General features: G+C 57.5%; 97 protein-coding genes, 1 tRNA gene and 3 pseudogenes (2 of these 101 only partly in view). 43 read left to right on the forward strand and 58 right to left on the reverse strand.

Features of this window, described 5'->3' with window-relative positions; genetic code table 11:
* The 7 genes from dnaN to CGLAMM_RS07340 all read left to right on the forward strand — a co-directional run.
* Positions 1-702, forward strand: partial view of a DNA polymerase III subunit beta gene (dnaN, locus tag CGLAMM_RS07310; RefSeq protein ID WP_394819795.1) — the 3' portion only. 423 nt of this gene lie to the left of the window's left edge; 702 of the gene's 1,125 nt are visible here — the last part of the coding sequence; its start codon lies beyond the left edge, outside the window; it ends in the stop codon at positions 700-702.
* A 17-nt stretch (positions 703-719) separates the two neighbouring features.
* Positions 720-1,817 carry a DNA replication/repair protein RecF gene (gene recF / locus CGLAMM_RS07315; protein ID WP_418115519.1) on the forward strand — a complete coding sequence of 366 codons (1,098 nt, stop codon included), beginning with the start codon at positions 720-722 and terminating at the stop codon, positions 1,815-1,817.
* A gap of 162 nt (positions 1,818-1,979) precedes the next feature.
* Positions 1,980-4,397, forward strand: coding sequence for a DNA topoisomerase (ATP-hydrolyzing) subunit B (gyrB, locus tag CGLAMM_RS07320; protein WP_394819798.1), 2,418 nt, complete (start codon positions 1,980-1,982; stop codon positions 4,395-4,397).
* Positions 4,387-5,205 carry a DUF3108 domain-containing protein gene (locus CGLAMM_RS07325; RefSeq protein WP_394819799.1) on the forward strand — a complete coding sequence of 273 codons (819 nt, stop codon included), beginning with the start codon at positions 4,387-4,389 and terminating at the stop codon, positions 5,203-5,205. Before gyrB ends, CGLAMM_RS07325 begins: the two co-directional genes overlap by 11 nt.
* Positions 5,206-5,349: 144 nt before the next feature.
* Positions 5,350-6,696: a bifunctional UDP-N-acetylglucosamine diphosphorylase/glucosamine-1-phosphate N-acetyltransferase GlmU gene (gene glmU / locus CGLAMM_RS07330; protein WP_394819800.1), complete on the forward strand. Its 1,347-nt coding sequence runs from the start codon at positions 5,350-5,352 to the stop codon at positions 6,694-6,696.
* Positions 6,696-8,519, forward strand: coding sequence for a glutamine--fructose-6-phosphate transaminase (isomerizing) (glmS, locus tag CGLAMM_RS07335; protein ID WP_394819801.1), 1,824 nt, complete (start codon positions 6,696-6,698; stop codon positions 8,517-8,519). The genes glmU and glmS overlap by 1 nt, the downstream gene beginning before the upstream one ends.
* A gap of 195 nt (positions 8,520-8,714) precedes the next feature.
* A complete protein-coding gene (locus tag CGLAMM_RS07340; RefSeq protein ID WP_394819802.1) occupies positions 8,715-11,288 on the forward strand; it encodes a cation:proton antiporter in 2,574 nt (857 codons plus the stop codon).
* A gap of 62 nt (positions 11,289-11,350) precedes the next feature.
* Here the strand turns inward: CGLAMM_RS07340 and CGLAMM_RS07345 are convergent, their stop codons facing one another.
* The 11 genes and pseudogenes from CGLAMM_RS07345 to CGLAMM_RS07395 form a co-directional block, all read right to left on the reverse strand.
* On the reverse strand, positions 11,351-12,757 hold the full coding sequence (locus CGLAMM_RS07345; protein ID WP_394819803.1) for a POT-type proton-dependent oligopeptide transporter: 1,407 nt from the start codon (positions 12,755-12,757) through the stop codon (positions 11,351-11,353).
* A gap of 400 nt (positions 12,758-13,157) precedes the next feature.
* The gene (locus CGLAMM_RS07350; RefSeq protein ID WP_418115520.1) at positions 13,158-13,943 is read right to left on the reverse strand and encodes an MBL fold metallo-hydrolase; all 786 of its coding nucleotides are present in this window, start codon (positions 13,941-13,943) and stop codon (positions 13,158-13,160) included.
* Positions 13,940-14,728: a TatD family hydrolase gene (locus CGLAMM_RS07355; RefSeq protein ID WP_394820098.1), complete on the reverse strand. Its 789-nt coding sequence runs from the start codon at positions 14,726-14,728 to the stop codon at positions 13,940-13,942. Before CGLAMM_RS07355 ends, CGLAMM_RS07350 begins: the two co-directional genes overlap by 4 nt.
* A gap of 5 nt (positions 14,729-14,733) precedes the next feature.
* A complete protein-coding gene (metG, locus tag CGLAMM_RS07360; protein ID WP_394819804.1) occupies positions 14,734-16,266 on the reverse strand; it encodes a methionine--tRNA ligase in 1,533 nt (510 codons plus the stop codon).
* A complete protein-coding gene (locus CGLAMM_RS07365) occupies positions 16,263-16,802 on the reverse strand; it encodes a hypothetical protein (RefSeq protein ID WP_394819805.1) in 540 nt (179 codons plus the stop codon). The genes metG and CGLAMM_RS07365 overlap by 4 nt, the downstream gene beginning before the upstream one ends.
* A complete protein-coding gene (locus tag CGLAMM_RS07370; protein WP_394819806.1) occupies positions 16,799-17,200 on the reverse strand; it encodes a hypothetical protein in 402 nt (133 codons plus the stop codon). The genes CGLAMM_RS07365 and CGLAMM_RS07370 overlap by 4 nt, the downstream gene beginning before the upstream one ends.
* Positions 17,197-17,840, reverse strand: a pseudogene (gene tmk, locus CGLAMM_RS07375) (dTMP kinase). Before tmk ends, CGLAMM_RS07370 begins: the two are co-directional and overlap by 4 nt.
* Complete coding sequence (locus CGLAMM_RS07380; protein WP_394819807.1) at positions 17,837-19,063, reverse strand: D-alanyl-D-alanine carboxypeptidase family protein; 1,227 nt, start codon at positions 19,061-19,063, stop codon at positions 17,837-17,839. Before CGLAMM_RS07380 ends, tmk begins: the two are co-directional and overlap by 4 nt.
* A gap of 8 nt (positions 19,064-19,071) precedes the next feature.
* Positions 19,072-19,935 carry a septal ring lytic transglycosylase RlpA family protein gene (locus tag CGLAMM_RS07385; protein ID WP_394819808.1) on the reverse strand — a complete coding sequence of 288 codons (864 nt, stop codon included), beginning with the start codon at positions 19,933-19,935 and terminating at the stop codon, positions 19,072-19,074.
* Positions 19,916-20,917 carry a lytic murein transglycosylase gene (locus CGLAMM_RS07390; RefSeq protein ID WP_418115521.1) on the reverse strand — a complete coding sequence of 334 codons (1,002 nt, stop codon included), beginning with the start codon at positions 20,915-20,917 and terminating at the stop codon, positions 19,916-19,918. The genes CGLAMM_RS07385 and CGLAMM_RS07390 overlap by 20 nt, the downstream gene beginning before the upstream one ends.
* An 80-nt stretch (positions 20,918-20,997) precedes the next feature.
* Positions 20,998-21,450, reverse strand: a complete 453-nt coding sequence (locus CGLAMM_RS07395; protein ID WP_394819809.1) for an MlaD family protein — start codon at positions 21,448-21,450, stop codon at positions 20,998-21,000.
* 129 nt (positions 21,451-21,579) lie between these two features.
* Here CGLAMM_RS07395 and CGLAMM_RS07400 point away from each other — a divergent pair, with 129 nt between their 5' ends.
* Together CGLAMM_RS07400 and CGLAMM_RS07405 are read left to right on the forward strand one after the other, a co-directional pair.
* Complete coding sequence (locus tag CGLAMM_RS07400) at positions 21,580-22,422, forward strand: undecaprenyl-diphosphate phosphatase (RefSeq protein WP_394819810.1); 843 nt, start codon at positions 21,580-21,582, stop codon at positions 22,420-22,422.
* An 82-nt stretch (positions 22,423-22,504) separates the two neighbouring features.
* Positions 22,505-24,037, forward strand: a complete 1,533-nt coding sequence (locus CGLAMM_RS07405; protein ID WP_394819811.1) for an amino acid permease — start codon at positions 22,505-22,507, stop codon at positions 24,035-24,037.
* Positions 24,038-24,064: 27 nt separating this feature from the next.
* Here the strand turns inward: CGLAMM_RS07405 and CGLAMM_RS07410 are convergent, their stop codons facing one another.
* From CGLAMM_RS07410 to CGLAMM_RS07425, 4 genes are all read right to left on the reverse strand, one after another.
* Positions 24,065-24,571: a hypothetical protein gene (locus tag CGLAMM_RS07410; protein ID WP_394819812.1), complete on the reverse strand. Its 507-nt coding sequence runs from the start codon at positions 24,569-24,571 to the stop codon at positions 24,065-24,067.
* A 165-nt stretch (positions 24,572-24,736) separates the two neighbouring features.
* A tRNA-Val gene (locus tag CGLAMM_RS07415) sits at positions 24,737-24,811 on the reverse strand.
* 64 nt (positions 24,812-24,875) lie between these two features.
* Positions 24,876-26,762, reverse strand: coding sequence for a hypothetical protein (locus CGLAMM_RS07420; protein WP_394819813.1), 1,887 nt, complete (start codon positions 26,760-26,762; stop codon positions 24,876-24,878).
* Between the two features lie 35 nt (positions 26,763-26,797).
* Positions 26,798-27,727, reverse strand: a complete 930-nt coding sequence (locus tag CGLAMM_RS07425) for a mitochondrial fission ELM1 family protein (RefSeq protein WP_418115522.1) — start codon at positions 27,725-27,727, stop codon at positions 26,798-26,800.
* Between the two features lie 44 nt (positions 27,728-27,771).
* On the opposite strand from CGLAMM_RS07425, the gene CGLAMM_RS07430 reads away from it, so the two are divergent.
* Positions 27,772-28,899: a DEAD/DEAH box helicase gene (locus CGLAMM_RS07430; protein WP_394819816.1), complete on the forward strand. Its 1,128-nt coding sequence runs from the start codon at positions 27,772-27,774 to the stop codon at positions 28,897-28,899.
* 65 nt (positions 28,900-28,964) lie between these two features.
* Here CGLAMM_RS07430 and glyA read toward each other — a convergent pair whose 3' ends face one another.
* On the reverse strand, positions 28,965-30,269 hold the full coding sequence (gene glyA / locus CGLAMM_RS07435; protein WP_394819817.1) for a serine hydroxymethyltransferase: 1,305 nt from the start codon (positions 30,267-30,269) through the stop codon (positions 28,965-28,967).
* Between the two features lie 97 nt (positions 30,270-30,366).
* Between glyA and CGLAMM_RS07440 the strand changes: the two genes are divergently transcribed.
* The 3 genes from CGLAMM_RS07440 to CGLAMM_RS07450 are packed head-to-tail and all read left to right on the forward strand — an operon-like array spanning position 30,367 to position 33,223.
* Entirely contained in the window at positions 30,367-31,857 is a 1,491-nt protein-coding gene (locus CGLAMM_RS07440) for an APC family permease (RefSeq protein WP_394819818.1), read from the forward strand.
* 5 nt (positions 31,858-31,862) lie between these two features.
* Positions 31,863-32,852, forward strand: coding sequence for a porphobilinogen synthase (gene hemB, locus CGLAMM_RS07445; protein WP_394819819.1), 990 nt, complete (start codon positions 31,863-31,865; stop codon positions 32,850-32,852).
* Positions 32,849-33,223: a YraN family protein gene (locus CGLAMM_RS07450; RefSeq protein WP_394819820.1), complete on the forward strand. Its 375-nt coding sequence runs from the start codon at positions 32,849-32,851 to the stop codon at positions 33,221-33,223. Before hemB ends, CGLAMM_RS07450 begins: the two co-directional genes overlap by 4 nt.
* A gap of 61 nt (positions 33,224-33,284) precedes the next feature.
* Here CGLAMM_RS07450 and CGLAMM_RS07455 read toward each other — a convergent pair whose 3' ends face one another.
* The 10 genes from CGLAMM_RS07455 to purB all read right to left on the reverse strand — a co-directional run bounded on the left by CGLAMM_RS07455 (position 33,285) and on the right by purB (position 41,595).
* On the reverse strand, positions 33,285-33,611 hold the full coding sequence (locus CGLAMM_RS07455) for a hypothetical protein (protein ID WP_394819821.1): 327 nt from the start codon (positions 33,609-33,611) through the stop codon (positions 33,285-33,287).
* 147 nt (positions 33,612-33,758) lie between these two features.
* Positions 33,759-34,094, reverse strand: coding sequence for a Grx4 family monothiol glutaredoxin (gene grxD / locus CGLAMM_RS07460; RefSeq protein WP_394819822.1), 336 nt, complete (start codon positions 34,092-34,094; stop codon positions 33,759-33,761).
* A gap of 43 nt (positions 34,095-34,137) precedes the next feature.
* Complete coding sequence (locus CGLAMM_RS07465) at positions 34,138-34,368, reverse strand: BolA family protein (protein WP_394820099.1); 231 nt, start codon at positions 34,366-34,368, stop codon at positions 34,138-34,140.
* A 5-nt stretch (positions 34,369-34,373) separates the two neighbouring features.
* A complete protein-coding gene (gene purL / locus CGLAMM_RS07470) occupies positions 34,374-36,572 on the reverse strand; it encodes a phosphoribosylformylglycinamidine synthase subunit PurL (protein WP_418115523.1) in 2,199 nt (732 codons plus the stop codon).
* On the reverse strand, positions 36,569-37,270 hold the full coding sequence (gene purQ / locus CGLAMM_RS07475) for a phosphoribosylformylglycinamidine synthase subunit PurQ (protein ID WP_394819823.1): 702 nt from the start codon (positions 37,268-37,270) through the stop codon (positions 36,569-36,571). The genes purL and purQ overlap by 4 nt, the downstream gene beginning before the upstream one ends.
* Positions 37,270-37,668 carry a Rap1a/Tai family immunity protein gene (locus CGLAMM_RS07480; protein ID WP_394819824.1) on the reverse strand — a complete coding sequence of 133 codons (399 nt, stop codon included), beginning with the start codon at positions 37,666-37,668 and terminating at the stop codon, positions 37,270-37,272. Before CGLAMM_RS07480 ends, purQ begins: the two co-directional genes overlap by 1 nt.
* The gene (gene purS, locus CGLAMM_RS07485; RefSeq protein ID WP_394819825.1) at positions 37,668-37,910 is read right to left on the reverse strand and encodes a phosphoribosylformylglycinamidine synthase subunit PurS; all 243 of its coding nucleotides are present in this window, start codon (positions 37,908-37,910) and stop codon (positions 37,668-37,670) included. The genes CGLAMM_RS07480 and purS overlap by 1 nt, the downstream gene beginning before the upstream one ends.
* 3 nt (positions 37,911-37,913) lie before the next feature.
* A complete protein-coding gene (gene purC, locus CGLAMM_RS07490) occupies positions 37,914-38,672 on the reverse strand; it encodes a phosphoribosylaminoimidazolesuccinocarboxamide synthase (protein ID WP_394819826.1) in 759 nt (252 codons plus the stop codon).
* Positions 38,673-38,784: 112 nt separating this feature from the next.
* Positions 38,785-40,155 carry a sugar porter family MFS transporter gene (locus CGLAMM_RS07495; RefSeq protein WP_394819827.1) on the reverse strand — a complete coding sequence of 457 codons (1,371 nt, stop codon included), beginning with the start codon at positions 40,153-40,155 and terminating at the stop codon, positions 38,785-38,787.
* A 105-nt stretch (positions 40,156-40,260) separates the two neighbouring features.
* Positions 40,261-41,595 carry an adenylosuccinate lyase gene (gene purB / locus CGLAMM_RS07500; protein ID WP_394819828.1) on the reverse strand — a complete coding sequence of 445 codons (1,335 nt, stop codon included), beginning with the start codon at positions 41,593-41,595 and terminating at the stop codon, positions 40,261-40,263.
* A gap of 187 nt (positions 41,596-41,782) precedes the next feature.
* On the opposite strand from purB, the gene CGLAMM_RS07505 reads away from it, so the two are divergent.
* Genes CGLAMM_RS07505 through CGLAMM_RS07520 form a run of 4 tightly spaced genes read left to right on the forward strand, consistent with a single transcriptional unit; the run spans position 41,783 to position 44,821 of the window.
* Positions 41,783-42,388: a YjbE family putative metal transport protein gene (locus CGLAMM_RS07505; RefSeq protein ID WP_394819829.1), complete on the forward strand. Its 606-nt coding sequence runs from the start codon at positions 41,783-41,785 to the stop codon at positions 42,386-42,388.
* 21 nt (positions 42,389-42,409) lie between these two features.
* A complete protein-coding gene (locus tag CGLAMM_RS07510) occupies positions 42,410-43,315 on the forward strand; it encodes a hypothetical protein (protein ID WP_418115524.1) in 906 nt (301 codons plus the stop codon).
* Positions 43,237-44,313 carry a transglycosylase SLT domain-containing protein gene (locus CGLAMM_RS07515; protein WP_418115525.1) on the forward strand — a complete coding sequence of 359 codons (1,077 nt, stop codon included), beginning with the start codon at positions 43,237-43,239 and terminating at the stop codon, positions 44,311-44,313. The genes CGLAMM_RS07510 and CGLAMM_RS07515 overlap by 79 nt, the downstream gene beginning before the upstream one ends.
* Complete coding sequence (locus tag CGLAMM_RS07520; RefSeq protein ID WP_418115526.1) at positions 44,303-44,821, forward strand: CinA family protein; 519 nt, start codon at positions 44,303-44,305, stop codon at positions 44,819-44,821. Before CGLAMM_RS07515 ends, CGLAMM_RS07520 begins: the two co-directional genes overlap by 11 nt.
* Before the next feature lie 84 nt (positions 44,822-44,905).
* On the opposite strand, the gene CGLAMM_RS07525 is transcribed toward CGLAMM_RS07520, so the two are convergent.
* From CGLAMM_RS07525 to CGLAMM_RS07585, 12 genes and pseudogenes are all read right to left on the reverse strand, one after another.
* A complete protein-coding gene (locus CGLAMM_RS07525) occupies positions 44,906-45,247 on the reverse strand; it encodes a hypothetical protein (RefSeq protein ID WP_394819831.1) in 342 nt (113 codons plus the stop codon).
* Positions 45,248-45,386: 139 nt separating this feature from the next.
* The gene (locus tag CGLAMM_RS07530; protein WP_394819832.1) at positions 45,387-45,851 is read right to left on the reverse strand and encodes a type II toxin-antitoxin system RatA family toxin; all 465 of its coding nucleotides are present in this window, start codon (positions 45,849-45,851) and stop codon (positions 45,387-45,389) included.
* 3 nt (positions 45,852-45,854) lie between these two features.
* Positions 45,855-46,832, reverse strand: coding sequence for a lipoyl synthase (gene lipA / locus CGLAMM_RS07535; protein ID WP_394820100.1), 978 nt, complete (start codon positions 46,830-46,832; stop codon positions 45,855-45,857).
* Between the two features lie 7 nt (positions 46,833-46,839).
* Positions 46,840-48,243: a dihydrolipoyl dehydrogenase gene (lpdA, locus tag CGLAMM_RS07540; protein WP_394819833.1), complete on the reverse strand. Its 1,404-nt coding sequence runs from the start codon at positions 48,241-48,243 to the stop codon at positions 46,840-46,842.
* Between the two features lie 4 nt (positions 48,244-48,247).
* Positions 48,248-49,504, reverse strand: a complete 1,257-nt coding sequence (locus tag CGLAMM_RS07545) for a pyruvate dehydrogenase complex dihydrolipoamide acetyltransferase (RefSeq protein WP_394819834.1) — start codon at positions 49,502-49,504, stop codon at positions 48,248-48,250.
* A gap of 12 nt (positions 49,505-49,516) precedes the next feature.
* Positions 49,517-50,857, reverse strand: a complete 1,341-nt coding sequence (locus tag CGLAMM_RS07550; protein WP_418115527.1) for a pyruvate dehydrogenase complex E1 component subunit beta — start codon at positions 50,855-50,857, stop codon at positions 49,517-49,519.
* 3 nt (positions 50,858-50,860) lie between these two features.
* The gene (gene pdhA, locus CGLAMM_RS07555; RefSeq protein WP_394819835.1) at positions 50,861-51,904 is read right to left on the reverse strand and encodes a pyruvate dehydrogenase (acetyl-transferring) E1 component subunit alpha; all 1,044 of its coding nucleotides are present in this window, start codon (positions 51,902-51,904) and stop codon (positions 50,861-50,863) included.
* A 59-nt stretch (positions 51,905-51,963) separates the two neighbouring features.
* Positions 51,964-52,815 carry an indole-3-glycerol phosphate synthase TrpC gene (trpC, locus tag CGLAMM_RS07560; RefSeq protein ID WP_394820101.1) on the reverse strand — a complete coding sequence of 284 codons (852 nt, stop codon included), beginning with the start codon at positions 52,813-52,815 and terminating at the stop codon, positions 51,964-51,966.
* A 121-nt stretch (positions 52,816-52,936) separates the two neighbouring features.
* Positions 52,937-54,004: an anthranilate phosphoribosyltransferase gene (gene trpD, locus CGLAMM_RS07565; protein WP_394819836.1), complete on the reverse strand. Its 1,068-nt coding sequence runs from the start codon at positions 54,002-54,004 to the stop codon at positions 52,937-52,939.
* Between the two features lie 3 nt (positions 54,005-54,007).
* Entirely contained in the window at positions 54,008-54,598 is a 591-nt protein-coding gene (locus CGLAMM_RS07570; RefSeq protein WP_394819837.1) for an anthranilate synthase component II, read from the reverse strand.
* A pseudogene (locus CGLAMM_RS11310) lies at positions 54,595-56,108 on the reverse strand (anthranilate synthase component I family protein). Before CGLAMM_RS11310 ends, CGLAMM_RS07570 begins: the two are co-directional and overlap by 4 nt.
* Before the next feature lie 14 nt (positions 56,109-56,122).
* Positions 56,123-58,036, reverse strand: coding sequence for a peptidylprolyl isomerase (locus CGLAMM_RS07585; protein ID WP_394819838.1), 1,914 nt, complete (start codon positions 58,034-58,036; stop codon positions 56,123-56,125).
* 323 nt (positions 58,037-58,359) lie between these two features.
* Between CGLAMM_RS07585 and secG the strand changes: the two genes are divergently transcribed.
* The 5 genes from secG (at position 58,360) to CGLAMM_RS07610 (ending at position 63,196) form a co-directional block, all read left to right on the forward strand.
* On the forward strand, positions 58,360-58,695 hold the full coding sequence (secG, locus tag CGLAMM_RS07590) for a preprotein translocase subunit SecG (RefSeq protein WP_394819839.1): 336 nt from the start codon (positions 58,360-58,362) through the stop codon (positions 58,693-58,695).
* Positions 58,696-58,770: 75 nt separating this feature from the next.
* Positions 58,771-60,405: a CTP synthase gene (locus CGLAMM_RS07595; protein ID WP_394819840.1), complete on the forward strand. Its 1,635-nt coding sequence runs from the start codon at positions 58,771-58,773 to the stop codon at positions 60,403-60,405.
* Complete coding sequence (gene kdsA, locus CGLAMM_RS07600; RefSeq protein ID WP_418115530.1) at positions 60,398-61,249, forward strand: 3-deoxy-8-phosphooctulonate synthase; 852 nt, start codon at positions 60,398-60,400, stop codon at positions 61,247-61,249. Before CGLAMM_RS07595 ends, kdsA begins: the two co-directional genes overlap by 8 nt.
* 231 nt (positions 61,250-61,480) lie before the next feature.
* A complete protein-coding gene (gene eno, locus CGLAMM_RS07605; RefSeq protein WP_394819841.1) occupies positions 61,481-62,758 on the forward strand; it encodes a phosphopyruvate hydratase in 1,278 nt (425 codons plus the stop codon).
* 219 nt (positions 62,759-62,977) lie between these two features.
* Entirely contained in the window at positions 62,978-63,196 is a 219-nt protein-coding gene (locus tag CGLAMM_RS07610) for a septation inhibitor protein (RefSeq protein WP_319807487.1), read from the forward strand.
* Positions 63,197-63,264: 68 nt separating this feature from the next.
* Here CGLAMM_RS07610 and rpmG read toward each other — a convergent pair whose 3' ends face one another.
* Positions 63,265-63,432: a 50S ribosomal protein L33 gene (gene rpmG, locus CGLAMM_RS07615; RefSeq protein ID WP_319807488.1), complete on the reverse strand. Its 168-nt coding sequence runs from the start codon at positions 63,430-63,432 to the stop codon at positions 63,265-63,267.
* Positions 63,433-63,658: 226 nt separating this feature from the next.
* Between rpmG and lexA the strand changes: the two genes are divergently transcribed.
* Positions 63,659-64,357 (forward strand): transcriptional repressor LexA, encoded by a 699-nt coding sequence (lexA, locus tag CGLAMM_RS07620; protein WP_394819842.1) that lies wholly within the window; start codon positions 63,659-63,661, stop codon positions 64,355-64,357.
* A 22-nt stretch (positions 64,358-64,379) separates the two neighbouring features.
* Here the strand turns inward: lexA and CGLAMM_RS07625 are convergent, their stop codons facing one another.
* The 3 genes from CGLAMM_RS07625 to uvrC all read right to left on the reverse strand — a co-directional run bounded on the left by CGLAMM_RS07625 (position 64,380) and on the right by uvrC (position 67,570).
* Entirely contained in the window at positions 64,380-64,925 is a 546-nt protein-coding gene (locus CGLAMM_RS07625; RefSeq protein ID WP_394819843.1) for a hypothetical protein, read from the reverse strand.
* Positions 64,926-65,002: 77 nt separating this feature from the next.
* On the reverse strand, positions 65,003-65,599 hold the full coding sequence (gene pgsA, locus CGLAMM_RS07630; protein ID WP_394819844.1) for a CDP-diacylglycerol--glycerol-3-phosphate 3-phosphatidyltransferase: 597 nt from the start codon (positions 65,597-65,599) through the stop codon (positions 65,003-65,005).
* Positions 65,600-65,686: 87 nt separating this feature from the next.
* Entirely contained in the window at positions 65,687-67,570 is a 1,884-nt protein-coding gene (gene uvrC, locus CGLAMM_RS07635; RefSeq protein ID WP_394819845.1) for an excinuclease ABC subunit UvrC, read from the reverse strand.
* A gap of 544 nt (positions 67,571-68,114) precedes the next feature.
* Between uvrC and CGLAMM_RS07640 the strand changes: the two genes are divergently transcribed.
* Positions 68,115-68,909, forward strand: coding sequence for an exodeoxyribonuclease III (locus CGLAMM_RS07640; RefSeq protein ID WP_418115531.1), 795 nt, complete (start codon positions 68,115-68,117; stop codon positions 68,907-68,909).
* Positions 68,910-68,982: 73 nt separating this feature from the next.
* Here the strand turns inward: CGLAMM_RS07640 and CGLAMM_RS07645 are convergent, their stop codons facing one another.
* A complete protein-coding gene (locus CGLAMM_RS07645) occupies positions 68,983-69,708 on the reverse strand; it encodes a response regulator transcription factor (RefSeq protein WP_394819847.1) in 726 nt (241 codons plus the stop codon).
* Positions 69,709-69,870: 162 nt separating this feature from the next.
* Here CGLAMM_RS07645 and CGLAMM_RS07650 point away from each other — a divergent pair, with 162 nt between their 5' ends.
* Entirely contained in the window at positions 69,871-70,410 is a 540-nt protein-coding gene (locus CGLAMM_RS07650) for a L,D-transpeptidase family protein (RefSeq protein ID WP_394819848.1), read from the forward strand.
* On the opposite strand, the gene CGLAMM_RS07655 is transcribed toward CGLAMM_RS07650, so the two are convergent.
* The 4 genes from CGLAMM_RS07655 to clpB all read right to left on the reverse strand — a co-directional run bounded on the left by CGLAMM_RS07655 (position 70,402) and on the right by clpB (position 78,024).
* Positions 70,402-72,288 carry a cation:proton antiporter gene (locus CGLAMM_RS07655; RefSeq protein WP_394819849.1) on the reverse strand — a complete coding sequence of 629 codons (1,887 nt, stop codon included), beginning with the start codon at positions 72,286-72,288 and terminating at the stop codon, positions 70,402-70,404. The genes CGLAMM_RS07650 and CGLAMM_RS07655 overlap by 9 nt on opposite strands.
* Positions 72,289-72,389: 101 nt before the next feature.
* A complete protein-coding gene (locus tag CGLAMM_RS07660) occupies positions 72,390-73,682 on the reverse strand; it encodes an RsmB/NOP family class I SAM-dependent RNA methyltransferase (RefSeq protein WP_418115532.1) in 1,293 nt (430 codons plus the stop codon).
* A gap of 23 nt (positions 73,683-73,705) precedes the next feature.
* Positions 73,706-75,208: an IMP dehydrogenase gene (gene guaB, locus CGLAMM_RS07665; protein ID WP_418115533.1), complete on the reverse strand. Its 1,503-nt coding sequence runs from the start codon at positions 75,206-75,208 to the stop codon at positions 73,706-73,708.
* 212 nt (positions 75,209-75,420) lie between these two features.
* Positions 75,421-78,024, reverse strand: a complete 2,604-nt coding sequence (gene clpB, locus CGLAMM_RS07670) for an ATP-dependent chaperone ClpB (RefSeq protein WP_394819850.1) — start codon at positions 78,022-78,024, stop codon at positions 75,421-75,423.
* 323 nt (positions 78,025-78,347) lie between these two features.
* Here clpB and CGLAMM_RS07675 point away from each other — a divergent pair, with 323 nt between their 5' ends.
* Together CGLAMM_RS07675 and CGLAMM_RS07680 are read left to right on the forward strand one after the other, a co-directional pair.
* Positions 78,348-79,844 carry a sugar porter family MFS transporter gene (locus CGLAMM_RS07675; protein WP_394820102.1) on the forward strand — a complete coding sequence of 499 codons (1,497 nt, stop codon included), beginning with the start codon at positions 78,348-78,350 and terminating at the stop codon, positions 79,842-79,844.
* Positions 79,845-80,009: 165 nt separating this feature from the next.
* Entirely contained in the window at positions 80,010-81,224 is a 1,215-nt protein-coding gene (locus tag CGLAMM_RS07680; RefSeq protein ID WP_394819851.1) for an AGE family epimerase/isomerase, read from the forward strand.
* A 27-nt stretch (positions 81,225-81,251) separates the two neighbouring features.
* Here the strand turns inward: CGLAMM_RS07680 and CGLAMM_RS07685 are convergent, their stop codons facing one another.
* From CGLAMM_RS07685 to CGLAMM_RS07705, 5 genes are all read right to left on the reverse strand, one after another.
* On the reverse strand, positions 81,252-81,971 hold the full coding sequence (locus CGLAMM_RS07685; protein ID WP_394819852.1) for a hypothetical protein: 720 nt from the start codon (positions 81,969-81,971) through the stop codon (positions 81,252-81,254).
* Between the two features lie 34 nt (positions 81,972-82,005).
* Positions 82,006-83,586 carry a bifunctional phosphoribosylaminoimidazolecarboxamide formyltransferase/IMP cyclohydrolase gene (purH, locus tag CGLAMM_RS07690; RefSeq protein ID WP_394819853.1) on the reverse strand — a complete coding sequence of 527 codons (1,581 nt, stop codon included), beginning with the start codon at positions 83,584-83,586 and terminating at the stop codon, positions 82,006-82,008.
* Between the two features lie 95 nt (positions 83,587-83,681).
* Positions 83,682-85,163 (reverse strand): efflux transporter outer membrane subunit, encoded by a 1,482-nt coding sequence (locus CGLAMM_RS07695; RefSeq protein WP_394819854.1) that lies wholly within the window; start codon positions 85,161-85,163, stop codon positions 83,682-83,684.
* Positions 85,160-86,251, reverse strand: a complete 1,092-nt coding sequence (locus CGLAMM_RS07700) for an HlyD family secretion protein (protein WP_394819855.1) — start codon at positions 86,249-86,251, stop codon at positions 85,160-85,162. The genes CGLAMM_RS07695 and CGLAMM_RS07700 overlap by 4 nt, the downstream gene beginning before the upstream one ends.
* 9 nt (positions 86,252-86,260) lie before the next feature.
* Positions 86,261-87,814, reverse strand: coding sequence for an MFS transporter (locus CGLAMM_RS07705; RefSeq protein ID WP_394819856.1), 1,554 nt, complete (start codon positions 87,812-87,814; stop codon positions 86,261-86,263).
* Positions 87,815-88,329: 515 nt separating this feature from the next.
* Between CGLAMM_RS07705 and CGLAMM_RS07710 the strand changes: the two genes are divergently transcribed.
* From CGLAMM_RS07710 to CGLAMM_RS07720, 3 genes are all read left to right on the forward strand, one after another.
* On the forward strand, positions 88,330-91,251 hold the full coding sequence (locus tag CGLAMM_RS07710) for a TonB-dependent receptor domain-containing protein (RefSeq protein ID WP_394819857.1): 2,922 nt from the start codon (positions 88,330-88,332) through the stop codon (positions 91,249-91,251).
* A 157-nt stretch (positions 91,252-91,408) separates the two neighbouring features.
* Entirely contained in the window at positions 91,409-93,037 is a 1,629-nt protein-coding gene (locus CGLAMM_RS07715; protein ID WP_394819858.1) for an FGGY-family carbohydrate kinase, read from the forward strand.
* A gap of 76 nt (positions 93,038-93,113) precedes the next feature.
* Positions 93,114-93,887 carry an SDR family NAD(P)-dependent oxidoreductase gene (locus CGLAMM_RS07720; RefSeq protein WP_394819859.1) on the forward strand — a complete coding sequence of 258 codons (774 nt, stop codon included), beginning with the start codon at positions 93,114-93,116 and terminating at the stop codon, positions 93,885-93,887.
* Positions 93,888-93,920: 33 nt separating this feature from the next.
* Here the strand turns inward: CGLAMM_RS07720 and CGLAMM_RS07725 are convergent, their stop codons facing one another.
* The 4 genes from CGLAMM_RS07725 to metX all read right to left on the reverse strand — a co-directional run bounded on the left by CGLAMM_RS07725 (position 93,921) and on the right by metX (position 98,102).
* Positions 93,921-94,547 (reverse strand): glutathione binding-like protein, encoded by a 627-nt coding sequence (locus CGLAMM_RS07725; protein ID WP_394819860.1) that lies wholly within the window; start codon positions 94,545-94,547, stop codon positions 93,921-93,923.
* Between the two features lie 156 nt (positions 94,548-94,703).
* Positions 94,704-96,032, reverse strand: coding sequence for a DEAD/DEAH box helicase (locus CGLAMM_RS07730; RefSeq protein WP_394819861.1), 1,329 nt, complete (start codon positions 96,030-96,032; stop codon positions 94,704-94,706).
* Positions 96,033-96,322: 290 nt separating this feature from the next.
* Positions 96,323-96,922: a methionine biosynthesis protein MetW gene (metW, locus tag CGLAMM_RS07735; protein WP_394819862.1), complete on the reverse strand. Its 600-nt coding sequence runs from the start codon at positions 96,920-96,922 to the stop codon at positions 96,323-96,325.
* Entirely contained in the window at positions 96,912-98,102 is a 1,191-nt protein-coding gene (gene metX, locus CGLAMM_RS07740) for a homoserine O-acetyltransferase MetX (RefSeq protein WP_394819863.1), read from the reverse strand. The genes metW and metX overlap by 11 nt, the downstream gene beginning before the upstream one ends.
* 457 nt (positions 98,103-98,559) lie before the next feature.
* Here metX and wrbA point away from each other — a divergent pair, with 457 nt between their 5' ends.
* The 13 genes and pseudogenes from wrbA to CGLAMM_RS07805 all read left to right on the forward strand — a co-directional run bounded on the left by wrbA (position 98,560) and on the right by CGLAMM_RS07805 (position 113,102).
* Entirely contained in the window at positions 98,560-99,156 is a 597-nt protein-coding gene (gene wrbA / locus CGLAMM_RS07745; RefSeq protein WP_418115534.1) for an NAD(P)H:quinone oxidoreductase, read from the forward strand.
* A gap of 159 nt (positions 99,157-99,315) precedes the next feature.
* Positions 99,316-100,118 (forward strand): annotated as a pseudogene (locus CGLAMM_RS07750) (NAD kinase).
* 165 nt (positions 100,119-100,283) lie between these two features.
* The gene (locus tag CGLAMM_RS07755; RefSeq protein WP_394820103.1) at positions 100,284-101,438 is read left to right on the forward strand and encodes an arabinose transporter; all 1,155 of its coding nucleotides are present in this window, start codon (positions 100,284-100,286) and stop codon (positions 101,436-101,438) included.
* 149 nt (positions 101,439-101,587) lie between these two features.
* Entirely contained in the window at positions 101,588-103,948 is a 2,361-nt protein-coding gene (locus CGLAMM_RS07760) for a TonB-dependent receptor (protein ID WP_418115535.1), read from the forward strand.
* Positions 103,945-105,102, forward strand: coding sequence for a phosphotransferase enzyme family protein (locus CGLAMM_RS07765; protein ID WP_418115536.1), 1,158 nt, complete (start codon positions 103,945-103,947; stop codon positions 105,100-105,102). The genes CGLAMM_RS07760 and CGLAMM_RS07765 overlap by 4 nt, the downstream gene beginning before the upstream one ends.
* Positions 105,099-105,653: a nicotinamide riboside transporter PnuC gene (gene pnuC / locus CGLAMM_RS07770; RefSeq protein ID WP_394819868.1), complete on the forward strand. Its 555-nt coding sequence runs from the start codon at positions 105,099-105,101 to the stop codon at positions 105,651-105,653. Before CGLAMM_RS07765 ends, pnuC begins: the two co-directional genes overlap by 4 nt.
* A 34-nt stretch (positions 105,654-105,687) precedes the next feature.
* Positions 105,688-106,155, forward strand: a complete 468-nt coding sequence (locus tag CGLAMM_RS07775) for a GtrA family protein (RefSeq protein WP_418115537.1) — start codon at positions 105,688-105,690, stop codon at positions 106,153-106,155.
* A gap of 134 nt (positions 106,156-106,289) precedes the next feature.
* Entirely contained in the window at positions 106,290-108,944 is a 2,655-nt protein-coding gene (gene alaS / locus CGLAMM_RS07780; protein ID WP_394819869.1) for an alanine--tRNA ligase, read from the forward strand.
* A gap of 132 nt (positions 108,945-109,076) precedes the next feature.
* Entirely contained in the window at positions 109,077-109,748 is a 672-nt protein-coding gene (locus tag CGLAMM_RS07785) for a carbonic anhydrase (protein WP_394819870.1), read from the forward strand.
* The gene (locus tag CGLAMM_RS07790; RefSeq protein WP_394819871.1) at positions 109,687-110,634 is read left to right on the forward strand and encodes an endonuclease/exonuclease/phosphatase family protein; all 948 of its coding nucleotides are present in this window, start codon (positions 109,687-109,689) and stop codon (positions 110,632-110,634) included. Before CGLAMM_RS07785 ends, CGLAMM_RS07790 begins: the two co-directional genes overlap by 62 nt.
* A 71-nt stretch (positions 110,635-110,705) precedes the next feature.
* Positions 110,706-111,023: a DUF2849 domain-containing protein gene (locus CGLAMM_RS07795; RefSeq protein WP_394819872.1), complete on the forward strand. Its 318-nt coding sequence runs from the start codon at positions 110,706-110,708 to the stop codon at positions 111,021-111,023.
* Positions 111,020-112,696, forward strand: coding sequence for a nitrite/sulfite reductase (locus tag CGLAMM_RS07800; protein WP_394819873.1), 1,677 nt, complete (start codon positions 111,020-111,022; stop codon positions 112,694-112,696). Before CGLAMM_RS07795 ends, CGLAMM_RS07800 begins: the two co-directional genes overlap by 4 nt.
* Positions 112,683-113,102 carry a DUF934 domain-containing protein gene (locus CGLAMM_RS07805; RefSeq protein WP_394819874.1) on the forward strand — a complete coding sequence of 140 codons (420 nt, stop codon included), beginning with the start codon at positions 112,683-112,685 and terminating at the stop codon, positions 113,100-113,102. The genes CGLAMM_RS07800 and CGLAMM_RS07805 overlap by 14 nt, the downstream gene beginning before the upstream one ends.
* A 69-nt stretch (positions 113,103-113,171) precedes the next feature.
* On the opposite strand, the gene CGLAMM_RS07810 is transcribed toward CGLAMM_RS07805, so the two are convergent.
* Together CGLAMM_RS07810 and derI are read right to left on the reverse strand one after the other, a co-directional pair.
* Positions 113,172-114,890, reverse strand: coding sequence for a dihydroxyacetone kinase family protein (locus tag CGLAMM_RS07810; RefSeq protein WP_394819875.1), 1,719 nt, complete (start codon positions 114,888-114,890; stop codon positions 113,172-113,174).
* A gap of 155 nt (positions 114,891-115,045) precedes the next feature.
* A protein-coding gene (gene derI, locus CGLAMM_RS07815; protein WP_394819876.1) for a D-erythrulose-4-phosphate isomerase crosses the window boundary here: on the reverse strand, positions 115,046-115,343 show its 3' portion. It continues 164 nt past the right edge of the window; 298 of the gene's 462 nt are visible here — the last part of the coding sequence; its start codon lies off the right edge, out of view — the gene reads right to left on this strand; it ends in the stop codon at positions 115,046-115,048.

Raw genomic sequence — 115,343 nt, forward strand, 5'->3', positions numbered from 1 at the left:
CGGACGCGCTTCGCCGTCTCGACGGAGGAAACACGCTACTATCTCAACGGTATCTATCTGCATATAGCGGATGTTGACGGTAAGCCCGCATTGCGCGCGGTCGCGACGGATGGGCACCGCCTCGCGCGGACGGAAATCCCGGCCCCTCCGGGCGCGCCAGGTATGCCGGGCGTGATCATCCCACGCAAAACCATCAGTGAATTGCGTAAGTTACTTGATGAGGATGGGAGTGATGTCCTGATCAAGCTCTCAGAGACCATCATCTCTTTTGAGCGGGAAGGGATGAAGCTGACGAGCAAGCTGATTGACGGCACATTCCCGGAATATGAGCGCGTCATCCCAAAAGGGAATGACCGCATTTTACGCGTCAGCAAATCGGACTTCGCGACCGCGGTCGGGCGTGTCGCCGCCATCAGCACCGAGCGTTCCCGCCCGGTCAAGCTGGCCCTGCGGGAAAATGTGCTGACATTGACCGCGCAAAGCCAGGATCAAGGCACGGCGACGGAAGAACTCACGGAAAACAGCGTCGCCTATAATGCGACACCGCTGGAAATCGGGTTTCAGGCGCGCTACCTGCATGACATCACGGATCAGATTGATTCCGAAGTCGTGTTTTCCTTCGCGGATAATGCCGCGCCCGTGCTGGTGACGGATTCCACGGATGAGAATGTTCTGTTCGTTCTCATGCCGATGCGCGTCTGAAAGCTCATACCGGTTCATTGCTTCAGAAACTTGTCCTGACGCAGTTTCGCAATTATGCGCGCCTGACATGGGCGCCTGATGCGCTTGTCACCGTGTTTTACGGTCAAAACGGTGCTGGCAAAACCAATCTGCTTGAGGCGCTCTCTCTCCTTTCGCCGGGCCGCGGGCTACGCGGGGCGCCTTTGCCGCAAATGGCGCGTTTCGGGGCGGATGGCTGGGGTGTGGCCGCCATTATTCATGATCAGCATGGCGCACGTGATGTCGGTGTCGGCTATAATGCCGCCATGCCGGGGCGGCGTCAGGTGCAGCTTGATGGACAATCCGTTAAATCCCAGGCGGATCTCGCCGGGCTTTTCCCCGTTATCTGGCTGACACCACAGATGGATCGCCTTTTTTCGGAAGGTGCGGGGGGGCGGCGACGCTTTTTTGACCGGCTCGTTTTCTCCAATAATCCGCTTCATGCAAGGGAGCTCGCGGCGCATGACACGGCCGTGCAGCATCGTAATCGCCTTCTGGCAGAACGACCGGATGAGTCGGCCTGGCTTTCGGCGGTGGAAGACAGCATTGCGCGCCACGCTGTCGCCGTCACGGCGGAGCGCCTTGCGCTTATTGATGCCATTCATCTCCAAAGTCCCAGCGATCCGATCTTCCCCCTGCCGGAAATCGCACTATCCTGCGCTATTGGTGACGCCTTGCTGGACAGGCCGGCTTTAGAGGTGGAAGACGGGCTGCGCGCGCGCCTCCTTGCGTCCCGGGTGCAGGATCGGGAGGCGCGTGTCACGCGCATCGGGGCACATCGGGCGGATTACGCCATTCGTGACCGCGTGACGGGCCGCTCGGCCCAGATTTCAAGCAGCGGCCAGCAGAAGACGTTGCTTGTCGGGATTATCCTTTCGCATGCCGCCATCGTGGCCGCGCATCACGGTGCGCCGCCCGCCCTGTTGCTGGATGAGCCCCTTGTGCATCTGGATGACCCGCATCGCCACGCTTTATTACAGGCCCTGGAAGCAATGCAGGCGCCTGTCATGATGTCCGGGACGGATGTCGAGGACTTCAAGGGACTTTCCGCCGCAGCATCGCGCATCTGTGTCCGGGATAACGCGTTGCATTCATAGAGTGACATCATTTTTACGCGGTGAAAGCTGAGCTGGGACAGGGTGCGCGCCTGTGGTCGCGCAGCGGATTTTCGTGTAAGACAATAGAAGATAATTCAGGAGCTCAGGATCACTATGTCCGAACAAAACCCGTCAATGGCCCCCCACGGAGAAGGTGACGACATGAGTGGCCTTGACGGCGATTACGGTGCGTCGTCAATTTCGGTCCTGCGTGGACTTGACGCCGTGCGTAAACGGCCTGGCATGTATATCGGTGATACGGATGATGGGTCCGGTCTGCATCATATGGTGTTTGAAATCATCGATAATGCCGTTGATGAGGCCCAGGCCGGTCATGCCACGCAATGCACCGTCATCCTGAATGGTGATGGTTCCGTCAGTGTGCGGGATGATGGGCGCGGTATCCCGACCGATGTTCATACGGAGGAAGGAGTGAGCGCGGCGGAGGTCGTGCTGACAAAACTTCATGCTGGCGGCAAATTCAATCAGAACTCCTATAAAGTTTCAGGCGGGCTGCATGGCGTCGGCGCGGCGGTGGTCAATGCGCTCTCGGAGTGGATGGAAGTGCGTATCTGGCGCAATGGGCTGGAGCATGTCATCCGCTTCCAGCACGGAGAGCGGGATGCCCCGCTTCAGATTGTCGGGGAGAGTGATGCGCCGCGCGGCACGCTTGTCACTTTCAAACCGAGCGCCGCAACTTTCGCACGCACGGAATTTGAGCTTGCCATCCTTGAGCGTCGCGTGCGTGAGCTCGCTTTCCTCAATTCCGGGCTTCGAATCACGATCCGGGATGAGCGTCACGTTGAGCCGATTGAACATGAGTTTTTCTTTGAAGGCGGGTTGAAATCCTTCGTAGAATATCTGGACGCCTCCAAATCTTCCCTTCTGCCCGAGCCGATTGTGGGCGCGATTGACCATGCGGAAAGCGGGATACGCGTCGAATTCGCCATGACGTGGAATGACAGTTTCCATGAGACGATGCTGGCCTTCACCAATAACATCCCGCAACGTGATGGCGGCTCGCATCTCGCGGGTTTCCGCCAGGCATTGACGCGCATTGTCGGCAAATATGCGGATGGGCTGTCAAAAAAGGAGTCGGTCGCCCTGACGGGTGAAGATATGCGGGAAGGCATGACGGCTGTGCTGTCCGTCAAAGTGCCTGACCCGAAATTTTCATCCCAGACAAAGGACAAGCTTGTCTCGTCCGAGGTTCAGCCTGTCGTCCATGTCGCGGCGGCGGATGCGATCGGGTTCTGGTTTGAAACCCACCCGAAAGAAGCCAGGGCAGTCCTCTCAAAAGTCGCGGAAGCAGCGGCTGCGCGTGAGGCGGCGCGGCGCGCGCGTGAGCTGACCCGGCGCAAAGGTGTCCTTGACGTCGCTTCTCTGCCGGGCAAGCTGGCAGACTGTCAGGAACGGGATGCTTCGAAGGCGGAATTATTCCTCGTCGAGGGTGACTCCGCCGGTGGGACCGCGAAACAGGGGCGTGATCGGCGCTTCCAGGCGATCCTGCCCTTGCGGGGCAAAATCCTGAACGTGGAGCGGGCGCGGTTTGACCGGATGCTTGGTTCAGCGGAAGTCGGCACGCTGGTGACGGCGCTTGGCACGGGGATTGGCCGTGGCGACGTGGATCAGGGCGGGTTCTCCATCGATAAATTGAGATATCATAAGATCGTCATCATGACGGATGCTGACGTTGATGGTTCGCACATTCGCACTTTACTGCTGACCTTCTTTTTCCGTCAGATGCCGGAGTTGATTGAAAAGGGTTACCTCTACATCGCTCAGCCGCCCCTCTACCGTGCGAAACGCGGCAATGAGGAGCGATATCTCAAAGACGATGCGGCTTTAGAGCATTATCTCCTCGATAAAGCGCTGGGGCAGGCAAAGCTTGTCTTTGCCAATGGGCGCACTTTAGAGGGCGCGGCGCTTCTGGATGAAATGCGCATGATCGGGCGCGTCGCACAGACTCTCCAGAATATGTCGAGCAAAGTGCCGGTCTGGATTCTTGAACAGGCCTTTATCGCTGATCTGCTGACAGTCGACAGCGCCACTTTACAGGCGCGCGCACCTGCCTTGCAGGAAAGGCTGGATCAATCCTCGCTGGAGAATGAACGCAGTTGGAAGGTCGTGCCATCAGATGAGGGCGGGCTGCGCCTGGCACGGTTGGTGCGCGGCGTTCAGGAGGTGCATCACCTGGATGCTAATCTGATGCGTTCGGCTGAGGCACGCTGGCTGAACCAGGAGGCGCGCGACGTGGCCCTTCATTTCGGTGCGCCGGCCACCTTGAAGATGGATGGCAGCGAGATCAAAGTGGACGGCCCCGCCAAACTTTTTGAACGCGCCATGGTGCAGGGACGTAAAGGTCTCACCATCAACCGCTTCAAAGGCCTTGGCGAGATGAATAATGAGCAGCTCTGGAATACGACGCTCGACCCCGCAACGCGCATTCTGCTGCAGGTCAAAATCGGGGATGCGGAGGAGGCCGGGCAGGTCTTCTCAACCCTTATGGGCGACCTTGTGGAGCCGCGCCGCGACTTCATTGTGGGCAATGCCCAAAAAGTCGCCAATCTTGACGTCTAGCTTTCGCTACTGCGCTTTTCTCACCGTCACAGCGCTGGCTGTGAGTGCGCCAGCCCCGCGCGCCGCGGCGACAGTGGCACCCGCTCTGGAGGCGTCTCGCCAAGTTGAAGCCGCTTATCGGATTTACGTTCACGGCTTCAATGTGGCGCATGTTCTGGTCAAATATCGCCTGACGCCCATACATTACAACATCTCGACGGATGTGGACGCCTCAGGATTGATCAGTCTCTTTCTGCGGATGAAAATCCAGAGCGCGGCGGAGGGTGCCTTTTCCACCGATTGGGTGGCGCCGCATCGTTTTGAAAGTGGGGGCTATTCTCGCGGGGCTGAACGGCATATTCTATTGACCTATCAGGACGGACAGCCGGATATTGCCGACCTCACCCCCCGGGAAGCGGACCGGGAGACCGTGCCGAAGCAGGCGCTTAAGGGCACGCTCGACACGCTCTCCGCGGTCGCGATGCTTCAACATCGTATGCTGATGACGCAGACCTGCAATGGTGCGGCGAACGTCTTTGACGGTCTTCGGCTGACGGAAATGCAGGTCAAAGGCCCCATCATGGCGGATGTCCCGAAAGGCAACCGGCAGAGATATGCCGGGAAAATGCTGCGCTGTGATTTTATCGGACGCCAGATCGCCGGCTTCATGCGTGAAACGCCGAACCGCGCGTTATTCTCAGCCCCTTATCCCGGTGCGGCGTGGTTCGATACCGGTCTTGCGGCACCTCTTATCGTTGTGCGATTTGAATTCCATCATCCCAAACTCGGCAAAATCATTGCCGTGCTGGATCATTACTCAACATCCTGAGGCTTGAAGCAACCTCACGGACGCCGGCCAAAGGTCCGCTCCCGCGTGACGGAAATATTCGGAAACGATAAGTGACCGGTAAAAAATTGACGCACTGACCTATCCTTAGTTACCGGAAAAAGATATCGATAGGTTGTGGAAACGATGTCGCAAACCCCCTCCGTAACAAGACATGAAGTCACCGCCATCATCCTGGCTGCCGGGTTGGGGACGCGGATGAAATCCAGCCTGCCCAAGGCCATGCACCCCCTTGGCGGCGTGCCGATGATCAAATTGCTGATCGAAAAGGCGGCTCAGGTCTTTGACCGCATCATCGTGGTGGTCGGTCCGGATATGGACGATATCGCGTCCTGCGTCACACCGCACAAAGTTATTGTGCAGAATGAGCGCGCCGGGACGGGGCACGCGGCGCGCCAGGCAGCGGCGGAATTCGGGGGTGGCGATGTGGCCATTCTCTACGCTGACAACCCTCTGATCTCCGTCCCTTTGATGCAGCAGCTCGTCGCGCCACGCCCTGACGGTGTGATGCTGCGTCTTCTCGCCATGCGTCCGAAGGATCCGGGCCAATATGGCCGCCTCGTGACTTCCGGGGGCGACGTGCAGCGCATTATTGAGTGGAAGGACGCGATGGAGGATGAGCGCGCCATTCCCCTCTGTAATGCGGGCATGTTGTGCGCGGCCGCAACCGATATGCGCCGCTGGCTGGCCGCCCTGACGCATGATAATGCGCAGGGGGAATATTACCTGACCGATGTGGTCGAGCAGGCAGCCGGGGAAGGGCGTGTCATCTATATTGAGGGGTCGGAGGCGGAACTGGCCGGGGTCAATTCCCGTGCTGAGCTGGCGGCCGCGGAACGCACGCTTCAGGAGCAACTTCGCGCCGCCGCGATGGCGGAAGGAGTTACGCTGATTGCGCCTGAGACGGTCTTCCTCGCGGCGGACACAGAATTATCACCTGATTGCGTGATAGAACCACATGTCGTGTTCGGGCCAGGTGTTCGTCTGGGACGTGGGGTGCATGTGCGAGCCTTTTCACACCTTGAGGGTTGCATCGTCGGCGAAGACGCACGCATCGGCCCCTTCGCACGCCTCCGACCGGGCACGGTCTGCGCGTCGGACGCGCATATCGGCAATTTTGTTGAGCTGAAAGCGACCCAACTCGGCCAGGGGAGCAAGGTCAATCACCTCTCCTATATCGGCGATGCGGAGATCGGTGCGGGGACAAATATCGGCGCCGGGTCCATCACCTGCAATTATGACGGTGTGTTCAAACATAAGACGTCGATCGGGGATCATGCTTTCATCGGCTCCAATACCATTATGGTGGCCCCGATCCGCATCGGGGACGCCACACTTGTGGCGGCGGGGAGCGTCTTGACTGACAATGTGGCGGACACGGATTTTGCCGTTGCGCGCGCACGTCAGGTGGCAAAATCAGGCCGCGGTCAGCAGATGCAGGACGCCCTCAAGGCGAAGAAGGAGAAAAGCTGATGTGCGGGATCTGTGGTGTCGTCGGCCATCGCACGGCTTCGCCTCTCATTTTCGAAGCTTTGAGACGGCTTGAATATCGCGGCTATGACTCCGCGGGCATTGCGACGCTGGATAACGGCCGGATCGATCGCCGCCGCGCGCCAGGCAAGCTCGACCATCTGCAGGCTGTGCTTGAGGCGCAGCCTCTCGCAGGGACGACCGGGATTGGCCATACAAGATGGGCGACCCACGGGGAACCGAACGAGCAGAACGCGCATCCCCATGCTGTGGGACAGGTGGCGGTGGTGCATAATGGCATCATTGAAAATTACGAATCTCTGCGTGATGAACTCGTTGCGGAAGGGCGCGTGTTTTCGTCAGAGACGGATACGGAAGTTGTCGCGCAACTCATTGACCTGATGATGTCGCGCGGTGCTTCACCGCAGGAGGCCGCGCGGGAGAGTTTGCAGCGCCTCCAGGGTGCCTACGCGCTGGCCATCATCTTCGCAAGTCATGACGGCCTGATTATCGGCGCGCGCCATGGCGCCCCGCTCGCTGTCGGATATGGTGAGGGCGAAATGTTCCTCGGTTCTGACAGTATCGCGCTCGCGCCACTCGCGCAGAAAATCACCTACCTCGATGATGGTGATTGGGTCGTTCTGACACCGCGCTCCGTGCAGATCTTCGATGAAACGGGCAAAAAGGTGCGGCGCCCGGCGCAGCCCATGGCGCTGATTGCCGGTGCTGTCGGTAAAGATGGCTACCGTCATTATATGGAAAAGGAGCTTCATGAGCATCCTGTCGTGATCGGTCAGACATTGCAGCGCGTGATTGACCCCGTCAGCAAGGCCGTGGCGCTTCCGAAATTCGATTTTTCTCTGGCCGAGGTGCCGCGCGTCACGATGACTGCATGCGGCTCCGCTTATTATGCGGCCCTTGTCGGGCGCTACTGGTTAGAGGCGGAGGCCCGCGTGCCTGTCGATATTGATGTGGCTTCCGAGCTTCGTTACCGTGCGCCGCCTTTGACGCCAGGGGGGATGGGACTTCTCATTTCCCAATCCGGTGAAACGGCGGATACACTGGCCGCCCTGCGGCTTTTACGCCGATCGGACCAGCGCATCGTCTCCATTCTTAATGTCGAGACCAGCACAATGGGGCGTGACAGCGACGTCACGCTCGGGATGGTTGCGGGGCCGGAAATTTCTGTCGCCAGCACGAAAGCCTTTACCGCGCAACTTTCCGTCCTCGCCGCATTGACAATCGCCATGGGCCAGGCGCGCGGCACAATTGAGGCGTCGCGGGCGCAGCAGATGGTCTCCTCCCTTTTTGACCTGCCCTCCCGCGCCGCGGAGGTTTTCCAGCGTGTCGCGGATATACAGGCAATGGCCGTGATCGTGGCCGCGGCGCGCGATGTCCTTTATCTCGGGCGCGGTGTGTGCTTTCCCATCGCGTTGGAAGGGGCGCTCAAGCTCAAGGAAATCTCCTATATCCATGCCGAGGCCTACGCTGCGGGGGAGATGAAACACGGCCCCATATCTCTTATCGATAAAGACGTGCCGATTGTGGTCATTGCACCATCGACGATATTGTTTGATAAGACCCTTTCCAACATCCAGGAGGCGAAAGCCCGTGGCGGGCGCATACTCGCCTTCACGGATGAGAAAGGGGCGGCGCGGCTCTCCGGCATTGCGGAGCAAATGGTTGTGTTGCCGGATGTCGATGCTTTTGTGGCGCCGATCCTCTTCACCATCCCCGTGCAGATCCTCGCTTATGAAGTGGCGCTGCTGAAAGGGACGGATGTCGATCAGCCGCGGAACCTCGCGAAATCCGTGACCGTCGAATAAACATCGTATGGCGATGTGATGGTCCCCAGACATCTCCCAACCGCCCTATTTGTAAGGTTGGGACGCCCTTCGGCACTGGCTGGAAGGGGTTGACGTCATGGGGTTTATGCATTCTTAACGGGGACGGGGTTAAAACTCTCACGCTCGTAACCGTTTGATAATAAAGTGAATCGATAGGCGGGAGATATTTAGAGGATGATGGTGACGGGTCTAGCAGCCATTATATTGGTGCTGGCGCTCCTTTTGGCATTGATCAGTTTCGTGCAGCCTTTGGCGCAGCGCCTCGGCGTGTCCGAAACGGTTCTGCTTGCCGTCGTGGGGATTTTGATCGGGTTGTTCGCGGACCTTGTGCTGCGTTCAACGTCGATCGAAATGTTCAATGGCGCGGCCGAGGCCATTCTCTTTTTTCCGATAAATAGTGAAGCATTTTTGCTGATATTCCTGCCGATCCTTGTTTTTCAGGGGGCGCTGGCAATTGATGTCCGGCGTCTTGCGCATGAGACGTCGACCGTCCTGCTGCTCGCCGTCCTTGCCGTGGTGGTGTCAACAGCAACAATTGGCTTCTCACTCTATCCTTTTGCGGGACAATCCCTTGTCATTTGTCTCCTGCTCGGCTCTATCGTCGCGACGACGGACCCTTCCGCGGTTGCGGGAATTTTCCGGGATGTCGGTGCGTCCTCGCGTCTGACACGCCTTGTTGAAGGGGAGGCCCTGCTCAATGATGCGGCGGCGATCTCCATTTTCTCCATTCTTCTCTCCTCTGTCGCATCCCATCATCATATTCAGTTCGGTGAAACCGTCGTTAATTTTGCCGTGTCATTTACCGGCGCAATTGTGGTTGGTGTCGCTTTTGCGCGTCTGGCCCTGATGATCATTACCGGGCTCGGCGCATCGGCCGCCGCTGAAGTCACGCTGACTCTGGCGCTACCTTATGTCGTTTACATTATTTGCGATGAGTTTTTCGGTTTTTCAGGTGTGGTGGCGACGGCGTCAGCCGGGCTGACACTCTCTGTTTACGGGCCTTCAACCTTTCGGCCGCAAGTATGGCGCTTCCTCAACGAATTGTGGCAGCAGCTTTTATTCTGGGCGGGCTCGCTGGTCTTCCTGCTCGCCTCCATGTTGATACCGCGTCTTCTCATCGGGATGACGCGCTGGGATTGCGTGTTGATCCTGATCGCCTCTGTCGCCGGTTTATTGGCGCGCGGTGCGGTGGTGTTCGGGATGCTGCCCTTGTTGGAAATGCTTAAAGTGTCACCCCCGGTACCGCTGCCATTTAAAACGACGATGGTCTGGGGTGGGCTACGCGGCGCGATCACTTTGGCGCTGGCATTGGCGGTGACGGAAAATCAGCGGGTCAGTGGCAGCGTCGCCCATTTTGTCGGCGTCATTGCCACAGGCTTCGTCCTGATCACGCTTTTCCTCAATGGGACGACGTTGCGCTACCTTGTCGTTTTCTTTGAGCTTGATCAGCTTTCTCCCATCAACAAGGCGTTGCGCCATCAGGTGCTTAGCAGCGGCTTGCGCCATATTGCCGAGCGCACGCACGGCCTTGCGGAGGAGCTCGGTTTTGCACGCGGGACGCAGCGGACCATTCTCGGCCATATTAATCGGCGCGCGGAGGAGGAGAGTGAAGCCAACACATTCGATACCGCCTTGGGTGACCGGCAACGCGTGACATTGGCATTGATCACCATCGCCAACCAGGAGAGGTCGCTTCTCCTTGATCTGTTCCGTATTCAGGGCCTCTCCCGTCGGGTGATGGAAACACTCCTGCGTTCGGCGGAGGCCATGGTGGAGGGCGCACGGCTTGAAGGTCGTTACGGTTATGTCCGTGCGCGCCGCCGCCGCCTGCGCCCGACCTGGCGGTTTCGCATCGCGCAGATGCTGCACCAATATCTGCATATAGACCGTCCTCTCATGACCTGCATGTCCGAACGGTTTGAGATGCTCGTCATTACACATCTCGTCTCGATTTCTCTTTCCCGCTTCATGAAGCACCGGTTGGAGCCGACATTGGGGATTCGCCTCAGTGAAATCGTTTCTGAGGTTCTGGGGCGTCAGCGTCGTATGTTGGATGACGCGCTGGAGATGCTCCGCGTGCATTACCAGGGTTACTCTGAAGCGCTTGAAAGCCGCATCCTCCACCAGATTTCCCTTCGTCTGGAGGGGGAGGAGTATGATGAGCTTCTTTCCGATAATCTTATCACGGAGGAGGTCCATCGGGAGCTCTATCGCGACACAGAGAAACGGCGGGAGCGCCTGAGTAAACCGCTGCGCTTCGACTTGAAAAGCGGTATCTCCCAGCGCTTGCGGGAATTTCCGGCGTTGCGCGGTGTGCCGGATGGCGTCGTGCATAATCTGTCGATGAATATTTCGCTACGTTTTGTGTCACCGGGTGAGGAATTACTGCGTCGCGGGCGCAAGGTGCGCACGGTTTACGCCGTTGTTGCCGGCCTCGCGGAGATGCATATCTCAGAACATGACATTCAGTTCGGCGCCGGGGATCTGATTGGTGCGGATATGCTGCTTTCCAATCAACCAGCCCCGGGGACGATCCGCGCTGTGCAGTTCGGGCATCTCCTTTCGATCCCGGCGCATGTCTTCAAGCGGCTCGTGGATGATTACCCGATCGTCAGGCGCTCTCTCGAGGTGCGCGCGACGGAAAGGCTGGGCACGCCTCAGGATATTGCGCTGGTCCTGGGCGGCGCAACGCACACGGCGGATGAGGTGCGCGACGCAGCTGTCGGGTCAGGTGAGGTGGATTGTTGAGGGAGAACTGACGTCCGCCCTATGCGCCCCCAGCGTGTAAAGCCGGGCGCGCGTCAAGCTTGTCAGGGCAGGGAGGTTTGCTGCGCGTCTTCCCTGAAAACATCCCGGAATGCCAGGTAAATCGCGATAAACATGACTGCCCCCAAAATTGAGGCGGCCATATGCAGCCCCCAAAAGGGAATGCTGCCCATCGCGCCCAGAAGCGACGCAAGGCGCCCTGCAAAAAGCTGACTGAGGAAAGAGCTGAAAGGGTAGAAGGAGATCACGCTTGTCCGGATGGGACCGGGTGCAAGTTTCGCGACAAGCGCCATGCCGGTCGCCTGAGAGAGGCCAAACCCGAAATCATTCAGAAAGTGAAAGGCAATTGCCCACCAGAGATTGACCTCATGCAGGCCTGGCCCGAAATAAGCGCCCGCCATGAGGGCGAGGGGGCCCAGAGGCGTGATGATGCCGCCAATAACGACTTTCGCCATTTCTTCCGGCACGCGTCGATAACGCCCCCAGACGCGCCAGAGCCAGAGGATCATGAACCCGGTCGCAACACTTGCGATACCGTCAAGTGAGATCAGAGACGAGACGGGGAGGGTGTAACCGAATAATGAGAGGGCGAAATGCTGGCCGCCCCATAATTCATAGGCGCTCATCATCTGGCTGTTCGGCACGCTGCTGACGGCGAGCGCCGGCAGAAACAGCGCGATCACCAGAAGCGCCCGCCTATCCTCCCGTGATAAACCGATGCGGACCCCCTTTTTCTGACGTGATGAGGCTTTCGGGAGGTGCTTCCAGCCTAACCAGTAAAACAGCGCACCAAGCGGCGCGCCGAGGCTTAAAACGAGGAAGGCGGGGCCCCATCCATAATATTTCTCCGTCAGCCCGCCCGCGAGAGGCGCGATAATGCCGGTAAATTGCAGGCCGAGGCAGAAGATCTGATAGCCATCCGCCCGCCGTGGGTCATCATGATCATAAAGCTGCCCAAGCTGCGCGGGAAGCATGGCTCTGATCAGGCCGAAACCAAGTATCAAGGACAGCAGCGCGAAGAGAAATGTCGCGCTTGACGCGAGGAGAAGAAACCCGGCGCAGATCAGCACCATGCCGATGATGAAGGCATTTCGGAAGCCGAGAAGCAGGTCAATGATGATCCCGGCCGCGATCGGCCATAAAAAGGCGCACATCAAATAGGCGCTGGAGATCTCGGCCGCGAGTCCTGATGTGGTTGTGGTGCCGAAGATCCACTGTAAAAGCTGAGAGAAAGGCCCGAGCCCGATCACGGTTGGCGCGATTTCGGGGCGCAGAATGTGATCGGCCGCGTAAAGCACGAGGAGAGCGCCGAAGCCGTAAAGGCAGTAGGCAATCCAGGCCTCGCACAATGTGATGGCCATCAGGCCGCGGGGCTGTTTGGCAGGGCGATGTTTTTCCGGAAGGGAGGGGGAGTAGATTTCGACGGGCTCGTCCGGAAAATTTTCGGTCACGAAGGCTTCCCTGTGTCTGGTGAACTCGTTTCGGATACGTTATGCGTTTTTTAAACCGAATCGCGCGGGAAGGGAAGGCAGGCGGCACCGTGCCCTGTTGCAGGATGGCGACAGAATGATGACCCGCCCATCCACAGCCCCGCGCCATGACATGCGCGGATATCAGCCCGATAAGATATATTATGCCAACTAAGTCAGGCTGTAGAGATGGATAGCTGGTCGCTGTAAATCTCATCTAATGGTTTAAGTTCAGCATGTTGCGGACATCTGATCACAGAAATCGCCCACCGTTAAAAATGTTCCAAATCGGAACTTCTCCTCCCCGCTCTCTGAGGCTTAGAGAAACCTTAGTTTCCGCCCCCTCGCCTGATCCCCCATTTTACGCGGTGATCCCGGGGGGTCAGACGTCGAACGTCATTGAATCGTAAGCGGGTTCCATGCCGGGGGGCAGCTCCTGCGCGAGCGGGCCGTAACTCAGGCCCGGGCCCATATGGGTCAGGATCACCCGTGAAGGCTTGATTTCCGCGCGCCATCTCAGCACGTCTTCGAGACAAGCATGCGCAACATGCGGCTCACGTTGCAGGCACCCGACAACCCAGGTTTCAACGCCGCGCAAAGCCTCGATCGCGTCGTCGGGCAGATATTCCACATCCGTGCTGTAGGCGAAATTCCCGATACGCAGCCCTAAAGTCGTCACTTTATAATGACGCTGTGCAAAAAAACTGACGTCGGTCCCTTGAATAGCCAGGGTTTCGGGCGCTGAAACCGGGTGTGGCGCCGGCACAGGGCGGAAAAATTCCCCACCCGACCATGGCTTAAAGGCGTAAGGGAAGCGCATCTGCATCGATTTGAGGACATCGGGGGATGCGTAAAGCGGTAAGGGGCGCTGAATAACGCGGTTAATCCCGCGTATATCGTCAAATCCACCGATATGGTCAGCATGTTCATGCGTGACGATCAGGGCGTCGATATGCGCAATATGGTTGCGCAGCAATTGCGCCCGCAAATCCGGGCCGCAATCAACAAGCAGCCGCGTCCCCTCATCGGTTTCGATAACGATAGAGGACCGTGTGCGCGTATCACGTGGATCGTGCGGATTACATGCGCCCCATATGCCGCCCTCTCCCGCTCCGCCAATCATGGGGACGCCGCCGGAAGGCCCACATCCAAGAATGGTGATCTTCATGCCGCTTTTTTAAACAAGCGATAGAAGTTCGCGGTCGTGCTAGCCGCGAGTTGCTCCGGCGCGATACCCCGTAATTCCGCCAGACGCGCCGCCGTGAAAGTGACATAGGCTGGGGTGTTTGGCTTACCGCGTTTCGGCACAGGGGCCAGATAAGGGCTGTCCGTCTCCACTAAAAGCCGATCTTCCGGGATGAAGCGGGCAGTTTCCTGCAAGGTTTCCGTCTTGCGGAAAGTGATGATGCCGGAAAAACTGATATACCCACCCAGCTTGAGCGCCGTCTCGGCCAGCTTCATCCCCGAGGCGAAGCAATGAAGCAAAAATGGGAAGGCCCCATTGCGACCCGTCTCATCTTCCAGAATGCGCGCCACGTCATGATCAGCCTCGCGCGCATGGATAATCAGCGGCAACCCTGTCATGCGGGCGGCCGCAATATGGGTGCGAAAAAACTTTTCCTGCAGTGCGCGCACGGATTCATCGCCTTGGAAAAAATCCAGCCCGGTCTCGCCAATGCCAATCACGGCCGGATGGTTGCAGCGTTCGGCCATCTCTTCCGCGGTAACGAGGGGCGCGTCCTGCACGGCGTCAGGGTGGGTGCCCAGACTGCACCATATTTTGAGGTCCGGCTGACTGTGTCGCGTCAGATCAATCTGCGTCTGCGCCTTTGAGAACTCGGTGCCAATCGTCACCATGCCGGCTAGCTGCTCGGCCCGCGCCTGGTTAAGTGCTTCCTTGAGATCAGCCACGCGGTCAAGATGGCAATGTGAGTCAATGAGCCCGGAAACCATCGGCGTCACGCCCCCTCTTCCACAAATCTCGGGAAGAGGCCCTGAGGCGCGGGCAATTCTGCATCAATTTCACCCTGTGCAAGGTCAGCTAATTGACGCGCATTCTGAGAAATGCCGAGTTGCGTCAGCAATTTATCCATTGTCCCCGGCATATATGGTTGTAGGACGATGGCGATATGACGCAAAGCCTCATGAAGTGTGCGCAGCACCGTGCCCATACGAACAGGGTCGGTCTTTTTGAGAACCCAAGGCGCTTGATGATCAATATAGGCATTACACGCGCGCACCACTTTCCAGACGGCTTCCAGCCCATCCGTCAGGGCAAAGCGGGCGACATGCTGACGCAGGAGGTCCGGCAGAAGCGAGGATTGCGCCAATAAATCGCGGTCATCGCCTTGTATATCGCCCCATTCCGGCAATTTTCCATCGAAATGACGGTTGATCTGCGTCAGCGTCCGCTGCGCCAGATTGCCGAGCCCGTTGGCCAGTTCCACATTGACGCGATTGATCAGGGACTTACGGCTCAGATCCGAGTCACCCCCGAAAGGCACTTCCCGCATCATAAAGAACCGCACCGCATCGACGCCAAATTCTGAAGCAAGGTCCCGGGGGTCGATGACATTGCCCAAAGATTTACTCATCTTCTGACCCTCGATGGTCCACCAGCCATTGGCGAAAATGGCGTCCGGCAGGTCCAGCCCCGCAGCCATCAGGAAGGCAGGCCAGAAAACCGCATGGAAGCGGATAATGTCCTTGCCCACAATATGCGCATTGGCGGGCCAGAACCTCATCCCCTCATTTTGCATATCGGGATAGCCGAGGGCGGAAAGGTAATTTGCCAGCGCGTCGAACCAGACATACATGACATGCTTTGGGTCACCCGGTACCGGGATACCCCAGGAGAAGCTTGTCCGGCTGATAGAGAGGTCCCGCAGGCCCGATTTAACGAAACTGATGATTTCCTTCCGACGTCCTGCCGGCCCGAGGAAATGCGGGTTTGCCTCATAAAGGGCGAGTAATTGGTCCTGAAAGGCGGAAAGGCGGAAAAAATAGGATTCTTCCTTCACCCACGTCACAGGTGCCCCGCTCGGGGCAATATGGGTGCCATCCTCCAGCAGGGTGATCTCATCCTCACTGTAGAAACATTCATCTCTCAGTGCGTACCAACCTTCATATGCGCCGAGATAAATATGATCATTCTCCGCAACCTGACGCCAAAGGGCCTGCGCCGCGTCTTTGTGCCGTGCCTCCGTCGTGCGGATAAAACGGTCATAGGAAATACCCATGGCGTCCGCCATGTCTTTGAAATTGCGGGAAATGCCATCGACGAAGTCTAAGGTGGACTGCCCCGCCTGGGCAGCGGCCTGTTCCACTTTCTGACCGTGCTCATCCGTGCCAGTCAGGAAAAACACCTCCCGCCCGTCAAGACGGTGAAAGCGCGCGATGATATCGGCCGCGACAGAAGTGTAAGCGTGCCCGATATGGGGCGCGCCATTCACGTAATAAATCGGCGTGGTAACATAATATCGCGACGTCATAATCTGCCTATCATCGCAGCGGCTTTAAGAGCTGCCAGTGTCTTGTCGAGATTGAAGCGGTCGGTCTCATGCCGCAAATATATCAACTTCTGATAGATTTCCGCTGCCCGGTTTGCCGCGCTTTGATCTCCCTTGCGACAGGAAGTCAGCGACGCCTCCCGGATGCGCTCCTGTAGCAAATCGCAGAAGGTAGAAAAACCCCTCTCCTCTTTCGCGATACGCTCCGCCTGGGCAGGCGACAGGGCGCGGGATGCGCCGGAAGCAAGCTCTTCCACGATCTGCGTCAGATCTTCATGATGGCGGGAGGCCAGCTCCAGCGCATATCCCGGCCGACCTTTCGCCTGGGAGATCAGGCGCTGATTCGAATCCGGGTCCGTCAATTGATGGCGGGCGAGAAAAACCTGCATATCCGCATCCTTCAGAGGATGAAGGAAGAGCTTATGGCAGCGACTGCGGATTGTCGGGATCACGGCCGCTGTATTATCCGCGGTGATGAAAAATACCGTTTTTTCAGGTGGTTCTTCCAGAAGTTTCAACAAGGCATTGGCGGCAAAGTTATTGAGCAGATCCCCCCCGCGACGATCACCACCCGCCAGCCGCCTTCCGCGGCGGTGTGATGCAGAAGCTGCTGCACAGGCTTGATGTCTGCGGCGACGATCGTCTGGCTTTCTCCTCCTTTCCCGGCGCTCACCCCGCGCGTGATCACCAGGAGGTCGCCATGCGTGCCCGCTTCAAAACGGTGTGAGATCGGACTTTTCGGGTCCATCGCGTTGAGCAGGATTCTGGCAAAAAACAGCGCCAGCGTGGTTTTGCCGATCTGGGGCGTTCCCGTGATGAGCCATGCATGATGAAGCCTGCCCGATCGTCGGGCGGCCTCAAATTGCTGGATTGCGGCATCATGCCCGACAACGTCACGGGCCTTCTCTTTTATCATTGCGCCGCGCCAGCCATTAATTCCTTGATTTTAAAACATAAAATGCGACTTAACGCGTCCGCATCGCCGTCCGCGTCAATGCGTATAATTCGTACCGACTCCTGCGCCTCGATTTCGTCGAAGCCGCGCCGTACGCGGTCATGAAAATCGGCGCCCTTTTCCTCATAACGATCCGCACGGCCCTTCCGCCTGGCGAGACGATGCGCCGCCACCTCCGGCGGAACATCAAGGAGGAACGTTTTATCCGGCTCAAAGGCAATGAGGCGTCGCGCATCATCAATAAATTTCAGAATGTCAGTCGCGCCACGTCCCACGCCATAGCCCTGATAGGCGATGGTGGAGTGATGATAGCGATCACAAAGGACGAGTTGCCCGCCTTCAAGGGCAGGCCGGATGATCTGATCCACATGGTCCGCGCGCGCCGCCATGTGGAGGAGGACTTCTGACCGCGCGGAGAAAGTGACATCGTTGAATAAGATGGTGTTACGAAGTAGCTCCGCCCCCGCACTGCCCCCGGCTCCCGCGTGGAAAGGACGGGAACTCCTTGTTCTTTAAGCAAATTTGTGACGAGCTCGAGTTGCGTTGATTTGCCGCACCCCTCCCCGCCTTCCAGGGTGATGAAAACCCCGCGCCGCCTCACTGCGTGGAGCCGTTTGCAAGGCCAAGGCGCCGCGTGGCACGTCCAAGCAGGCCGAGGCGCGCCACAGCGTGGTCAGCCAACAGGGGCAGGCGGATTTCCTTCATGCCCGGGGCTGAAAAGACAAGTGCGCCGCAGCTTTGTCCCGCCGATATCGGTGCAATGAGCGGAGATGCGTAAGTGATGGAGAGGTGATCACGTGCGCGCCAATTACGTGGCAGCGTGAGGCGTATATCGGACGGGGCGACGAGAGGCAGATTATCCTCAACCCCCATCCAGACAGGCGCATGATCCACCACGTCACCCTTGCTGAAAATTGTCACATTCTCAAACTCAGCGAAGGCCCAATCCAGCACACGCGCTGTTTCGCGCGCGCGGACATTCATGGATGTCATGCCATTCAGGGTGACGACAACCCGCCGTCCGTGACGGTCCGAACTGACGCACATGCCAAAGCCGCCTGCATCCGTATGTCCCGTTTTGAGCCCGTCCGCGAGGCCCTTATCGACCAACGTGTTCCGGTTTCCCTGCTTGATGTGATTGAAGGCGAATTCCTTCTCGGAGAAGAAATGATAATATTCCGGGTAATCCCGGATCAGATGCATGGCGAGGATCGTCGTATCGCGCGCTGACATATAATGGTCAGGGTCGGGCCATCCGGTGCAATTGGTGAAATGCGTGTTTTCCATTTTCATCCGACTGGCCATTTGGTTCATCAGGGTGACAAACTGTGCCTCAGACGCCGCGATACCTTCCGCCAAAACGATACAGGCATCATTGCCGGACTGAATTAACATACCCTGGATCAGTTTGCTGACCTCTACCGTTTCACCCAGCGGCACAAACATCTTGGAGCCCTGCATACGCCAGGCTTTCTCACTGACCGGTAGATTCTGAGATAACGTCAGACGACCGGATTTCAGCATCCCGAACACAATATAGGCCGTCATCATTTTTGTAAGGGAGGATGGCGGCATATGGGCGTCGGCCGATTTAGACATCAGTGTCGCGCCCGTCTCGAAATCCATCACGCAGGCCCATCGGGCATTGACATTAACCGGCCCGACCGGTGTTTCCGCCGGCGTGGCGAGTTCCGGGTCCGGCACGGCTTCCTTGACCGGCAGGGGGGCCTTACGGGCTTGGCGTTTCCGGGCCATTGCGGGGCTTGCGGCAAAGAGAGCAACTGCGGCAGCCGAACTGCCGAGAAGAAAACGTCGAGTGGGCACGTGACTTCCTATCTGACCAAGAGGCGTGGATTACTAATGCCACATTTCTGGGCACGACTCTGCGCGTCGTCGGTTTTCTCTACCGTGGGGAATGGCCCGTCAATTACCTGCCATGCGGGGTTGGCGCCGTCTCCGACATCCCGCGTGACAAGGGCCTGGCAACGTGTCGCGACGCGCGCGGCAACACGATGTTGGTAGAAAGATCCTAGAACAACATAATAATTAAATGGATAAACGGGTTTCTGAATGTAGGTTGGTGGCAGGGCCTCGCCCGCGCTCAGCGTTTTTCGCGCCTTGATGCGTCCTGCATCCGCGTCAAAAACCTGTCGGTCGCGGCCATCCAGCGACTGCGCCGTCACTGTGCCACGCCCCGGTGGCGCAATGCCGAGGTCAGGTATGGCCGCCGAGTCATAACCTAAGGCGGCATTTTGCTGAGGGTCCAGCGTGATCCGCACAGGCGTTGGATTTTTCCCCATACCTAATATCCGCGCGACAGTTGGCGTGACAGCAAGAAGGCGCCGCCCATCACGGGGGCCGCGATCATTGAGCCGGATTTTGACGACCCGGCCATTATTGAGATTCTCCACCCGGACTAAAGCCGGAAGCTGCAATGTCTGATGCGCGCCCGTCATGGCGGCGGCGGACCAGACCTCCCCATCCGGCAATGGGGTATTTCCCGGCCGCGTGTAGATCTGGGCGAGGCCCGTCTCAGAATATTCCGTTTTCGCCTCGGGGTAGAACCAGCGATCGAGCCCTTTCCAGGGTTTGCCAAGCGCCGGGTGCAAGCTTGCTTGAGGGGGCGCCCCCGCTTCGTGACAGCCCGTCAGGATAACCAGCGTGACCAGCGCAGCCTTATATTCGCGAAGCTTCATCAGCAATCAAGCCCACTGCAAGCGCATAGAAATCCGCCGGGTTATAATGACGGATCGTCATGAAATTATCATAGACCACAAAACCGGATGAGAAGCCAGAAGCGGTCACCTCTCCCGTCGGAATAATCGCGCCGAGATCTGAATCCGGGGGCAGGGCTGCGCCATCCGCGCCAATAACGCCGGCACGTGACCATTGCTGATTGGTGGCGCGATGTCGACGCCCCAACTGGCCCACCGGCAAGGGCTTTGTCATCGTCACGGCGTAACCCCAGCGTCGGCCGCGCTGCCAGCCAAAGTGGTGCAGAAACTTCGCGATTGAAGCGAATACATCCGCCCGGCTGTGCCAGATATCAGGGACGCCATCCCCATCCCCGTCCGCAGCAAATCTGAGATAGGCGCTTGGCATGAATTGCGGTTGCCCCATCGCCCCGGCATAGGAGCCGGACATGTCAGCGGCGTGGAAGCCCTCCCGGTCGAGAATATGAAGGGCCTGGATGAGTTCAGCGCGGAAAAAGCGACGCCGTCGCCCCTCATAAGCTAAAGTCGCCAAGGCATCGAAAATATTGAATTTTCCCATTTTCCTGCCAAAGGACGACTCAAGCCCCCAGATTGCAATGATGATAGCGGGATCAACGTCATATTTATCGGAGACAGGTTTGAGAATGTCGCGCTGCGAAACCATGTTGATGCGCGCTCTTTCCAATGTGTCCTGCGTCAGCACAAGGTTCTTATAGGCCTGCCATGTCAGCGTGCCCTCCGGCTGACGACGGTCAAGGGCGATGACCCTGCGATTGGGCGCCTTAAGGCCCGAGAACGCATCATTGATCACGTTATCGCGTATGGCTTCCGCGCGTGCGGCGCTTTTGACATTGTTCAGAAAGGCCTGATAGGCGGGTGATGCCCGTCCCGACAATTTGGCGGCATGAGCGCGGGTGCTCAAGGCAGCGAGGCTCCCGGTAAGCATCAGGCGACGATCAAGCATCGAATTTCCTTTTCTCTTCGGTCACATCCGGCAATGCGCGCATCGACCTGAAGCGCGCCATCTCAGACGGCGCTCATCGCTTATTGGAGATGGCCGCCAAAAATATAGTCACTCACCTGTTGCTCCAGCGATAACTGATCCGTGGTTGATGTGATCATCTCCGTCGGTTTCAACCGCGTCGCAGCATGACCGGGATTAACCATCAGAGCATTGTCGGACGTCATGTCCGGCGCGACGATCGCGACGGCGGCATCGGTGGTCAAAGGCAGGTTTTTATCAATACTGAAAACGACCTTTGCGAGATCCGTATCCTTATCAATGGTGATCATATTGACCTGACCCACTGTGACGCCGGAAACCATCACCTCCGCACCTGGTCGCAGGCCGTTCGCGGAATTGAACAATGCAGTATATTGGAGGGTCGCGCCGCTGAAGACATGGCGATGCGCCCCGATATAAGCGGTAAAGCCCAGGGCGACGATCAGCACGGCGAGGCTGGCAAGGGCGGCGCCCCCACGGAATTTCTGAGACAATAATGACCTCATGACCAGTAGATTCATGCAATAGCGGCATAGAAGCCCACGTGCACGCGGCGTCAGGGTTGCCTTGATGCCTGGCTTGCGGCATTGATTTTGCACGCAAACATTTGTTTTGGGAAGTCCATGACCGTCATCCAAGCGTTGGCCTACGCTGTTCTCCAAGGAGTGACAGAACTTTTTCCCGTCAGCAGCCTCGGGCATGGGGTGGTGGTGCCCGCACTTTTCGGATGGGGGTTTGACCGTCATGACCCCTATTTCCTGCCCTTTCTCACTTTTCTGCATTTCGGGACGCTCATCGCGCTGCTTGCCGTCTTCTGGCGGGATTGGTGGTCCCTGCTCCGTGGCGCTACAGGGCGCGACGGTGCGCAGCGTCAGATTGAATCGCTGCGTATACTCTTCCTGCTGGTGGTGGCGACGATTCCGGCCGTGATCATTGGCGGGCTTTTCGAACATTATTTCCGTCGCATTTTCGCAGATCCGCGTCTTGTCTCTCTGTTACTGATCGCGAATGGGCTCCTCCTGCTGGCGATGGAGGGGCTGCGCGCCCGTCAGCGCCCGCAAAAAAGGGAAGTCATTTCAGCCCTGGGGGTAAAAGACGCGCTTTTCATCGGCGTCTGGCAGTGCCTCGCTTTGTTGCCGGGACTTTCGCGATCAGGGTCGACGATTATTGGCGGCCTCCTGCGCGGGTTGAATCACGAGGTTGCGACGCGATTCTCGCTTCTCATGGCACAACCGATCGTATTCGCGGCAACGGTCAAGGAAGGCTTTGCATTGCGCCACATTAAAGTGACCCATGAAATGGCCGAACTTTCAGTCATAGCGGCGGTTGCGGCAGGTGTCACAGCGCTTTTGAGCACGCTTTTCCTTTTGCGTTATTTCCGCAAGCATGATGGCTGGGCGCTCGCGCCTTTCGCTTATTACTGTATCATTTTTGGCAGTGTCGGATATTTTATACTGGCACGATGACGATTTTTCCGCCATCAAAACGTTTTGGCTCTCCTTAAAATTTAATTTTTCTTAAGGTGCTGCCGATTCCTGCCTTTGAGTGATGAGTATGCCATCCCGCCGCAAAACGCTTGTGCAGATAGAGCGTGACTTCAAGGATCGGTCCTTGAAGCAGACACTCTCCGCGACACAACTGACACTTCTCGGTGTCGGCTCAACCGTGGGTGCGGGCATTTACGTCATGACCGGCATGGCGGCATCGCAATATGCCGGTCCAGCTGTGCTGATCTCCTTCGTCATCGCGGCGGTCGCGTGCCTCTTTACCGCGCTTTGCTATGGTGAACTGGCGGCGAGCATGCCGGTGTCCGGTTCCGCCTATTCCTACGCCTATGTCTCAATGGGGGAGCGTGCGGCCTGGGTCACGGGCTGGTTGCTGCTGCTTGAATATGGGATCTCCTGCATCGCTGTGGCGTCCGGACTGTCCGGATATGCGTCAAGCCTGGCCGGGGCCTTCCATATTCATGTGCCTGAATGGTTCCAGACCTCCACCCTTATTACAAATGTCACCGCGGAAGCGACCCGAATCGGTTTTGACTGGCGGATAAACGGCGTCGGCGCGCTTGCCGTGTGCTTCATCACTTTCTTCCTCGTCATCGGGGTGCAGGAGACGGCACGGCTTAATACCATTGTGGTGTGCATCAAGGTGGGTGTGCTCCTGCTATTTATCGGGTTTGGCGTCTTCGCCATCTCGCCCCATAACTGGGCGCCATTCATGCCGCAAAATGAAGGCGGATTTCGCTATGGCTGGGGGGGCGTATTCCGCGCGGCATCGGTGATCTTTTTCGCCTATGTCGGGTTCGAGGCCGTTTCGACCGCAGCGACGGAAGCGCGGAATCCGCGGCGCGACGTGCCCATCGGCATTATCGGCAGTCTCGTAATCTGCACCATCATCTATCTCGGCGTGGCGGTGGTTCTGCTCGGTATCGTGCCTTACCGTCAACTCAATGTGGCAGACCCACTCGCCATCGCCGTCTCAAAGATGCACGCGCCCTTTCTGATGCTGTGCGTCAATATCGGCGCCACGGTGGGGCTATGCTCGGTCCTGCTCGGCCTGCTTTACGGGCAATCGCGGATTCTCTACGCCATGAGTCGTGACGGGTTGATCTCGCCCTTATTCTCTCACGTCCATCAACGTTTTCGCACACCCTGGACGGGCACGATCATCCTCGGCATTTGCGTCGCCATCGGCACAGCCACATTGCCGATCGATGTCATCAGTGAAATCGTGAGTATCGGCACGGCTCTGGCCTTCGCCATGGTGTGTTTTACGGTCATCTGGCAACGTAACCACGCGCCGGACGCACCGCGCCCGTTTGAAGTCCCGCTTGGGGGCGTGATGATACGTGGTTACTGGCTGGGTGTGACACCCATGCTCGGGATCGTGCTGTCAGGCGTGATGATGATACCGCTGGTGGTGGATATCGGGCGAGATGCGCTCATGGGCAATCCGCTTCCCGTTATTCTGCTTCTCGCTTATGCCATGCTTGGCGCTTTAATCTACGTGGTTTATTCCCGACAGCACTCCCGTTTCCACCCCGTAACAATCAGCGCCAAAGCTGATGGAAACGAGGCATAAAGCCAGCTTGTTTCAGGCGAAGCGGCGTCATTTCGGCTGACAGATGCCGGTCTTGCGAATAATGGTGATGGCAGCCGGGTCACCGTCGAGGGCTCTTTTGATCATCAGGCTGCATGCTTTGCGGGGCTGTTCCAGATAGGTGGAGGCCGCATTGCCCGCATTTGCGTAATCCAGGCCGGCATCGACAAGCTTATTCATGATCGACTGATACAGTATCTCGTGTGCATTTTCAGGCGTGTCTCTGAGGATGAGGTCAAAATAGGGCTCCGTCTTTATTTTACGCAGCGTGCAATTCAGGATTTTAACGTGATCGGCCGGATAAATCCCGCCCCCATGCCCGCCATAAGTCAGGGGGGTGCCGTCCGGCTTGCCCTCATAAGCGTGGATCAATTCCAGCACTGTGCCTTTCTTCCCGTCAAGATCATCGCCCGGGATGGTTTTGATGACGACGCCCCGGCACTCATCTGCCAGAGCATTGTGGGTGGAAAGTGACATGGCAATGGTGACGCAGAATAATTTGAGAGAGAGTCTCATGACATGAATTTCCCGATCACGCTTGATGAAGGGGCCAGCATCTCAGGCTCTCCACCTGGGATCCATTAAAACTTTTTCGGACCGGTATCTCCCTGACCGCGCCACAGGCGTGACCCGCGCGCGACGCGATTTTTACTGACACGAAGTTTGGGAAATGGATCGAACTGGTGGGTGCGACAGGGATTGAACCTGTGACCCCTGCCGTGTGAAGGCAGTGCTCTACCGCTGAGCTACGCACCCCAGTTGCGATGCCGGGATCACTATCAAACTCGGCACCGTGTGACAAGCCACTTGCGGGAAAATCTCAGAACCCGAACATGTGATCGAGCGAGAAACCGGCCTTCGCATTCATCTGGCCATGATAGCCGAATAGGCGGCATGTCATGTCGCGGATGAGGACATAGCCCCCCTCTCCGGCTTTCCCGATCAGGTCTCGGCCGAATATCTCATCCGGCCAGATGATTGCTGAGCCCGATGGCGCGATATGGATCGCTTTCTGCGCGATTTCCGTGCCGTCCCGCGCCACGAGATGCAGGATCGTTTCGGAGGGCGCTCCCCCTTCAAGGGATGTCGGGTAAATGAGGTGACTGAAACTGCGCATCCCCGCCTGACCTAATTTAAGGAAGAGCCGAGTCGTTAAACCTGGCGGCGGCCCGGTATAGGATTGCGGCTCGTTGCGCCAAGTCATGAGTGTATTGAAGATATGCGCACCGAAGCTTGTTTCAGCCGCATGTCCAGTGGTGCGGTCACGATAGCGCAACATGGCGTGCAGCCAGCCATCCGCCGCGCCGCCATCACGGTAATCATAAACAAGCTCCCCATGCCCTTCATGCGGCATGAGCTCATGCATGGCGAAAGCTGCTGCGTGATGACGCGGGAGATTGCCGAGAAATTCCTGCCGGACCTGCCTCCCCTGCCGGTCAAATAAATCCACCCGCACGGGGAGATGAGTCACTTGCTCCGACATGGGGTTGGGCTGCAGGAAGGTCGTATATTTTGCGGGGTCAAGCACGGGGAACGGCATGATAAATCCGCGCCCCATCCATGCAGGCATTTTTGCAATGGTGGGGTCGGGCTTGAGGTCCTGTCGCTCAATATTGAGGTGCGCGATCCGCGTCAGGCCGCGTTGCACCACCTCATAACGCGGCCGCACAATATGATTACCCGCGCGCAATTCAAGCTGGGCCGGCCATTTGACGTCCGGCATCAGCTCCCCCACATCCAGCCGATAGGTCCCGAAAGCCGGGATCTCGACGGTGACAGGGTATTCCCGCGTGTCACCCATACGGTTTAACGAAATCTCACCCGGGCTGATGGAAGAGGCGTGACTATTCTGGACCCAGAGAATAATCTGCTCCTCATCATCCGGCGCAGGCAAGGTCGCGAAGCGGGGTGACGGCCATGCATTGGCGTCATGAGTGACGGAGAGGCTCGCATCACGCCCTCGCCCATAGATATCGAGTGCATATTTGACGGTGTCATGCCCCCGCGCGCCCAGAACATGCAGAAATAACTGCCCGCAAAAAGCCGGGAGGGCGAAGCGTTTTCTGACTTCCTGGCTGTCAATGATCAAGCCCGCGCCGGGGGCTGTCATTTGGTCCTCCCATTCGGCAATGACGCGCCCAACCCCGTCATAAAGACGAAACCAATAGCGCACATTTGTCGCGCCGTAATGGCCCCAGTAATTGGCGGCGACGAGGCGCGTGGAGAGTTGGTCATCATCGCGGAAGAAAGCAAAATTTGTCGCGAAGTTAAGTTTATCGAGATAATTCTGCTTATTGCTGAGCATGGCCTCCGGCAAACGGGCCCCACCGAGCGTGATGATCTGCTGATCTTCCCGTGTCACGCGGGAGAGGCGAGACCGTGTTTTAGCGTCATCAAATGAGAGGGCGAGTATGTGGGTGGCGTTACTCTGCGCAATGTCAAACAGAGGCTGGAAAACGCCGCCTCTGCCATCATCCCTCCCGACTTCTTCAGACCGATGGGTGAAGAAACCGTAACCCGGCTTGAAGGCCGGGTAAAGCGCCAGGAAATTGGAAGCCTCATGATCAGGGTCATAGATCGCGAGGCGCGCCCCGTTGCCGAGGTCAGCGCCTATTTTTCGGATAAGTGACGCGGCGAGAGGATGGGCGATGGCTTTGTAAAAAACATTGCCACCCCGTTGAGGCGTGAAGGTGCTGATATCGAGCATAACATCCTCAAATCCGTGTCAAACCGGCGGGGAAGCTAGCCCAGCAGGCGCTTTCTTACTTCTTCGACCGCAATTTCCGTGTCGTCAAGCGGGGAAACGTCCCAGGGGCGCCAATCCGGCGTAAAGGGTCGGACGCGATCCAGACGGGTCAGGCCCTCCACAAAGGTTGAAATGCGTCGTGACCGTCCAGGCAGGGGGATGATCTGAACGGGTGCCTTCGTGGCCACCGCCTCTGAAATCATGGACACGCTGTCCGTCGTGACCGCGACCATATCCGCCAATGCCAGCATGCCGAGATACGGGTCATCGCCCTCATCGCCCCAGATATAGACATCAAGACCTTCAAGTTCCGACGTCAAAGCCGCAAGCGCCTGCCTGTCCGTGCGACGTGAGGGCGTGACGGCAAGCGCGATATTCTGTTGCCGCACCATCTGTGCCAGGCTTTGGCCAATCAGGCGGCCCTCCTCATGCCCAAGGCGGAAGCGCCCGTTCGACCCGCCAAGCATGACGCAAAGGAGGGGCCGACCCGCCCGTTGCAAACGCGCCGCCCACTCAGCCCGCGCCGAGGCGAGGCGGTCGGAGGTGACATTGTGCAGAGCGGTGCGGATGGAGATGACGTTGGGCCCTGAGATATCGTCGTGATGATTGGCGATGATGAGGTCAAATTGATCGAAGCCCATGCGCGGATTCTGAACCTGAACGAGTTTCAGTCCCGTCTTCCGACGAAGGGCCGCGCCTATCGCGCCGCCGCGCCCCCCGATACTGAGGAGCCATTGCGTGTCCGGCGCAAGTTGGATTGGCGCGGCCGCTTTAAGGGGGTCGGGGCAAAACCGTGTTGGCAGGTGACGCCACATGCCCTTAAGCAGGATGGTATGGAAATCGGGTTCAACACCCAGCCGGTGCAGCAGCCCTTCAGCCTGCGCACGCATCCCGGCGAAATTTTCACTGATAACCGCGACTGACATGTTCGCTCTTTGCGCCAGACGCTCATTTTTGGCAAGAAGTGAATATGACGCCCGATACAAACCTTTCAGATTTTGGTTTCGACCCCCGACTTTGCGCCGCCATGGCGCGTGAGGGTGTCGCGCATCCGAATGAGGTGCAGGTCAAATCCTGGCCGCATCTCCTCTCCGGGCGGGATGTCATTCTGACGGCGCAGACAGGCTCGGGGAAGACCATCACCTATCTCGCCGCTTTGTTGCAGAGGCTCATGGCGCCAACCGCCGCCAACCCAATCCCGGCACCTCAGGCGCTGATCCTGTCTCCGACGCGGGAGCTGGCGATGCAGATTGCCGGCATTTTACGCAATCTGGCCCGCCCTTTCGGGATCTCATCCGTGGTCATCATGGGGGGTGAGGACCGCGCGCGCCAGATAAAAAAGTTGGAAAGCGGGGCGCGGATCATGGTGGCAACACCGGGTCGATTAATTGACCTCCGGCGTGACGGTGCTGTGACCTTGTCTCACATCGCGACGCTGATTATCGATGAGGTTGATCGCTTGCTGGATGAGGGTTTCGCCGCGGAAGTGTTGGAAATTGCCGCAGGCTGTGCCGATGACGCGCAACTCATCCTGTGTTCAGCGACTTTTCCGGCAGCGTTAAAGGATCTGACACAGCAGATACGCCCGAAAGGCTTCATACGGGTTGACGTCAAGCCTGAAGCCGCCATGCCGCGCCAGATGCACCACCAACTCGCCTTTATCACCGGTCAGGTTAAGGGCGATCTGCTTCTGGCAAGTCTACAAGCGCGCCGCGGGCGGGCCATTATTTTTGTCAATATGAAGGCCGAGATCGATGCGGTGACGCGGTTTCTGCGGAAGGCGGGCGTCATGGCCGATATATTGCACGGCGACATGCGCCAGGCGGCGCGTACTAAAGCGTTACGTCATTTCAGCGAGGGGCGTGACCATATTCTCGTCACAACAGATGTCGCGGCGCGCGGGTTGGATATTAATGATGTCGGGCTTGTGGTGAATTACGATTTTCCACCCAGTGTCGAAACTTACATCCACCGTGCGGGCCGCACGGCCCGGGCCGGGTCGCGCGGTCTCGCCATCAGTTTCTGCGGGCCGGAAAAGCGCCATCTTGTGCGCGAAGTGGAGAAAGCGACGAAAATCCGGCTTAAAGTCATCGCCTGAAAAGAGGTGATATTGACCTGTCCCTCTGTCGGGCGGCGGTGCACGCCGCCCGGATGATGCCTGCCTCAGGCAGAGGGATAGGCACCTTTGTAAATCGGGAAGCGACGGCAAAGTGCCTTGACCTCCTCATGCACGCGGGTCTCAACAGCATCCTGCGACGCAGTGTCATGCGCGGAGAGCACTTCATCAATCATCCGCCCGATGTCGTGGAATTCCGCAACGCCAAACCCGCGTGAGGTCGCGGCTGGGCTGCCGAGGCGGATGCCAGAGGTGACAAAGGGTTTTTCCGGGTCAAAAGGCACGGCGTTTTTATTGGCCGTCATCCCTGCCCTCTCCAAAGCCGCTTCCGCCACTTTACCGGTGACTTTCTTCGGGCGCAGATCGACAAGGGCGAGGTGACAATCCGTGCCACCCGTCACAATATCAAAACCGCGTTCTTTCAGCGCATCCGCGAGAGCCTGCGCATTGGCGAGAACCGACTGCTGGTAGGACTTGAAGGCGGGTTGCAACGCCTCCCCAAATGCGACGGCCTTGGCGGCGATGACATGCATGAGCGGCCCACCCTGGAGCCCGGGAAACACAGCGGAATTCACCTTTTTGGCGAGTTCCTCATCATTTGTCAGCACGACACCGCCGCGCGGGCCGCGCAACGTTTTATGTGTTGTACTGGTCACGATATGCGCATGGGGCACCGGGTTGGGGAACAGCCCAGCCGCTACCAGCCCTGCAAAATGGGCCATATCGACCATGAGGTAAGCGCCGACCTCATCCGCGATCTGACGGAAATGCGCGAAGTCGATGACCCTCGGATAGGCGGAGCCCCCGGCAATGATGATTTTGGGCTTGTGCTGACGCGCGAGACGCGCCACCTCCTCCATATCGATCCGCCCATCTTCAGCCCGCACGCCATATTGCACGGGCTTGAACCATTTGCCTGAATAATTCGGTGCGGCGCCATGGGTCAGATGCCCTCCGGTGGCCAGGCTCATCCCCATAATCGTGTCACCCGGTGCAGCCATGGCCATGAAGGCCGCCATATTGGCATTGGCGCCGGAATGTGGCTGCACATTGGCGAATTTCGCACCGAAAATACGGGTCAGCCGGTCAATCGCGAGTGTTTCAACCTTATCAACTTCGACGCAGCCACCGTAATAGCGTTTCCCCGGCAGGCCCTCCGCATATTTATTGGTAAGGACAGAGCCCTGACTTTCCAGCACGGCGAGGGACACAATGTTTTCCGAAGCGATCAGCTCGATCCCATCCTGCTGACGCACAAGCTCCTGGTGAAGGATATCCGCGACTTCTTTGTCGGATTGAGCAAGATTGCCTAAATAAAATTTTGAAAGGTCAGGATGCGCGGCGGAACACATAAGAATTTTCCCTCATCAGAGCGCTTGAAAATGATGGCGTTATGGACTTTGACTTCATATCCCATATTATCAGTCATCGCCATCCTGACGAGACGGGATGGCGTTCGTTAAGGATAGTTTTATGCCCGTTAAGGCGAAATCGTTACTGCGCCGTAAATCGATCGACCAGGATATTTACGATTCGCGTCATTCTGCAATGCGGCGCGTCATCGGTCCGTCCGGCCTGATCGCGCTGGGTGTGGGCACGATTGTGGGCGCCGGTCTCTTTTCCCTCACGGGTGTCGCGGCGGGCCAACATGCAGGCCCCGCCGTGGTCCTCTCTTTCCTGATCGCGTCCATCGCGTGCGCCTTGGTCGGGTTATGTTATGCGGAACTGGCGAGCATGATCCCAAGTGCGGGTTCAGCCTATTCCTATACTTACGCGACCCTTGGTGAGTTGATTGCCTGGATTATCGGCTGGGATCTGATCCTGGAATATACAGTCGGCGGCGCGGCCGTGTCCGTCAGTTGGTCAAGCTATTTTGCCTCGCTCGTGCATCAATGGGGCATCTCAATCGACCCGCGCCTGCTGACCTCACCTTTTCTGATGACGACTTTGGCGGACGGGACATCTGCCCATGGTTGGGTCAACCTGCCCGCCATGATCGCCCTGACCCTGATCAGCCTCCTTCTGGTCCGCGGTATCTCGGGCTCGTTGCTTTTCAATAATTTTGTCGTGTTTCTTAAAATCGGCGTGATTGTTCTACTTGTTATCTTCTGCGCCCCCCACGTCAATTTTGCGAATTTCCACCCCTTCCTGCCGAAAAATGACGGTCATTTCGGAAGTTTCGGGTTCTCCGGCGTGTTGCAGGCTTCCGGGATGATGTTCTTTGCTTATCTCGGCTTCGACATCATCGCCACAACCGCGCAGGAAACACGCGATCCTGAAAAAACCATGCCGATCGGCATCCTCGGCAGTCTGATCGTGTGCACAATCCTCTTCGTTGTTTTTGCCTTTGTGCTGACAGGGGTGGTTAATTATAAATCATTGGCCGATGATGCCAGCCCGGTCGCGACCGCGATCGACGTCACCCATCTCGATTGGTTGCAGACCGTCGTCAAAATCAGCCTTCTCTTTGGTTATGCGGCAACGCTGATCGGCGTCATGCTCGGCCAGGCCCGCGTTTTTTATGCAATGAGCCGTGACGGGCTTCTGCCGAAAGCGGTTGGGTATGTCAGCCCCAAGACCGGCGCGCCCGTCATGGGTCACGTCATCACGTGGCTGCTGGCGGCGTTTCTTGCCGCGCTCTTTCCCATCTGGGTGCTAGGGGTGATGGTGTCGATCGGCACGCTTTTCGCGTTTGTTCTGGTCTGTGCCGGTGTGATCTATCTGCGTATCCATGAGCCGCATCGCCCCCGGGCCTTCACCGTGCCGGGTGGGCTGACCGTGCCGATATTGGGCATTATCGTCTGTGTCGGCATGATTGTCACGCTTGACATCATGACCTGGCTTCGTCTGGCTGTATGGCTCGCACTCGGCATACTCGTCTATGTTTTTTATGGTCGGCGGCATAGCCGTCTGGCCAATGCGCGCCTTCGGGAGGATTAAACGCGATGGCTTTCCCCGCGACCCGGATGCGACGGAACCGCGTCGATGATTTCACGCGGCGCCTTGTGCGCGAAACATGTCTGACGACGGATCACCTGATCTGGCCGATTTTCGTCTGTGAGGGGCAAAACCATCATTCCGCCATCAAGGCGATGCCTGGCGTCGCGCGCGTCAGTGTGGATCGCCTGAAGGCTCATCTTGCCGAAGCGGTGGCTCTGGGCATCCCGGCGATCGCGATTTTCCCCGTGACGCCGGAACATCTGCGGGATGCGGTCGGAAGTGAGGCGGAAAATCCGGATAACCTGATCTGTCGTGCCGCACGGGAAATCAAGAAACATTACCCGGATCTCGGCATTATCGGTGACGTCGCGCTCGACCCTTACACGGATCACGGCCATGACGGCCTCATCTCCGGCGAGGAAATCGTGAATGACGCGACGCTTGAGGTTCTGGCGCGGCAGGCTGTCAATCAGGCCCGGGCCGGCATCGACATCATCGCGCCGTCAGACATGATGGATGGACGGGTCGGCGTGATCCGGCGCGCCCTTGATCAAGAGGGCTTCCAAAATACCCGTATCATGTCCTATGCCGCGAAATATGCCAGTGCCTTTTACGGCCCTTTCCGGGAAGCGTTGCAATCTGGCGGTCGCCTGAAGGGGGATAAGAAGACCTATCAGATGGACCCGGCCAATACGGATGAGGCCCTGAGGGAAGTCGCTCTTGACCTTGAGGAAGGCGCGGATATGGTAATGGTCAAACCCGGTATGCCCTACCTCGATATCATCCATCGTGTCCGCACCACATTTAAGGTGCCGCTCTTCGCCTATCAGGTTTCAGGCGAGTATGCGATGCTGGCAAATGCCTTCGAGGTCGGCCTGCTGGATCGGGAAAAAACAATCCTGGAGAGTCTGATCGCTTTCCGACGCGCGGGGTGTCACGGCGTGCTGACGTACTTCGCGGTGGAAGCGGCGCGGATTTTGCAGAAGCAAAAGTGACGTTGCGCCGGGCGCTGCGTGGCGCGGATGCCTATCGGCGTGGTCTCGCGGCGGAAGATCGCGTCGCACGCCTGTTTCAAGAAGAAGGCTGCGACATCCTCGCGCGACGCCAACGTACGCCATTTGGTGAAATTGACCTGATTGTCGCCGATCCCGGTCACCTCGTTTTTGTAGAGATTAAAGCGCGTCGCCACCTGACGGAGGCCGCGCAAAGCCTCTCACCCCGTCAGGCACAGCGCATTATACAGGCCGCGACATTCTGCCTTGAAACAGAACCTTGCTGGCAGCGTGACGCAACACGATTTGACCTCATCATCATCGATGAATTGCACGAAATCCGCCGCATCAAAGACGTTTTTCGGCTGATATGATGTTATCGGACGGGATATGTAACATCGGCGCCCCTCCAGTCAGGCCGGGCGATGTCAGCGTTTAACCGCGATGGCGCGTGTGGCGCGATTTCGTCGTGTGGGATTTGACGTGCCGGTAGGAAGCTTTACGGATAAAGCGCGCCTTTACGCCATTCTTCGTTGCTTTATGTCGATAGCTTGCCGTGACGACCATTTTGCGGCCGTAACCACGCTTGCGATGCCGCGTTGTGTGCACGACAGGGCGTGGGGGCGCGGTGAGCGCCGCGAGTGTCAGGCGACTGGCTTCAACGTTTGAAATTGTCCGGCCGGAGGCTTTTGACGTCGAAGGGGAAAGCGCAAGACCGACAGCAAAAAATCCCGTCGATAAGATTGAAGCGAAACGTCGCATGTCTTTCCCCATCCGATGAAACTGAAAGCTTTACGCTAAATCACGGCATTAAGTTCAGTTTGGCAAGTAAAAACCCGCATGATCCGAAGGTTTTTTATGCGCGCGGCGGCGTGCCCGGTTGAAACCCGGGGCACGCCATGATGGTGCTCAGGCTTTGGCGCGCTCGATTTTCTTCTCATCCAGCAGGGAGTCGAGCTCACCATTCTGATACATATCGACGACGATGTCACATCCGCCCACGAACTCGCCCTTGATGTAAAGTTGCGGAATCGTCGGCCATTGGGAAAAAGCCTTGATGCCCTCACGAATTTCAGCGTCTTCAAGGACGTTGATCGTCTGATATTCGACGCCCATACGATTTAATACTTGCACAACACGCGCAGAGAACCCGCATTGCGGAAATAATTTTTCCCCTTTCATAAATAACATGACGGGATGCGTGTCGATTTCACGCTGGATGCGCTGAAAAATGTCCTGAGACATAGCGGATTTCTCCTTAAATAAGGGTCTTGCGCGTCGACGCGCGTCAAGGCGTTTCAGTTTTGAGTGCAAGTGCGTGAAGGGTTGACCCCATTTTCCCGCCAAGAGCCTCGTAGACAAGTTGGTGCTGTCGCACGCGATTCAAGCCCTCAAACGCTTTACTGACGACGCGACAGGCATAATGGTCGCCATCCCCGGCGAGATCGGTGATTTCCACCACCGCGTCGGGAAGCGCTTTCAGGATGTGCGCGCGGATTTCTTCCTCCTGCATGGCCATCTGCGTCATTGCTCCATCAAATTGGGGAAGAACGCGGCGTTGACTTCCCGCAGGCGATCAGCTGAAAGCGAGATGCCCTCAGCCAGGGTAAGATGCGTGCCACCACTGCGTCCGAGGCGGCGCACAGGGACATGGGCGGCTTCAGCGCGGGCGATAAACGCAACCGCGTCAGGGACCGCGACGATATAGGCGGCCTGATCCTCCCCGAAATAGAAAGCGTGCGGCGCCATAGCCGATGGCGGATGCTCCACGACACAACCAACGCCGCTCGCCATGACCATTTCCGCCAACGCAATCAGGAGGCCACCATCTGAGACATCGTGGCAAGCAGAAATTTCCCCGGATAAAATTCTTTCACGAACAAAATCGCCATTGCGACGCTCCGCCACGAGGTCAATAACCGGCGGCGCGCCGTCCTCCCGCTCACATATCTCGCGCAGCCAGAGTGACTGACCGAGATCGCCCCGGCTTTCACCGACCAGGACAAGCTCTGCTTCATCAGGCATCGCGTACCCGACGGACTGGTCAATATCCGCAATGACGCCGATTGCGCCAATCGCCGGTGTTGGCAGGATCGGCACGCGCAGTCCGCTGGGGTGCGTCGTCTGGTTATAAAGCGAGACATTGCCGCTGACGACGGGGAAATCAAGCGCGGTGCAGGCTTCCTTGATACCGGCAACGGCATCCGCAAATTGTCCCATGATTTCCGGCACTTCAGGATTACCGAAATTGAGATTATCCGTCACCGCAAGGGGTTGCGCCCCGGTTGCAGTGATGTTGCGCCACGCTTCAACCACCGCCTGTGCGCCGCCCGCTTTGGCATCGGCCTGGCAGTAACGCGGCGTGCAATCCGTCGTCATGGCGAGTCCTTTGGACGTGCCTTCAATCCGGATGACCGCGGCATCAGCCGTTCCCGGACGTCGCTTTGTCTGGCCGCCAACGCCACTGTCATATTGGTTCCAGATCCAGGCGCGGGAGGCTAGGTCCGGGCAGGCCAACAGGTGCAGCAGGGCGTGTTCCACCCCTTCCGGGTCTCTCACCCCGCCGAGGCGCGCTGGCGGTTTGCCGCTGACGAGCGGGCGATGATAAAGAGGCGCTTCATCCGCAAGGGGGGCCAGCGGGATATCTGCCTCGATCTGTCCCTTATGCCGGATGGTGATGCGCCCCGTATCCGTCAGCATGCCGATAATTGAAAAATCGAGTTCCCATTTCTCAAAAATCGCGCGGGCAACGTCCGTCCGCTCGGGCTTGAGGACCATCAACATGCGCTCCTGACTTTCGGAGAGCATCATTTCATAGGCGGTCATGCCGGTTTCACGTTGCGGCACCTGGTCGAGATCCAGCTCAATCCCGACACGTCCCTTCCCCGCCATTTCAACGGCGGACGATGTCAGCCCCGCGGCACCCATATCCTGGATGGCCACGATAGCGTCCGTTTCCATGAGTTCGAGACAGGCTTCGATGAGCAGCTTCTCGGTAAAGGGATCCCCGACCTGCACTGTGGGCCGCTTTTTGAGAGCGTGCTCATCAAATTCGGCTGACGACATGGTCGCACCATGGATGCCGTCCCGCCCCGTTTTGGAACCGACATAGACGACCGGGTTTCCGACCCCTGCCGCCGCGGAAAGGAAGATACGGTCCTGCGCCGCGATGCCCACCGTCATCGCATTGACGAGCGGATTACTATTATAGGAAGGATGGAAATTTACTTCCCCGCCGACTGTCGCGACACCGACGCAATTTCCGTAACCCCCGATGCCGCGCACGACACCGTCAATGACATGGCGTGTGACGGGCAGGGATGGATCACCGAAGCGTAAGGCGTTGAGATTGGCAACCGGGCGCGCACCCATCGTGAAAACGTCGCGCAATATGCCGCCGACCCCGGTGGCCGCGCCTTGATACGGCTCGATGAATGAGGGGTGGTTGTGGCTTTCCATCTTGAAAACCGCGGCCATCCCGTCACCGATATCGACGACACCCGCATTTTCCCCCGGGCCGTGAATGACCCAGGGCGCCTTTGTCGGCAGTGTCTTCAGATGGGCGAGAGACGACTTGTAGGAGCAATGCTCTGACCACATAACGGAAAAAATACCGAGTTCAGTCAGGCTGGGCGTCCGCCCCATAATATCGAGGAGTTTTTGATATTCGACATCTGTCAGGCCAAAACGCTGCGCGAGTGCAGCGTCAACGTTAGCGGTCATTTAACCAAGCTTTCAACGAGACTGGTAAAAAGCGGAGCCCCATCTGTCGGGCCAAGCTGCGGGTCAACCATATTTTCCGGGTGCGGCATTAATCCGCAGACCCGACTATTCTCACTCAAAATCCCCGCAATCGCGCGTGCACTGCCATTCGGGTTCGCGCTGGGGCACGCCTCATCAATCGTGCCATCTGCCCTCGCATAGCGGAATGCGACCCGCCCCTCACCTTCAAGCGCGTCGAGCTCGGAGGGTGACGCGGTGTAGTTGCCATCCCCGTGCGCGAGCGGCGCGCGGAACACATCGCCATGCTTCCAGCCTGAAGTGAAAGCTGACCGGTCATTCTCAACGCGAAGATAAGCATCCTGCGAGAGAAAGCGCATCCCGGCATTACGCAGCAGCGCACCGGGCAAAATATGCGCCTCCGTCAGAATCTGGAAACCATTGCACACGCCAAGCACGTATCCGCCCCGTGCCGCGAAGTCCCGCACCTCACGCATAATCGGTGCATGGGCCCCCATCGCGCCGGAGCGAAGATAATCCCCGAAGCTGAAACCACCGGGGATGACGATGAGGTCCAAAGAGGGCAGCGCGGTGTCACGATGCCACAAAATCTGCGGCGCCTTTCCCGAGACGATTTGCAGCGCCTGGGCCATGTCCCGCTCCCGGTTCGTGCCGGGGAAAAGAACAATACCTGCCTTCATTACGGCGCTGCCCCGTTACGGGCGTCATTGCAGGGATAGGCACCATGAAGCGCCGCGACGACAGTCTTGCCCACCGGGCCGGACAGGTTGGATTTCTGGCGTTGCTGATTCAAAATCCAACGAACGACCTTGCTGCGCATCGCGCTCGTTTTCTCATCGGAAGGGATGCAGAAAGCGGCTTCACCCTCACCTGTTCTGTTGATTGAACTGAGATAGGTCAGCGCGCCCCCATCCGCGACACCGGCAAGATAAGCGTCGCATAGGGCGCTCTTGCCCGGATCATTACAGATGCGGAGAAATCCCCCGACACTCATTTTTGAAAGTCGATGCTCAGAAGCGAGGGCCGGATGGGTGGCGACACAACCCATGGCGAATAAGGCCAGCAGTGCTTTGCGCATTATTTCAGAACCTCCACCGTGTAATCCTCAATGACGAGATTGGCGAGTAACGCCTCTGCCATTTTCCGGCCCTGATCAGCCGCGGATTTGGAATCATGGCAATCCACGTCCAACAAAATCGTCCTACCAACACGCACATCGTTCACATTCTTGAAATCAAGCGTTTCGAGGGCGTGGCCAATCGCTTTACCTTGAGGGTCGAGGACGCCTTCCCGTAACACAACATCTACGCGGATTTTCATCGACTACCCCTCCGACCCTTTAATTTCGTGATTTCCCGATTCCGGAAGAATGCCGAGCCGCCGCGCGACTTCCTGATAGGCTTCCTCAACACGGCCGAGATCCCGGCGGAAGCGGTCCTTATCCAGTTTCTCACTGGTGTTCATGTCCCAGAGGCGGCAATTATCCGGAGAAATCTCGTCCGCCAGCACGACGCGCATCTCGTCCTGCTCCCACAGGCGCCCGAACTCAAGTTTGAAATCCACGAGCTGGATACCGATGGCCTGGAATGTCCCGCAGAGGAAATCATTGATGCGCAGGGCGTGGCTGTTGATCTCCTCCATATCCTGGGGGGTGGCCCATTCAAAGGCGGCGATATGCTCCTCCGACACCATCGGGTCATTGAGCGCATCATTTTTAAGGTAATATTCAATGATGGTGCGCGGCAGGCGCGTCCCTTCCTCAAGCCCGAGGCGACTCGCGATTGATCCCGCCGCAACGTTACGTACAACGATTTCAAGCGGGATGATCTCCACCTCTCGGACCAGTTGCTCACGCATATTGATGCGCTTCATGAAGTGCGTCGGGATGCCGATCGCCTGCAGGCGCAGCATGAGATGTTCACTGATGCGATTATTCAGCACGCCCTTGCCGGTGATAATGCCTTTTTTGGCGCCATTTCCGGCGGTGGCGTCATCCTTGAAATACTGGACGATTGATCCGGGCTCCGGACCTTCGAAAAGGATTTTGGCTTTACCCTCATAGAGTTGTCGGCGGCGGGCCATCATAGACTTTCAGCAAAAGCAAAGTGAGAAAACAGACATATAGCAGTGCGCAGGGCGACGCGACAGACCTAAAAGACCCCCGTCCTGAAGGACATCACGTCGCCATCCCGCTTCAGTTACGGGAAGCTGGCAGGAATGTGCCGTCCCGAAGCGATTTTTCAAGGGCTTCGAGACTCTGCCCCTTTGTCTCCGGGACATAGCGCATCACGAAAATAAAGGAAAATGCGTTAACCGCCGCGAAGAGCCAGAAGGTCGCTCCCGGCCCGAGAAGGGTGACGAGGCTTAATGTCGTCAGGGAGATCACCAGATCCGCGCCCCAATGACTGGCGGCCACCACGCTCATGCCACTCCCCCGGCAGGAAAGGGGAAATACCTCGGCCCCCACGAGCCATACAGTGACGGACAGACTGCCGACATTGAAGATGACGTAACCGATGAGTGAGATAAGCGTAATCCACGCGCCGATGCCGCCGGTCAGGTGAAGGGAAAACATGGCGCCGAGGACGATGAGGGAAATAACCGCGCCGGGAAGCATGCGCAGCATCAAGGTGCGACGCCCCCAGTGATCAACCGCCCAGCCGCCAAATATGGTCGCCAATGTCATGGCCACACCCACTGCAACCGACATGAGCAGCGCATATTGGTGACCGAACCCGGCCTCAGAAAAGATTGTCGGCGCGTAATACATGACGGCATTCGTGCCAGTAAGCTGACAAAGCAACCCGATCCCGACAGAGGCGAGAAGCGCAGGGCGCACCCAGGGCTCAAAAATCTGCCGGAAGGGCGCTTTCTGATCATGCGCGTCGATGATTTCCTCAAGCTCCTGATCAGCCTGCGCGTCGGTCGGGCGGACACGGCGCAGAACTTCACGCGCGCGCTCTGTCTCCCCTTTCATGGCGAGCCAGCGCGGGCTGTTCGGTACAAACAACATGCCGATAAAGAGGATGGAAGCCGGCACGAAGCCAAGACCGAACATAAAACGCCAGCTCTCATCCCGCAGCAGGTAGCCGGTGATGAAAGAAATGGTCATGCCGGACACAACCGCGAGCTGAAACGCCACAACGAGCGCGCCGCGTCTCTCCGGCGGCGAGATTTCAGCAATATAGATCGGCACAATCTGGGAGGCCGCGCCAATGGCGAGGCCAAGTATCAGGCGCGACGCGACCAGCAAAGCTGTCGAATGCGCAAAGGTGACGATCACCGTGCCGATCAGAAACAGGATCGACGCGGCCATAATGGTGCGCCGTCGGCCCATCCGGTCTGATAAAGGCCCGGCCGTAATACAGCCAACCAGCGCGCCAGCAATAATAGCGGAGGTCACGACCTCCTGCGCGAAGGTCGTAAGATGAAAATCGGTCTTCAGTTGAAGCAACGCACCGGAAATAATGCCGGTATCATACCCGAAGAGCAAACCGCCCGTCGCGGCGATAATGGCAATGAAATTTGTGAGGGCTTGTCCTCTGACAGGTTTTTGCGCGTCCATAACGGCTGACCTTTCTTTGAACACAGCGCGGGATATCAAGAAGATGATGACCCGCGCTGATCATGATTTTCTGCCGGATGATCCGGCGAATTTGCAAAAAAGTCCTTACGCGCCAAAAACTTTTTTGAAGATGTCGTCCACGGCGACGAGGTGATTTTCACTTCGCATCGCCGCGTCCAGGGCTGAGGGGGTGATGTGCTGCGTCACTTCCGGGTCGGAGAGGAGATTTTCTCGGAAACTGCGTCCCTCCGGCTTGCCAAGCAGGGTCCATGTCGCCATCGCGTGTTTCTGCACGAGGCGATATGCATCCTCTCGTGAGAAGCCTGCCTTGGCCAGCGCCAGGAGGACCTCACCGGAATGCACCACCCCGCCCAGCGCATTGAGATTGGCCTCCATACGCTCCGGATAAATGAGAAGCTTGTCCATCATATCGGCAAGTCGCATCAGCGCAAAATCAAGACCGATTGTGGCGTCCGGGGCGAGATTCCGCTCTACGGAGGAATGACTGATATCCCGCTCATGCCACAAAGTCACGTTTTCAAGCGCTGGGACGATTGCGCTGCGGACGAGACGCGCGAGGCCGGTGAGATTTTCAGACAGAACCGGATTTCGCTTATGCGGCATCGCGGAGCTGCCTTTCTGCCCCGGATGGAAAAATTCCTCAGCCTCCCGCAATTCTGAACGTTGCAGGTGGCGCACTTCGGTCGCCAGGCGTTCAATGGCGCTGGCCGTCACGGCGAGGGCGCAGAAATAAGCAGCATGACGATCCCGCGGGATGATCTGGGTGGAAACGTCTTCACAACTTAAACCCAGCTTCTCGGCGACATAGGCTTCAACTTTGGGGTCGAGATGCGCGAAAGTGCCGACTGCGCCTGATATGGCGCAGACAGCGATTTCCGAACGCGCCGTCTCGAGTCGCTTCCGATTACGCGCGAATTCGGCGTAATGCCCGGCCATTTTGAGGCCGAAACTCGTCGGCTCCGCATGAATGCCATGACTGCGACCGATCGTGACCGTGTTTTTATGCGCAAAAGCCTGTTTCTTCAGCGCTGCGAGAACTACATCCATATCCTTCAACAGGAGATCCGTCGCCTGAACGAGTTGCACGGAGAGGCAGGTATCCAGCACATCTGAAGATGTCATGCCGAGATGCACGAAACGACTGTCATCGCCGATTTTCTCAGCCAACCAGGTGAGGAAGGCGATGACATCATGGCGTGTCTCCGCTTCAATCTCATCAATGCGGGCGAGATCTGCATCTGAAAATGCCGCCATGGCCTCATCACCGCGCCTGCGGATGTTCTGGGCGGACTCTCGCGGGATCGTGCCCAGATTCGCCATGGCCTCACAGGCGAGCGCCTCGATCTCGAACCAGATTCTATACCGGTTCTCGGCAGACCAGATGGCTGTCATGGCCGGACGGCTGTAACGGGGCACCATAAATTTCGCTCCTTGACTTCAAACGTGCCTTACATAGCGGATTTACCAGCATCCGAACATAGGTCCGGGCAAATAACGTTACAAATATCACAAGTCGCGTTCAAAACCGTCGAGGGCTTGATCCTTTTCAGATAACAGCGAACAAAGGCCCGATCATGGCGGGGTCAATGCGGGGAAGGAGCATCTCATGGCAGTGACGTGGGCAGAGGTGACGTCCCTCATTCAAATTCTTTTGATTGACGTCTCACTGGCGGGCGACAATGCCATTGTCATTGGTCTCGCCGTGCAGGGGCTCGTCGCGGGCCAGAAGAGACAAGCTATTGCTATCGGGGTGGGGCTTGCCGCGCTCATCCGCATTATTCTGGCGCTGGTGGCGACGAAACTCCTGACAGTGATCGGGCTGACGCTGGCAGGTGGGCTTCTTTTGCTTTGGGTCTGCTGGAAAATGTTCCGGGAGTTACGGGTTTCCGAGCCGGAAGTAGGGCTCGTAGCCCCGTCCAAAAAACTCTCATCGGTCATATTCAAAATCGTGATCGCGGATCTCTCCATGAGCCTCGATAATGTGCTCGCCGTGGCCGGGGCCGCTATCGGGCATCCCTATCTTCTGGCTCTGGGCCTGCTTTTATCCATTCTTCTCATGGGATTCTGCGCGGCAGCGATGGCGAAATTGCTTGAGCGTTACCGGTGGATTGCCTGGGTCGGGCTTATCGTGATTTTCTATGTCGCGATCAGGCTGATCATCATAGGCGGATTTGAAGTCAGCGTGGTTATCGGGCAGTTTATGAGTCGATAATTGTGCGGGAAAGAGGAAGATATGAGACGATTTGCCCGGATGCCCATCGCATGCCGCACTTCGGTGAGTGCTTTATTGGGCGTGATTTTCTCCCTTTCCCAACCGGCCGCTCCGGCCGCCGCCCAAAATATGCTGTCCCCCTCGATGAAAGCCCGGGTGGATCAATGGGTCGCGTTGATAGACCCACACAGCAACCCGACATTGTCCGAATATGCCGCGTTTCTGAGTAAACGCCCCTTCTGGCCGCGCCGCCCTATCCTGTTGGGGCGCTTTCAGGCGAAATTATCGGTCACGAACAGGTCGGATGATCTTTCCCGCTATTGCCCCCTCTTCCCGCTTTCCGATGTGCAGGCACTTAATCGCTGCGGTCCCTATCTTGCCGACACGCATGACCAGGCGATCAGAATATGGGAGTCCGGGCGGGAGCGTGAGGGTGAGGAAACCATGCTCCTGAACCTCGTCGGTTCAATCCCGGATCAAACCGCGCAGGTGCGTCGTTTTCATGCGTTGATGTCGCGCAGTCATTATGTGGCGGCCCGTCGGCAAATCGCGCGTTTATCGGGCGTCAATCGGCGGGCGGCCCCGGTTGAGCTGGCATTCGCGACCAGGGATGCGACGGCGGAGACGCAATTTGACGCCCTCCCCCCGGCCCTTCAGCATCGGTCACGCGTGCTTCTCCCCTATCTGCGATGGTTACGCCTCGCGGGGCGTCAGGATGAAGCCGTGCGACTGTGGAAAAGCGTGGCTTTCACCGTGCAGGCAGCGCATCCCTCCCATGGCTGGATGCAGGAGAGGTTGCGCCTGGCCTATGACCTTCTCGCTGCGCACGACGTCCCTCCGCTCTCGCGATGGTGCGTGCGCCCCGACCGGGTGGCGCGACTTCCGCAAATCTGGACGCGCATTTTCTGGCCGGATGGATGGCCCTGAAACAAACGCATGAATATGTCCAGGCGGAGCATGAGTTCGCCCTGCTCTCACGTCAGACCAATATCATCCAGCGCGCGCGGGGCAATTACTGGATGGCGCAGGCCAGGCTCGCGCAGGGCGACGTCGTGGTCGGGACGCAAATGCTACACAAGGCGGCACATTTCCCGACGACTTACTACGGCCAGTTGGCGATTGCCGCGCTTGATCATAGGGAAGGCTATTTTCGCCTGATGAAAACGTCTTTCCCCGGTCTGCGCAAAGCGCTGAAATCATTGCCCCCTGTGGCCGCCACGCCCCCTTCCCGGCCAGATCTGATTCTCGCGGCGCGTTACCTGGCGTCGGAGGGCCGTATCGATGATGCAGATGTGTTTCTTCTCGCTGCATGGGTCAATGCTGAGAGCCCGGCTGAGATGGCGGCCATTGCCCGGACGGCGATCAGGATGAAGATCTACCGGCCCGCCGTTTTTGCCGCGCGGAGAGCGGGTGCGCAGGGTGTCGCACTCTACCCGGAAGGTTGGCAGCATCCTGTCATTTCCGTGCCTCCAGGTGCGTTCCCGGTGGCTTTGTCATGGGCTGTTGCGCGGCAGGAGAGCAGTTTTGACGCTGATATCGTCAGCCCGGCCCAAGCGGTCGGGCTGATGCAGTTGCTTCCCGGCACAGCGCGCGACATGGCGCATCAGGTTGGCGTGCCCAATGCCAGAAAGCTGACAACGGAAGCGCTTAAAAACCCTAAACTCAACATGCAACTTGGAACGGCCTATCTCAGCTATCTGCTCGGCCAGCTTCAGGAAATGCCGCCCATTGTCCTCGCAGCCTATAATGCTGGCCCGACCCGCGCCAAACGCTGGTTACAGGCCCGAATGATCACCCCGGAATCGCCTAATGCGGATGTGATTGACTGGGTGGAAAATGTGCCTTTCGCGGAAACGCGCGCCTATATCCAGCGTGTGATGGAAAACTTCAAAATTCTCGAAGTGGAGGCCGAAAATGGTCAGTGATCGTGAACTCCTCAAGCTTGCCGGCACGACAATTGAGGCACTGCGAAAAAGGGGTTTAAGGGTCGTGACGGTTGAAAGTTGTACAGGCGGCATGGTCGTCTCCCTTCTGACCGCTCATGCGGGTGCATCTGACGTCGTGGAAGGGGGGCTGGTCACATACTCCAACACGCTTAAGCAAGATCTTGTCGAGGTGGATCGACGATCGTTGGACAGGGACGGCGCCGTCAGTGAGACGGTCGTCGTCGAGATGGCGATTGGCGCGCTGGATTGTGCCATCGAAGCGCACCTCGCCATTGCAATCAGCGGCATTGCAGGCCCGGAAGGTGGAACGGAGGAGAAGCCGGTGGGCACGGTGTGCTTCTGCCTTGCGGATGATGGCGGCGCCCGCCCGATCCGTGAGACATGTCATTTTGAGGGAGATCGCACATCCATCCGTAAGGCGGCCGCCCAACATGCGCTTGAGTTACTGATCCGCGGGGCCGAAGCGCGTGATGCGCAATCAGTCTGAATATCAGCGCCGGATAAAAAAAGGCGGCCCGTTTGGACCGCCCTTTAAGACAGAGTCAGCAGGCTCACGCCCGCATCCCGTTATTTACCGCGGCACAGAGGCGGAAGGGCCCATGGCGGATGGCGGTGTGCCGTAAGCCGGGTCAGTCGTATTCACGGATGGCAGGGTCGGCTTTGCCATCGGCGCGCCGGGGGGCGTCTGATTGGCAGGTGCACCCATACGGGCCTGGTCAAGGCTGCGCGCATTGAGGGCTTCCGTTGAGTCACTTCCACGGGTGGCGCCGTGGCGTGTCATGCAATGGCGCGCATTATGCTTGCAGTGATGCGCTGATTTCCAATTGCTGTGATGGTTCATATGATGTGCTGCAAAAGCCTGAACCGGTAGGGCGAAAGCGGCAACTGCCGCGAAAAGAGCGAGGTTTTTCATCATGAAATCCTTTAAAGACTGGATGAGAGGATCGCGGAAGCATGTTCCGTTCTAATCTAGGTCGTTGAAGGAAACGTTAAAGTTTCGTGCAAGTTCAAGGCGATGCCTGAAAATGACGTCATGATGCGCACGTAGCTCGTTATTCGGGAACCTCATTCCGTGCGGGCACTATTGGGGGGCCGTAAATCTCTCGCGCCCGGCGTATAAAGGCCGAGACCATTAATCGCACGCCCTCATTGAAGACGACGCCGATGGCATTTTGCAACAAACGTGAGCGAAACTCGAAATCCACAAAAAAATCGACGCGTGTCCCTCGCGCATCGGGGATGAACTGCCAGACATTATTGAGATATCGGAACGGCCCTTTTTCATATCGAACCCGAATGCGGCAAGGGCGGTCCAAAGTGACGCGACTGGTAAATGTCTCCCGGAACGGCCCGAAACCCACGGTGAGATCAGAGACAAGTTCCTGCTCCGTCGAGGACTTGACGACGGACCGCAGGCACCATGGCAGGAAGGCCGGATATTTGCCGACATCCGCAACGAGGTCAAAGAGCTGTTCAGGCGTGTAGGCAATGATCCGCTGTTCGGCATGAGTGGGCATGGATCAGGCTTTCACGTCACGCTGGAGGAATTGCTGCCGCGCCGCTTTAAGCGCGGCAAAATCGGAATCGGCATGATATGAGGAACGTGTCAACGGGCTGGCGCTGACCTGCAAAAAGCCTTTACTGCGTGCGACTGCCGCATATGAATCAAATTCATCCGGCGGGATAAAGCGCGCGACGGAGGCATGTTTCGGCGTGGGTTGAAGATATTGTCCCAGGGTCAGGAAATCGACATCAGCGATGCGGAAATCGTCCATAACCTGCGAAACCTCCATCCTGTCCTCACCCAATCCCAGCATCAGACCGGATTTCGTAAAGATTTCCGGATCACGTTGTTTGACCCTGTCGAGCAATCTTAAGGACTGGTAGTAACGTGCGCCGGGACGGATGGACGGATAGAGGCGCGGAACAGTCTCGATATTGTGATTGAAAACATCCGGCTTTGCATCGATGACGACATCTAATGCCCTGTTTTTACGCAAAAAATCAGGCGTCAAAATCTCGATTGTCGTCGTCGGGGAGGCGGCGCGGATATGACGGATGGTGGCGGCAAAATGGGCGGCGCCCCCATCCGCGAGATCGTCCCGATCAACGGAGGTGATGACGACGTGTCGCAGTGCCAGACTCGCCACGGCATCGGCAACCCGGCGGGGCTCATCATCGTCCAGTTCCGCTGGCTGCCCGGTCGCGACATTGCAGAACGCGCAGGCGCGTGTGCAGATATCGCCCATAATCATCATGGTGGCGTGACGTTGCGACCAGCATTCGCCAATATTGGGGCAAGCCGCCTCCTCACAGACCGTGACAAGTGATTTGTCGCGGATGAGCTTGCGCGTCTCCTGGTAAACAGGGCTATTCGGCGCGCGCACGCGAATCCAGTCCGGTTTGCGCTGCACGAGATTATCCGGCCGATGCGCTTTCTCTGGATGGCGCGCTGCGGGGGGCCTGCCCTTTCGGTGGTCAATGACAATACGTTGCATAACGGAGTCAGAAATGGAGTGCGCCTCCCCAGGCTGCAAGAACGGCTTCATGCATTGATTCCGAGATGGTCGGATGCGGGAAGACCGTTTCCTTGAGTTCGGCCTCCGTCAATTCTCCGGTTTTGGCGATGACATAACCCTGAATCATCTCGCTGACTTCCGCGCCAATCATATGCGCGCCGAGCAATTCCCCCGTTTCCGCATCAAAGATGGTTTTAACGAGACCTTCCGTCTCACCCATCGCCAGCGCCTTGCCATTTCCGATAAAGGGAAAGCGCCCGACCTTCAATGTGCGCCCCGCCTCTTTGGCTTTCGCCTCCGTCAGGCCCACAGAAGCAATTTGCGGGTAGCTGAAGGTGCAGCCAGGAATGTTCAGGGGGTGAAGTTTTTCCGGATGGAGGCCCGCGATTTTCTCGACAGCAATGATGCCCTCATGGGACGCTTTGTGCGCCAGCCAGGGGGCGCCAGCAATATCGCCAATGGCCCAGATGTTTTCCTCGGCCGTCCTGCCATGGCCATCCGTGACAATGTGCGTCTTCTCGATTTGAACTTTCGTCTTCTCAAGGCCGAGATTTTCAACATTGCCAACAATGCCGACCGCCACAATGACGCGATCCACCGTGATGTCGATTGCCTGACCTTTCGCCTCAATATGGGCCGTGACATGATCACCCTGCTGTTTCAGCGCACCGACCTGCGCCGACGTGATGATCTTGATCCCCTGCTTGATGAAGGCTTTTTCAGCCAGCGCGCTGATTTCCTCATCTTCAACGGGGAGAATGCGCGGCGCGACATCAACCAGCGTCACCTCCGTGCCCATCTGACGGTAAAATGACGCGAACTCGACGCCAATCGCACCTGTGCCGATGACAAGAAGGCGTTTCGGCACCGCATCGGGCACGAGGGCCTCACGGTAGGACCAGATCGTTTTACTGCCCGTCTCCAGCCCCGGAAGCTGCCGCGCACGCGCGCCCGTCGCGAGAATGACATGACGGGCGGCGAGTCTCCCCGTGACCTTGCCCTGTTGCGTGACCGCGACGATATGATCACCACCCTTCTGACCATCAAGCGCGCCCCTGCCCTCAAAGACGGTGACTTTTGCTTTTTTCAGAAGATGCGCAACGCCTTTGGAAAGCTGTCGGGAAACCGAACGTGAGCGCTCAACAATCTTCCTGATATCAAACCGGATGTTATCCGCTGAAAATCCAAAGCCTGCCAGATTATGCAGTTGATGATGGATTTCGGAAGCGCGAAGCAAAGCTTTCGTGGGGATGCAGCCCCAATTAAGGCAGATGCCACCGAGATGCGTCTCCTCGACCACCGCCACTTTCAGCTTCAATTGCGCAGCCCGCAGGGCGGCGACATACCCGCCCGGGCCGCCGCCGATAATCACAATGTCAAATTTATCCATAAGCCTAGACCACCAGGAGATAAGGATTTTGCACGATATGGCGGAAGGCTTCGAGCCACTCCGCGCCGAGAATGCCGTCAACGGCGCGGTGATCGACAGATAATGTCACAGTCATAACCGTCGCGATGGCGAGCGCATCGTCACGGACGACGGCCCGTTTCTCACCGGCGGAAACCGCCAATATCGCGGATTGAGGCGGATTGACGATGGCGGCGAACTCTTTGACGCCGCGCATCCCCATATTGGAAATCGAGAAGGTGCCACCCTGATACTCTTCAGGTTGAAGCTTTGCGCCGCGCGCCTTTTGCGCGAGGTGTTTCATCTCAATGCTGATTTCCCGAAGGCTCAGGCGATCTGCGTCCCTCAAAATAGGGGTAATCAGCCCCCCCGGCACGGACACCGCGACGGAGATGTCGACAACATGATGTTGGATCATCTCACTTTCAGTGAAGCTGACATTGACGCCGGGCACTTTCCGAAGCGCCAGGGCCGCCGCCTTGATCACCATATCATTAACGGAAATCTTGACGGTCGCACCATTTTCATCAGGCATGACGGCGTTGAGCTCCGAGCGGAGTTTCAACAGCGCATCCAGCTCAATATCCATTGACACATAAAAATGCGGCACGGATTGTTTGGACTCCGCCAGGCGATGCGCAATGACTTTCCGCATACCGGAATGCGGAATCGATGTGGAGGGCTTCCGCTCAAACAGGTCTTTCCGACCCGACGCGATGGGGTGCTCACGTTGCGGCGTGGCGGCGTGCGCGCCCTCTGAGTGGCTCTCGACATCCCGTTTGACGATGCGCCCGTGCGGACCCGTGCCTTTAACGGTGCTGAGATCAATCTGCCCCGCCTTTGCGATACGTCGCGCCAGGGGGGAAGCTTTGACTCGCGCGCCCGCCGCTTCAACCTGCGACACCGCGCGTTTCTCCGGCGCGTCAGCCGAGGGTTCGGCGGCTTGCTTCTCAGCCGCCGGGGCGCTTGCGTGGGCTTCAGGAGTCGCTGACGGATCTTCTCCCTCGGCCAGCAGGACGGCAATGGCGGTATTCACCGCGACATTCTCCGTCTTTTCCGCAACGAGGATACGGCCGATAATGCCATCATCGATAGCCTCGACTTCCATCGTGGCCTTGTCTGTTTCGATTTCAGCAATCAGGTCACCGCTTTGCACGCGGTCGCCGGTTTTGACGTGCCATTTGGCGAGCGTCCCCTCCGTCATGGTGGGAGAGAGGGCCGGCATCAGGATAGAGGTCGCCATAATCGAAACGCCTTAAAAAAGTTTACGCACGGCTTCAACGACCCAATCCGGTTGGGGAAGCGCCAGCTTCTCCAGATTGCTCGCATAAGGTAGCGGGATGTCAAGCCCGCAAACGCGCGCGGGTGGTGCGTCAAGCTCGTCAAACGCCTTTTCACAGATCATGGCGCAGATTTCAGCACCGATACCCGCGACAGGCCAGCCTTCTTCAACGGAAACAACACGATGGGTTTTACCGACACTTTCAATGATTGTCGCCGTATCGAGCGGCCTGAGACTGCGCAGATTGATGACCTCTGCCTCAATGCCCTGCTCAGCAAGTTTCTCGGCAGCCTCGAGCGCGACGCCCACCATGATGGAAAAGGCAATAAGAGTGACATCCTTCCCTTCCCGCTCGATTTTAGCCTTGCCGATGGGCAGGATGAAATCTTCATCGACGGGGCACGGAAATTTCTGGCCGTAGAGAATTTCGTTCTCGAGGAAAACGACAGGGTTCGGGTCACGAATGGCGGCGCGCAGAAGCCCTTTTGCATCAGCGGCTGACCATGGCGCCACAACTTTAAGGCCCGGCACATGCGCATACCAGCTTGCGTAACATTGTGAATGCTGGGCCGCCACGCGCGACGCTGCGCCATTCGGCCCCCGGAAGACAATCGGGCAATTGAGCTGACCGCCGGACATATAAAGTGTCTTAGCGGCTGAATTTATAATATGATCAATGGCTTGCATCGAAAAGTTCATCGTCATGAACTCGACGATCGGTTTCAGGCCTGTATAGGCCGCGCCGACGGCCATCCCCGTGAAACCATGTTCGGTAATCGGGGTGTCGATCACCCGTTTTTCACCGAAGCGTTCAAGCAACCCTTGAGAGACCTTATAGGCCCCCTGATATTGCGCGACCTCTTCCCCCATCAGGAAGACATCGTCATCCCGCGCCATCTCCGCCGCCATAGCGTCACGCAACGCCTCACGCACTGAAATGAGTTCCGTCGCGCCCCAATCCCTGTCAGCCGCCGCACCTGCCTGAGGGGCTGGCGGCGAAGGGGGGGCGGAGATGGTGGCGCTCTCTGAAACAGGCGGTGCTTTTTCGGGAAGCGTATCTTCCACGGTCTCGCCATCCTGAGAGAGGATCGCGATCGGGGCGTTAACGGCGACGTTCTCCGTCCCTTCTTTCACCAGGAGCCGCGCCAGAATGCCGTCTTCCACGGCTTCAACTTCCATCGTCGCTTTATCCGTCTCGATTTCGGCAATAACATCGCCGGACTGAACACGGTCGCCCAATTGCTTGACCCAGCGGGCCAGTCTGCCTTCCGTCATCGTGGGGGAAAGCGCCGGCATGGTTATTGTCGTCGCCATTCTTCAGCACTCCACCCAAACGTCGGTCCATAACGAGTCAACGCCCGGTTCGGGGCTTTGCTGCGCAAATTGCGCGGCGTCATTGACCTCCGCCTTGACGTCATCCTCTATCTTTTTAAACACGCTATCCGCCACGCCCTGTTTGGAGAGATATTTCCGGATATGCTCAATCGGGTCACGCGTCCTACGCATTTCATCCACTTCCGCCCGATCACGATAGCGCGCCGGGTCGGACATGGAATGGCCGCGATAACGATATGTTTCCATCTCCAGCAGGAAGGGGCCCTTGCCGGCGCGGCAATGGGCCATGGCCTCGCCTGCCGCCTGATGGACGGCGAACAGATCCATCCCATCCACCTTGAGGCTCGGGATCTGCCAGGGACGCCCAAGTTGTGAGAGGTCTTTCGCGGCGGAAGAGCGCTCCACACTGGTGCCCATGCCATAACGGTTATTTTCAATCACATAAATGCAGGGAAGTTTGTGCAGGGCGGCGAAATTGAAGCTCTCAAATACCTGTCCCTGCTGCGCCGCACCCTCACCGAAATAAGCGATCCCGACTTCCTGCGTGCCGCGATATTTATTGGCGAAGGCCAGCCCGGTGCCGATCGCGACCTGCGCCCCGACAATGCCATGCCCCCCGTAAAAATGCTTCTCACGGGAGAACATGTGCATCGAGCCACCCTTCCCGCGGGAATAACCATCCTGCCGCCCCGTCAGCTCCGCCATCACGCCGCGCGCCGTCATCCCGACGGAAAGCATATGCGCGTGGTCACGATAGGATGTGATGACTTTATCACCCGCCTTCATGAGAAGGCCAATTCCGGTCACCACGGCTTCCTGCCCGATATAAAGGTGGCAGAAACCGCCAATCAGGCCCATCCCGTAAAGCTGCCCGGCTTTTTCCTCAAATCGGCGCAGAAGCACCATGCGCTGATAGGCTTTGATTGTTTCTTCCTGGCTCAGAGGTGAACCATTGTCATCGGCGCGCAGGGCAGGCGCCAATTTCTTTGCAGTTCGGGTCAAGCTGGCCGTCTCCTGAATATGCATCGGTCGCTGACATGTCCGATGCCGTTTTGACCAATTAAAATCATGATGGCGTCGTCATTTTATAACGTGCCCATGAGGCGTCGCGCTGCAAGGCCAGGGTCTTCCTCCCGCAGAAGACTTTCACCCACCAGCAGGCCGGACGCGCCGGCCTCACCGATCCGCAGCACATCCTCATGCGTCTTGATGCCGCTTTCGGAAATTACGATACGGTCGGGCGGCACGAGGGGAGCGAGCTCAAATGTCGTGCGGATATCCGTTTTAAGCGTGCGCAGGTTCCGATTATTGATCCCGATCAGAACAGTGTCCAGAGAGAGGGCGCGGGTGAGTTCCAACTCACTATGCACCTCGCAAAGCACATCCATATCAAGGCCGCGCGCCAAAGCGATCAGATCGGACGCTTCACTATCCGTCAAAGCTGCGAGGATGATCAGGATGCAGTCGGCGCCGATAATGCGGCTTTCATGCACCTGCCAGGGGTCAACGATGAAATCCTTCCGCAGGATGGGCAGGGTCGACGCCGCCCGCACCTGCTCAAGATCCTCCGTATCACCATGGAAACATGCTGATTCCGTTAAGACGGACAGACATGTCGCCCCGGCCGCCTGATAGGATTGCGCGATCATGGCGGGGTCGTAATTCGGGCGAATAATACCGGCGGAGGGGGACGCCTTCTTGATTTCGGCAATCAACCCCACCTGGCAATTCGCCGCCATCTGCTTGAGAGCATGGCCGAAGCCACGTGTCGGCGTGTCAATTTCCCGCGCGCGCGCTGAGATTTCTTTCAGCGGTGTGATCTGGGAGCGTTGCTCAACATCAATGCGCATCCGCGCGCAGATCCGCGCAAGCACGTCGGGGATTTCCGCCGGTGCGTCCAGGTCAAGCGTGGTATTTGCGGGGTCACCGACATCCATCGCGTCCGGCTCATGCGCGTGATGATGCGACGCCGCGCCCTGCTCCGACTCAGGATGATGGGATGAACTATTCGACATTCTCGCTTTAATAACCTCTACCATGATGATGAAGCCATCGTGATTACGCTGTTAACATATTTATATCGCGCGCTCGTTCCATAACGGCAAGAGCGTGGCCTTCGTCAATGACTTTCGCGACACGCGACATATTTTCAGACAGGGCGTCATGTTTGAGGCGCCCCGCAATAAAGACGTCCCCATGGCCTGCAACGTCAAGGGCAATGGCTGCGTTCAGGCAAACTGTGTCGCGATAGACACCCTTTTCACCCTCCAGCATCTCCATCAGGGCCCGCGCATTCTGCGCCGGTGTGCCGCCCGCCAGGGTCGCGATCTTTTGATGGGGGCCGAAGAAGGCAGAGGGGTCAAGCGTGTATTCCGTGACGCCGCCATCGCGCCAGACAGCCAGGTGGGATTTGCCCGAAAGGGTCATTTCATCCGAAATGCCGCGATCCGTCTCGCCATAAATAACGGTGACCCGCGTCCCGCCCAGTCGGCCTGTCGTTTCCGCCAGTTTCACCATCCATCGCGGGTCACTGACGCCGATCATCTGGCGTTTGACATTGGCGGGGTTGCAGGCCGGGCCGATCATGTTGAAAATCGTGCGGAAGCCCAGTTTGCGGCGTGTCTCCGCGATTTCATCCAGGGCCGGAATGTGCAGAGGCGCGGCGAGGAAAGCCAGATTCTGCGTTTCCAACCTCTGACGCTGACGATCGAGATTGCCATCAGGGTGGATGCCAAGTTCAGACAGCACATCTGTCGCGCCGGAATTTGATGAGACGGCGCGGTTACCATGTTTGGCCACGGGGATCTGCATCGCAGCCAATACAAAAGCGACGGCTGTGGACACGTTCAGCGTGTTTAGTCGGTCGCCCCCTGTGCCGCATACATCCACGGCTTCCGACGCATGATGGCGGAGTGGAATGGCCGCCTCCCGCATCGCCCGCACCGCGCCGACCAGTTCCTCCGTTGTCTCCTGACGCAGATGCAGGGCCGTGAGGATGGCGGCGAGTGCCGTCGGGTCGACTGCGCCTGAGAGGATCTGGCGAAACAGGTCATAGGCCTGATCGGTTGTCAGGGGATCGCCTTCAGCCAGCTGGATGAGGCAGGTTTGTATAAATCCCTTCATCATATGTCAGGGCCGCGCTTCCCGGCCCCGATGTGCCAGGGCCAGAAAATTACCCAATAGGCGCTTCCCCTCTGAAGAGGCGATACTCTCCGGGTGAAACTGCACGCCATGAACGGGATGATGTCGATGGTGAACACCCATGATGATGCCATCTTTCGTGCGTGCGTTAACGATGAGATCCGCCGGGATCGTTGCGGGGTCGAGAACGAGACTGTGATAGCGCGTCGCGCGCATGGGGTTGGCGAGATCGGTGAAAATGCCCGTGCCATCATGATGCATCTCATCCACCTTGCCATGCACGGGGTGTGGCGCGCGGATAACGTGCGCGCCGTAAACCTGGCCGATAACCTGATGCCCGAGGCACACACCCAGAACCGGTACTTCAGGCCCCATTTCCGTAACGAGCGCGCAACAGATACCGGAATCATCCGGTGCGCCGGGGCCGGGTGAAATCACGATGGCTTCCGGCGCGAGGGCACGCGCCTCATCGACGGTGATGGCATCATGCCGCCTGACCACACACGTCGCGCCCAATTCGCCCAGATAATGGACGAGATTATAGGTGAAGCTGTCGTAATTATCGATGAGGAGAATCATGACCGGGACATGGTGCCTTTATCTTGTGGCGTCAATTGCGAGGATTGGTTCCGTTGCCAGGCATCTTCCATCGCTTTTTCAGCCGCGCGGAACAAGGCGCGGGATTTGTGCCGTGTCTCCTCCTCCTCCAACGCGGGAACACTGTCCGAAACCACACCGCATCCGGCCTGCACATGTAGTTTCCCGTCTTTCATGACCGCCATGCGCAGGGCAATGCAGGTATCCATCTCACCATTGACGCCGAAATAACCGAGGCACCCGGCATAGGGGCCGCGTCGTGTCGGCTCAAGCGCATCAATGATTTCCATCGCGCGGATCTTCGGCGCGCCTGTCAACGTGCCGGCGGGGAAAGCGGCGCAAAGCGCATCCACGGCATCACATTCGGGCCGGATCGTGCCGTGCACGGTGGAGGAGATATGCATGACGTGACTATAGCGCTCAATGACAAATTGCTGTGGCACTGAGACGGTCCCCATTTGGGAGACACGTGCGACGTCATTCCGCCCAAGGTCAATCAGCATCAGATGTTCCGCACGTTCTTTTTCATCGGCGAGGAGATCTTCCTCCAGTGCAAGATCCGCCTCCGTCGAGGCGCCGCGCGGGCGCGTGCCCGCGAGCGGACGCAGCGTGACCTCGCCATCCCGCAATCGCACGAGGATCTCGGGTGACGAACCGACAAGTGCGTAGCCGTCAAGCTCCATTAAAAAGAGGAATGGCGCCGGATTAACGCGCCGCAACGAGCGGTAAAATGTCAGCGGGCTGAGCGGAAAATCGACCGAGAAGCGGCGGCTGGGCACGATCTGGAAGGCGTCACCGGCGCTGATATGGGCCTGCGCCGTCCGCACCTTCGCTTCAAATTCGGCATCCGGAATGGATGGTTCCGGCTTGAGGGGCAAGGTAGGGGGGCTTCAAGCGACTCATCCGCATCATCGGGCCCCGTACGCAGTGCGGTCAGGACACGGGACAAAAGCCCCTCAGCTGCCGCCGCCGTCAGACCGCCCTGGCGTGAAATGACGGTGACAAAAACTTCGTCGCGCAGAGAGTCGAAAACGGCAAAAATGGTCGGCCGCATCAGAATACCGTCCGGCACCTGAAGGTCATCAAGGCCGGTATCGGGCACGTCCTCAATCTCACGCACGAAATCATAGCCAAGATAGCCGAAGAGACCGGCAATCATGAGCGGGAAATTTTCCGGCAGGCTTATTCTGGAATCGCGGATGAGTTGCCGGAGTGACGGCAGGGCCTTTTGCGACGAGGTTTCAAAGCGGTTCGCGCCGGAAAGAACCGTTTTATTCATCGTGACGACAGTTTTTTCATATCGCCAGATGAGGTCCGGGTGCATGGCAATGACGGAATAGCGTCCACGCGCCTTGCCGCCCTCGACGCTTTCAAAAAGCAGGCGATAAGGTGCCGCACCCGAGAGCGCGGGGAACAGCCGCCCGAGACGCATATAGGCGGCAACAGGCGTGAGCAGGTCCGCAGAGATCACGGCATGGAAAAGGCGACTCATCTCACCATAATCCGTTACGAACCTTCACCGCTGAGGACTTGATTGAGCAGAGGCTGATTGATGTGCATCTTCGCCCGCTCAGCGGCCTGCTGCCGGAACGTATTGATGACATCCTCCTGCAAACCGCGATCCGCCATTTTCTGCAATGCCTTGCGCGCCTCATGCGCGCCCACCGGATCGGCGGGGAGCGATGTCACCGTGAACACTCTGTAAGTCCCGTCGACGTCGATCATCGCCGTCTCACCCATTTTGGTCTGGAGGACGGCATAGGGTAGCGCCCCGTGAGTCTGCTCAGCCGACTGGACGGTGACATACTGCCCGGCTTCGATTTGTGGGCCGCCCGGGCCGGACACCGCCACATGCGACACGCCGCCCTTCTCTTTCGCCTGCGTCAGGAAAGCCGTGGCCGCAACGTTGAGTGCGCGGTTTGAGGCATCTTCCTGATAGGCTTTCAGCACGGCATCGCGCGATTCCCTGAAGGATAATTGCCGCCCCGGCTCGACCTTATCGAGCTTGATGACAAAGGCGCCGCCATCCGGCAGGGCGACGAAACGCGGCGGGGCGTTGATTTTCTGGCTGAAAATCGCCTTAATGATGGCTTTGCGTTCCGTCTCATTTCCCGGGATGGGCGCGTCATCGCCTGATTTCGTCTTACCTTCCCGCGTCAGCGCACCTTCCGCGGGGCGCGCGCCGATTTCTGCGGGGATGTGGTCAAGGCTCGTGTCACCCGCGACAATATCCTGAAGTTTCGCCACTTTATCAGTAAGCTGATTGACCGCCTCCTGCATGCGGATCTCACTGGCCAGCCCTTCCCTGGCGTCGTCCAGGCTCACGTGATGGGCGGGCGTCACTTTAGAGACGCGAAACACGATCCAACCACCGGGTGAGGAAATCGGGCCTGTAACAATATCCGGCGCGGCGGCGAAGGCGGCTTTGGCAAGCTCCGGCGCCGGGATGGCGCTCTGGGGGATCTGGGACAGCACGTCGGCGATGGCGCCTTTCGACTGTTTCAGCACATCCTGCCATGAAGCGCCATCCCGCCAGGCTTTGGCAATGGAGTCAATCTGCGCGCGATCTTTCGACATGACATAGGCGATATCACGCCCTTCGGGCCGGTCGTACATCGCCTCGCGACTGTCATAGAGTGCCTTGATCTGCGCATCGGACGCGGTGATGGCGCTTTGCAATGTGGAAGCATCGAGCAGAATGATCCGTGCATGACGGAATTCCTGCGTCGTGTAATCCCAGGGGTGGTTGTCGTAATATCTCTGCAAAGTGGCTTCATCGGCCGCAAGTTGGGGGCTGCCGCCCGCCGCTTTGCGGAAAGTCGCCACGTCGTAAACGTGACGCTGCGACATATAATCGGCAAACCGCGCCACGATGGCATGGGGCGCCGTGATGTTCCGGGCCATGGCCATGCCCAGAGTCAGATTTTCCACTTCCCGGCGGACAATGTCGATAAAGGCCGGCTCCGTCATCTGCGCGTTGCGCAGCCAGTTATGAAAGCGGTCGGCGCTGAAATGATGCTGCTCATCCTGAAAAGCAGGGATGGAAAAAACCTTATCCCGGATGATCTTATCCGGCACGACCATCCCCTGCGCGTGCGCCAGGGCCTGCATCGGCAGCTCATTCAGCTCGGACTGGAAGACAACCTGCCTTAAATGCCGCTTTTCCGACGCCGAGAGATTATCCCCGGGACGATGGCCCATGGCCTGGGCGATGCGGTCCCCCATCAATCGCACGCGCGCTTCGTAATCCTGAAGTGAGATTTTCGATGAGCCTGCCATGGCGAGGACGTTCGGGTCATCATAAGCTGGTTTCAGGAAGACGTCATTGGCGCCCCATCCGATGAATGCGACAAAAATAAGCAACGCGATGATGCGGCCTATCCATGAGTCAACAACGAGGTGTCTGAGCGTGGTGATCATTCTGTCGATTATCCCGCTGAAGCTGAAAGCCTTAAGGCGCTCCCTATAAAGGGCGAAAAGATATTAGACCAGCCTTAAAGGCCGCAGAGACCCCGCCAGCACCTCACGGTCGCCCGTCATAATACCATATTGACCGCTTACCCTCCTAGCCCGGTCCGCGCGGTGCGTGTGTCGGCGTAAGCACCTTCCGCCGCGCGGCGGATGACATTATCATGATCTCATCGTATATTACGGGGCAGAGCGCCGGACGGGCGGCGCTTCAGGCGGTGGTCGCAAGCCTTGCCGAATTCCTGACACTGACATTTAGGTAAAGAAACTTACTGATGACGACCATTCTGCTTATCATAAATGTGTTCGTGACCATTGCCCTGATCGGGGTGATCCTCATCCAGCGGAGTGAGGGGGGTGGTCTCGGGATCGGGAGTGGTCAGGGTATGGGCTCCTTCATGTCCGGCAGGGGCACCGCCAATCTTCTGACGCGCGCAACCGCGATTCTTGCCGGGTTGTTCATGGTGCTCTGCCTTGCACTTGCCTATCTTAATCAGGGTGCTGCCGGTCATCATGCTGGCGATTCGATATTGGGGACCGCCCCTTCCACCTCAACTTCCCTGCCTGAAAATCCGGCACCGGATTTCCCCGCCGGGAAGCCTTCGAGATAGAGTGAGGCATTTTTAAAGCATGGTCAGGGGCTTCCATCTTCTATTGATCACCAAAGCGTTGTAGGACAGCCCTCCATGACGAAATTTGTTTTTATCACCGGTGGTGTTGTTTCCTCTCTTGGCAAGGGCATCGCTTCAGCGGCCCTGGCGGCTCTTTTACAATCCCGCGGCTATTCCGTCCGTATGCGCAAGCTGGACCCTTATCTCAATGTTGATCCGGGGACGATGAGTCCCTATCAGCATGGTGAAGTCTTCGTTACAGATGATGGCGCCGAGACAGATCTCGATCTCGGGCATTATGAGCGTTTCACAGGTGTGCACGCGGCCTGTGCAGATAATGCGACAACCGGGCGGATCTATTCCGACGTAATCGCGCGGGAACGTCGGGGTGATTATCTCGGCGCGACCGTGCAGGTGATCCCGCATATTACGGACGCCATCAAATCCGCCATCGTGTCCGGGACGGAGGATTATGATTTCGTCCTCGTCGAAATTGGCGGCACAGTGGGTGATATTGAGAGCCTGCCATTTCTGGAAGCCATACGTCAGTTGCGGAACGACCTGGGACATGCGCAGACCATGTGCGTGCATCTCACGCTCCTGCCCTACATCCCCGCAGCGGGTGAATTGAAGACAAAGCCCACCCAGCATTCGGTAAAGGAACTCCAGAACGTCGGTATTCAGCCGCAAATGCTGATCTGCCGTTCCGACCGGCCCATTCCATCGCAGGAACGGCACAAGATCGCGAATTTCTGTAACGTCAAGCCGGAAGCCGTGATTGCCGCGCTGGATATTGACACGATCTATGCCTGCCCGCTTTCCTACCATGCGGAAGGGATGGATGATGAGATTCTGCGCTATTTCGGACTCCCGGCCGATCAGACGCCTGACCTTCGTCAGTGGGAGAAGATCGTTGACGCGATTCGAAACCCCTCCGCCACGGTGCGCATCGGTATTGTCGGTAAATATACCGCGTTGCTTGACAGTTATAAGTCGCTGATCGAAGCCCTCCTTCACGGCGGCATCGCGAACAATGTGCGTGTCCAATTGGAGTGGATCGAGGCCGAAAACCTCGAAAAATCCGGCGCGACCGCGGCGCATCTACGCCAGTTACATGGCATTCTTGTGCCAGGTGGTTTCGGGCGGCGCGGATCTGAGGGGAAGATCGCCGCCGTGCGTTATGCGCGTGAAAAATCCGTGCCTTATTTCGGGATCTGCTTCGGGATGCAGATGGCGGTTATCGAGTGCGCCCGCACCCTGGCCGGCATATCGGACGCGTCCTCCACCGAATTTGGTGCGACGTCGGAGCCCGTTGTCGGGTTGATGACGGAATGGGCGCGCGGTGATGAAATCATGAAACGGCGAGAACAGGGTGACCTGGGTGGCACCATGCGCCTGGGCGCCTACCCGGCAAGCCTCACGCCGAAATCCCGTATCGCGGAGATTTACGGGGAAACCACCGTGCGGGAGCGTCACCGTCATCGCTATGAGGTGAATGTGCATTATCGCGATGCCCTTGAGGCGACGGGGCTCCGTTTCGCCGGGATGTCACCTGATGGCGTCTTGCCGGAGACAATCGAATATCCTGACCACCCATGGTTTATCGGCGTGCAATATCATCCTGAATATCTCTCCAAACCCTTTGCCCCTCACCCGCTTTTCGCTGGCTTTATCGAGGCGGCCGTTAAAAGGATGAAAGAAGATGCGTGAAATCGATCTTGATGGTGTCAGAATTGGCAACCACCTTCCTTTCACGTTGATTGCCGGGCCGTGCCAGATTGAATCGGCTGACCACGCCATGATGGTCGCGGAAAAATTGACGGAAATCTGCAAAACACTTTCCATCGGGCTGATTTACAAAAGCTCCTTCGACAAAGCGAATCGTACGTCGCTCAATAGCAAGCGCGGTGTCGGGATGGAGAAAGGGTTGCAGATCCTCGCGGATGTGAAAGCCCGATTTGGGTGCCCTGTCCTGACCGATGTCCACGCACCGGACCAATGCGCACGTTCCGCTGAATATGTGGACGTCCTGCAAATACCCGCATTTTTATGTCGCCAGACGGACCTCCTCCTGGCGGCGGGTAAAACGGGTGCCGCGATCAATATAAAAAAAGGGCAGTTTCTTGCCCCCTGGGACATGGAGAATGTCGCGGCCAAAATCGCCTCGACGGGCAATGAGCGCCTGATGCTGTGTGAGCGCGGCACGAGTTTCGGATATAACACGCTGGTCAATGACATGCGTGGTTTGCCCATTATGGCGCAGACAGGTTACCCGGTCGTGTTTGATGCCACCCATTCCGTCCAGCAGCCGGGCGGGCTTGGCGGCGCGTCAGGCGGACAGCGGGAATTTGTCGCCCCCCTCGCCGCCGCATCGGTGGCGATCGGCGTGGCGGCCGTGTTTATAGAAACACATGAAAATCCCGATCTGGCCCCCAGTGATGGGCCGACCATGGTGCCGCTTTCTGAAATGAAAACCCTGCTTGAAACATTGAGCCGTATCGACCGCCTCGTCAAAACGCAGCACCAGGCGGACGGGGCCGTGACGCGCGGCTGAGAATTCCATGCGGTGCAACAGGTTCTGAGGTCGGGACGTGACGCCTACCCGACTTGTAACGCAATCGTAAAGAGCGCAAATGTCAAGAAACGGCAAGTTGTGATGATAGTGGCGACGCACCGTATATTTTTCCATGTCATTATTCTCTAAATATCTCTTAACTGGTTGACATGAGGGCCAACAGGCGCACTTGTGTTGCGCAAAGATTTCAAACTCAAAGGGAGCATCATCGTGAGCGCCATTATCGATATCGTTGCGCGGGAAATTTTAGACAGCCGCGGTAACCCGACGGTTGAAGTTGACGTAGAACTCTCCTCCGGCGCGAAAGGTCGTGCGGCCGTTCCCTCAGGTGCGTCAACCGGTGCGCATGAGGCCGTTGAGCTGAGAGACGGAGACGAGTCACGACATTATGGTAAAGGCGTCACGAAAGCCGTTGCCTTCGCAAATAATGAGATCCGTGAATTACTTCAGGGTGCTGAATCGTCGGATCAGATCGCGATCGACAATGCCATTAAAGACCTTGATGGCACGAGTAACAAGGCCCGTTTCGGCGCCAACGCTATTTTGGCCGTCTCCCTGGCCGTTGCAAAGGCCACCGCGATTGAGCTTGAAGTCCCGCTATATCGTTACTTGGGCGGCGTAAACGCCCACATCCTTCCCGTCCCGATGATGAATATCATTAATGGCGGTCAACATGCTGACAACCCGATCGATATTCAGGAGTTCATGATCCAGCCGATCGGGGAAAAGTCCATGTCCGATGCCGTGCGTATGGGTGCCGAAATCTTCGCCTGTCTTCGTAAAAATCTCGCCAAATCCGGCCATAATACGAATGTAGGGGATGAAGGTGGTTTCGCGCCAAATCTCAGATCTGCCGAAGAGGCACTGACATTTATCAGTCAGTCTGTCGAGGCGGCGGGTTACCGCCTGGGGGAGGAAGTCACGATTGCGCTCGATTGCGCGGCAACGGAGTTTTTCAAAAACAATCATTATCATCTGAAGGGTGAAGACAAGGTTCTGGATGCTGACGGTATGATCAATTATCTGGCGGATCTTGTCGCGCAATTCCCGGCAATCAGGTCGATTGAAGACGGGCTTGCGGAGGATGATTGGGAAGGCTGGGCTGAAATGACACGCCGCCTCGGTGATAAGATTCAACTCGTCGGAGATGATCTCTTCGTCACCAATACAGAGAGACTTGCCAAAGGCATCCAAAGCAAAACGGCAAATGCGGTCCTGATCAAACCCAATCAGATCGGCACGTTGACGGAAACGCTCGATGCCATGGAGCTAGCGCACAGGAATGGTTATAAATGCGTCATGAGCCATCGCTCAGGTGAGACGGAAGACACAACAATCGCTGACCTCGCCGTCGCGACGAATTGCGGCCAGATCAAAACAGGTTCTCTCTCCCGTTCGGACCGTATCGCCAAATATAATCAGTTGATCCGTATTGAGAGTGAGCTCGATACGGCCGGTTTTTATGCGGGTCGGTCCATCTTTAAATAAAGTAAAGAGCGCAACTTTGGCCTTATTGTGAAATAATGCCCAGGTTGCGCGTTAAAACTTTGAGCAGCAAAGTATCGGCTTAACGCTGCCTCTCCAACTGGTCAGAATATGCAGGCGCAACGACACATACGTCGGTTTTTTCGGTTGGTTATACCGCCAACTGTTTTTTTGGGACTTACGGCGTATTTTTGCTGGAATGCGCTGCAAGGCGACCATGGTATGCGCGCTTATGAGGCGCGCCTTGGGCTCAAGCGGAAAGCCATCGCCTCTCAGAAAGCTGCTGAGGATGAGTATGTTTTGTGGCAGCAGCGCATCAACAGTTTAAGTGAACGCGCTTTGGATGCGGATCTTCTTGATGAGCGTTCCCGTGCGATGCTGAATCTCACAGAGAAAAACGAACTCGTGATCCCTTACGGTAAAAACGACCGGCTCTACTGATGTGACCGGACGTCAAGCAGCACAGATCCGACCCGAGCGAACCCGGATCGGGCGGTGTGCCAACCCGCTTACTTGATTTTTGCTTCCCGGAATGTGACGTGCTTACGGACGACCGGGTCATATTTCCGCACTTCCATCTTGCCGACGGCGGAGCGCGCATTCTTCTTTGTCACGTAGAAATATCCGGTATCCGCTGTCGAAACGAGACGAATCTGGATGACGTTTGTCTTAGCCATGTGATCCTCAACACAGTGTCGGTGTGCCCCACGGTCAAACATGGTGGCATCGTCAGATTGCGTGCATAAATGCTTTGAAGTGGGCGCGACGTCAAGCTTTAACGTAAGCGCCAGCCTGAAAACAAAAATATTCCTTACACGCTTGCGTAATACGGCCACTAATTTTAAAAAGAACAAAATGGAAACAGAAGCGCCGCGTTGCGTTTCCATCCCAGCGAGGGTCACGATGCTTACACGGAAACAACACCAGCTTCTCACTTTCATAGATGACTATCTCCATCGGACGGGATTCTCTCCGTCATTCGATGAGATGAAGGTCGCGATCGGCCTTCATTCCAAATCCGGCATTCATCGTCTTGTGACGGCGCTGGAGGAGCGCGGATTTATCAGGCGCCATCACCAACGTGCCCGGGCACTCGAAGTCCTGAAATCCCCTCCCCGGCCCGCTGGTAAAATTGTTCCGCTGACGCCCCACGGCCTTCAAAGCCGGGAGAATGTGTCCCCGCCTGTCCCCACCGCCTCTGCAAAACCTCCATTGACCGGGTCCGTCGAAATTCCGGTTTATGGCCGTATCGCTGCCGGCGTCCCGATAGAAGCGGTGAAGGACACGGGCGAGACGGCAATGGTGCCGGCCAGCATGTTGGGTAGAGGGCAATATTATGCCCTTATCGTCGCTGGAGACTCGATGGAGGGTGCCGGCATCATGGATGCGGACACAGTCATCATCCAGGAGACGCCGAGTGCAGAGAATGGCCAGATCGTCGTCGCGCTGATTGATGGTGAGGAAGTGACCTTGAAGCGTCTGCGGAAGCGCGGCCCATCCATCGCGCTGGAGGCCGCCAATCCACGCTACGAAACGCGTATTCTCCCAGCGGAGCGCGTCACAATTCAAGGTGTGCTGACGTCACTGCTGCGGAAATATTAATCCGCGCGAAAGGCGGTGATGCTCAATTCTTTCTGGTTTTGCGGATCGACACCGTACCGTCGGGCGCAATCAAAGTGGAGGTGCCGTCCCCATTCGGGATCTCGACAACTCCGCTCTCCTGCTCAATATATTTTTTTGACGGATCAATAACAGGCTGCGTCGTGATCGCTTCCGGCGTGCGCATCACGCCGTGTTTCACCGCAAATTCCTCACCGATACTGACGCGACTTCCCTCTTGAAATAGGGCGTCATCTTCCTTCCGACCGGATGCCATGCGACCGAAATAGCTGTTCGGGTCATCGAGCGTTTTCGCGATGGATTGAGAAGAGCGGGAGACATCCCGAAGCGAGGGAAGCGGGTCAGGCGCGCCGGGCCAGATATCGCCACCTTCGGGCAGGAGAGGAAGTTCGGAAACCGGGGCGCCCGTCACCTTTGCCAAGGTCTCTGACCGACCTGCGGGGAGGTTGGGGTTGGCACCCGGGAGAGAAATCGTGTCATGAAAAAACGTGCCGAGGCCCGAACAGCCGCCAAGGAAGAGCGGCGTGACGACGAAGAGCAGTTTTCTCATTAACGAAATCCTCGGCCCATTAAGGGAATGATCACTTCAAACCGTTTATCAGATGTCGAATTTTTGTCCAATCACCCTCATCGGCTCAATCGTTCCCGGTTTGTCACGCCGAGCATATATGTCACACCGGTTGTCAGATAGCGCCACCCACTGAGGACCGTCGGGATGACGGAGAGCCATAACATCAGTGCCCCTAATTGCAGGGCAGAGCCGAATGACGTGACCTGCCACGCGCCATTGGCGCTTCCGGCCATAAGAAACCCGATCGCAATCATCTGGATGCCGGTTTTCCATTTGGCGAGGCGGGAAGATGGGAGTGTCTGGTCCTGGCTGGCCATATATTCCCGCAAACCACTGATCAGAATTTCACGTATCAGAATGATAATGGCCGCGAAGACGGAGCCCTCCACCAGCCGACCATACCCGGCCAGCGCCATCAGCAACGCGCCGACAAGAAGCTTGTCCGCGATCGGGTCCATCATCCGGCCGATTTCGGAATTCTGCTTCCACCGCCGCGCCAGCATTCCGTCAAAGTAATCCGTGACACAGGCGATAATATAAATGACACATCCGACAGCACTGGCCGCATTGTTCTGCAACGCGATACTGACAACCAGGAAGGGGATTGTCGCGATTCGCGTCAAAGTCAAAAGGTTCGGAAGGTCAGTCAGCATCACAGGCCCTCGACGTTGGAGTTTCGCTGATACCATGAAAACGCGGTAAAGCCACCTTGAGACCGGGCCAACACGGATTTTTTTGACTCATATTTCGGTGTCGGGATGGAAATGGGAAAAAACCAGGCGTGCCGTCTCCATATTAATGCCTTTCGCCTGAGTCAGTTCCGCCAAACCAGCCTGCTTGACCGCACGTGCCGAGCCGAAATGCGCCAGGAGCGCTTTCTTCCGAACAGGGCCGATCCCCTCAATGCGGTCCAGCTCAGACTTACGGATCGCGCCGGAGCGGCTGGCGCGGTGGGTCGTGATCGCGAAACGATGCGCTTCGTCACGCAGGCGCTGGAGATAATAAAGGACCGGGTCCTTCTCCGGGAGCTGAAATGGGGGCTGGTCATCCGTGAAAAACCATTCGCGCCCAGCATCCCGATCCGGCCCCTTGGCGATCGACACGAGTTTGACCCCCTCAACACCGAGCTCCTCCAAGACTTTTCTGACAATATTATATTGTCCCTGCCCGCCATCAATCAGCAATATATCCGGCATCCGCGCATATTTGCGGCTGGCCTCCGCGTCATTGGTTTTACGGAAACGACGTTCCATGACCTCCCGCATCATGGCGTAATCATCACCGGGCGTCAGGACCGATTTGATGGAGAATTTCCGATAGTCACGCCGGTGAAATCCCTCCGGGCCGCCGACGATCATCACCCCATAAGCATGGCGGCCGGAAATATGGGAGTTATCATAGACCTCAATCCGCTCAGGCGGCGTTTCGAGACGAAAGACCCTTGCCGTCTCACTTAAGAGATGCTGTGTGCCGGCACTCTCAGCCAGACGCCGACCAAGGGCCTCGCGTGCATTCTGTTCCGCATGGAGGACGACACTGCGCTTCTCACCGCGCTGCGGCACCAGGATTTCCACGCGGTGCCCCGCCGCTTTCGACAGGGCGCTGGCCACGAGGGTCGGTTCACTGAGCGGTTGATTCAGGAGGATAAGTTCCGGCGGGGGCTTGCTATCGTAAAATTGCAGCAGAAACGCGGAGAGAATGTCCGCCTGGCTCTCCTCGTCCGTCTGAACGGGAAACAGGGCGCGATTGCCATTATTACGACCGGCCCGGATGAAAAACACCTCAACGCAACATTGTCCCGCATCCTGCCAGATTGCGAAAATATCCGCATCATGGAGGGAGGCGGGGTTGATAACGCCCGAATCCTGCAAGCCGGAGAAGGCCCGGATACGGTCGCGGATCATTGCGGCGCGCTCATAATCCTGCGCCTGGGCCGCTTCCGCCATCTCCGTCGCGAGGGTTTCCCGCAAATGGGTGCTTTTACCCGACAGAAACTGGCGCACTTCTGCCACCAGGACGCGGTAATCCTCCTGCGTGATGCGGTCAACGCAAGGGGCGGAGCAACGCTTGATTTGATAGAGCAGACAGGGGCGCGTCCGCGACGCCATCTCGCTATCGGTGCAGGAGCGCAGCAGAAAACTCTTCTGGATCAGGTTCAGAGTCTGGTTGACAGACCAGGCTGAGGCGAAAGGCCCCCAATAGGTCACGTCCTTTTTAGGCTTGCCCCGTTGTTTACTGACCTGCGGGAAAGGATGGTTTTCCGACAGCATGATCCACGGATAGGATTTATCGTCCCTCAGCAGGATGTTGAAGCGTGGCTTCATCCGCTTGATGTAATTCGCCTCAAGCAACAGAGCATCCGCCTCAGATGCCGTTGTGACGATCTCCATCTGGCGCGTCATGGACACCATGCGCGCCAGCCTCTCCGGCAATTGCGCCGCACGCGTGTAGGATGTCACACGGTTTTTGAGGTTGAGCGCCTTCCCGACATAAAGCACCGCGCCTTTTGCATCGAGCATGCGATAAACGCCGGGCGATGTCGGGATCGTCTTCAGTGCCGCACGGATGGCGGTGACCCCGCTTTCCAGTTCCGCCGCTGTTATCTTGACGCCGCTAATGCTCATCGACCTGGCCGAACCCTCAATTGAAGCAAGCGCACGAAGTGCTGTGAACGTTCCATCACCTTCTCCAAAACTTCATCCACCGATCCTGTGGAAAACTCTGTGGGATAAAACTTGGTAGATTGACGGAAAGCGCTTCCTAGCAGGTTTTGCATCGATTTGCCTAAAAATTAATCACACTCTGCTAACATATTGATTTTCAAACAAAATAGGCAAAGTTAAAAAATTTGCCTTACGTAGAATGAACGTTTCAGGACCACTCTTACCCTGTTGCGCTTCGGGCGTGGACAATTCTCAATAATAATCGCTTTACCGCGTGAGGAAGGGCAATATTCACGCCTCTATACCTGTTCATTGCCCTGACCTGGCGAGGATGCTTCCCGACAAATCATGCTCATTTATCCTGATTACCGTCTCCTCGAACGGTTGAGATCACAGGGCGCCTTGCTACAGGGACCGGGCGCTTATGCCGCATCCTGCGCAAGGCGAATGCACGTGGCCAACTTCCCCCCTTGCGTGAATGGTTTATTTACGCCAATCAGGGCCAATGCGCATCATGACCTGGAACATCAACTCCCTTCGGCTGAGATTACCGCTCCTCCAGCAGATCGTCATGCGCGATCAACCGGATATTCTCTGCCTGCAGGAGACAAAAGTCACGGACGACCTCTTTCCGGCAGAATCCTTGACGGCGCTCGGCTTTGAATACCAGCATTTTACCGGGATGAAGAGCTATAACGGCGTCGCCATTCTTTCCAGGACGCCTTTCATCCGTGTGTTAGAGACACCCATTTGGTGCGAAAAATCCGATTGTCGCCATAATGCCGTTGAAATTGGCGACGCTTCGAAGCCGATCACCATCCATAATTTCTACGTGCCCGCGGGTGGTGATATTCCCGACCCGGTCGAGAACCCGAAATTCGCCCATAAGCTGAGATTTCTCGATGAGGTGACGGCGTGGTTCGCCGCCCATCGTCCGGAGCGCGCCATCCTTGTGGGGGACCTCAATACCGCGCCGCTTGAACAGGATGTCTGGAGCCACAAGCAATTGCTGAATGTGGTCTGCCACACCGAGCCGGAAGTCAGACGGCACGTGGCGTGGCAGAATACCGGTTTCACCGACGTGATGCGCGTCATGGTTCCCGCCGATCAGAAACTCTATACATGGTGGTCTTACCGGAATCGCGATTGGGCCGCGTCTGACCGTGGTCGACGCCTGGACCATATCTGGGTTTCAGACGATATCGCGGCCCGATTTGAGACCATGCGCGTCCTGCGCGATATCAGAGGTGCGGCAGGTCCGTCCGACCACGTGCCCGTTTTTGCAGATATCGCCCTGTAAATAAAATAAGGGTGCCGCGCCTCTATTTAACGGCGCGGCTGCACCCTCAAACCCTTTATCGTGTCCAGCAGCATCAGGTAACGCGCAGGGGACGCGCCGAAGGTGCTGTAACGAGGCGATACCCGCCCGTCTCCGTAACCAGAATTGACGCCTGAGCAGGGTCGGGTTCGATTTTCTGACGCAGGCGGTAAATATGCGTCTCAAGCGTGTGGGTCGTCACAGCCGCATTATAACCCCATACTTCATTCAGCAGGATCTGCCGCGCGATCGGCCGTGCCCCGGCCCGATAGAGAAATTTGAGGATCGCCGCCTCTTTTTCAGTCAGGCGAATGCGGCGGCCACTCCGCTCATCATGGAGGAGTTTCGTTGAGGGGCGGAATAAATAGGGCCCGATACTGAAAACAGCGTCCTCACTGCTTTCAAACAACCGAAGCTGGGCGCGGATTCGTGCGAGGAGTTCCGCCACGCGGAAGGGCTTTGCGATGTAATCATTCGCGCCCGAATCGAGGCCGCGGATCACGTCCCCTTCTTCATCAGATCCTGTCAGCATCAAAATCGGGACTCGGACCCCGTCCTGACGAAGCTGTTTGCAAAAGTCACGTCCATCGCCGTCCGGCAAAGTGACGTCCAGGAGGATAATCTCGACACGCGCGCTTTCTGAAGAAATGAACGCACTTGCCTGTGCAATTGTCGATGCTTGAGAAAATTCGAACTCCCCTTCCTGCCGAAGCTGTTCGATAAGGAGTGAGCGGAGCGAGTCATCATCGTCGACAAGCAAAACGGAGCGTAAACCAGGCATTAAAAACCTTCTCAACCTTTTCAGGTGGCAAAACAAAATGATCAGCGCCACCTTGCACCTTATGTTAACTTCAATAATGAGATTTGACTAGGAAGTTTAATATTCTCCTCATGTTACATCCTGTTCATGTCCTATCAAGCACATTGCAGATGAGGATAAAAAGTGACGACGCGACAAAGTTTTCGATTTTTTCACGACAATTACGCGCATTTACGGACTCGGTATTGCCGGTCGCGCCTCTTCCATAGGGGGCATGTTTTTCCGGCTTCCATTGGGGAAAATGGTTTGACGGACTGCAAAAGCGAGGGTGATCTCGCGACTCCAGTGGGCATTCTGCCTCTGCGGCGCGTATTTTACCGTGCGGATCGGGTCCACCCCCCGGAGACAGATCTGCCCTGCCGCGCCATCAGGCCGGAAGATGGCTGGAGTGACGATCCCGGAAGCTTAACTTATAACCGCCTCATCCAGCGGCCCCACACGGCGCGCCATGAGACGCTTATGCGGGATGACCATGCTTATGACATCGTGGCCGTGCTGGGTTGGAATGACGACCCGCCAAGGCCCGGACAGGGCTCAGCCATTTTTCTGCATCAAAAGCCGCAGAGCGGCGTGACAGCTGGGTGCATCGCCCTCTCACCACGTGATCTGCGTCATTTCCTCAGTTTGTATCCGAGGGGTATTATCGTCCACCCGTCAAGATGACGCGCCCTCATCCTGCGCGCCGCTCCCTCCCCGCATTTCCTCCGACGTGGATGGCGGGTCCAGGATTTCTTCAGCGCTCAATATATTTTGCGGGACAAAACTGAAAAGCAGATCGCCCGTTCCCGGTTTCAGCTTCGGGCCGTCTTCTGTCGAGTAAATGGTGATCGACACGCCCTTCTTGACGTAAAAAAGGTCCAGTCGCTCTGTATTCACCCCGATGGAAGGCAAAAGGGCCTCATCCACAATGAAACATCTGAAGCGCCAATTCTTTTTGTAAAGCGTTTCGAAAAGACTGTAATTCCACGACGGTTCACCCATCAGGCGGCCCCGCGCATCGCGGGAGAGTCCGTGATGAAAATCCATACGCGACACGCCCGGACTGATCTGGAAAACACGCTGACGCCCCATATCGGGGGCGAGGTGGGCGCATATCAAACCGTTATAAATCGCATCCGGCGTGGCGGCGATTAGATAATCACCGGGCCGCTCTTCCAAGGCCTCCTGCCCGAAGGGCGATAATACCTCAGCCCGCAAGGTGGGCACGCCATTCCTTGCAGCGGGCATCAGGGCGGTTGAGCGATAATCGACAAGAAGGACGGGAAGTTTCTCCCGATGCACGGTGGCGGCGAGGTTGCTCACCCAGGGTGAAGCACCGACCAGCATGAGGACAGGCTCATTGGATAATGTCAGGCCCAGCACACGCGCCAGCGGGCGCAATGAAAACCCGTGGAAGATCATCGTGCCGCCGATGATCGCAAAAATGGCGGGCATAATGACATCCGCGCTGCTGTAACCGGAATCCGCGATACGTAGCCCCGCCGCGCCAGCCACCGCGGCGGCGACGATGCCGCGTGGCGCGATCCACGCGACAAAGAGGCGTTCCTGCCAGGTCAGGTCGGAGCGAATGGTTGAAAGCAGGATGGCGACGGGCCGCACGACAAACAGAACCGTCAGCATCAGCGCAACGATGGAGAATGACAGGCGCGTCAGCACGTCCCGTTGAAGATCAGCCGTCATGAGGATGAACAGCACGGCAACGACGAGTGAGACAAGCGCCTCCTTGACCCGCCGCAATTGCGCCATGCCTGGCACATGCAGATTGGTCAACGCCATGCCGAAAACGGTTGCGCCAATCAGCCCGGCACCTTCCATGAAAGTCGTGCACAGCGCAAAGATCAGCAATGCCAATGTCAGGAGGAGCGGGGTTTTGAGTGTCTCCGGCATCAGGTCCCGCACAAAAAGCGCGCGCACGCCATAGGCGGGCAGGATACCCGCCGCGACGGAAAGGGCGGAGGAGGCCAGCAGGTCCGGGAGGGTCAGGCGCAGAAAGCCCTGCGTCCCGATCGGCACGGGCGCAACGACGATTTGCAGCACAACGGCGGCGAGGATGGCGCCGATCGGGTCATTGATGATCGCCTCCCATCTGAGGAAAGCGGCGACCCGCGTGCTGAGCTTGTTGAGGCGCAAAAGCGGCAACACGACGGTGGGGCCCGTCACGGTGATGATCGCGCCGAAAAGGGCGGCCACCTCCCAATCCATCTTTCCGACTTCGTAGGCAGCAGCCCAGCCAAGCCCCCAACTGAGCGGCAGGGCGAGGAAGATCAAACGCTTAACGCCGTCACCCGCCTTCTGCAACTGGCGGAAATCGAGGAGCAGGCCCCCTTCGAAAACGATAATGGCGACCAGAGACGAGACAAGGGGTCGGAAGAGCCAGCCCAGCGATTCTGATGGATGCAACACGCCCAGTCCCGGCCCGAAAGCCAATCCGAGGCAGAAAAGTATGACAATGGCGGGTAATTTGAAGCGCCACGCCACCCACTGGGCCGCGACACCGGCGCCGAGTGTCAGGCATAATCCTATCAGAATCGCAGTGGCCATGAATTCTACCGTCCTTCAATGACACGCTAATAGCGTCAAGAGTCTGATTTTAAACGTAAAAATCTGTCATTACAGCATAGGCCGTTCGGCCCGCCGCGCGCTTACGCGTCTTTTCTTACCAGAGTCGCGGCGAAAAAACCGTCCGTATGGTTTGCCGCGGGCGTCAGGCTGAATTGCGTCTCTCCGCGCAGAACGGGCGGAAGGTGCGTAGCTTCCGGCGCGATCAATGAGAAGGATTCATGGCGCTGACAAAATGCAGCAATCTGATCCTCATTTTCCGCCGGTAGAAGGGAGCATGTGGCGTAAACAAGGCGCCCGCCCGGACGGACGAGCCGCGCGGCTGTGTCGAGGATCTGCGCCTGCTTGGCAACGAGTTCCTCAATGTCATTTTCCGACAGGTGAATCCGCGCATCGGGATTACGCCGCCAGGTGCCGGAGCCGGAGCATGGCGCGTCCACCAGCACGCGGTCAAAACGACCTTCCCGCCTTTTGACCCATTTATCACCGGATGTGAAAACATGACGCTCAACATTATGGACGCCGGCCCGCCTCAGCCTCTTGACGGCACCTTCCAATCGCGGTGAGGAAACATCGCAGGCGGTGATATGTCCACGATTTTCCATGAGCATGGCGAGGGCCAGCGTCTTGCCGCCCGCCCCTGCACAGAAATCAACGATCCTTTCCCCCGGCTGCGGATCAACACAGGCCGCGATAAGCTGGCTGCCCTCATCATGGATTTCGACCAGACCGTCCTTGAAGGCGGCTGTCGCAGTAACGGACAGGCGCGACGGGGCGCGTAGGCCCCAAGGGGATAAAGGCGTTTCGGTAACGTGAATCTGCTCATCCGCCAGGTTTTTCTTGGCGGAAGCCCGATCAGATTTCAGGAGGTTCACCCGAAGGTCAAGCGGTGCGGGCGCATCCATGGCGCGCATCTCTTCTTCCAGCCGGTCACCGAAACGCGCGACCAAGGTGGCTTCCAGGAATTTCGGGTATTCCAGCCGCACATCCTGCGGCATGGCGTCATCGTCCAATGTGCGCCCGGCCAGGGCCTCCAGCCCTCGCGCCTCCCGTGTGGATAAGGGGGATTGCGCGAAGCGATCCCCATCGAAAAGACGCGCCACATCCGCCACCGCCTCACCGGAGAAAATCAGCGAGGCGGCGCAGAGGAGACGGGGGGACGCGCCGCCATCAATGGGGGCCAGGTGCCAATGCAGGCGCTTCCACTTGCGCAGGACGTCCCAAACAATCGCGGAGATTGCGCGCCGGTCACCGCCACCAATAAAGCGTCGGTCTCGGAAGAACTGGTTGGCTGTGGCGTCAGCCGGGCGGCGTGGATGATTTTCGATCGCGCAGAGGAGATCAATGGCAGAAGATAAACGTGCTTTAGGGGTCATGACGCTACCCCTAACCTTTTTTCTTAATCCTGGCGATAGTTCGGCGCTTCACGGGTGATCTTGACGTCATGGACGTGGCTTTCCCGCAAGCCGGCATTGGTGATCCGCCGGAATTTGGTATTTTTCTGCAAGTCGGCGATTGTCGCGGCACCTGTGTAACCCATACCGGCCCGCAAACCACCAACAAGCTGATGCACAACGGCGGCCATACCCCCCTTATAAGGCACCTGCCCCTCTATCCCTTCCGGCACGAGCTTCAACGCGTCCTTGACTTCCTGCTGGAAATAGCGATCAGCCGAACCACGCGCCATCGCGCCCAGCGAGCCCATGCCGCGATAACTTTTATAAGACCGTCCCTGATAGAGGAAGACCTCACCGGGGCTCTCCTCACATCCCGCGAGGAGGGAGCCCACCATAACGGCATCTGCCCCGGCGCCGATCGCCTTGACGATATCGCCCGAGGTGCGGACGCCACCATCCGCGATGGCGGAAATCCCGCTTTCATGGCAGGCCAAGGCGGTTTCCATCACGGCGGAGAATTGCGGCACGCCGACACCCGCTACCACGCGCGTGGTGCAGATGGAGCCGGGACCGATCCCGATTTTGACGCATTTCGCACCGGCTTTGGCCAGGGCCATGGCGGCTTCCGGGGTTGCGACATTGCCACCGATAATCTGCACGTCAGGATAGCGGTCTCGCAAGGCGGCCACAGTATGCAGCACGCCAGCGGAATGGCCATGCGCCGTATCCACGACTATGACATCAACGCCGGCCTCGATCAACGCGGCGGCGCGCTTCAGTCCGTCATCGCCGACGCCAATCGCGGCCGCGCAGCGCAGGCGGCCCATTCCGTCCTTGATCGCGAGCGGGTGGGCCTCCGACTTATCCATATCCTTGACCGTGATCAGCCCGATGCAGCGATCGTGATCATCCACCACAAGCAATTTTTCGATACGATGTTGATGGAGGAGCTCCCGCGCTGTCGCCGCATCGGTTCCATGACGCACCGTGACAAGGTTTTTATGGGTCATCATGTTTTTGACCGGTGTGGTCGGGTCGGAGGTAAAGCGCATATCCCGGTTGGTCAGGATACCGACCAGCTTCCCCGTTTTTTCCTGCACCACGGGCAGGCCGCTAATGCCATGACGTTTTGTGATGGCGAGCACATCTGCCAGGGTCTGCTCCGGGCAGACAGTGACCGGATTGACGACCATCCCGGACTCAAAGCGCTTGACGCGGCGGACATGCTCTGCATGGTCTTCATTGCTGAGATTTTTATGGATGACGCCCATCCCGCCCTGCTGCGCCATCGCGATGGCCATAAGATCTTCCGTCACTGTATCCATGGCGGAGGAAAGTAACGGAATTTGCAGCTCAATTTCCGGCGTCAGCTTGGTGCGGGTGGACGTCTGGGCGGGGAGGACATTGGATTCGGCGGGCTCGATCAGCACATCGTCAAAAGCGAGGGCCTCACGGATGCGGCCGGCGAGTTTGTCGTGCCCCGATCTCGACGATTTATTATCCATAATAGCTGACTCTCCCGCATCAATTCCCGGGAAGCCAGCGGCTCCCCACCGTTGACGCGTCCTCATAAACGATTCTGACCCCGTTTGTGAAGAGAATTGTCGAAATTCAGACGGCAATGAAAAGAGATGATCGTGAAATCTTCATGCAGCCGCGCCGCCCGGACGGCCGCGACCTCTCACATCGCGGCCGCCAAAATCTTCCGACCCGGCTTTTACAACGCGGAAGCCGACTCTCCCGCAATGGTCAGGCCCTTCCCGTCAGCGTCAACCTGCACAGTTTCCCCATCTGCAATGCGCCCCTCAAGCAAAAGCCCGGCAAGCGTATTCTGCAAGGTGCGCTGTATCACGCGCTTAAGAGGGCGCGCGCCGTAAATCGGGTCATAACCCGCATCCGCGAGCCATTCCATCGCTGCCTCGGAGAGCTCAAGCGACACATGACGCTCTGCCAGTAATTGCCGCAGGCGTGAGAGCTGGATGTCGACGATCTGACGCATATCCGCGCGTTGCAGCCGGGCGAAAAGCACAATCTCATCAAGACGGTTCAGAAATTCCGGCCGGAAATGATTGCGTACAACCGCCATCACCTGGGCTTCGACAAGGTCAGGCGCCTCGCCCTCATCCTGCTTTGCCAGGATGTCGGAACCGAGATTGGAGGTCAGGACGATAATCGTATTGCGGAAATCAACAACGCGCCCCTGCCCATCCGTCAGGCGGCCATCATCAAGGACCTGAAGAAGGATATTGAAAACATCCTCATGCGCTTTTTCCACCTCATCGAAAAGGATCACCTGATAAGGGCGACGCCGCACCGCCTCCGTCAAGGTGCCGCCTTCCTCATAACCGACATAGCCGGGGGGCGCGCCAACCAGTCGGGCGACGGCGTGCTTCTCCATATATTCGCTCATATCGATGCGGAACATGGCGCGATCATCATCAAAGAGGAATTCCGCCAGCGCCTTCGTCAGTTCCGTTTTGCCAACACCGGTCGGGCCGAGGAAAAGGAAGGACCCAATCGGGCGATGCGGGTCCTGCAAACCGGCGCGGGCACGGCGTACGGCATTGGCGACGGCTTTTAACGCGGGCTCCTGCCCGACGACGCGGCGGCGCAGCGCATCTTCCATACGGAGGAGTTTCGCACGCTCCCCTTCCAGCATTCTATCAACCGGCACTCCCGTCCAACGTGAGACGACGGAAGCAATGCCCTGATCGGTCACAGCCTCACTTACCATACCGCTCTGCGCTGAAGCGGATTCATTTTCCTCCCGGGCCTTGTTGATCTGCTGCTCAAGCCCCGGAATGACGGCATACATCAATTCGGAGGCGCGACCGAGATCCCCCTTGCGTTGCGCCACTTCAATTTCTGAACGTGCCTGGTCCAGTTGCTCCTGCAGTTTCTGCACCTGATTGACGCGGTCTTTTTCGGCGTGCCAGGTCGCGCTGAGCTGGTCCGACTGCTCCTGAAGGTCAGCGAGTTCAAGCTCCAGCTTTTCGAGGCGCTCCCGGCTGGCATTGTCATCTTCCTTCCGGATCGCCTCACGCTCGATTTTGAGCTGGATGATGCGGCGATCAAGTTCGTCCAATGCTTCCGGCTTACTGTCAATCTGCATTCGCAAGCGGCTCGCCGCCTCATCAACAAGGTCGATCGCCTTATCAGGTAGAAAGCGATCCGTGATGTAACGGTTGGAGAGGGTGGCCGCCGCGACGAGCGCATTATCCGTGATGCGCACACCGTGATGCAGCTCATATTTCTCTTTTATACCGCGTAGAATTGATATCGTATCCGCGACGGAAGGTTCCCCCACGAAGACAGGTTGGAAGCGTCGGGCCAGGGCCGCGTCTTTCTCGATATATTTTCGATATTCATCCAATGTCGTCGCGCCGATACAATGCAGTACGCCGCGCGCCAGTTCAGGCTTGATCAGGTTCGAGGCGTCCATCGCGCCGTCTGAGCGACCCGCGCCGACCAGCGTGTGCATTTCATCAATGAAGAGAATGACCTGCCCCTCGGCGCTTTCAATCTCCTTTAAGACGGCTTTCAGGCGCTCTTCAAACTCGCCGCGATATTTCGCGCCCGCGACAAGGGCGCCCATATCGAGGGAGAGGAGTTTTTTATTCCTCAAAGCTTCTGGCACATCTCCATTGACAATTCGGAGTGCAAGCCCCTCCACGATCGCCGTTTTACCGACGCCGGGCTCTCCGATCAGAACCGGGTTGTTTTTCGTGCGGCGCGCCAGAACCTGAATGGTGCGGCGTATTTCCTCATCCCGGCCAATCACCGGGTCAAGCTTGCCGGATTGCGCCACCGCGGTGACGTCGCGCGCATATTTTTTCAGCGCGTCGAACCCGGCCTCTGCATTGGCGCCATCCACGACACGGCCGTTGCGCAGCCGCGCCACCGCGGCTTCCAACGCTGCCGCTGTGACATTGGCGGCTTTCAGAACCTTCGCTGAAGGTGAGGCGGATTTGGCGATTGCGACAAGAAGGCGATCCTGCGCCACAAAACTGTCGCCAGCGCGCTGCGCATCTTGTTCCGCCTGGTCAATCACGCGTGCGAGGTCCGGCGTTAATTGGGGCTGGCCGGCCCCCTCACCCTGCACTTTGGGAAATTTTGCGATGACTTCATCAATGCCAGCCAGCGCTTTTGCCGGGTCGCCGCCTGCAGCGCGGATCAGCCCGGATGCCGCGCCCTCCGGGTCATCCAGCATGGCTTTGAGGAGATGTTCCGTTGTGAGTTGCTGATGATATTCCCGCAACGCAATCGTCTGCGCCGCCTGAAGAAACCCGCGACATCTTTCCGTCAGTTTTTCGATATTCATGATCTTCTCCTTTGCCCCTCAAGCGGCAGCATGGTTTGAGCCCGACATCCCGCCAGCGGCGATGCCGGATTTCAATGATAAATGTGGCGTCCTCAGGGCGTTTTCGCAAGTCTTCAGGTGCGATCTGGTCCCTCTAATGAAACATTTCTCATTATCATTCCGTTTCCGTTTTTTTTATTTTCCTGCGCTTTTTGAATAACGGATTTCCGATTATCTTTTCTTGTTTCATGAGGGTCGCAACCATCATTTTTGCTTTTAAACAAATTTTCAGGTTATGATATGTCGGATTGATAACTGCAGAGGGATGCCGCGCCACGATGCCCATGAATGAAGACAATGCCGAAACGCAGGAATATCAAAATCTTACGCCGGAAGAAGCACTGAAAGCCGCTGAAGCAGCGGTGCATCATGTTGAGATCTCATCAAGCGCAAAGATCATGCTGGGCCTGACGGCCTTTGTCGCGGCGATTTGTGGGGGTCTCTACGGTTACGACACGGGCATTATCTCCGGCGCGCTGCTTCTCATCACCTCCGATTTCCATCTGAATAGCGGCATGCAGGAGCTGGTGGCGTCGTCCATCCTGATTGGCGCGGTGGTGGGCGCCCTTCTGGCCGGGTCCATGTCTGAAAAATATGGGCGTCGTTTTACCGCAACCATTGTCAGTGCCGTTTTTGTGTTGGGTGCCATTGCCTGCAGTTTCGCGCAGAGCGTCACGCAGCTGATTATCTTCCGTGTCTTTCTCGGTCTCGCGGTCGGCGGGTCGACGCAGGTTGTGCCCATGTACATTTCGGAACTCGCACCAGCGGGGCGGCGGGGCAATCTTGTGACGATGTTCAACGTCGCGATTGGCATTGGTATCCTGCTTGCCAACATTATCGGTTTCGCCGCCCGCGATGCCTGGGGTTGGCGCCCGATGATCGGACTCGCGGCGATCCCGGCAGGTTTCGTGTTTCTGTGTCTGCTCTTCCTGCCGCGCAGTCCACGCTGGACAGCTGAAAATGAGGGCCTCAAATCGGCGATTGCTGAATTAAGCCGCATCCGCACGTCAAAAAAGGCCATTTTGCGCGAAATCCGAGAAATGCATGAAATTGCTGAAAGCACGGACCCGCTTGATAAAGGCTGGCGCGGCCTGGCTCAGCCCTGGGTGCGCCCCGCCGTGATTGCGGCTTTGGGTGTCGCCTTCTTCACGCAGGTGGGCGGGCTGGAAATGATGATTTATTATGCGCCGACATTTCTGCACGATGCCGGGTTCGGTAAAAACTCCGCCCTGCTGGCCTCACTGGGTGTGGCCATCACATATTGCATCATGACATTCCTCGGTTGTCTCACGGTTGACAAGATTGGTCGGCGTCGCCTCATGTTGATTACGGGGCCGATTTCCGTGTTAAGCATGATCGGGCTTGGTGTTGTCTTCTCCATGCATCCGGCTGAAGGCAGTGTCGGGGCGTGGCTTGTGATTTTCTTTCTGCTCAGCTTCATGGCCAGCAATTCGATCGGGATTCAGATCTGCGGCTGGTTGACGGGTGCGGAGATGTTCCCCCTCTGTATGCGCGGCCAGGCGACAAGCCTGTTTGCGGCAACATTGTGGGGTGCGGACCTTCTCGTGACCATCACAGCGCTGACACTCGTCCAGCTTGTCACATTGGGCGGCGCGATGTGGGTCTACGCGGCGGTGAATGTTCTGACCGTGCTCTTTGTGTTCCGCTTTGTGCCGGAGCTCTCCGGTGCGTCGCTGGAGGATATTGAATATGCGCTGCGCAAAAAACGTTTCGCGCCCCGCAAGGGCCATACGCGCATCGTGGATGCCAGCGATCTTTAAAAAGCGGCTCTCACCACGATAATTTGAAACGGGTCGCGCATCAGCCGACCCGTTTTTTTTCGCCTAAATGAAAAAAATGACAGGGGAACTGCCTTTCAAAGTCGCTGTTGAATCCGTGACGCATCCGTCACATGAGGCCTGATGCCGGTAGCAGGACTGACTTGAATGCAAATCGCGACGGAAGCGCATCGCCTCTGGCTTCTTAACCAGGGGCAGCGCCTGCTGGATTTTTCCAAAAATGCGCGCGTCGCGGACGGATTCTGCGCATTGGACGGCATGGGAGAAAAGCCGCGCAAAGCCGAAGCGGATGGTATACTGACCGCACGCATGACGCATAGTTTCGCGCTTGGTGCGCTTCTCGGCATTCCGGGAAGTCATGCCATGAGCGCGCATGGTGTAGACTGCCTTCTGCACCGCCTTAATGATCCCGAACATGGCGGATGGCAAGAGAATCGCGCCGATATATCGGGCCGGAAACAGGCTTATTACCACGCCTTCATCGCCCTCGCTGGCGCGACTTGTAAGGAAGCGCGCATTGAAGGCGGAGACGTTTTGCTGAACGCTGCGTCACACGTGCTGGAGACGCATTTCTGGAGCGAAGCGGAAGGCGTCGTGTATGAAAGCTTCTCCGCGGATTGGCAGGACCGGGAGGATTATCGCGGGGCCAACGCCAACATGCACACGACGGAGGCCATGCTTGCCCTCTCCGCCGCAACAGGCGACATGAAATGGCTGCAACGCGCTATGCGCATTCTTGAGCGTTTCGTGCATCACCTTTCGCGCCAGCATGAATATTGCATGGCCGAGCATTTTGACGCCGACTGGAATCTCCTGCCTGACTATAATATCGCGCATAAAACCGACCCGCTGCGACCTTACGGGCTGACACCGGGCCATTTTGCGGAATGGGCGCATCTGACGCTTAAGGCCGAAGCCCATGCGATAGCCAGGTTGGGCCGCGCGCCCACATGGATGTGTCCTGACGCGGAGGGTCTTTTCCGTAGCGCGGTGGAGAAAGGGTGGTGCCATGAGGGAAAAGGCGGCATCGTCTATACAATCGACTGGGAGCGTCGCCCCTGTGTCACCTCACGCGCGCATTGGGTGCAGGCGGAAACGATCGTTGCGGCAGACATTCTTTACCGCCGGACAGGCCATGAATATTATCGCGAATGGTATCAGAAACTTTGGGACTATGTCGATCTGACGATGATTGACCCCAAGCATGGGAGCTGGTTCAACGAAGTTGATGCGGAAGGGGTGGCATCGGGCATTATTTACCCGGGAAAGGCGGATCTTTACCACGCCTTCCAATGCACGCTCAGCCCCCTTCTGCCCATTGCGGCAAGCCTCGCTGAGGCGATCTGGCTGTCCAAAGCGTAACAGGCGCGGCGCCGTCGAGGCCTTGCCTCAGGGAAGAAGATGGTCGATTTCGTCGCTCTCAATCCGGTCATATCCGGTTGAGCCCGGCGGTGCGCCGGATGGCACGGATGACTCAGTTTCGATCTGATAAAGGATCGCGCCTTTTTCCCCAATTTTTTCAGCGATGAGAAGTGGCCCGGACCGCGCATTAAAGCCGCGGCCAGAGATACTCAGTGTGTCGCCGACACGCAATTTATTGCCACCGAGAAATTGGGGCGGAAAGCGGATTGTGACGCCACTATCCAGCACGACACCCCCGACATCGCCCTGTCCCGAATGGAGGAGGCGCACTATACGCCCGTCACGATGCTGGCTTTGCGTGAGGGCCAAAGCGGGCATGTGCCCTGAAGCACAGACCCAGAGTTCGCCCGTCGACACGGCGAAGGCGGAGATCATTTTGTATTTTTCGGAAATGAGACCTTTGACAGTTATATTCTGCCCCGGCGTCAGTGAAACACCGAGAATATCGGATCCACCAGGAAGAATAACCTCCCGGCCATCCGTGAGAATGATATTACCCGCCCCGCCGGAAATATCGGGGTAAACAGCCTTGATTCGGGCCGTGACGGTCGGGAGGACGCTGATATCAAATAGACAGGATGGCGACGTAGGTGCAGGCGCTGCCCGGGCGGCAGGCATTACACTCAGCAGCGACAGAACCGCTAAGCTGCTGATGATGCGTGCACCGATTTGCGTGTCCCTGCCCATATTCCCATCACGATCACGTTGATATTAAATGATTTCAGTGCCTGAAATGACGCATGCCGGTCAGCACCATCGCGATCCCCGCTTTGTCTGCCGCAGCAATCACTTCATCATCCCGGATAGAGCCGCCCGGCTGAATGACGGCGACGGCACCGGCCTCAATAATCGCCTCCAACCCATCGGCGAATGGGACGAACGCATCAGAGGCGGCCACGGATCCGACGGTCAACGCCGCTTCGGCACCACTCAGGGATGCCGCGTCCTGACTTTTCCGGCCTGCAATACGTGCCGAGTCCAGGCGTGACATCTGCCCTGCCCCAACCCCCACTGTCGCACCGTCTTTCGCGAAAACGATGGCGTTTGACTTGACATATTTGGCAACTCTGAAGGCGAAGAGAAGATCCTGAAGTTCCGCCTCCGTCGGTTTTCTGCGCGTCACAACTTTGAGTTGATCGAGCGTTACGCGGCCCGCATCGCGATCCTGCACGAGATACCCGCCCGCGACGGATTTGATGACACGGTTCTGCGCCTCAGGCGCGGCCATGCCGCCCGTTATGAGGAGGCGCAGATTTTTTTTGGCACGCAGGATTTCGCGCGCCGCCGCATCGGCATCAGGTGCAACGATCACTTCCGTGAAAATGCGCGCGATCTTCTCAGCCGTGGTGGCATCCAAGGGGCGGTTGACGGCAACAATTCCGCCAAAGGCTGAAACCGGGTCGCAGCGCAATGCCAGGTCCCAGGCTTCGGAGAGGGTTTCGGCCATGGCGACGCCGCAGGGATTGGCATGTTTAACAATCACGACGGCGGGGCCATCAAACTCACTCACCGCCTCGAAAGCCGCATCCGTATCATTCAGATTATTATAGCTCAGCGCTTTGCCCTGAAGCTGTTCGGCCGTGGCAACCCCATTGCGTTCTTCTGACGTGGTGTAAAACGCGGCCTGCTGGTGCGGATTTTCCCCGTAACGCAGGCTTTCCTGCAACGAGGCAGTGATGGTCAGTGTCTCCGGGAAGCGTGTGCCCTCCCGCCCCGCAAACCAATCGGCGATCATGGCGTCGTAAGACGCCGTGTGCGCATAGGCGGCCTGGGCCCAATGACGGCGCTGCGCCATCGTCGCCCCACCGGAAGCCAGGGCGTCAATCAGGGCCTGATATTGCGTTGGGTCCGTCAGAACGGCCACATGAGCGTGATTTTTAGCGGACGCGCGAATGAGGGCAGGCCCGCCAATATCGATATTTTCGATGCAATCTTCCGGCGAAGCGCCCGCACGCACTGTTGCGGCGAAAGGGTAAAGATTGACGCAGACGAGATCAATCGGTGCAATCTGATGTTCTGCCATTTGGGCGACATGCCGTGCATCATCGCGCCGGCCGAGAATGCCGCCATGAATCTGGGGCAGAAGCGTCTTGACGCGGCCATCCAGAATTTCGGGGAAGCCGGTGTGATCGGAAACATCTTTGACCGCGATACCCGCCTTGCGCAAAGCCTCCGCGGACCCGCCCGTCGAAAGGATTTCCACATTTTCCCGCGTCAGCGCCTGGGCGAGTTCCAGGAGCCCTGTCTTGTCAGAAACAGAGATAAGGGCGCGTCGAATGCTGAGGGGTGATGAAGAGGACATGAACCGATCCGCGATTAATGAAAGTTCAGAAAAATGAGGACATAGTCCGCATGAAGCTTTTGCGCAATGAGACGAGCGGAATGCGCGCCGAAATATTACTCCGACATCGGTGTGACGGTGTGGCCATTGGCGCCGTCAGCATAGTCCCACCCGCCGCCAAGAGCCTTGTAGAGCGCGACGAGCGCCACATTGATTTCCGTGCGGCTCTCCGCGAAGGCGGCTTCTCCCGCAAGGACGTCGCGCAGGGCGCTATTGACGTCGAGATAATCTGTTGCGCCCTCGCGATATTGCTGCCGCGTCGCGGAAAGCGTCTTACGGGCTTCCCGCAACGTCTCGGCCACGACGGCGTGACGGGTTTTAAATTGTTGATAAGCGGAAAGTGCATTGTCGACCTCATTCCAGGCCGTCAGCACGGTCTGCCGATATTGCAGCGCCGCCTGTTTCTGCGCGGCTTTCGTCAGGCGCAGATTGCCGGAGAGGCGTCCCCCTTCGAAAATCGGCAGGACCAGAGAAGGCCCCGTCGTGAATTGCCGCGCCGGCATTGAAAAAAATTGCTGCGCGCTGAGTGTCTGGGTGCCCACTTGTCCATTCAGGATGATATCAGGGTAAAATGACGCCTTCGCTGCGCCGATTTCAGCCGTCGCGGCATGGAGCTGGGCCTCCGCCTCCCTAATATCCGGTCGGCGATGCGCCAGGGCTGACGGCAGGCCGGTTGGCACGGTAGGGGGCGCCGCTGGCTGCATGTCAGGTTGACGCAACTCCACCGCGAGGGCTTCCGGCGGTTCGGCCAGCAGAAGCCCAATCGCATTGATGAGCTGGGTCTCACTGTTCTGCAGGGGCGGGATCATCGCGTCAATGGCCGTGACCTCACCCCGCGCCCGTGCCAGGTCAGCGGTGGTGTTGGCGCCCTCCCGATAACGGTCCCCGACCAGTTTGAGATTGGATTTCGCGATGTCGCGGGTGGCGCGTGTGACGCGCAGCACATCCTGCACGCCGCGAAGCTGCATGTAAGTATCCGATAATCTTGCAACGACACTCAGCGCCAGGGCGTGGCGTCGCTCCGTCGCGGCAAGTTGACTGGCGCGCTGCGCCTCCGTCATGCGGCGCACACGACCGAACAGATCGAGATCCCAGGAGGCGCCGAGCGTATTCTGGAAAAAATTATAATCGGTCGGCGCGTCAGGTCGTCGCGTCACGAGTGACACAAAGCCGGATTTGCTCTGATGCACGTAACTATAGGAGCCGGTCCAGTCCAGGTTGGGCAGCCCCTGGGACCGTGCGATGCGCACGCGCGCGCCAGCCTGATCGATACGGGCAAGCCCCTGTTTGAGGTCAAGATTCTGGCGGGCGAGTCGTGAGACGAGGCTGTTCAATTCCGGGTCACGGAAAGCCCGCCACCAACGCGTATCAACCGCGGCAGCATATGTCTGATCCGCCGCTTTCTGCTGCCCGTATCGCGCCGGTGCATGCATCTCCGGCGACTTGAAGTCAGGCCCGACCGCGCATGATGTGAGACAGAAAAAACCTGCAATCAGCTTCAGGCGCGCATTGAAAAAATAGGGGCGGTGGGCGCTCATTTATCCGTAATCGCCTCAGATGTTTTGGCCTGACGCCCTACTATATCAGCATTGCCGGTGTAAATCGTCGTTTCGACAGAGAACCCCATGCGCAGCAGATTTGCGAGAGGTTGATCAGGCGAGATGACAATTTTAACCGGCAGGCGCTGCACGATTTTCGTGAAGTTGCCTGTCGCGTTCTCTGGCGCAAGTGGCGCGAAAGCGGCGCCTGAAGCCGGTGGGACGCTGTCGACGACGCCATCGAGGTCGATATTATAGGCATCCACGTGGATACGAGCTTTCTGGCCCGGCTGGACATGTCGCAGGGCAATTTCCCGGTAGTTGGCGCGCACCCAAAGAGCATTCATCGGCACCAACGCCATTAAAGCCGCGCCCGGACCCACAAAATTTCCGTTCTGAACGGTTTTTTCACCCACCATTCCGTCAAAAGGCGCGATGATTTTCGTGTAAAAAAGGTTGAGTTCCGCCTGATGAACACGCGCCGCATCCTGTTGCAATGTTTTCAGCGCGGCCTCATGCCGGGCCGTTAGAACGCGTGTCTGTTCCTCCTCCGCCTTGACAGCGGCTTCCGCGCCTTCAATCTGCGCGCGCAATTGTTGGAGTTGCGCGGCCGTCGCCTGCCCTTCCTGCCGAGAGCCCGCGCCCGTCGCTGCCAGGTTCTTGAAACGGCGCGCATTGAGTCGGGCGAATTGCAACTGGGCTTTGAGGCGACGCACATTGGCCTGACGCTCGGTCACGATGGCAGGATGACGGTTCACCGTGGCTTCTGTGTCGAGGACAAGCGCCTTGTCCTGTGCCAGCCGCGCCTGTGCCTCGGCAAGCGCCGTCTCGTAATCCCGTGGGTCAAGCTGCACAAGCACCTGCCCGCGCTTGACCATCTGGTTATCATCGACGCGCACTGCCTGGACCTGCCCCGATATCCGGGGGGCAATTGTCGTGTAATGCGCCGTAACATAAGCATCATTTGTCCAGACACGACCACTCGGAAAGAAGACAATCCAGATGACGATTAGCAGAAATACGAAAACAACCGTGCCTGCCATGACAAATGGCAAATATGGGATCGGTTTTTGATCTTCATCAGCCATGAAACCTGCTTACTTCTCTCCAAAAATAATGCGTGGCGGGTAGGTGCGTTGTGGCACGATCAGCACCCACATGGTCATCGCGACCACAATGCCACCCATCACCATGTAAAAGTCGGATATCGTCAGAACAGCCGTCTGTTTTGCCAATTGCGCCTTGAAAGTGATCAGCGCGTCCGGTGAGCGCGCGGCGCCGTCCGGCAAAAGGGGTGGCGGGCGCTGCGACACCGGGTTCTGGCCCTGAAAAAGCCTGAACCTCTCCACGCCCAGCTGATCCGTCAAACGATCTGAATGGAGATGGCCGCGCCAGCGATAAGTAAGCTGCGCGAGCCAGATCCCCATTGACTCCGCAATGGCGCGCGGCGCGTTGACCAACGGCGAGGCAAACGGGCCGTCCGACGGTTTGAGCGAATTGGTCGACATCATCAGAAGGGGCAGCACGATCATGGGTGCGGCGAGGCCCTGCATAAATTGCCAGAGATAGAAATTATCACGGTTCCAGCTTGAGGTGACGAAGCTGCTTCCGACACAGGCACCAAGCATCAGCACAAGCCCGCACATCGTCACAACACGGGAATCGACATGGCGGAGGTTCAGGACCATGGCGAGGATGGGGAGCAGCGCAAACTGCATCATCGCGATGAGAAGCGTCAGGGGATAAATCTGCTCTGGCCGGTAACCCGCAACCGATGTCAGAAAGGAAGATGGAATGGCGCTGGATGACGCGTTTGTCAGGATGAAGGCAAACAGCATGACGTTGCCGTAAAGAAAATTCCGCGCGTGGAGAAGTTGAAACCGCATGAGCGGCACGGGGTGAAACCACTCATTTATAATGAAGAGCGGAAGGCAGATAAGGCTGATGATGCTGAGAAACCAGATGCCAGGGTGATTGAACCAGTCGAGGCGGTCACCTTGCTCCAACATCGTTGAGAACGCGCCCATCCCGGCGATCAGCAAGCCGGTACCGCGCCAGTCAAATAACTTGAAACGCTCGTAACGCGGCTTATCGACCGGCATCCCGACCCAGAGTAACGCTGTGGCGATCGCGCCTAAAGGTATCGCCTGCCAGAAGACGAAGCGCCAATCGACGAAATCCGTCCAAAGTCCGGCGAGCGCCGTACTCAGGTTAGGGAAACATGTCGCCGTGAGGGCATAGGCCGCCAAGCCATATAACCTTATATGTGGTGATAAGACTCTCAGGGCGACCGTGATCAGCATCGGGATCGCAAAACCTGCCGCGAGCCCCTCAATAATACGAAGTGTCAGGATAACATGGAGATTAACCGTCAGCGGGATAAGGGAAGCTGCACCGACGGACATCGCAGCGATGAAAAACGCAAAACGTCGCAGGGTGAAGGTCAGGGCAAGCCATTGTGACAGGCCCATCCCGATAATCTGGGCAGTATGAAAAAAACTGATGAACCAGGTGCCTTGATCATGACTGATGCCGAGCGCGCCGAAAATATCCGGTGCCGCGACGGAAGAGACCTGATCATTCAACTCCGATGTCATGGCGAGAATGATGACACCGGCCAGACCTGTTAAAGCGCGGCCTCGATCCGTCACCTTGCCGTGAAACCCCTGAACGTCAAAATCGCCCCCCTCGGCCTGACCCGCGCACGCGGGAAAGTGATCACTGCATCATCGTCAGATTATAAGATTTTTTAACATCGGCTCCTCAACATGTAAATCTCATGCCGGGACCACCGCGCCCATGTGCGCCACCTTGAGAGCTGATGGAATGATCTCATTTCTTACGTTTTTGACATAACTTATTGGTGTCTAAAGCGATTTTACGGTAAATCCGAGCCGATATTCCGGCATGTTTTATTGTTGCGGCTGGTGTATCTGGATATTAAACGATATCACATTTGTAATTTGTAAATGTTTCCATTTGCCCGTGGTTATTTTGCTCACTTTTACTTGAGTTCTAAAGGACATATGCCCACCTGTTGTAGATTAACCACAGGTGAACAATTTCGTTACAGTCAGTTACGAAATCGCGCTTGACCCGTTGCACGTCCCGTAAACGTCATGCAAGATTTCCGGCATATCCCTTCAACCTGAACGTAGAGCGATCAATGGCCGTATCCCCCGGAAGTCATCTTTACGCGGCCCTTTTTTTGGGCACGACCGTTTTGATGGCGTTACCATCCCCGATCGTGGCTGACACGATAAATGCGCCTCATGCGCACAAAAAAGTCACAGTGCGCGCCGGGCAAAAGCAACAGCATAAAATCGCGCCCTCAACGCGCGCAGCGGTGCCCGGGGCTGAGGTCCGTGCCGCCAAAGCCAAACGCGTGCTGTCCGCGCCGCAATCTTTCAATGCTTCCCAGGCGGAAAGCATTACCGTGACGGGCTCCATGCTGGGTGCTGGTAAAAACGTGGACCCCAATCCTGTTCAGGTGGTCACCGCGGCACAGATTGAGAAAACAGGCGCGACAAATTTGTCTGATTTCTTCTCCCGACTCCCCTCTGTCGGCTCTTCAGCATCGGGAAATAACAACCCCAATGGGGGTGGCGGCGTCTCCTGCACCGACCTGCGCAATCTCGGCCTGACGCGCGTCCTGGTCCTGATTGACGGCAAACGCACCACCGTGAACGGTAATTCAAATTGCGTTGACCTCAACAGCATTCCGCTTGAACAAGTCAAAAGTGTTGAAATCCTGAAGGATGGTGGCTCAGAGCTTTATGGCGCGGATGCCGTCTCAGGCGTTATCAACATTAAAATGCGTCACGATGTCGGCTATGGCAGCATCGATATTTACGGTGGCATCAGTCAGTATGGCGACGCGCCGGTGGGGCGCCTTTCCGCGTTTAAAGGCTGGAACTTCGATCACGGTAAGGGAAACATCACCCTTTTCGGCCAGTATCTGACCCAGACGGGCATTATGGCGCGCAATCGTGACTGGGCCAGAAATCCGCAGATGAACAACCCTGTCTCCGGCACACCGAGCTTCGGGTCCTCTCTGACGCCGAATGGGCAGTTCCAGACGGCGGATGGCAACTCTTTCACAACGACAAATGGCGGACAGAGCTTCCAGCCTTACACGTCGAAGGATAATTACAATTTCAACCGCCTTTCGTCTTTGACGAGCAGTTTTCAGAATGCGTCTCTTTCAGGTGATGCGCATTACGATTTCAACAAGCATTTCACCCTTTATTCAAACGTCTTATACAGCCATCGCACGAGTAATTCCTTCCTCGCGCCGGAGCCTATTCTGGGTTCTATCCCGCCAAGTCCCTACGCGTCGAACGTCACGGTGCCGGCCAATTACCCCGGAAATACGTTTGGCCAGGATGTGACAGCCTATAAGCGCATTGCTGAATGGGGACCGCGTCGCAACGAATATGCGACCGACACGGTCACGGCCCAGTGGGGTGCCAAAGGCGAAGCTTTCGATAAATGGATGTATGATGTCTCCGAAACCTGGGGGCAGAATGACGAGCGCGCGCAGATGATCAATGCGGGCAATTACGCCAGCCTGCTGAATGTGTGGGGTTTGCGAGCTGCCAATCCAGGCGACCCGAACACGTCGTTGATCTATGACCCCTCTGTCTGCATGGCGTCGGCAGGATGCTCATTCTCCAATATTTTCGGGCCGCTTTCCCCGGGGTCAGCGCGTTACTCCAATCTCACAACCGTCACCAATACGAGTTACACCTTCCACGACCTTAACTTCCGCGTGCATAAAAATGACGTCGTCAAAATGCCCTGGAAAAATGGTGGCAGCCTCGGCATCGCCTTCGGGATGGAGCATCGCGATGAGTCCCTTTCTTATCGTCCTGACCAATATATCTCGAGCGGTCAGGCCGCGACGAATGTGCAGTCGGCGACGCAGGGCGGGTTCAATGTCAGCGAAGGTTATCTGGAAGGCAAGTTACAGCTCCTGAAAGATGCTGATTACGCCAAGGATCTGACCATTGACGGTCAGGGAAGATTCTCCTCCTACAACACTTTCGGCACGACGAAGAACTGGAAGGTCGGGATCAACTGGTCGCCCTCACGCGACATTCGTTTCCGCGGCACGCTGGGCACGTCCTTCCGTCAGCCTTCCGTCTGGAATCTCTATGGTGGGCAGGCCGTGAGTTACGAGCAGGCTTTTGACCCTTGCGCCCAAGTTGGTTCCTACGGTGCCAATTCGGGTAATGTCGCGGCCGCCTGCGCGCGCGCCGGTCTCTCGCCGAATTTCCAGCAGGTGGGAAATGGTCAGGTTCAGACGCTGCAGGGTGGCAACCCCCAGGTGCAACCTGAGGTTGGCCGCACCTATACTTTTGGCACAGTCCTGACACCGCGGCAGATCCCCAATCTGATGGTTTCCGTCGAGTATTGGCACTATACAGTCAAGAACATGATCTCCCAGTTAGGGACTCAATATATCCTTGATCAGTGCTACGCGCAGAATTCTGCCGGTTACTGCGCTGACGTGCAGCGGAATGCGAGCACGGGTCAGATCCAGGCTGTGCAGGCGCTTTGGGGTAATAATGGTAGCTTGCGCACAGGTGGTATCGATTTCGATCTCGATTACGCTATTCGTCTGACGCGCCACGATCGCCTGTTGCTCAGCAATAATTTTCAGGGCCTCGTGAGCTATGAGCGGCAATGGAATAACGGCGGACCGTGGTTCAATTACACAGGTCGTCTCCTTTATAACAATGACAGCGGACAACCGCGCGTGCGGGATTACGCAACGCTGACATGGCGTCACAAGGATTTCAGCCTCACGTATATGATGCAATATGTGGGTGGCATGGTCTGGAACGATCAGACAAATGACATCACCGCGCAGACAGGGGGTCGCCATTCGACACCGGGGATCTTCTCACATGATTTGACGGCTTCCTACCATCTGAATCAGTGGAATTTCACTGTGGGCGTGAATAATCTGTTCGACAAGAAACCGCCTTTCGTCGTCAGTGCCGGGACGAACACAAATGTCTTCCAATATGGCTATCTCATGCTGGGCCGCAATGTGTTCGGCCAGATCGGTTTGGAGTTCTGACGCATCGTTTGATGGCGATCAGACGGGCAAAAAGGGGCTGCTTCGGCGGCCCCTTTTCATTTGATCTGTGATCTTGCACAAAAATTGCGTTCTGGATATTGCGAATTTTCCGTTTCCTTCGCATCATGCCCCTTACAAATTGTAAATAAGGCGTGTCATGGACGTTGTTATCGGTATCGATGTAGGGACGGGAAGCGCCCGCGCAGGTATATTTGACCTCTCCGGCGCGAAGCTTGCTTCCGCTGTTATTGAAACACAGTCATGGCGCCCGCAACCTGACTTTATCCAACAATCATCGGAGGATATCTGGCAGGCCGTCTGCCAATCTGTCCGTGAGGCCATGGGCAAAATCACAGATCCCACGTTACAGGTCTGCGGTATCGGGTTTGATGCAACATGCTCAATGGTTGTGCGAGACAGAAACGGTGAAAGTCTCTCCATTGATCCGCAAGGCGCTGCAGGGCAGGACGTCATTCTCTGGGCAGATCACCGTGCCCTCAAGGAAACGGCTGAAATCAACGCGATGGGGGATGATGTTCTCCGCTACGTTGGTGGCGTCATATCCCCCGAAATGGAGACGCCGAAACTTCTATGGATCAAACGGCACCTTCCACATATTTATCGTGAGGCCGGATATTTCTTCGACCTGCCTGATTTCCTGACATGGCGGGCAACAGGCTCGGATGCGCGTTCTTCCTGTTCCGTTACGTGTAAATGGACCTATCTTGCGCATGAGAAGCGTTGGAGCGCCTCTTATTTTGAGAAGATCGGCCTCGCCGACCTCGTGGAGGAAAATTTCCAACGTATCGGGCAAACGATATTGCCCATCGGGCAATGTGTCGGAGATGGTCTCACGACGCAGGCGGCTTCTGAACTCGGGTTACAGGAAGGCACGAAAGTCGGGGTTTCGATCATTGATGGCCATGCGGGCGGGATCGGTCTGCTGGGCATCGCGGATGAAGAGTGCGATTTCGACAATGTGATCAATCAGCGTGTCGCGCTGATCGCGGGGACTTCCAATTGCCACATGGCTGTCTCTCCGGAGGCGCGCTTTATTGACGGCGTCTGGGGGCCATATTACCAGGCCATGGTCCCCGGAATGTGGTTGACGGAGGCGGGTCAATCGGCCGCCGGGGCCTTGATCGACTTCAACATCAAAACCCACGCCGCCTTCCCTGCTCTCGAGGAAAAGGCGGCGCAGGAGAAGATCAATATCTACGAAGCGCTGAATGGCTGCATCCGGGAGATTGAGGCGCGCGAGGGTGAGATGCGCCTGACGCGGCGGCTGCATGTCCTGCCCGATTATAATGGTAATCGCGCACCCCACGCCAATCCGGAGAGTCGCGGCGCGGTGCTCGGCCTCTCACTCTCCGCCGAATTGCGTGACCTGGCCGCACTTTATCTCGCGACAATTCAGGGGCTGGCTTATGGCACGCGGGATATCATTGAGGCGCTCAATGCAAGAGGCTATGCGATTGACACGATCATCGCGACAGGGGGCGGCACGAAAAATCCGATTTTCCTGCGGGAGCACGCCAATGCCACAAACTGCCGTATCATCCTGCCGAAGGAACCGGATTCCGTTTTGCTGGGTTCCGCCATATTGGGCGCTATGGCGGCGGATCGTTTCAAGAGCTTCCCGGAAGCCATGGCGGCCATGAGTCAGCATGGCACCGTGATTGATCCTGATCCCCGTTCCAAGGCGTTTCATGACGCAAAATATGTGATCTTTAAACGAATCTATGCCGGGCAGGAGAATTTCCGCAACCTCATGGCGCCGTTCTGACGTCATGCAACCGCATTTAACGGGAGGTCCGATGATGAGGTCAGGCCCTCCGCGCATCGGCTGAGAAGGAGAAGTCATGTACGCTGAAAAATATCGTCTTGATGGCAAAGTGGCGCTGATCACGGGCGGCGCTCAAAATATCGGTCTCGCCAGTGCGACGGCGCTGGCCGAAATGGGGGCTCGTGTCATTCTCGGCGATATCAATCTTGATCACGGCCGCAAAGCCGCTGAAGGGCTTCGGCAGAAATCATTTGATGCACGCTGCGTCAAGCTCGATGTCACGTCCTTCAATTCCGTGCGCGCCTGTGTCAATGACATCATGTCGATTGAGGGGCGCATTGACATCCTCGTCGCCAGCGCCGGCATCTGCATTTCCGAAGTTCATGCTGAGGACATGTCAGAGGATCAATGGCTTAAGCAGATTGATATCAACCTCAACGGCGTGTATCGCACCTGTCAGACTGTGGGCAAAGTCATGATCGCGCAAAATTCCGGCGTTATCATCGCGATCGGCTCCATGTCGGGGCAGATCGTCAATCGCCCGCAGGGTCAATGTGCTTATAATGCGTCCAAGGCCGGGGTGCATCATTACGTCAAGTCGATCGCCGCGGAATGGGCAAAATACAATATCCGCGCCAATGTCATCGCGCCAACCTATATTGAAACCGAGCTGACGCGGTTCGGTATGGAAAAACCCGAACTCTACGATTCATGGATCGCCGATACACCGATGGGGCGTGTTGGACAGCCGGAGGAAATCGGGAGCGTTGTCAGCTTCCTCGCCTCCGACGCGGCCAGCCTCATGACGGGCGCGGTCGTCAACGTTGATGGTGGCTTCACTGCCTGGTGACACCAATCCCACCCGCCAAAGGGCGCGATGACGTCACTTATCATGCGTATAGGCGCGCTGGGTTGCCGGGCGGGCGATGATCGCATCGCGCCATTTCGCCACATGGGGAAATTGATCAAGATCGATGGATTGCGCCTTCCAGGTTTTCGTCCAAGGAAAAGCGGCCATATCCGCGATGGAGTATTCCGTTCCGGCAAGCCAGCCCCCGTTCGACGCCAGGCGCCGATCGAGCACGCCGTAAAGTCGTGACGTCTCATCCTGATAACGCTTGATGGCGTAAGGAATTTTCTCAGGCGCATAGAGGGAGAAATGGTGATTCTGCCCCAACATCGGCCCGAAACCTGCCATTTGCCAGAAAAGCCATTCCATTGTCTCCAGCCTGACCCGCGCGGTGCGTGACAGAAACTGCCCCGTTTTTTCCGCGAGATAGTGGAGAATGGCACCCGACTCAAACACGCTGATCGCCGCGCCCCCGTCAGCGGGCGCGTGGTCGATGATCGCGGGCATTTTGTTGTTCGGCGAAATCTTCAGGAAAGCCGGGTCAAATTGCGCGCCCGACGAAATATCGACGGGTATGATGCGATAAGGAAGACCTACCTCCTCCAGAAACATCAGAATTTTGAAACCGTTCGGTGTGGGCCAGAAATAGAGATCAATCATGCATCAACTCCCGTCTGCTGCATCACAGTTTTTACACAGCGTCATGCAGAACGGTAACCCTAAGCCGACTCCAGCGCCATTTTTAAGCACGGTAAATTCACTGGGTCGGACGAAGAAGAAGCCACACGATTTCAGGCAGAGTAAAACGTCGCCTTGTCAGTCCTTGAAGGCGCCTGGACGCCCATAACCACCCGGCGCACGGTGGGACATACGCCGCCCTCCCGGCCGTGCCGCATGTGGCGCGGCGTGTCCGCGTGCCGGGCCGCGTCCATTCTGATTGCCACGGCGACCGCCATGCCGACCGCCCCCGCCCAGAACGGGCGGTTTCATGCGGGATAATCGGGCCGTCTCGGAGTGGAAACGATGCTGATCAATGATCGTCAGTGATTTGCCGATCAGCTTTTCAATATCATGCAGCCACGCGCGCTGTTCCGCATCGCAAAGGGCAATGGCGCAACCATCGCGACCCGCACGCGCCGTGCGCCCGATGCGATGCACGTAGCTTTCCGCAACATTGGGCAGGTCGTAATTGATGACGTGACTCACATCATCGACATCAATGCCGCGAGAGGCGATATCCGTCGCGACGAGCACCTTGACCCGACCGGATCGGAAGCCAGACATGGCCCGCTCCCGCGCGCCCTGCGACTTATTGCCATGTATCGCTTCCGCCGCGACACCGTTTTTGGTGAGGAATTCAGCGACCTTGTTTGCCTCATGTTTCATCAGCGTGAAGATAATCGCCGATTTCACCTTTTCACTCGCCACGAGCTCCAAAGTGAGCGGCTTCTTATTTTCCGAATCGACAAAGAGGACGACCTGCTGAATCCGCTCAACGGTGCTGGAAGGCGGCGTCACGGTGACGGTCGCCGGGTTATTCAGCAGAGATTGCGCAAGGTCCGAGATGGCATTGGGCATCGTCGCTGAAAACAGCAATGTCTGACGCTTGGGCGGCAAAAGCGCCATGATGCGCTTGATGTCATGGACGAAGCCCATATCAAGCATGCGGTCCGCCTCATCCAGGACGAGGACTTCCAGTTGAGAAAGGTCGATATATCGCTGCCCGATGAGATCAAGCAGTCGCCCCGGTGCCGCAGTCAGAATATCGACGCCCGATCGCATCGCTTCCACCTGTCGGCCCTGACCAACGCCGCCGAAAATGACGGCGTGGCTCAGCCTCATATGCTTGGCGTATGACCGGATATTATCGTTGATCTGGGAAGCGAGCTCCCGCGTTGGCGCCAGGATCAGCGCGCGGGGGCAGCGGGGTGTCGTCGCCCTGGGGTGGCGGCTTATGTGGTCCAGAATCGGTAACGCAAAGGCGGCCGTCTTGCCTGTGCCCGTCTGTGCAAGGCCCAGAAGGTCACGCCCTTCCAGCAGATAAGGGATCGCCCGCTCCTGAATCGGGGTCGGGGTGACGTATCCCATATCCTGCAAGGCGCGTTGTATCGGTAGCGCAAGTTCGAGATCTGCAAAGGTAACCATCGAAATGCCCCTTCGGGACGTTTGAGCGGAATGGGGAGGAGAATCGATACCGGAATCGGCAGAGGACACATCTGCCACGGAAATTAATCAAAATAAAGATAATGATATGAATCAAATTTTTAAATAAAATGCGCCCCGGGTGAGCTTGACAGATTCCGCACTTTGAAAATCGGATATGAGTCATGCATAAAACAGATCGTTCGACAGCGCTGTTTCAAAGCGTTTCCGATCATGACTGTCGTGTTCGCCACGCGGCGAAACAGAGACCAAATTGTTTTGGAGACAGGTGTTTAGGCGCGCTGCAACATAAAGACAGCCTGGTCCGCAAATATATTGGCCAGGCGGGTTGAGCGGCGCCAGGGTGCCGAGGCGCCCGTGTCATTGACACCTAGCCACGCGACGACGCGGTAGCCATCACACCGGCATAGTTCAAGGAAATCCCTGATCGTGCAGGGATGGACATTGGGCGTTTCATACCAGGGCGTGTTCCAGACTCGCGTCATCGGCATCCGCCCGGTGGAGAGAAACTGCAATCTCAAACGCCATTGCGCGAAATTAGGGAATGACACGATCGCGTAACGGCCGATGCGCAGCATCTGCTTCAAGACTTCTCGAGGGCGCCCGACAGCCTGCAAGGTGCGTTGAAGCACCACATAATCAAATGCGAGGTCAGGATAGTCAGCAAGGTCGTGATCAGCGTCGCCATGCATGACGGGAAGCCCATGGGCAACGGCGCGCGTCACATCTTCCATATTGATCTCAATACCGCGCGCATCGCATTGGCGGGTTCGGAAGAGATGGTCTATCAGCGTGCCATCTCCGCTGCCAATATCAAGGACACGGCTGCCCGGCACGATCATGTCGGCAATGAATTTCTGATCAACCCGCATGGGGCGCTCCAGCGGCAACATAATGGAGTCGGGCCCCTTCGAGGAAGCCGCGTATCGTCCGCTCAAAATCCGGCTCATCAAGCAGGAATGCATCGTGACCGCGATCTGACTCGATCTCGACGAATGAAACGTTCACACCCGCCTGATTCAGGGCGCGGGCCAGCGCGCGGGATTGCGACGTGGGGAATAACCAGTCTGAACTGAAAGACACGACGCAAAATCGCGTGGTGCAGTTTTTGAAAGCCTTGGACAGGTCGCCATCATGGTCGGCGGCGAGGTCAAAATAATCGAGCGCGCGCGTGATCGTCAGATATGAGTTTGCATCGAAACGTTGCACGAAGCTTGACCCCTGATGGCGCAGATAACTCTCAACCTCGAAGATCTCACTGAAAAACGCGGCTGGTAGTTGAGCCCCTTCCTGTGAAGCCGCCGGGTTGCGGCGCGTCCGGCGGCCGAATTTCCGCGTCATGGCCTTTTCTGAAACATAAGTGATGTGCGCCACCATGCGCGCCACGGCGAGACCACGCGCCGGGACGACATTATGCGCCCAGTATCGCCCGTCATGCCAGTCGGGATCAGCCGAAATGGCCTGGCGACTCACCTCATTGAAAGCGATATTCTGCGCCGAATGATAGGGAGAGGTCGCGATGGGCAGGGCAGAGAATACGCGATCCGGATAGGTCACGACCCATTCAATGGCCTGCATCCCGCCCATGGAGCCTCCGATCACCGCAAAAAGCCGGTCGATCCCCAAATGTGTGATCAGCCTGGCCTGCGCCCTAACCATATCCCTGACCGTGATTGGCGGGAAAGACGTGCCCCACGGCGCCCCATCCGCTTTAAGGCTTTTCGGCCCGGTGGAACCCATGCAGCCGCCCAGCACATTGGCGCAGATGACGAAATACTGATTTGTATCGACCGGTTTCCCTGGCCCGACGAGGCGGGACCACCATCCATCCTTGCCGGTGACCGGATTGCGCCCCGCCACATACTGGTCCCCTGTCAGGGCGTGGCAGATGAGGATGGCATTATCTTTCGCGGGCGATAACCGGCCATAGGTGCAGTAAGCGACATCCAGCGGGGCAATGGTCTCACCACATTCCAGCGTGAGCCCGTCTTCAAAGCGCGTGGTCTCGCTCGTCTGGACGGATATAGCCTCTTTTTCAGACGATATAATCATATGGTCCCGTCCAAGATTCCATGCAGGACGCTCCGGTGACGCCATGACCGACTGACAAGTGGATTGCCCCCTTTTCCGGCAGATGGAGCCTGACTGATATGCCATTATCGCTGATAAGAGGCAATCGCCGGTTCGGCGGCCGCCATTTTCAGACCTCACAAACTTGTATGTTAAATGCCCCTTTAAACTCTCGGCGACCGCCCCTATCTCCACTCACTGTGAAACATCATGAAGGTGATCAGCATCTGCCTCCTGCGAGAGAGCCAACGTTGATCAGCGTCGGGATGGCGGGCATGTGTAGCCTGAATATTAAAACACGCGTGTCATTTTCAGACGGGCACGGTTTTCACCGCGTTTTTTTGTGAGATCCCGTTTCACTCAAGGAAGACCAGATCCTTCCTTTGAATGCATAATCAATCTGTGTCGTCGCTTATTGTGTCGATAAAGGAGTTACCCTGTGACAAAAGTTCTCATCCTGTATTACTCAACTTATGGACATGTTGAGCAGATGGCTCAGGCCGTTGCTGAAGGTGTGGAACGCGCTGGCGCCACGGCTGATATCAAGCGTGTCCCTGAACTTGTCTCAGAGGAAACCGCCAAGGCGAACGGCTTTAAGCTTGACCAGAATGCGCCTGTCGCGTCACCGGATGACCTGGTTGCCTATGATGCCATCATCGTGGGTGCGCCGACGCGCTTCGGCCGTATGCCGTCCCAGATGGCGCAATTCTGGGATCAGACGGGCGGCCTGTGGGCCAAGGGCGCGCTGATTGGCAAAGTGGGCGCGGCCTTCACCTCGACGGCGTCACAGCATGGGGGTCAGGAGACGACGCTTTTCTCCATCATCACCAATCTGATGCATCATGGCATGGTTATCTCTGGCCTGCCTTACAGCTTCCCCGGTCTCGTTGGGCTGGATGAGGTGCTGGGCGGCACGCCTTACGGTGCATCGACGATTGCTGGTCCCGATGGCTCACGCGCCGTCCATGAGACGGAGCGCGAAGGTGCGCGCTTCCTGGGTGAGCACGTCGCCAAGCTTGCCGGAAAGCTCGCCTGAGCATAGCGCGCGACCCTCTTAGCAGGCGCTTCACCGTCGCAACGCGTGTCGAAAGCACGCGTTGTTGACGGATGACCGAGGATGCTGCTTTCCTGATGATAGTTGGTCAGGCGCGCGGCGTAGGAGGGTTTCAGGCATGACGGCGTATCAACAATGACGATGAGTATCGACCTGGCCTCTCAGCCGGTTTTCACCTCCGTTCCCACCAAAATCTGTTTCCGCGCCGCGCGCGTGCCTTTGGCGCAGGCCTCTTACGAGAAGCTCGTCGCGCAATATGGTAATGTCGCGCTTGAGGAAGCAGAGGTCGTCGTGTGCCTTGGGGGGACGGGTTTCTCCTGGAAACATTGCACAAGGCCCTGCCTTATCATTTGCCGACATATGGCATTAATCGCGGATCCGTGGGCTTTTTGCTCAATCCTCTCAATGAAGGTGATCTGCCGGAGCGCCTCTTTCAATCTCTGCCCAACATCATGCGCCCACTGAAAATGCAGGCCACGGATGTGGAAGGTGAAATTCACGAGGCCATCGCTTTTAACGATGTGTTTCTCTTCCGGGAGACGCGGCAGGCCGTTAAACTTCGAATCGAAATTGACGAAGTGGAACGTATGCCTGAACTTGTCTGCGATGGCATTCTTCTCGCGACGCCTGCTGGCTCGACCGCCTATAATCTGTCCGCCCACGGGCCCATCGTACCGCTCAATGCGACACTGCTGCCTTTGACACCCATCTCCGCCTTTCGCCCCCGGCGCTGGCGGGGCGCCCTCCTGCCTTCTTCGGCACGCGTCCGCTTCTCACTCCTTGAGCATGAGAAACGCCCCGCCGCCGCCGTCGCCGATTTTACGGAAATCCGCGATGTCCGCGAGGTTCTTGTGCAGGAAGAGCGGGAAATTGGCGCGACATTGCTTTTCGATCCGGAAAATGATCTTTCAGAGCGCATTATCGCGGAGCAATTTGCGGAATAATGCGCATGACGGACCCCGCCATCTGACACATCGCATGTCACCTCGTCCGCGCCCGGCAGGCAAGGTTTTACACCCGGGCAAGCGCGTGGCGGGTCCTAAAGGGTCAGGCCGCACACGCCTATCGGTTCGGCCCTCAGGGGCGTTGAGGATGTCATTTTGACAGGCATGGTCCGGCTCGCAATCGCCCTCTTCCTCACCTATCTCGCTGTCGCCATGCCCTTGGCTGTGATCCCGCCTTTCGTGACAGGCTGGCCGGGCTACAGCACTTTCCTTGCGGGGGTCAGTGTCGGATGCTCATTTTTCTCGACCCTTCTGACCCGTGGGCGCGCCGGGCGGTTCTGCGACCAGCTCGGTAGCGATCGCTCCCTGCATCGCGGCCTGTTGCTTTATGCCATCGGGTGTTTCCTCTGTGCCCTGTCGGCTGTTTCAGCGCTGCCACTCACCCTCCGTTTCGGGATGTTAATTCTCGGACGACTCACGATCGGGGTGGGGGAAAGCTACACGATGGTCGGTGTGCATATCTGGGGCATCGGGTTGGAAGGTCATGAGAGGTCGGGGCGGGTTCTGTCCCTCACCGGGATGGCCATGTATGCCGCCTACGCGGTGGGCGGGCCAAGTGGGTTGTGGATTTACCATCATTGGAATTTCGCCGTCCTCATGCTTATTTGCATGGCCCTGCCCGGCCTTGGTTTCATCCTGACGCGCGGTCTCCGACACGTGCCACCTTCACAGGGTACGCGGCGCTCATTTATCGCCATTCTTTCCGCCATCAAATGGCATGGTGCGGGTGTCGCGCTGCAAGGTGTCGGGTTCGCCGTGCTGGGGGCGTATATCGCCCTCACCTTTCATCATCGTCACTGGGGGCATGGCGGACTCGGCCTGACGTTTTTCGGGCTGGCTTTCGTGGCAAACCGCCTCCTTCTCGGTGCCACGCCGGACAAGTTCGGCGGTCTGCCCATCGCTTTGGGGTCGCTTTTATTCGAAGCTGCCGGGCTTGCCTGTATTTCCGTCGCCGCAACGCCCGTCATAGCGCTTTTCGGCGCGGCGCTGGCAGGAGGTGGTTGTTCCATGGTCTATCCCGCTTTGGGGCGTGATGTGGTGCGCGTCGTCTCGCCGGATCATCGCGCCCTCGCACTTGGCGGGTTTGCCGCTTTCCAGGACGTTGCCTATGCTTTCACCGCACCCATTGCGGGCGCGCTCGTTGATGGTTTCGGTTATGGCACTGTTTTCATGCTCGCGGCTTTCTCCGCCGTGATCGGCGCCTTCATCGTCATCGGTCTGATGATGCGTGAGAAATCGGGGTCAAGTCTGACGGCCTGAAAAGCGTGGCGTCCCCGCATCATTTCCAATCGTAAAAGCGTCACTTGTTGAATCAACTTTACCTGCCACAAAAACGCTTTTATCAGCGAAGGGCTACGGGGAGGGCGCTTCTGCGGCACTCATTAGGCAGAAGGGGCTGTTGCTGCGTCATGCGCCGGGACTATTTTGTGACGCGCCGATTTCTGCATCGGGCGGTTATTTTCACCCTCTATGGCCTACCCCTGCAAGCACATAGTGCAGAAAACGCCGCTGCCCGCCCGGAAGCGGAAACCATCGAAGTCAAAGCGTCAGCGCTGCATGACAAAGCGGATTTCGGGGGTGGGGGGTTGATGCGCCCCGTTTATGCGGCACAGGCGACCAGCATCGTCTCCAAACCCTTCATTGACGCGCAGGCGCCCATTTTTTCCGCCTATCAGCTTGTCAATAATTTGCCCGGGGCGAATGTCGCGGCGTCTGACCCATTTGGCCTGTCCCCCTATACAAATGTGACGGTCAGGGGCCTGAATAGCGACGCACTTGGGTTTACGCTCGAGGGGACGCCACTTAACGACATTGCCTATTACGGCGCCTATCCCGCGCAATTTGCCGATGCGGAGAATTACCGCACTATCGCGGTGACGCAGGGCGCGGCGGCGATTTCCGACCCCGTCTTAAATGCTGCGGGCGGGTTGATGGCGCTGACCTACCTTCAACCTGCTAAAACGCCGGGTGGCACCGTCAATGTCTCTTATGGCGCCTACGCGAACAGCCGCCAGTTTCTGAGGCTTGAAAGCGGAGAGATCGGTCAGAGTGGCGTGAGGGGTTTTGTTTCCTACTCCCACACCACGGCGCATAATTGGCGCGGCCCAGGGGAGGATCGCCGCCAGCATGTTGATCTCAAATTCGTGAAATCCATCCGAAAACACTCGGATATTTCCCTCATCGGCTCATGGAATCGCGCGGTCTCCAGCTATTATCCACAAGTGACGCTTGATGCGTGGCATGCTGACGGGATCGGCGGCAGCAATAACCTCAAAGCCTGGTATGACGCGGGTCACGTCGCGCAGGCACAAAATTATTACCGCTTATGGGAAGCGCCCGAGCAGACTTTTTACGGGGGACTACCCAGTCATTTCGCCCTCTCAAATCATCTGAGCCTCCAAGTCACACCTTATGCGCAGGCCGCGTACGGTTCTGTCGCGAGTGGCGCAACGCTGCCGACTTCCGGCATCTATAATGGCGTCACGCCCGTCAATGGCCATCTGCGCAATCTTAATGGCGAGGGGGGTGATGCGGTCGTTCGGGCCAATGGCGTGCAGGAAAGTTATCGCACCGGCTTTAACGCCCATCTCAGTCTCGAAACCGGGCGCAATAAGCTGACTTTCGGTTACTGGTATGATTATTCCGATGATCGCGAGGTGCAATCCTTCACGCCCGTCGCGCCGGATGGCCGCGCGCCAAATCTCTGGGCGCGCCAGAAAAGCGGCCTTGTCTCCCTGCCTGACGGGCAGCCTCTCTATGGCAGCGCATTTCACACGATCGGGCAGGTCAATGCGCTCTATGTCAGTGACCGATTGTCACTTTTCAGGGATAAAATGGTGCTGGAGGCGGGATTTAAAGATGTGATCTACGCGATCCGGGGGACAAATAATCTTCCCAGTCCGCAATATCGCACGGGTGGGAGCTATCAGGTGCCGCTCCCTCGCATGTCGATAAAATATCATTTCCGGCCGGAACATCAGCTTTTCGCAAACGTCACTACCAATTTTCGCGCGCCATCAAGCACGGCATTTTACGATTATTACGATGTTACATCGGGGGCGGTCGTAACGGACGGGGCGCAGAAGCTTAATCCGGAATATTCAATTTCGGAGGAATTGGGTTATCGATATTTCGGCAAAAAGCTTCTGGGCAGTGTGACTTTCTTCAACTACAACTTTACAAATCGGCAGATAACGACCGAGATTTTCCGCTTCGGCGCGCCGGTGCAGACGACGGTGAATGCAGGCGGGCAGACCTCGCGCGGCGTGGATGTTGAAATTTCGATGCGACCCTATCATCACTGGAGCCCCTATATCTCAGCCGAGTATCTTCATGCGACGATCGATAATGACATCGCCGTCGATCGTGACCTCCTGCCGACCCGGGGTAAAATCGCGGTACGCAGTCCTGCCCTCCAGGCCTCTATCGGCCTTTCTTATGATAATGGGCATGTTTTCGGGATGGCGACGGCCCATTATACCGGGCGGCAATATGCGAGCTTCATGAATGACGTTGCGATGCCGGGCTATGTGACGGGCAATCTCGCGCTGGGCTATCGATTTGACGATCGCTTGCGATTGAAAGCCCCGAATATCCGCGTGAACTTTACCAATATCGGCAATAACCACGCCCTCTCAGGCGTCTCGAGCGTTACTCTTGCGGGGAGAGACACAATCGGCCGTCGCGGCACGCGTATCGCGGCGAGTGACCCGCTCTTTTACATTGGCAGCGGCTTCGCCGTGCTTTTCACGGCAGGTGCAGGGTTTTGACGGAGGAACACGCAGACCATCAGTTTGGCGTCGATGGCCCGATGGCCCCCCGTATCTGGCCCGCCATGACAGAGGCGGAGAGAAGACTGCTCATTCCCCACTACCCTTTTCTCGAAGATGCGCCGGAAATCAGCCACCACTCGCCGCGCCCTTTTTCCTCCGCCTGTATTTTCAGCGGCGCATCAGGTCGGTTTTTTGTCAAACGACATGACCACCGGGTTAAAAACGAGGCCAGCCTGCGGGAGGAGCATCGCTTTGCGCAATATCTAGCGGGCCGCGCCCTGCCCGTGCAGCCTTTCCTCAAAAATACTCAGGGGGAGACGGTCACACGGTGCGGCGATTGGGTTTATGAACTCACGGCGGCATCGCCTGACGTTGATCTTTACCGCGATGTTCCGTCATGGGAGGGGTGGTTCAACCCCGCGCAGGCCCACGCGGCCGGTCGACTCCTCGCGCAGTTTCATGATGTGATGGAGGATGACACCGCCCCGGCGCGAGCTGATCCCCAATTGGTCTCAAATATGGACATGCTGCGCCGCGACGATTTCGCATCTGCCCTCGATGCAGCGGTCGCGGATCTGACGCCGGCAGGGAGAGGGCTTCTCCACCATTCGGCTTACAAGCAGGCAAGGGCCGCGTTTCACACATTTCATGACGCGTTGAACCCCCTCCTGTCGCACCATAAGCCATGCTGGGGCCATGGGGATTGGCATGGTTCCAACCTGATGTGGCGGGGCACGGGGGAGGATGCCGTGCCGGTGTCCGTCTTCGATTTCGGCATGGCGGATCGCACCTCCACCCTTTTTGACCTCGCCATCGCGATTGAACGCAGCATGATCACCTGGCTGGCCCCCGACATGAGCCAATGGCAGGTGCGTTACGATGCGCTTGGGGCCTTCCTGCGCGGTTATGAAGCGCGACGGCCGCTTTCCGCAACGTCACGCCAGGCGCTGGCCGCCGTGCTGCCCCTTTGTCATGTCCATTTCGCCCTCAGTGAACATCGCTATTTTGCTTCTCTTCTCCATGATGATCACAGTGCGCGGGTGGCGTTCGAGAAATATTTCATCGGCCATGTGGAATGGTTCCAGACGCCGCCAGGTGAATCCCTTCTGCGATATATCGTGCAGGGTGAAAAACCGGGTGCCACCCTATGAGCCTTGTCGAATGTGCGGGCGTCGTATTGAGTGCATGTGGCGTGTTTCTGGAGACGCAACGCGTCGTGCTGTGCTGGCCCATCAACATCATCGCCGCTGGCTGCTATTTTTACATATTCGGTGACCAGCATCTTTATGCGGATGCCGCGCTTCAGCTTCTTTTTATCAGTTTGTCCCTTTACGGGTGGATGTTATGGCGGAAAAAGCCATTGACCTCATTCCGCCCGGCGCCAACACCTGGATGGTTTACGACGCAATGTTGCGGCACGATTTTTGCAGGTATCCTGCTCGGCCTAGCTTTATCGCGTTGGTCGCGTGATCCTGCTCCTTACGCGGATGCAATGCTGTCAGCTTCCAGCGTTCTGGCAACTTACTGGATGGCGCAACGTCTCCGGCAGGCATGGCTTGCCTGGATTGTCACAAACGGCGCCTATGTCCTCCTCTTCCTCTCCCGGGGCCTGGAGGCCACGGCCGCGCTCTATGGCGGCTTCATGCTTCTCGCCATCTATGGCTGGTTCAAATGGCGTTTCAATCGTGACGTCGCGACATGACACCACGCCGAGGCTTCGCTATCCTGGAAAGACGATGACTGACGCTCGCCCCGCGCCCGAACCCGCGCCCCGCCCCCAGAAAACCGGCAGAGATTACGCCCGGTTTCTGCGCTTCGCCGTCGTCGGATCTTTCGGATTTCTGTGGGATACCGGCACTGTCTATCTTTTACGGCCGTTCATCGGGCTGACATGCGCGCTGTTGGCCGGGTTTTTTGTGGCCTGCTCCATCAACTGGTTTGTCAATCGCATCTGGACTTACGGCCATATCTCTCATGGCGGACACGTGCTTACGCAGTGGATGCGCTTTCTCAGCGCCAATAGTCTCGGATTTGTCCTTAATCGTGGTGCGGCACTCATCCTGAGCTTTAGCCTTCCCTTCTGTGAAAAAAATCCGGTTATTCCGGTGGCGGTCGGTGCGATTATCGGGCTTGCGGCCAATTTCAATCTTTCAGATCGGCTTGTATTTCGTGCAGATCGCGCCAAATCAGGCAAGGGCGTCTAACCGCCCCGTTTTTACTGAGACCTGCTCACTCCGACGCATGTCAGCAGGATTTTCTCCCTTATCCATTTTCTTTACAGGATATTTGTAATAGGGAGAGGCCTCACACTTCTTGTTTGACAGCGTCCCGAGAGACCATGACGATCAAAGCCCTGAACAATACGACTGCCGAGCTCCGCGCCACCTTTTTGAATTACTTCAAATCCTGCGGGCATGAAGTCATTCCCTCCGCATCGCTGATCCCGCAGAATGACCCGAGTCTGATGTTCACCAATGCGGGGATGGTGCCCTTCAAGAATGTGTTTCTCGGGCAGGAAACCCGGCCCTATCAGCGCGCGGCAACGGCACAGAAAGTCGTGCGGGCGGGCGGGAAGCATAATGACCTCGATAATGTTGGTTACACGGCGCGCCATCTGACATTTTTCGAGATGATGGGCAATTTCTCTTTCGGCGATTATTTCAAGGCCGAAGCCATCGAATTCGCCTGGACGCTCCTCACCAAAGGCTTCGCCCTCCCGAAGGAAAAGCTCCTCGCCACCGTTTATGCGGAGGATGAGGAGGCAGCGTCACTCTGGCGGCGCATTGCCGGGCTGCGTGATGACAGGATCATCCGCATCGGGACGAATGATAATTTCTGGCGCATGGGGGATACAGGGCCATGCGGCCCGTGTTCAGAGATATTTTATGATCACGGGCCCGATGTCTGGGGTGGCCCGCCCGGCAGCCCGGAAGAGGATGGGGACCGTTTCGTTGAAATCTGGAACCTCGTCTTCATGCAGTTTTTTGAAGGTGAAGACGGCACGCGGACATCATTACCCCGCCCCTCCATCGATACGGGTATGGGGCTGGAGCGCTTCGCCGCCGTCATGCAGGGCAAGCAGAATGTCTGGGAGACGGACCTCCTTTATGGTCTGGTCGAGGCAACCGCTGCGCTGACTCGCACGGACACGGCCGGGTCGATGCTACCCAGCCAGCGCGTTGTTGCCGACCATCTGCGCTCCTCCGCTTTTCTGATTTCCGACGGTGTGCTGCCGGCGCGTGACGGGCGCGGCTATGTGCTGCGCCGCATCATGCGCCGCGCCATGCGCCACCTGAAACGGTTGGGCGCGACGGAACCAATGTTCTACCGCCTCGTGCCGAACCTCGTCTCCGAAATGGGGGCAGCCTACCCGAAGCTGCGCAGTTACGAAGCCCTGATTACAGAGACAATGCGTGGTGAGGAGGAGCGCTTCATTGCCCTCCTGGATCGCGGCATGGCGTTGCTGGATCAGGAACTCGACAAGCTCGGCGCTGGCGCTGTGCTGCCGGGGGACGTGGCTTTCAAACTTTACGATACTTACGGATTTCCGCTCGATCTCACGCAGGATGCTTTGCGGGAGCGCCATGTTGAAGTCGATGTGGCAGGGTTTGAGACGGCCATGCAATCCCAACGCGCCCGCGCCCGCGCGGCCTGGACGGGGTCAGGCGATGAGGCGACGGATTCCATCTGGTTTGATGCGTTGGAGAAGTTTGGTCCGACGGACTTTGCCGGGTATGATTCCGAGAAAAGCGAAGCGACCATCCAGATGATCGTCAAGGGCGGCGAGATTGCGACGGAAGCCGTCCCCGGAGACGAGATCGCCATCATCCTTGACCGCACGGTTTTTTATGGGGAGAGCGGCGGGCAGGCGGGTGATCATGGGCATCTCTCCGCCTCAGGGATCAATATTGAGATCACAGAGACACAGCGGCGTAATCATGATCTGATCGTGCATTACGGTAAGGTCAGGCAGGGGCCGGTCAGGGTCGGTGCTTCCGTCACGGCGGAGATTAATGGGGACAGGCGTCGTGACACGCGGGCGCACCATTCGGCGACGCACTTGCTGCATGAAGCGCTACGCCGCAAACTGGGCGCCCATGTGACGCAGAAAGGCAGCCTCAATGACCCGGATCGCCTGCGCTTCGACTTCTCCCATCCACAAGCCATGACGTCAGAGGAGTTGCGGGCGGTTGAGCAGGATGTGAATGCGATGATCCGGGCCAGCCACCCCGTCCTGACGCGGGAAATGACACCGGAGAGCGCGCAGAACGAGGGCGCAATGGCGCTTTTCGGTGAGAAATATGGTGATAAGGTGCGCGTCGTCTCCATGGGCGCTGCGGAATCGGATCGAAACGCCTACTCCATTGAGCTTTGTGGCGGCACCCACGTGCACAATACGGGTGAGATCGGCGTTTTCCGCATTCTCAGCGAGTCCGGCGTTGCGGCCGGGGTGCGACGGATTGAAGCTGTGTGCGGCCGCAAGGCGGAGGAACTCGCACGGCAGACCGAGCAGAGTTTGAAAGACATTGCCGCCCTCCTCCGCGTCCCTGTCGCGGATGCCAAAGCGCGCGTGCAAAGTCTGTTGGATGAGCGGAAAGCGCTTGAGAAGAAACTGGCGGACCTTCAGGTCAAGATGGCCTCCGCCACCTCGGCGGCTGATCAGGAGATCATCGGCAAGATCACCTTCATCCCGCGCTTCATCGAGAACCTCCCCGCGCGTGAATTGCGGAACGCGGCTGAAAATGCTGTTAAAAAGCAGCAGAACACCGTGATTGCCGCTTTATCTGACGCGGACGGTAAAGGTAGCGTCGTGATCGGCGTCACGCCGGATCTGACGGACAAACTCGACGCGGTCAGCCTCGTCCGGGCAGCAGGTGAAGTCATGGGGGGTAAAGGCGGTGGTGGCAGTAAAACCCTTGCCCAGGCGGGTGGGCCGCACCCTGAGAAGGACAAGGTTTTTGCGAAAATGCGGGAAATTCTTGCGCAAATATGACCGCTTCGTGACAAAGTTTTTCCGTGGCGGTTTGCGGTGGACAAAGGAACGGGTGGCCTGCATCGTTGTTTGAAAAAAATCTTACAACTGCGCGGGCCGATAAGCCATCGCGCGAGAGCAAAGAGCGCCTGAATGAAGCCAGAAATCAAAAACAGCCTTATCCGCCTTCTTGAGGGCGTTCAGCTTTTCGACGAGACTGTCTATAAAGAGCATAAGGCGTTATTTGAGACCCTCGCGGAGTCGCAATCCCCCTCGACGCTGTTCATCACCTGCTCAGACAGCCGTATCAACCCCAATCTCATCACCCAGACCCTACCAGGGGACCTCTTCATCGTCCGCAATGTCGGTAATATCGTGCCGCCTCACGGAGAGATGATGGGGGGCGTTTCCTCCGCCGTCGAATATGCCGTTATGGCCCTGAAAGTAAAACATATTGTAGTCTGCGGCCATTCAAATTGCGGCGCGATGACGGCATTGTGTGACCTCAGCTCCCCCAAATTTGATGAGATGCCGACAATCCGTCGCTGGCTGCAAAATGCCGAAGCGGCGCGCGCCGCGGTCACAGGTCTCAAAGCGCAGGATGCCGGCCCCGCCACGGTAAGGGAGCTTGCCGAACAGAATGTTCTGCTGCAACTTGCCCATCTCAGGACGCATCCCGCCGTCGTGCGGGCGCTGTCTCTCGGGGAGGCAACGTTACAGGGATGGTTCTACGATATTGGTTCGGGCCAGGTCATCATACTCGATGAACAAACGAGAAAAACGCGTCCGGTCAAAGAGTTGCTGGACGATCTTAAGGCTAAATAACAACGGCATCGCGCTGGCCTTACTGGCTCTGGCCGTCACGACACCTGTGCGGGCGGCGCGCATCAAATTGGCCACCTGGAATATGGAATGGCTTTCGCACCGCCCACTTAGCGACCCGTCTCTTCCCTTTGACCGACCGGATCGCGGCCCTGAGGATTACCGCCTCATCGCCCTTACCCTCGAAAAACTTGCCCCGGATATCATCGCTTTACAGGAGGTTGATGGCGCAAACGCCTTAACCGGATTATTCAAGGACGGGGCCTATCAGTTTTTCATGACGCCCACCCCCATTGCGCAACGGGTAGTTGTGGCCGTGCGGCGGGGCTATGACGTCACCCTCAACCCGGCCCTCATGGCACTCAATGTCAGTCCGAAAGGCCACCATCCTTTGCGGGAGGGTCTCGATCTCACAATTGCCATTGGGAAGCAGCATCTTCGCATTTTGGCGCTGCACCTCAAAACAGGGTGTTGGGAGCAGCCCCTCAATCAACGCCTCCATGCCTGCCCGCTTCTCTATCGGCAATTATCGATCGTCGCGAATTGGGTGGCGGCCCGGCAAAGTGAGGGCGTTCCATTTATTCTGATTGGCGATTTCAATCGACGCTTTACCGATCAAGATCCTGCTTTTAAATTATTATCGCGTGATGCAAAGCTCACGCTTGCGACAGAAGGTCTGGCAAGCCCCTGTCACGGCGGAGAATATTTTATCGATCATATTATCCTGGGGGCCATGGGACGCGCGGCATTCGGCAATCATTCCTTACGGGTAATGACATCTATGCAGAAATTCGATGGAGTTGAGCCGTCCGACCATTGTCCCGTTTCCGTCGAGATCGAACTCAACGCCGTGGCGGGTGCGTCACCAACGCGGAATGCGGCGGGGTAATCTGTCTTGCAACAAAGTTAAAGGGCTGAAATACTGGGCACGTTGTTCAAAATCGATTTGAGGCGCATGAGATGAAACGCTCGATCCGCATCGCGGATGATAATAAGGTTGTCATCACGGGTAACCGGTTGAAGGATGGGCGTATTGTATGGCTTGCGGCTTCCGGCCAATGGTCAAATTCCATTTATGACGCCCAGCAGCTTGATTCAGACGTGTTTCAAACCTATCTCGATGACGCATCCAAACGTGCGGCCGGGGATGGCATCATTGATGTTTATGAAGTGCCCGTTACGCCGGGGCACCCGCCCTCACCCATCAGCATGCGCGAGAGGATCCGGGCATTCGGCCCAACCACGCACCCACAATTTGCAGTAAAATCAACACCATGAGTTCTAGAAGCCCGATCGGCCACTATCAGTATGAAGAGATTGACCGTGCATTTCTCAAAGCGCGCGTCGATGAGTTCGCCGAGCAGGTTGAACGTCGTCTATCCGGTAAATTGACGGAAGACGAATTCAAGCCGCTACGCCTCATGAACGGGCTTTATCTGCAGTTGCACGCTTACATGCTGCGTGTCGCCATTCCCTACGGGGTTCTGGATAGTCGCCAGATGCGGCAATTTGCGCACATCGCCAAACATTATGATCGCGGTTACGGTCACCTCACAACACGTCAAAATATCCAATTTAATTGGATATCGCTTGAGCAGACGCCGGAAATATTGCGTCAACTGGCACAGGTGGACATGCACGCCATTCAGACAAGTGGCAATTGCATCCGTAACGTTACCAGCGACCATTTTGCAGGCGCGGCGCATGATGAGCTTTTTGACCCGCGCGTCCATGCGGAAATCCTGCGTCAATGGTCAACCCTGCATCCTGAATTCTCCTTCCTGCCCCGTAAATTCAAAATTGCGATCACGGGTAGCGTTGAGGACCGGGTCGCGGCGCGTTTCCACGATATTGGTATTCTGGCCCGGCAATCTGAAAAAGGGCCGGTCTTCCGCATCTTCGTCGGCGGGGGCCTCGGCCGCACGCCTCTGGTGGGGAAGGAATTATTTGATGATGTGGCGGAATGGGACCTCCTCAAAACGGTGGAGGCTGTTCTACGCGTTTATAACGCCCATGGCCGGCGCGATAATATCTATAAAGCCCGCCTGAAGATATTGCTGCAACATCTTGGTATTGAAGAATTTCGTCGTCAGGTGGCGGAAGAAATCCAGATAATGGATGACCGGCATTATGCGCTGCGTCCTGAAATTGTGGACAAGATCAAAGCGCGCTTCGCGGTCCCGACCCTGACAGAGACGGATACGGCGGCGGCCGACATCTCTGCCCACCGTCAGCAGGATAAGAATTTCGATCTATGGATGGCGAGCAACGTCACCCGACATAAAAACGATGCTTATGCGGTGGTGACGATCTCCGTTAAATCGCCCGGAGAAATCCCCGGCGATCTGACGAGTGGTCAGATGGCACGCATCGCCGCATTGGCGGATGAGATGAGCTTCGGTGAAATTCGCGTTTCCCACCTGCAAAATCTCGTTTTCGGGCATGTTGCGCGGAAAAATCTTTTCCGCCTCTGGTCGGCCTTGCAGGAGATCGGTCTTGGTGGCGCGGCGAATAATCTCATTGGCGACATTATCGCCTGCCCCGGACTTGATTATTGCGCTTTGGCCAATGCCCGTTCCATCCCGATCGCGCAGAAACTCAGCCAACGCTTTGCAAGTTTCGCCCTACAGAAGGCGATCGGACCGATTTCAATCAATATTTCCGGATGCATCAATGCGTGCGGGCATCACCATGTCGGGAATATCGGCCTGCTCGGCGTCGATAAACGCGGTGAGGAGTTTTTCCAGATCACTTTGGGCGGACGCGCTGGTGAGGATGGCAAAGTCGGGTCCATCCTCGGTGCCGCTCTAAAAGAGGATGAGATGGTCGATGCGATTGCGCGGATCATTGATCGTTTTCTTGAGCTTCGCGCGCAGGATGAGAGTTTCCTGGCGACTTTAGACCGTCTCGGCGAATTACCCTTCAAGGAAGCTGCATATGAAACGGTTTGACCTTAAAAGCTGCGTTTCATCACCCATGTCGCCCGATAGCGCTGCCGTGACGCTGCCTGAGGCGACGGGGGCCGCGACCTCCATCCGCTTGAACGTTGATGACGATATTGCGGATTTGAAGCCTTTTTTACCGCATCTACAAAGCGTTATCCTCGTTTTCCCGAGCTTTCGGGACGGACGCGCCTTCACCCAGGCACGCGCTTTACGGGAAAAGTTGAAGTTTGCTGGAGAGATTTTGGCGGAGGGCCACCCGCTTCCAGATCAAATCGACTTCATGCGGCGCTGCGGTTTCGATGCGGTTCTGCTTGAGGATGATGCGGCCTGCACGGCGTGGGCCGCCCATAAGACGCATTTCCCGCAAAATTATCAGAACCGCTTTTTCCCGTCAGAGTCACCTCAGGGCTAAGACGAGATCGCGTCATACGGTACGCAGCTGGATATCATTCCCCTGCTTGCCGCTTGACCAGGGTTTCAATCAAACTTCCGCTCTCTGCTTCAAGGATCGGGCAACGACCTGGGCGACAAGCGCAAGCGACAATGCACCGGCATCCGGATGGCCGATGCTCCTCTCCCCATGGGTGCGTGATCGACCACGCCGGGCCTGAAGAAGGCGCGTCGCTTCTGCTTCCCGCTGCGCGGCTTCCGCGCCCTTCTCCCACATGGCGGCAAGATCTTCCTGTGTCTCAGCCGCGAGAGACGTCGCCAGAGGGTCAAGCGCATCAACCAGGGTTTTATCGCCCGGCTTCGCCCCGCCCAGACGCATGATGACATCCCTTGCTTCCATGACACCCCGCGCCATCTCATGGGCTGTTGCCTGCTTCTCATCACTCAGCTTTGTGCTGAAGGCGTGCAGACCGGCGCCCCAAAGCGACCCTGACGTGCCACCCGCCCGATCCGCCCAGGCATCGGCGGCAATCGCCAGGACGGTGCGCGCACCCCCGCCAGCCTGCGCCGCCGCGCGCGCCGCTTTGGCGGCCGCGTCAGAGCCGCGCGCCATACCCTGCCCATGATCCCCATCGCCCGTCTGCGCATCAATACGTCCCAACTCGACCTCCGCCGCGGCCAGAGCCTGCGCAATCGCCGTCATGACCCGCGCGACGCAGCGCCCGCCCTGCCTGCCTTCTTCCGTCGCGGCGGGGGTCGGCACGGTCGCTTCGGCAGGTTCAGGCGTCAAAGCCTGAAGCCCCGCCCCCTCAATGCGTTCACGCGTTAGGGCCGGGCTGATGACGGGGGCGCGCCAGAGCGATTCCAGCTCGGTGTCGAGCCAGGTGAGCGTCAGGGAGCAACCCGCCATGTCGAGGCTGGTGATAAACTCTCCGACACATGGCGCGACGAGTTTCAGCTCGTGCCGTCTCAGTATCTCGGTGATATGAGTCCAGAGGACGAAAAGCTCCTCATATTTCGAGGCGCCCAATCCATTGAGGATGACAGCAACAGATTGCGACCCGTCTGACGGCTTTTCGGCAAGGAGCGCTGCGCAGAGACGTTCCGCGAGCGCCTGCGCGTCAGGGATCAGCGTTTCCTCCAACCCCTGCTCACCATGCACACCAAGGCCGATGGCCATCTGGCCCGCCTTCACGGTAAAAAGCGGCGCCGTTTCACCGGGAAGCGTGCATCCTGCGAAGGCCACGCCCAAACTCTGCGTCCGGCGATTGGCTTTCTCCCCGATCGCCATGACCGTATCGAGGTCAAGCCCCTCTTCCGCCGCAGCACCCATGATTTTAAGGACGGAGAGATCGCCGGCGATGCCACGGCGCTCAACATGACGCGCAACCGGTGCGCTGGCAACGTCGTCGCTGACCGCCATGAGGCGCGTCGGGATGCCCTCAGCATTCAGCCTCTCCGCCGCGATGCTGAAATTCAGGACGTCGCCCGCGTAATTTCCGTAACCCAATATGATGCCGCGCCCTTGATGGGCTGCGCGGGCCGTCCGGATGATGGCCTGCGTTGACGGCGAGGCAAAAACATCCCCAGCGACGGCCGCATCCGCAAAACCCTTCCCGACATAACCGAGAAACGCAGGATAATGGCCTGATCCGCCTCCAACGACCAACGCAACTTTCGGGTCAGCCGGTGTCTCCCGACGCATGACCCCATCCGGGAGAAGGCGCACTATGGGCGCATGGGCGAGGGCAAAACCCTGTAGAGCCGTTTTGGCAAAGCGTGATGCCTCCGCATTGCAGATTTTCGTCATGCGACCAATATCCCTTCCTCTGACCGACGCGGTCTTAAGATATCATTTCCATCCGGGTTGGCTAACAGCTGTTCGTTATCGTCCGCTGCTTAATTCTGATCAAAAAAAACGGCCCCGAAGGACCGCTTTTCTGCATAACGCGTCGGGTACCCGGCTTATTTGGGTGCGGCGTATTTCCTATCCAGCGCATCAATGCCGGCAACATTTTTTGCCGAGGCGCTCGCAGGGTCAAATGTTTCATTCAGCCAGGCTTCCGCAATGGATTTCGCCAATTCCAACCCGATAACGCGTGCGCCCATCGTGATGATCTGCGCGTTATTGGAAAGCGCCGCGCGCTGGGCTGAATAAGTGTCATGGGTGAGGGCGGCACGAATGCCAGGGATCTTATTGGCGGAAATGCAGACCCCGATCCCCGTGCCACAACAGAGAATGGCGCGCTCGAACCGGCCCTCT

It is taken from the genome of Sorlinia euscelidii (assembly GCF_036452135.1).
Classification (GTDB): Bacteria; Pseudomonadota; Alphaproteobacteria; order Acetobacterales; family Acetobacteraceae; genus Sorlinia; species Sorlinia euscelidii.

Bases quoted from the DNA above. Each gene is read 5' to 3' on its own strand.
- gyrB (WP_394819798.1), top strand. From the start codon at position 1,980: ATGAGTGGCCTTGACGGCGATTACGGTGCGTCGTCAATTTCGGTCCTG.
- glmU (WP_394819800.1), top strand. From the start codon at position 5,350: ATGTCGCAAACCCCCTCCGTAACAAGACATGAAGTCACCGCCATCATC.
- glmS (WP_394819801.1), top strand. From the start codon at position 6,696: ATGTGCGGGATCTGTGGTGTCGTCGGCCATCGCACGGCTTCGCCTCTC.
- CGLAMM_RS07340 (WP_394819802.1), top strand. From the start codon at position 8,715: ATGATGGTGACGGGTCTAGCAGCCATTATATTGGTGCTGGCGCTCCTT.
- CGLAMM_RS07350 (WP_418115520.1), bottom strand. From the start codon at position 13,943: ATGAAGATCACCATTCTTGGATGTGGGCCTTCCGGCGGCGTCCCCATG.
- CGLAMM_RS07355 (WP_394820098.1), bottom strand. From the start codon at position 14,728: ATGGTTTCCGGGCTCATTGACTCACATTGCCATCTTGACCGCGTGGCT.
- metG (WP_394819804.1), bottom strand. From the start codon at position 16,266: ATGACGTCGCGATATTATGTTACCACGCCGATTTATTACGTGAATGGC.
- CGLAMM_RS07370 (WP_394819806.1), bottom strand. From the start codon at position 17,200: ATGATAAAAGAGAAGGCCCGTGACGTTGTCGGGCATGATGCCGCAATC.
- CGLAMM_RS07385 (WP_394819808.1), bottom strand. From the start codon at position 19,935: ATGAAGCTTCGCGAATATAAGGCTGCGCTGGTCACGCTGGTTATCCTG.
- CGLAMM_RS07390 (WP_418115521.1), bottom strand. From the start codon at position 20,917: ATGCTTGATCGTCGCCTGATGCTTACCGGGAGCCTCGCTGCCTTGAGC.
- CGLAMM_RS07400 (WP_394819810.1), top strand. From the start codon at position 21,580: ATGACCGTCATCCAAGCGTTGGCCTACGCTGTTCTCCAAGGAGTGACA.
- CGLAMM_RS07405 (WP_394819811.1), top strand. From the start codon at position 22,505: ATGAGTATGCCATCCCGCCGCAAAACGCTTGTGCAGATAGAGCGTGAC.
- CGLAMM_RS07410 (WP_394819812.1), bottom strand. From the start codon at position 24,571: ATGAGACTCTCTCTCAAATTATTCTGCGTCACCATTGCCATGTCACTT.
- CGLAMM_RS07420 (WP_394819813.1), bottom strand. From the start codon at position 26,762: ATGCTCGATATCAGCACCTTCACGCCTCAACGGGGTGGCAATGTTTTT.
- CGLAMM_RS07425 (WP_418115522.1), bottom strand. From the start codon at position 27,727: ATGTCAGTCGCGGTTATCAGTGAAAATTTCGCCGGGATGCGTGCGCAG.
- CGLAMM_RS07430 (WP_394819816.1), top strand. From the start codon at position 27,772: ATGACGCCCGATACAAACCTTTCAGATTTTGGTTTCGACCCCCGACTT.
- glyA (WP_394819817.1), bottom strand. From the start codon at position 30,269: ATGTGTTCCGCCGCGCATCCTGACCTTTCAAAATTTTATTTAGGCAAT.
- CGLAMM_RS07440 (WP_394819818.1), top strand. From the start codon at position 30,367: ATGGCGTTCGTTAAGGATAGTTTTATGCCCGTTAAGGCGAAATCGTTA.
- hemB (WP_394819819.1), top strand. From the start codon at position 31,863: ATGGCTTTCCCCGCGACCCGGATGCGACGGAACCGCGTCGATGATTTC.
- CGLAMM_RS07455 (WP_394819821.1), bottom strand. From the start codon at position 33,611: ATGCGACGTTTCGCTTCAATCTTATCGACGGGATTTTTTGCTGTCGGT.
- grxD (WP_394819822.1), bottom strand. From the start codon at position 34,094: ATGTCTCAGGACATTTTTCAGCGCATCCAGCGTGAAATCGACACGCAT.
- CGLAMM_RS07465 (WP_394820099.1), bottom strand. From the start codon at position 34,368: ATGGCCATGCAGGAGGAAGAAATCCGCGCGCACATCCTGAAAGCGCTT.
- purL (WP_418115523.1), bottom strand. From the start codon at position 36,572: ATGACCGCTAACGTTGACGCTGCACTCGCGCAGCGTTTTGGCCTGACA.
- purQ (WP_394819823.1), bottom strand. From the start codon at position 37,270: ATGAAGGCAGGTATTGTTCTTTTCCCCGGCACGAACCGGGAGCGGGAC.
- CGLAMM_RS07480 (WP_394819824.1), bottom strand. From the start codon at position 37,668: ATGCGCAAAGCACTGCTGGCCTTATTCGCCATGGGTTGTGTCGCCACC.
- purS (WP_394819825.1), bottom strand. From the start codon at position 37,910: ATGAAAATCCGCGTAGATGTTGTGTTACGGGAAGGCGTCCTCGACCCT.
- purC (WP_394819826.1), bottom strand. From the start codon at position 38,672: ATGGCCCGCCGCCGACAACTCTATGAGGGTAAAGCCAAAATCCTTTTC.
- CGLAMM_RS07495 (WP_394819827.1), bottom strand. From the start codon at position 40,155: ATGGACGCGCAAAAACCTGTCAGAGGACAAGCCCTCACAAATTTCATT.
- purB (WP_394819828.1), bottom strand. From the start codon at position 41,595: ATGGTGCCCCGTTACAGCCGTCCGGCCATGACAGCCATCTGGTCTGCC.
- CGLAMM_RS07505 (WP_394819829.1), top strand. From the start codon at position 41,783: ATGGCAGTGACGTGGGCAGAGGTGACGTCCCTCATTCAAATTCTTTTG.
- CGLAMM_RS07510 (WP_418115524.1), top strand. From the start codon at position 42,410: ATGAGACGATTTGCCCGGATGCCCATCGCATGCCGCACTTCGGTGAGT.
- CGLAMM_RS07515 (WP_418115525.1), top strand. From the start codon at position 43,237: ATGGTGCGTGCGCCCCGACCGGGTGGCGCGACTTCCGCAAATCTGGAC.
- CGLAMM_RS07520 (WP_418115526.1), top strand. From the start codon at position 44,303: ATGGTCAGTGATCGTGAACTCCTCAAGCTTGCCGGCACGACAATTGAG.
- CGLAMM_RS07525 (WP_394819831.1), bottom strand. From the start codon at position 45,247: ATGAAAAACCTCGCTCTTTTCGCGGCAGTTGCCGCTTTCGCCCTACCG.
- CGLAMM_RS07530 (WP_394819832.1), bottom strand. From the start codon at position 45,851: ATGCCCACTCATGCCGAACAGCGGATCATTGCCTACACGCCTGAACAG.
- lipA (WP_394820100.1), bottom strand. From the start codon at position 46,832: ATGCAACGTATTGTCATTGACCACCGAAAGGGCAGGCCCCCCGCAGCG.
- lpdA (WP_394819833.1), bottom strand. From the start codon at position 48,243: ATGGATAAATTTGACATTGTGATTATCGGCGGCGGCCCGGGCGGGTAT.
- CGLAMM_RS07545 (WP_394819834.1), bottom strand. From the start codon at position 49,504: ATGGCGACCTCTATCCTGATGCCGGCCCTCTCTCCCACCATGACGGAG.
- CGLAMM_RS07550 (WP_418115527.1), bottom strand. From the start codon at position 50,857: ATGGCGACGACAATAACCATGCCGGCGCTTTCCCCCACGATGACGGAA.
- pdhA (WP_394819835.1), bottom strand. From the start codon at position 51,904: ATGCATATTCAGGAGACGGCCAGCTTGACCCGAACTGCAAAGAAATTG.
- trpC (WP_394820101.1), bottom strand. From the start codon at position 52,815: ATGGATGTCGGTGACCCCGCAAATACCACGCTTGACCTGGACGCACCG.
- trpD (WP_394819836.1), bottom strand. From the start codon at position 54,004: ATGATGAAGGGATTTATACAAACCTGCCTCATCCAGCTGGCTGAAGGC.
- CGLAMM_RS07570 (WP_394819837.1), bottom strand. From the start codon at position 54,598: ATGATTCTCCTCATCGATAATTACGACAGCTTCACCTATAATCTCGTC.
- CGLAMM_RS07585 (WP_394819838.1), bottom strand. From the start codon at position 58,036: ATGATCACCACGCTCAGACACCTCGTTGTTGACTCATGGATAGGCCGC.
- secG (WP_394819839.1), top strand. From the start codon at position 58,360: ATGACGACCATTCTGCTTATCATAAATGTGTTCGTGACCATTGCCCTG.
- CGLAMM_RS07595 (WP_394819840.1), top strand. From the start codon at position 58,771: ATGACGAAATTTGTTTTTATCACCGGTGGTGTTGTTTCCTCTCTTGGC.
- kdsA (WP_418115530.1), top strand. From the start codon at position 60,398: ATGCGTGAAATCGATCTTGATGGTGTCAGAATTGGCAACCACCTTCCT.
- CGLAMM_RS07610 (WP_319807487.1), top strand. From the start codon at position 62,978: ATGCGCGCTTATGAGGCGCGCCTTGGGCTCAAGCGGAAAGCCATCGCC.
- rpmG (WP_319807488.1), bottom strand. From the start codon at position 63,432: ATGGCTAAGACAAACGTCATCCAGATTCGTCTCGTTTCGACAGCGGAT.
- lexA (WP_394819842.1), top strand. From the start codon at position 63,659: ATGCTTACACGGAAACAACACCAGCTTCTCACTTTCATAGATGACTAT.
- CGLAMM_RS07625 (WP_394819843.1), bottom strand. From the start codon at position 64,925: ATGAGAAAACTGCTCTTCGTCGTCACGCCGCTCTTCCTTGGCGGCTGT.
- pgsA (WP_394819844.1), bottom strand. From the start codon at position 65,599: ATGCTGACTGACCTTCCGAACCTTTTGACTTTGACGCGAATCGCGACA.
- uvrC (WP_394819845.1), bottom strand. From the start codon at position 67,570: ATGAGCATTAGCGGCGTCAAGATAACAGCGGCGGAACTGGAAAGCGGG.
- CGLAMM_RS07640 (WP_418115531.1), top strand. From the start codon at position 68,115: ATGCGCATCATGACCTGGAACATCAACTCCCTTCGGCTGAGATTACCG.
- CGLAMM_RS07645 (WP_394819847.1), bottom strand. From the start codon at position 69,708: ATGCCTGGTTTACGCTCCGTTTTGCTTGTCGACGATGATGACTCGCTC.
- CGLAMM_RS07655 (WP_394819849.1), bottom strand. From the start codon at position 72,288: ATGGCCACTGCGATTCTGATAGGATTATGCCTGACACTCGGCGCCGGT.
- CGLAMM_RS07660 (WP_418115532.1), bottom strand. From the start codon at position 73,682: ATGACCCCTAAAGCACGTTTATCTTCTGCCATTGATCTCCTCTGCGCG.
- guaB (WP_418115533.1), bottom strand. From the start codon at position 75,208: ATGGATAATAAATCGTCGAGATCGGGGCACGACAAACTCGCCGGCCGC.
- clpB (WP_394819850.1), bottom strand. From the start codon at position 78,024: ATGAATATCGAAAAACTGACGGAAAGATGTCGCGGGTTTCTTCAGGCG.
- CGLAMM_RS07675 (WP_394820102.1), top strand. From the start codon at position 78,348: ATGAATGAAGACAATGCCGAAACGCAGGAATATCAAAATCTTACGCCG.
- CGLAMM_RS07680 (WP_394819851.1), top strand. From the start codon at position 80,010: ATGCAAATCGCGACGGAAGCGCATCGCCTCTGGCTTCTTAACCAGGGG.
- CGLAMM_RS07685 (WP_394819852.1), bottom strand. From the start codon at position 81,971: ATGGGCAGGGACACGCAAATCGGTGCACGCATCATCAGCAGCTTAGCG.
- purH (WP_394819853.1), bottom strand. From the start codon at position 83,586: ATGTCCTCTTCATCACCCCTCAGCATTCGACGCGCCCTTATCTCTGTT.
- CGLAMM_RS07695 (WP_394819854.1), bottom strand. From the start codon at position 85,163: ATGAGCGCCCACCGCCCCTATTTTTTCAATGCGCGCCTGAAGCTGATT.
- CGLAMM_RS07700 (WP_394819855.1), bottom strand. From the start codon at position 86,251: ATGGCTGATGAAGATCAAAAACCGATCCCATATTTGCCATTTGTCATG.
- CGLAMM_RS07710 (WP_394819857.1), top strand. From the start codon at position 88,330: ATGGCCGTATCCCCCGGAAGTCATCTTTACGCGGCCCTTTTTTTGGGC.
- CGLAMM_RS07715 (WP_394819858.1), top strand. From the start codon at position 91,409: ATGGACGTTGTTATCGGTATCGATGTAGGGACGGGAAGCGCCCGCGCA.
- CGLAMM_RS07720 (WP_394819859.1), top strand. From the start codon at position 93,114: ATGTACGCTGAAAAATATCGTCTTGATGGCAAAGTGGCGCTGATCACG.
- CGLAMM_RS07725 (WP_394819860.1), bottom strand. From the start codon at position 94,547: ATGATTGATCTCTATTTCTGGCCCACACCGAACGGTTTCAAAATTCTG.
- CGLAMM_RS07730 (WP_394819861.1), bottom strand. From the start codon at position 96,032: ATGGTTACCTTTGCAGATCTCGAACTTGCGCTACCGATACAACGCGCC.
- metW (WP_394819862.1), bottom strand. From the start codon at position 96,922: ATGCGGGTTGATCAGAAATTCATTGCCGACATGATCGTGCCGGGCAGC.
- metX (WP_394819863.1), bottom strand. From the start codon at position 98,102: ATGATTATATCGTCTGAAAAAGAGGCTATATCCGTCCAGACGAGCGAG.
- CGLAMM_RS07755 (WP_394820103.1), top strand. From the start codon at position 100,284: ATGGTCCGGCTCGCAATCGCCCTCTTCCTCACCTATCTCGCTGTCGCC.
- CGLAMM_RS07760 (WP_418115535.1), top strand. From the start codon at position 101,588: ATGCGCCGGGACTATTTTGTGACGCGCCGATTTCTGCATCGGGCGGTT.
- pnuC (WP_394819868.1), top strand. From the start codon at position 105,099: ATGAGCCTTGTCGAATGTGCGGGCGTCGTATTGAGTGCATGTGGCGTG.
- CGLAMM_RS07775 (WP_418115537.1), top strand. From the start codon at position 105,688: ATGACTGACGCTCGCCCCGCGCCCGAACCCGCGCCCCGCCCCCAGAAA.
- alaS (WP_394819869.1), top strand. From the start codon at position 106,290: ATGACGATCAAAGCCCTGAACAATACGACTGCCGAGCTCCGCGCCACC.
- CGLAMM_RS07785 (WP_394819870.1), top strand. From the start codon at position 109,077: ATGAAGCCAGAAATCAAAAACAGCCTTATCCGCCTTCTTGAGGGCGTT.
- CGLAMM_RS07790 (WP_394819871.1), top strand. From the start codon at position 109,687: ATGAACAAACGAGAAAAACGCGTCCGGTCAAAGAGTTGCTGGACGATC.
- CGLAMM_RS07795 (WP_394819872.1), top strand. From the start codon at position 110,706: ATGAAACGCTCGATCCGCATCGCGGATGATAATAAGGTTGTCATCACG.
- CGLAMM_RS07800 (WP_394819873.1), top strand. From the start codon at position 111,020: ATGAGTTCTAGAAGCCCGATCGGCCACTATCAGTATGAAGAGATTGAC.
- CGLAMM_RS07805 (WP_394819874.1), top strand. From the start codon at position 112,683: ATGAAACGGTTTGACCTTAAAAGCTGCGTTTCATCACCCATGTCGCCC.
- CGLAMM_RS07810 (WP_394819875.1), bottom strand. From the start codon at position 114,890: ATGACGAAAATCTGCAATGCGGAGGCATCACGCTTTGCCAAAACGGCT.